Source organism: Mycolicibacterium arenosum (assembly GCF_024320865.1).
GTDB lineage: Bacteria > Actinomycetota > Actinomycetes > Mycobacteriales > Mycobacteriaceae > Mycobacterium > Mycobacterium arenosum.
In genome coordinates this window covers 1-115,343 of record NZ_JANDBD010000017.1, presented here as the reverse complement: position 1 = coordinate 115,343, position 115,343 = coordinate 1, and the positions used below count along the sequence as shown (strand labels likewise).

Sequence of the window (115,343 nt, the reverse complement as noted above, 5' to 3'; positions counted from 1 at the left end):
ACGTAACTCGTTGACCAGCTCGTCCCAGAGGTAGTTCAACGCGGCATCGAACAGCCCGACCGAGCAGGCGGCGATCATCTTGCTGATGTAGTACGACCGCCCTAACACCTCGGGTTCCAGGGTGCTTAGCAGCCTGGGCATGTTCATCAGCATTGAATCTCGTTCGCGGACCGCAACAAACACCTCGTCGGCGGGAAGCCCCACGGCGGCCAACTCGTCGCGAATCAGGATCTCGAACCGGGGAAGATCGCCGCGCACGCCGACGACCTCGGCACGGGCTTCGACCGGTGTCGCCACCACCACTTCCTTCATGTGTTCAGGTTAACCAGTGAACTACCGGGCGGTCGCGAACGCCTCCAGCGTCCGAAACAGACTCCAGTGCCATCCGGACCGGACCCCAGTGCCAATTGCTACGAATCCAGTGCCGCGGGTTCGCGGCGCCGAGGGATCATTACGGCGACGCCAAAGAGTTCGCGCGGGTTGGCTCGCATACAGATAGAACATCCGCAGCGCGTCTGGTAACTCCGCACCGGCGACTGCTCTCGCCGCTTCGTCGAGCGCAGCCGCTTAAAACACCCCCACCATGACCGGCATAGAGTATGCGTGCCGCGTAATCGGAGGTACGAGTTCTTAGCTTGCCGCCGCGCCAATCGATGGAACGGTCAGGGCGCAGTGCATGATCGTGCGGTGGATCTGCTGCCGCCCATCGATACCGATGAACTGGAGCCGCTGACAGCGGACTCCATCAACCGTTGGTCTGAAACCTCGCCGGCCGACAACGACGAAGTGTGGATCGACCTTTCGCGGGTGGCTTGGATCGATCCGATGGGGTTGGTTGTTGTCGCGGCTACCGCCGAAGATGCGGCGGCCACAGGGAGAACAGTTAGGTTCACCCCACCTCTTGACCGGAATGTGAGGAGTTACATGTCGCGGATGCACCTGGATGAGTGCCTGAGGCGTTTTTGCCCAAGGGTCGACCTCCCCAGAGTGCGCGAACGTAACACCGCCCATCGCCTGTCGGAGCTGCGACGCTTCGATGGGGACGCCGGTGATGCCCTAGCTGACCAAGTGTTCGAAGCCCTTTGCGCGGTCGGCAAAAGCCGGGACGATGCCAAGTCCTTTTACAAGGGCGTGTCAGAGGTAGTGAGTAACGTTATAGACCATAGTGGAGTTAGCGGAGGGTGGGCAGCGATGCAGGTCCAAAGGCCTGATCTGATCACCTTCGCAATTGCTGATGCTGGAGACGGCTTACAGGAGACCCTGTCGCGTCACAACGAGGTCGAAGGTCCGGTCGACGCCATGGAGAAGGCCTTCTTGCGTGAGTGCTCCGGCACTGGCGCACTCGGACGCGGCACCGGGTTGGACGACCTCGTACAGCGCGTTCGGCGCCACCGAGGCCAGCTCCGAGCATGGAGCGGAAAGGCCACCGGTTACAGTGCCGGCGGCCGCGTTGCGTGTCGAGGCGTAGGTGCCGCCTTTCCAGGCACCGTCATCTACGCTGAGTTCAAGCCGGAGCGCAGGGGAGGGATGTCGACGTGATCTCACTCGAAGCACCGGTACTAGCCGGATCCCGCCCCAGGGCCCAGCAGATTCTCAAGGACCTTCCAAGCGATCTGTCTCAGGCCGTAGTAGAACTGCACTGCGAGTCTCTTATTGCGGCCGCGGCGTCGTTTGCTGATGAGATCGTCCGATCGATACTTGTCGATCGCCGCGCGCGACGCCTGGTTGTCACGGGCGTATCAGATGAAGAGTTCGTAGGCTACCTGCGTGATCGCGCCGATGTGCACAACGTTGCCGATCGGCTTCAGGTCTTCTCGTAGTTCCGGAGTTTTCCTGCAAGGTAGAAGTGCTCGTCGTTGAGCTGTTGCAGGGTCGGCGCAGCTCGTTCAGCGTCGAGTTCATCCCGCGGTTGACCGTATCTCAGGTAGTAGTGGGTGAGCATTTCCTGGTAACGCACTGCCGCGTTGCGAAGAGACTCGATGTGGAGCAGCTCGACAGCCTGCGTGTAGCCGCGCAACGCACCTTCGAGTGGCAACGCCACCTTCGGCGAATCGCGCTCATCGACCGCAGCCGTCGCGTACTCCGCGAATGCTTTCTCGAGATTGGTGATGGCGCTCAGAACACGGTCAACGCAACGCTTCCGCCGATCGGATTCCCGAGTGCCGCGCGCCGCGCGCTGCGCACTCAAAAGACCAATGAACGAACCGACCAAGGCCGCACTGGCCGAGATCAGCGCCGTACCCAAGTCAGCGGCCACTACGGCAGCGTAGATCGGGCCTTAGTGTGCAGCCGTGCACCGCGCCGGTTGGGTTGCCGGCTAGCGCCCGAGCCTGAAGCGCAATACCCGCACTACCCGGCAGCCACGTCGGCGCGGTCTCTAAACGATCAGCCGAGCGACCGCAGCTCTGCTCACGCCATGTTCAGCACGGTCGCGGCGACTCCGCTGCGGCTGACGCAGCGCGGATCCGTGCGACCGCCGCGCAGCGACGCGGTGGCGCATTGGGCGCCGGTGGTCAAAGCCGATCGGGCAACCAACGAGGCGAGGTCGTGTCACCGTGGCGGTCATGCGAGGAGATGCTCGCACGCCGTCTTCGTCGGTCGGCGTCACGAATTGCAGGTGCTGGCCGATCTGGCCGTGACCGCGAACCGGGCGAACGTTACTGGGATGGACCGCTCCCCCGCACCCGGCCGCTTGCGCCAGACACATGGATAGTTGTCATTATCCATGAATTAAAGATTGGTCAGCATTGCCAGCCCGCTGGCGTTTCGCCGGACAACTTCATCGGGTGGAAGCGTCCGTCACCCATCAAGGGGATGATCGCCGTGAAGTCGTCTCGCTATACCGCTGGCGGATGTCGAGGTTGCACAACGGCCGTCGTCGCACTGACGTTGACGGCGGGTGTGGCATCTGGTCTACACGCCGTGCAGCAGCATCGTGGCGCCGTCGAGGTCGACCACCTCCGCGTCCGGGCCGCCGCGCCACGGACGTGGGCATCGCTACCGACGGCGGTGATGCGCCCATCGGCGACGGCCACCGCGTCGGCAGATGGACAGATCCTGCAAACGCAGGCGATTACGGGGGCGTTGGTGAAGACGGTGTTGGTCATGACCGGCTCGCCGCGGTCTGCACACTGTCGCCGTCAGCACTCGTTTTGAGTTGACAGGCGCCGGTGGCGCGGAACGGCTCAGCCAACTGCGCCAGATACCCGACGGGATAACTCGGCTTGGCGGCCATGCCGAGGTCGTCGCTGCTGAACCGGCGCTGCGGGTCGAAGGAGAACGTGCGCAGCAAGTGGTCCCACACGAGGGTGAAGAGCCCGAAGTTGACGTCGCCGATGCCCGCCCACTTCAGATGGTGAAACCGATGTCCCTCGTTGAGCGCGAGCATCTTTCGCAGCGGGCCGGTGCGGTAGTCGGCGTTGGAGTGCTGCAGAAGCAACTGCACCGCAATGCACACGGTCAACACCTCGGCCACTGCCTTAGGCATGCCGAGCAGGAGCAGCAGCATCGTGCCGGCCGCGAGTTCCAGAGCACCATGAAGGGGGTGCTTCATCAGCCCGTTGAAGCCGTAGAACCGTTTGACGCTGTGATGCACGGCGTGAAAACGCCACAGCCACGCCACCTTATGGCTGACGAGGTGCGCAAGCGTCACACCGAGATCAGTCACCACGATCGCGATCAGCAGTTGCACGACGAACGGCAGCGACGCCGGCCACCGCTCTCCGAAGGGCGACAGGGCGGCCATCAGGGGGATCACCAGGACGGTGAGGAGCAGCGACGTCTCGTTGATGAAGGCGTGTGCCACGTCGCGGCGCCCGTCACCGATCGAAGTGTTCCAGTCCTCGGTGTACGGCAGCACACGCTCGGCCATGAACGACAGTCCGATTGCCGCGATGATGAGCGCCGCCATCAATAGCTCAGCCCAGGGGGCGTGGGCGAGGCCGATCGCCGCGCCGTTGATACCGATCAACATCAACGGCACATATCCGTACCGAACAAGTGTCTTCGTCATGCCCTCAGTCTCGGAAGGGACCGCGCTCGGCGCATGTACAGATCGGGCGACATCGCGGCCAAGCCCGCGTAAGTCGTATCGCGGGCATTCATCCCGGCGTTGGCATACTCAGGACGTGACGTGGTCGGGCAAAGCGGTGATCGAGCCAGGTCGGCTCATCTACGGTGGCCGCCTCGGTGCCGCGCACGGTCATTCACATGCGGCGGTTCAGATCGCCGTCGCGTCCGATGGACAGGTTCTCTTCACCGACGCAACCGGGAGTAGCGTGCACTCCCGCTCAGCCATCATCCCCTCCGGGGTGCTGCACGCCGTGGATGCCGGCTCCGCGACCGGACTCATGATCTACCTGGACGCCACGAGCACACATGGTCGCCGTGCGGAGGCTCTCGTTGACCCGTCCGTGAGAACGGACGTGTCTGCTTGGCGGGCGGCCACCTTGGACCTCCCCGAGAATCTGGCTCTCCCAGTCGATCTCTCGACCGCTGCAGATGCCGTCATCGCCCAGCTCCTCGGACGCGAAGCGATTGCTATCGTGGATGTTCACACCCATCCCGCTGTGGCCGCCGCAATCTCGTTGATACCGGACCTGCTCAGCGGCCCGGTGCGGCTCACCGACGTCGCTTCCGCGGTGCATCTCTCCGCTGACCGGCTCGGGCGGATGTTCGCCCGCGACGTCGGCCTGTCGTTCCCGGCTTACGTACGGTGGGCACGGCTCATTCACGCGATGCAAGTGGCACGCAACGGAGGAACGATCACCGACGCCGCGCACGCCGCCGGCTTCAGCGACAGCTCCCACGCCAACCGCGCCTTCCACGAAATGTTCGGTGTGGCACCAGTCGACATCCACCGAAGTGTGCGGCTCGTCTGAGTGTCGGTCGACCTTTCTGCGCGGACTTCGAGCGTCAAACACGAAGACCCGGAGCCGAGTCGGGAAACGGTGGCTAGCGCGCCCAACACGCTGCCGTTATCCGAACCGGGCTCGACGGCGGGGTCCGGCGCCCTCGCCGTTACCGCAGGTCTGAGCAGTTACATGGAGCCGCGGCAGTGTGGCTCGGTGGCGATGGACACGACCAGGGGTATCGCCAACCCCAGAGCGTGGGGGCAGGCGATGACCAGGACGGTGATCGCGCGGACGACGGAGGCGTCGGGGTCTCCGATGATCGACCACGCGACGGCCGTGATGGCGGCGGTCACCAGGGCGAACCAGAACAGCCACCCGGCGGCGCGGTCGGCGAGTCGCTGGGCACGCGAGGACGAGTTCTGCGCTTCGGTCACCAGACGTTGGATTCCGGCCAGGGCGGTGTCGTCGCCGGTGGCGGTGATCTCGACCCGCAACCCGGAAGCGGTGGCGACGGTGCCAGCGGTGACGGCGTCACCGACGCCGCGGGCCACCGGCCGGGACTCGCCGGTGACCATCGACTCGTCCATGTCGGCTCGTCCGTCGACGATTCTGCCGTCGGCTGGCACGCTGCCGCCGGGTCGGACGATCACGACGTCGCCGACGTGCAGGTCGGCCGGTGAGACGGTGACGGTGCGGTCGCCGTCGACCTTCTCGGCCTCGTCGGGAAGCAGCGCCGCCAGGGAGTCCAGCGCGGAGGTCGTCTGAGCCAGGGAGCGCATCTCCACCCAGTGCCCGAGCAGCATGATGACGATGAGCAGCGCCAGTTCCCACCAGAATTCGAGTTCGTGGTCGACCACGCCCAAGCTGGCACCCCAGGACGCGACGAAGGCGACGGTGATCGCCAGTCCGATCAACAGCATCATTCCCGGTTTGCGGAAACGGATTTCGCTGACGGCGCCGGTGAGGAAGGGACGTCCGCCGACGACGTACATGAGCGTGCCCAGCAGCGGCGCGATCCAGCGAGCGCCGGGGATGTCGGGGAGCTGGTAGCCGAGCAGCATCCCGAACATGGTCGAGAACCCCACGACCGGGACGGCGATGATCAGGTTGATCCAGAACAGTTTTCGGAATTGAGCGACGTGATCGCCCCATGCCCGGCGTGACCCTCGTGGCCGCCGGCGCTGCGTGCAGAATGCGGCTGAACGCCGTGGTCACGTTCGGCGCTGTGATCGCCGTGCGCGCCCTTGTGAGGTATCTGCACCGACTTTTCGTTGTCGTCCATCATGTTCTGTCCTTCTAGCACGTGAGATTGTGAAGCGAAACGCCATATACCCCTAGGGGGTATGCGATCAAGGTGGAGGTGTCGCACGGAGGACCGCGAGTTCGGAAACTCGCGCGGGATGGATAGCACCGGGCGCACCGAGCCATTCCGCGGAGACAACAGATCGGGCTAGGTACGACCACTTCTGTTGTCCGGCAACGTTATAACCGTGCCGTCTCGTAGGCCGATCGGCCGCGACACGTCTAGATGCCGTTCTGCCCCAAGGTCGCGGGACCCTTGGGATTACCGCCCCTAAGAGTTTGGAGTCATTGTGGTCCGGCTGGCGGAACCAGCTCGGATCCAGGTTTGACCAGCGCGTAGTAGGCGTACCGGCTGTCGAGTCGGTTGTGCGGGACGAGGGTGATCAGCTTCGGCTCGAGTCCGCATTCGTCGGCGAGTCGCCAAAACTCCTCGATGGTGAACGTCGTGGTCAGCGCCATGTTGCGGGTGTAGGCCAGCCCGGCCTACCGCGCGTGCGACTGTCCCCGGTGTGGTACTTCGTCTGCACGAGCGCCATCCCGCCCGGCCGGAGAACGCGTTCTGCAATGCCGAGGATGGTGCGCACGGCGTCGACTCCGGCGGCCAATTCAAGGACGTAAAGACAGAGAAACGTATTGCAAGCCGACCGCAGTCCCTCCGTAGCAGAATCGGGGTCGGCGAGATCGATGTGCCTGCTGTCCACCGCCGTGCTGCACACCGCCTCCACCTGCCGAACACATTCGGCGAGGTTGTCTGGCGAGATGTCCGCGGCGATGAACCGCTGCGCAGTCGGCGCGAAGGCCACGGCATTGGCTCCGCCACCCGCCCCCCATTCGATAACGGTGCCCGGAGTCTGGATCCGCAGGGCACGGGCGAAGCGCTGATAGATCTCCCAGTGATCTCGCCCGACCTCCTCGAAGGCATCGTCGCCGATTCCCTGCCGCCAATGCGAATTCGACTCCCACGACGCGTCGCCGTCCGCTGCCGACCAGTATCGGGCGGCCTGTTTCCCGATTCGGGCGTCGTGTCGGTGAGGACTCAACTGTCTGACGACTGCCGCGATGAAACGTTCTCCGCGTACGGCCACGCTCAGCCCCGCCCCAGGGCGAACTGCAGGCCGGGTCCGTCTGACTTCAACGGGATGGCCCCCACGCCGCCGCACGGGGTCGCGTCGATCCCGTCGTGCGCGAGGCCTAACCGGTAGCCGACACCACGTACGTTGAGTACCAGCCTCGGCTCCTCGAGATCGTCGCCGAGTCGGCGGCGCAACGCACCGATGTGTACGCCGACCCGCTCGGCGTTGCCATTCGAGTGCGACCCCCAGACCGCCTCGATCAGTTCCTGGCGCGTCACCACCGCACCGTGCCTCCTGGCCAGTTCGACCAGGATGTCGAATTGCGTACGGGTCACTCCGATCCGTTCACCCGCCACCCGGACCTCACGGCGAACGACGTCGACGGACATCGAGCCGTACGAATATCGTTGTGGTGCAGCGGCGCCGACACTCTGCGTGCGGGCCTCGAAGGCATTCCATCTCCGCAGCGCGGCACGCACCCGTGCAGCCAACTCACGACTGCTGCGCGGGCCGGTGAGGACGTCGTCGGCGCCCGCGCGGAAGCCCGCGACGACGATGCTGTCATTCCCCGCATTCGCCCACATTGTGACGTGGGCATCGCAAACATCGCGTATTCCACGGCACGCCTGCACGGCCGAGTCACCCAGGGAATCGACATCGAGCGCCACGAACCCAGGCTGTCGGCGTTGGGCGACGTCCACCGCCTCACCGCCGCCGGCGGCCACCACCACGGACACCTCATCGGTACGGAAGTGGTCGGCGATCGCTTCGATCCATTGGACGTGATCACCGACGAACAACACCATCGCCTGGGTCGTCATCGCCGCTGTCGAAATACTAGGCATGACCAAATACTGCCCTACTACGTATATACGCACACGTCCATTGCCCGGCGAGTCGACACTTGGGCGGATGTCACGCTGACACGTGAACCACGTCCCTGGTAACGAGACGATAAGCAGCAGTGGCGATTACATTCTTGCCCGCAATCGTTCGCCAACCGATGCCAACCAGTTTTGTTACGGAAGTGAGATAAGAGGCGTAAGCCGCCACACGTGATTCGATGTTACGTTCGCTTGCACGTGTTAAGTACGTACGTCGCTTCTACGTAGGCAGCCTGCACGGGGTCGTTGGAGGTGGCAGGCGGTCGTCCGCGGGATCGAGTTGACGCAGCGACGGCCCAACGACCAAGAAGGCGAGGGCGGTGTCCGCGATGCACCAGCGACGCCTGACGACGCTGATATGGGTGGCTGTCGCAGTAATCGCCCTAGGCTTTCCTGCACCCGCGGTCGCAGAACCCGGTGACGGTACCTGGGATCCCAGCCTTCCGAAGGTCATCAGCGCTGGCGCACCGGGCGACCCACTCGCGATTGCCAACGCCTCTCTGCGGGCCACTGCCCTCGCGACCCAGACCACGATGGATCTCGGCCGCAACTTCCTACGCAGTGTGGGATTGGGCGGCGCCGATCCCGGCGCCCTGCCAATCGGCTCGGGCCGCGTGGCCGGGAGCCAGGCCATTGAGTACGTCATCCGTCGCGCGGGCACTCAAATCGGGGTGCCGTACTCCTGGGGTGGAGGCAGCCTGACGGGCCCCAGTCGAGGAATCGACCAGGGTGCCAACACGGTCGGGTTCGACTGTTCCGGACTGACGCGGTACGCCTTCGCCGGTGTGGGCATTCTTCTGCCGCGCTGGTCCGGTGACCAGTACAACGCCGGCCGCAAGGTGCCGCCGTCTCAGGCCCGGCGGGGTGATCTACTGTTCTGGGGCCCGGGAGGCAGCCAGCACGAGGCGATCTACCTCGGCAACGGCCAGATGCTCGAAGCCCAACAAACCGGCGTGCCCGTTAAGATCTCACCGGTACGCACGGGCGGAATGACGCCCTACGTCACACGCATCATCGAATAGTGCTACTCGCGCGGTTCGCTCACGACGGCGTGCCGCCACGCGCCTCGTAACGCATGCGCTCTCCACCCGGCACCATGAACGTCATGAGTGATACGTCAGAGCACGCCGACCACCGCTCGCCGGAGTTCCGGGCGTTGGTCGTCGACGACGAAGTCGCCTTGGCCGGGATCGTGGCCAGTTACCTCAATCGAGAACGTTTCGATACCCGGATCGCGCACGACGGTCCCGCCGCCGTCGCGCTAGCGCGAGACCACGACCCCGACGTCGTGATCCTCGACCTGAGCCTGCCCGGCATTGACGGGCTGGAGGTATGCCGTCAGCTCCGTACCTTCTCCGACGCGTACGTCGTGATGCTCACCGCACGCGACACGGAGTTGGACACCATCGTCGGGCTCAGCGTGGGAGCCGACGATTACGTGACCAAACCCTTCAGCTCCGGCGAGCTGGTCGCCAGGATCCGGGCGATGCTGCGCCGCCCGCGCTCGGTGCCAGGCGCGGCCGCTGCCGCCACAGGAACTCCTGTCCCGCTGACGTTCGGACCGTTACGCATCGATCTGGCCGGCCGCGACGTGTCTTTGGACGGTGAGTCAATCCCCCTGACGCGCACCGAGTTCGACCTGCTAGCCGCCCTGTCCGCACGCCCCGGTGTCGTGATGAGTCGCCGCCGATTGCTCGAGACCGTGCGCGACGGACCTTGGGTGGGCAACGACCACCTCGTCGACGTCCACGTCGGGCACGTGCGCCGCAAACTCGGTGAGGACCCCGCGGCTCCCCGGTTCATCGTCACGGTGCGCGGAGTCGGGTACCGGATGGGCGGCCCTCGATGACCGTTGACCCGGCGCGTCGCCGGCCAGGCATCGGCGTGCGCATGCTCATCGCCCAGAGCCTGGTTCTGCTCGCCGGAGCGATCACCACGTGGGTGGTCGCCGCCCTTATCGGTCCACCCCTTTTTCGCGAGCACCTCCGTCAAGCGGGCGTATCAGCGGGTTCGGCCGAACTGATGCACGCTGAAGAGGCCTACCTGTACGCGACCGTGTTCTCCGTCGGCGGCGCGGTGGCGGTGTCGGCGTTCACCGCATTCGTGGTGTCGCTATACGTCAGCCGCCGGTTGCAGCGTTCGGTGAGCGAGGTCGCGGCCGCTGCGAGCGCCGTTTCCGAGGGCAGATACGACGTTCGGGTCGCGCCGCAGAACCTCGGCGAGGATTTCGACGCGTTATCTCGGGCATTCAATCGGATGGCCGTTCAACTCCAGGCCATCGACACCACGCGGCGTCAGCTCTTCGGTGACCTCGCCCATGAAATCCGCACACCGGTGGCCGTACTCGAGGCATGCCTCGAAGCCATTGAGGACGGCGTCCGTTCGCTGACTCCCGACACCACCGCGTTGATGCGCAACCAATCACGCCGCCTCGTCCGGTTCGCCGGTGACGTCGGTGATCTCGCGCAGGCGGAGGAGAGTCCAGTCTCGCTGTCGTTCACCAATCTCGACGTCGCCGACGTGATCACGAAGACAACCGCCGCCGTGGCGGACCGCTACCAACTCAAAGGCGTATCGCTGTCAACGCACCTCGCGGCCGCGCATCACCATCTGCGGGGCGACCCGCAAAGGTTGAGTCAAGTACTGACCAACATCCTCGACAACGCTTTGCGACACACCCCCGCACACGGTCATGTGAACGTGCGCACCGACACTGAGGCCGACCAACTCGTCATCCGCGTAGTCGACGACGGCGACGGCATCGCCGCGGTCCATCTACCGTATGTCTTCGAACGCCTCTACCGCGCCGATGCGGCGCGCGCTCGCGACAACGGCGGTTCGGGTCTGGGACTGGCCATCGCCAAGGCCCTCGTCGAAGCACACGGCGGGAACATCTGCGCCGCGAGCAGGGGCGTCGGCTCGGGCACGACCATAACGATCGGGCTGCCGCGCACCAGCACCCGGCCGGTCAGTTCCTAGATCGCACGAAACCACCGCGCCCATTAAGGCCGCATCACTTGGCGGCCACCATCGCCTGCATGGTGTCGATCTCCTGCTGTTGAGACCTGACGATGGAGCGCGCCATCTCCGTTGCAGCTGGGAACTGGCCGTCGGCGACCTCAGTCTGGGCCATCGCGATGGCTCCCTTGTGGTGCTCGATCATCTGTTCCAGAAAAAGCTTGCTCGCGGCGCCGCCCTCAGCGTTCTGCAGTGCCGCCATGTCCTCCTCGGACATCATGCCGCCACCGCTACCGCTCATGTCGTGACCTGGCATCTCGGACATCGCCGGCCCTTCGGCATTGGTCGGTGATACCTTCCAATCGATAAGCCAGCCCTGCATTTTCGCAATCTCCGGACCCTGAGCCGCCTTGATCTGGTTCGCCAGGGCGACCACCTCGGGGTCGATGCCCTGCTTGCCCAGCAGCACGTCGCTCATCTCGACGGCCTGCTGATGGTGCGGAATCATGCCCTGCGTGAACGCGACGTCCGCGTCGTTGTGGGCCTGCGCTGGCTGGACGGCCGACGTCGAGGAGCCCGCCGCAGGTGATGTAGGCGAGCTGCTCATCGACGACATGTCATGGCTAGCCGTGGTATCACTACAAGCGCCCACCGCCAACGTGCCTGCCACGGCGATGACAGCCAGCAACCCGACCTTCTTAACGCCCGTCATACGCGTCCTTCGTAATCCCGTATCGCTCAAGTGGATGCGCGCATCGGCGCTCAAGCCGCCAGATCGACTGGCGATCACCACACCAGTTTGACCCCGCCGCTTATGGGTCTGCGAGACGTCGGATGAAGAATCGGTAAAGACGGATCGTCAGCGGCTAACGGCGCACAAGGGCACGCTGACGACAATGCCGGTAGGGTTCCAGCGCTATGCGGTGCGCGCCGCCCGCCCAAACTGTGCGCACCCTTTGCCTGAGACGCTTTGTGCCGCACATGATCTCACGAGAAGGAATGGAGCAGGATCATCTGCTTTACAGCAGGGGGTCAAACGATTACGTCGACGCCGGCACAGGTTTCGAGGGCCTGGTGACGCCACCCGCTAATCGGGCGACAGCAGTATCTGAGCGAGACGTGTGGTGGTCTCCACGCCATCGTCGTAACCGCCCTCCTCGTTGAGCGAGTTCATGATCGCCAGGGTGAAGCGCTGTTGAGGACCGGCGAAACCGACGCTGTTGACCACCCACCCGCCTTGTTCCTGTGACCATCCGTTCTTGTTGCCGGGTGTCATGGCCGCGCCCGCTCCCCACACTCCCCATTGCTGGTTGGGGTCGAGGTGCTGCATCTCCGACACGATGGCCGCGGTCTGGGCCGGCGGCAGCTTCGTCAGGGTGTAGTTCATCAAGCGATCGAGGTCATCGCTCGTGGCTTTCTGAAATCCCCAGTAGGGGTACGTGGGGCTGAACCCTTGCTGCGCCTTCAGACTGGTCAAACCGTAGATAGGGAAGTTGCGGTTGAATGCCATGTTGTCGGGTCCGCCGTAGCGTTCCCATAACGTATCTGCGGCCTCGTTGTCCGAGGAGTGCATCATGTCGGCCATCAGTTGATTGTCGGCCTGAATCAGACTGATCTGACCAGCGCGCCCACGTGTCAGCAGGTCGACCACGATTGCGAGTTTGATGGTCGACGCGGTCCACATCATGGTTCCCGCCGCCTCGTTGCGGTGAGCCAGTCCGGTGGTCCGGTCACGAATCACGTAGCCGGTCGTTCCGGGACGGGACGCGAGATAAGCGTCCGCCTGCGCGATGCGCTGCGCCATGTCGGCGTTGGCGACGGGCAGCGGGATGAATATCAGCACCGTCAACGCGAGGAGTCCGGTGGCTAGCGCCTTCACGTGGCCCAGCCTGTCAGCCCCGCCGGCACCATGATCGAAGGCACGCCGGTCGAAAATCAGTTTCCTACTGCTCGTTTACGTAGATCCATGTACCAAGCTTGACTACGACATATCAACGTACGTTAGTATCTACGGATGGCCGAACCGCCGATCGATCATTGCGAACTGTTGTGTCTGGACTTGCCGCACGCCGAGCGGATTCGCGCCGTGCTGCCGTCCCTGCCGGAGGCCGAACCGTTAGCGGCCGCAGCCAGGGCCCTAAGTGATCCCAACCGGCTGACCATCGCCTCGGCACTCCTCGAAGGCGACGAACTCTGTGTGTGCGACATGGCCTGGGTGGTCGGTCAATCCCAGAACCTGGTGTCGCATCACCTGCGCCAACTCAAGATCGCCGGCCTGGTGACGTCCCGCCGCCAAGCCCGAATGGTGATGTATCAACTCACCGATCGCGGCAAAGCCCTAACCGAGGCCGTGTTCGGTCACGATGGCCGCCGAGCCTCCGAGGTTCGCCATGTCTGACGCGTGCTGCGGCCCTGGGGGCGATGACTCCGATGCGGAGGTCGAGTCTGGCCCAGACACGTTGTGGCGTGTTCGGGAGCTTCAATTGGCTGCCGTGGCGGCGGTCTTACTCCTCGCCGGTTGGACACTCGACCGCAGTGGCCTTCAAACACTCAGCCTGACAGCCGAATTGGCAGCAGTTGCCGCCGGTGCCACAACGTTCGCTCCGGGCGCGGTTCGCAATCTTCGGCACGGCCGCCTCGGAGTGGGCACGTTGATGACGATCGCCGCGATCGGCGCCGTCGCTCTCGGACAAGTCGCCGAAGCCGCGCTGCTCGCAATCCTGTTCTCGATCGCCGAAGGACTCGAGCACTACGCGGTGACGCGCACACGTCGGAGTCTGCGCGCTCTGCTGTCGCTGGTGCCACCTACGGTGACCGTCATCCGAGGCGGCCGTGAAACGGGCGTGACGGCCGATGAATTGGTGATCGGCGACGTCATGGTTCTGCGGCCTGGAGACCGTTCCGCTACCGACGGGGTCATCACCTCAGGTCGCACGAGCCTCGACCTGTCGGCGATCACCGGAGAATCGGTTCCCATCGAAGCCGAACCGGGCACCGTCGTGCACGCCGGAGCGATCAACGGCGGCGGGGCCATCGAGGCCACCGTCACCGCGGCCGCTGCCGACAGCTCGTTGGCGCGCATCGTCCACATCGTGGAGCAGGCCCAGGAACGCAGGGGCGAGGGCCAGCGCCTGGCCGATCGGATTGCCCGCCCCCTCGTTCCGACGATCTTGGTTCTCGCCGCAGCAGTCGCCGGAATCGGCGCCCTCCTCGGCGATCCGGTGTTGTGGCTCGAACGCGCGCTGGTGGTGCTCGTCGCGGCCTCACCATGCGCGCTGGCGATCGCGGTGCCCCTGACCGTCGTGGCCGCAATCGGTGCCGCCAGCCGCCACGGCGCTCTTGTCAAGGGCGGCGCGGCGATCGAAGAACTCGGACGCATCAGCGTCATCGCCCTCGACAAGACCGGCACACTCACTCGGAACCGCCCGCAGGTCGTCGAGACGGTGACCGCTGTCGGCGTCACCGAAGCCGAAGCCCTGCAAATCGCATCCGCGGTTGAATCCCGCAGCGAGCACCCTCTCGCGCAAGCCGTCATCAGCGCCGCGGGCTCCGACGTCGTGGCGGCCGACGAGGTGACCGCTCAGGCCGGCCACGGCATCACCGGCCGCGTCAAAGGGTCCACGATTCGTCTGGGCAAGCCGGGCTGGATCACCGCCGGGGAGTTCGCCAACGACGTCACCCGCCTCCAATCCGCTGGGGCAACAGTGGTTCTCCTCGAACGCGACGCAACGGTCATTGCTGCGATCGCGGTCCGTGACGAACTACGGCCCGAAGCCCCCGAGGTGATCCGGCAGCTTCGGAACTTGGGCATCGAGCCCGTAATGCTGACCGGCGACAACGCCCGCACGGCCAATGCAATGGCCGAAGCCGCCGGCATCACCGCCGTGCACGCCGACCTGCTGCCGGAGGATAAGGCGCGACTACTCCCCGAATTGTCCGGCGGTCGAAAGATCGCGATGGTCGGCGACGGGGTCAACGACGCACCCGCCCTAGCGACCGCCGACATCGGCATCGCGATGGGCGCCATGGGTACCGACGTCGCCATCGAAACCGCAGACGTCGCGCTGATGGGCGAGGACCTGCGTCACCTCCCCCAGGTCCTCACCCACGCCCGTCGGGCTCGTAGGATCATGGTGCAGAACATAGGGTTATCGCTGGCGATCATCGCGATCCTGATTCCGCTTGCCGCCTTCGGTGTTCTCGGATTGGCCACGGTGGTGCTCATCCACGAGGTGGCCGAAGTGTTCGTGATCCTCAATGCCATCCGCGCCGCACGCACGCAGCCCCTGCCCGGCGGGGCACCCCTGCACAACGTTGCACCCGCGGTACACCACGTCACACTCCCGCCCTCCCCGCAACTGAGCGACACCTGCTGCGCGCCAACGGAGTCGCTCACAACGGCGGTGTCAGCTCAGCGAGATACCAGCGGCGAGGACTGCACATGCTGCCGACCCGTCCAACCCGAGGAGTCACGCGATGAATCGACGCATCTACCGAACTAGTTGCGACCGCGCGATAGTCACGTCGGGCGAATCGTCGTCGGCTGTAGAAACGTCTGCAGCCCAGCACTATTGGATCGGTCTCCGAACTCCTCGGCCGGTGGCGTCGTGACCCGGCTCGGTGCAGCGGCCCGCGACATCTACCGGCGCGAAATGGCCGCGGCGCAGAGTGCACCGTCCGCCGAGCAGCGATGGCGGCATCTGGAGCGGGCGCACATCGTGTCCCAGCCCGACCCGTGGCTGCACACCTGCAACCACGCGGCGATGCTGTCTCTCGCGCTGCGTCAACGGGATCGTCGCGAAGCTCTGGGTCAGGTCGTTCGCTTGATCGTCGCCGCGCCGGGCTCGATATCCGGACGCTATCCGGCGGGCAACACCGGTCGAGTCGGCGCCGGTCTCATGACCCCGATGGCGATTCCCGACGATCTCGCCCCGCTCATGGGCGGCTGACGGACATCGCGGTGGCTGCCACTGAGTCGAAACACCGCGCCCGGCCGGCGCCGATCGCCGTCGCGGTGGCCTTTTCGGCCGCGACACTGGGCGTGGGCTACTGGGCGCTCGGGTTGGCGACCATGCTGATCTTCACCGCCGGGTTCATCGGCGGCTTGCTGCTGTGGCTGGTGTGGCCGAGCGGCGGTGGCTGGGCTGACGTCCGAGTGCCGTACTGGATCGCGTTGTCGTTGTTCGTGATTCACCGCGTCGAGGAAAAGCAGATGGAGTTCTTCGCCTTCCTGGCGACGGTGACCGGCGTCCCGACTCCCGCAGTGACCTCCGTGCCGGTGGTCCTGCTCGTCGTCATCTCGGCGGGGGCCTGGTTGCTCGGACCCGTCCTGATGCGGTGCGGCCATCCGTTTGGCCGCTACCTGGCGTGGACGTTCTTCGCCTCGATGGGCCTCACCGAGTTGGCGCACTTCCTGATCTTCCCATGGGTCAATCCAGCGGGCGTTGGCTACGTACCGGGCATGTGGAGCGTCGTCGCACTGGCTCCGGTCGCCTGGTGGGGAATGTGGCGTCTCGCTCGCCAACCCTCCTACGCGTCAGCAGTCCGACGCGGCGCCGGTCGCACCTAACCTACGGTTTTTCTACGTATATAGTCGGTTGTGCGATGCAACCACAGACCGTCGTGGGGCACCGCTGCAGTAAGTGGCTGCTCCGGCGCCAAACAGACGTTCGCTGATTTCACGAAGGAATTTTCAGATGGCACCTATCTCCAGGATTCTGCTGACCGCATTCGCGGTGATCGCCCTGATCATCGGTGGTGGTGTGTATCTGTCGGTGCAGAACAAGGACTCCCCTGCCATTGCGCAGGCCGAGGGTGGCGAAGTGGGTCAGCTGGTCCGGGACAACAGCCGACGCCTTACGACGGTGCCGGACAGCGATGTCACGGTGGTTGAGTTCCTCGACTTCGAATGTGAGGCGTGCCGGGCGGCATTCCCGATGGTCGAGCAGTTGCGAGCCGAGTACGGAGATCGGGTCAACTTCGTCATCCGCTACTTCCCCATTCAGTCTCATTTCAACGCGGAGCGTGCGGCGCGTGCAGTCGAGTCGGCTGCCCAGCAGGACAAGTTCGAACCCATGTACAAGAAGATGTACGAGACCCAGAGCCAGTGGGGCGAACAGCGGACGCCGGCTGACTCGATGTTCCGCGGGTTCGCGACCGAACTCGGGCTCGACGTGGCCGCCTTCGATGCCGCGTACAACGACCCGGCGACGCTCGACCGTGTCAACCTGGACGTCGCCGATGGCAAGGCACTCGGCGTTCGAGGCACGCCGACCTTCTTCCTCGATGGGAACGAAGTGGATTTCAGGACTTTTGAGGAGTTTTCGGCGGCGGTTCAGCAATCCTTGAATGAGCAGTCTTAACCGGCTGTCCACCCCAGCCCAGGGGCGGCCTCCGCCAGCGCTAACACGACGGGGAGGTGTTGACGGTGATGTCGGGTGTCAACATCGTTCGCATCACGTCGATCTCGCGTTGCTGAGATGACATGATCCCCTGCGCGAAGTCCATTGCGTAACTGCTCTGTCCAGAGTCGGCCTCGGTCCGCGCCATCGCGATCGCCCCTTCGTGGTGAGTGATCATCAACTCGAGATACAACCGGTCGGCCGCGTTGCCCTCGGCGTCGTTCAAGGCCGCGAGTTCAGCGGACGAGACCATGCCGCAGCCCGGCGCGTGACTCTGCGGCATGGCCGCGAGGTCGATACCCCAGGTCGTCAACCAACCACGCATCATGTCGATCTCCGATGCTTGCGCGATTCTGATGGACACGGCTTGAGCGACGACCTGTGGGTCTGCTGCCGGCTTGGTCAGGAGAAGATCGGACAACTCAACGGCTTGGGCATGGTGCGGGATCATCTGCTGAAGAAACGCGACATCCGCGTCGTTGTGGATGCCGGCGCCACGCGTCGACGGCACAAGGCGATCCTGCGGCGCCGTGCTACTGCAGGCGTTCAACCCCATAGCCAGTGCCACGCAGGCCGCGATGGCGACAGCTAACCGCCTTATCACGAGTCGAGTCCCGGCGCCGGTATCGTCCCTGCCTTGCGGGACGGCCGGTAGCGCTGCACGAGCAGGATTGCGATGACAGTCAAAACAGCCAGAACACCACCGGCTGCATTGATCTGGCCTCCCAGTCTCTGGTCGCTGAGCAGATCCATACGCCAGTCGAGTTTCAGAGAGCGGTAGAAGGCGTCACCGAGAACGTTCTGCATGTTCATCACCACAATCCCGACGAGAGCGTAGAGCGCCGACGCGACAAGCGGCATCTGGACCCGACGGGGTGTGGGCACCGGTTCGCCACCACCGCTTCCTCCAGCGAATAGCAGTATTCCGCTGCACAGGAAGTAGCCGATCATGGCCATGTGTGCGGCGTGGTCGCTGATTGCGATCTCGAAGACGGCCGGGAGTGATAGTCCGATGACGCCGACCGCGAATACGCCTAGGGCCGTCCAGGGTTGGGTGATGGTGCGGATCACCGGGGAGTGCAACGCGCTCTCCAGCCATTCTCGCGGACCGGATGCAGCGTCGTACCCGGCGGCACGCAGTGTCTGTAGCGCGAGCGTGACGGGCGCGCCGTGGACGAGTAACGCCGGAGCCACGATCGTGAGAAGGAGTTGAACAACGGCGTGCATGCTGAACATCGCCGTCATGTACATGCCGAGCCCGGACGAGGTGGCGAAGAGTACTATCAGGCAACCGAATACCCAGCATGCCGTGCGTCGCGCCGACCACGGGCGACCTCGACGTTTCAGCCGAAGTACCGCAGCCAGGTAGATCCACGTCATGGCTACGGCCGCCGCGCCGAAGATCACGTCGACACGCCATTCGAAGAACACCGACGTGATCGTCGGCGGCTCGGCAAGGTCGAAACCGAGGGCAAGTTCGGCCGGGGAGGGCTCTCCAGTCGGCTGGGGTGGTGGAGTGCGACCGAGACCCACCGCGACGCCGACTGCAAGGCCGAAGAGGGTGGCTTCGGTGAACCCGAGCCACACGAGCGGCCGACGCGACGCCGGATCGCGCTGTAGCGCGATGATCGACGACCGTCGCTGGCGCCAGCCGATGACGCCGAGGCCCGTGAGTGCCGCCGCCTTTCCCACGATCAGGAGTCCGTAGGTGCTGCTCCAGACGTCCGTCGGTTGGATCCGGACCGCCGCGTTGATGATTCCACTGGCAGCCATCGCGGCGAAGCACCACAGCGCCAGGCGTGAGAAGCGCCGGGCTGCGACGTCGGTGTGGCGGCCGCCGCGAATCGCATGGCCGAGTAGCGCTAACAGCCCACCCGCCCACAAGGACCCGGCAATCAGGTGAATGAACAGGCTGTTGGTCGCGATGTCGTGGGCACCCCCCGACGAGGAGTGTCCAGTGACGGCGAGCGGCACCAGTGTGACGAGTCCGCCGATCAACAGACCAGGCGTCCACGACCACCGCAGTACGGCCAGACCCGTCCCGGCGACGACCGCAGCCAAGATCGACGTGGTGCGCCACGCCGCTGTGGTTTCGACGAGTCCGGCGGCCGACCACACGTCGAGGGGTGTCAGTTGGGTCAACGGCACACCGGACACATCGGAGACCGTCAACCCCACCAGTAGCGCAGCGCACACCGCCCACATCGCGCACGCGACAGCACCGATCCGAAGCGCTCGGTATCCGTCGGCGTCGAGCACGCCACCTGCTTGCGGGGGAACGAGAAAGGCGGCGAACAGGAAGTGTCCGATCGCCACCATCGCGGCGATCTCGCCGGCGGCGCGGAAGAAGGACAGCCCGTAGGTGGTGATCGGACCCGGATCACTTAACCCGGTTACCGCAAGCGCGTCGGCCAGACCAACGGCGGCGATGCACGCCGCGGTGACGCCTGCCACCGATGCGACGGCGAGCAGCACAGCGAAAACCAGCCGACGCGTCGTAGCAGCCGTAGAGGCCATCACCTCCACCACCCCGTTCCCGCGGTCGAGCGCCGATGATCGCGTCGGTATCGGTGAGCGTCTGCTGGACAGCCGAATACGAGTTCGCTCGTCATATCGGAAGCGTGGTGTTGCTGACGAACACGTCGCGCACCCATGAAACCATCTCGTTCCACAGCCCGGTCACCAGGGCAACGCCTACTACGACGAGAAGCACACCGCCGAAGATCTGGATCCGCCGGGTGTTTCTTCGCAACCATCCCAGAGCTCCGACTGCGCGCCCCGAGGCCACCGCCAACAGAACGAACGGAACGCCAAGGCCCAGGCAGTAGGCGATGACCAGCACAACGCCGCGCGGGACGTTCGGACCCTCGGTGGCGGACGCTACGGCGATGACACCGGTCAGGGTCGGTCCCAAACACGGAGTCCAGCCCAAACCGAAGATGGCACCGAGCAGAGGGGCACCCCCCAGGGTGGACACCGACATGGGCGTCAAACGCGTGTCGCGCTGCAGGGCGGGGAAGAACCCCATGAACACCAAGCCCATCACGATGGTGACGACACCGCCGATGCGTTGCAACAGCAGACCGTTGGCGATGACGGTCGTCGTCAAACCCAGAATCGCAACGGTGCCGACGAGGAAAACGGCCGTGAAGCCGGCGACGAACAACCCCGCGGCTCCCGCCACTCGCAGCCGGATCCCGCGACGGGTTCGGGCGCGTGCCTCGTCATCGACACCGACCAGCGCCGCGAGGTAGGACAGGTATCCGGGCACGAGCGGGACGACGCACGGAGAGGCAAAGGAGACCAGCCCAGCCAAGGCCGAGACGAGCACGGCCAGCAGCAGGTGCCCGGACGTGGCGATTGCCGAGAAACCACTCATGAGTCCTCCTTTCTCATCGCGTCCATCCGCGGACCTTCCCCTTCGGGCGAAGCCAGTCGCTGGAACGGTCGGCCGACCTCCACATCATCTACTATGTAACTACGTAGAGAGATGGGTGCCGTTGGCCACCCCGTGCAGCGGTGGTGACCACGAAGAAGGGATAAGGCTGGTTATGCGGTTTCCGCCGGGGAGCTCTCGAGCGATGTGGGCAGCCGTCTTCGCGGCGGTATGGCTGCTGACCGCGACGTCGGCGTCAGCCGAGCCGCCGATACCCGCACCGACGCCCGGTGACCCGCTCGCCATCCCGGCACCACCATCGCCGAATCCGTTCCCACCGTTGCCCGGCTTCACGCCGACCGTTACGAGCGACACACCCTCCGGCCAGAACCCGAAGCCGTATCTCGGTCCGCCGGTATTCGCGCCTCCCACGTTCAATCCGCTGAACGGCTCGATGGTCGGCATCGCCAGACCGATCGTCGTCAACTTTCAGCGGCCGATTGCCGACCGTGTTTTGGCCGAGCAGGCAGTCCACATCTCGTCAAATCCCCCGGTGCCGGGCAAGTTCTACTGGATGAGCGATACGCAACTACGATGGCGCCCAATCGACTTCTGGCCCGCGAACACCAGCATCAACATCGACGCGGGCGGAACGAAGTCGAGCTTCCGCACTGGTGACGCGTTGGTGGCCACCATCGACAACGCCACCCTGCAGATGGATGTGACGCGAAACGGCGTGCTCGAAAAGACGATTCCGGTGTCGTTGGGCAAGCCGGGCTACGAAACCCCCAACGGCACCTACTACGTGCTGGAGAAGTTCGCCGACATGGTGATGGACTCCTCTACCTACGGCGTTCCCGTCGACTCAGCCGAGGGGTACAAGCTCAAGGTCCAAGATGCGGTCCGAATCAACAACGCCGGCATCTTCGTTCACGGCGCACCGTGGTCCGTGGCGGACCAGGGCAAGCGAAACGTGAGCCACGGGTGTCCCAATCTCAGTCCCGCCAACGCGCAGTGGTTCTTCGACAACTTCGGCAGTGGGGACCCGGTAGTGGTGAAGAACTCCGTCGGGATCTACACGGAGAACGACGGAGCCCAAGACTGGCAGATCTGATCGAAACGGCGTTGGCAGGCTGCCGAGCAGAACCGGTACGACGCGCCTTGGTGCACGGTCGCCAGCTGGCTGCCGTTTGTCGCAACGTGCATCCGACAAATCGGATCGACGTGGACCCGGTGACGGGTTCCGACGTCGAGCGCGAACGCTTCGACCGGTGAGCCGAGGTTTCGGAGCGCAAGCGGACCCAGCCGTCTCGACGCGATCAGATCCGCTTCGCGAAGCGCGGACGCTGCAACGCCATCGACGACGACCTGTCCTGCCTCGGCAACGTCGACGAGTCTGGCCGCGGTGTTGACCGTTGATCCGTATACGTCTCCGAGCCGCTTCACTACCGAGCCCGCGCTAATGCCGGCGCGCAACAAGGGGAAGCCGTCGATGCCGCGGGTCTCGTCGTGGAGTCGTCGAAGGAAGGCCAGCGCGGCTGTGGTGTTCTCACTCGTAGTCAAGACTGCGTCGCCGATGGCCTTGATCAGTTCGTCACCGGGTCCCAGGGCGCGCGTTGCCAGGGTGGCGAACGTCTCTGCCAGTTGGGCGGCACGATGATCACCGTGGGCTTCGGTGAACGCGGTGAACCCCGCCATGTCGACGAAGATCACGGTTGCGTCGACGACGTCGTGCTCGAAATCGCCTGCAGCGGTGAACATGGCCGTTATCACGTGTTCTCCGCGTTCGTACCAAAGCGTGGTGACTCGGGAGTCACCGTCGGTATGGGAAGGCCGAGTAGTCGAAGCGCATTGGCGACGACGATGAGCGTCGATCCCTCGTGGATGAGTACCGCGGGTCCGATGCCCAATCCGAGGATCGTTGCCGGGATGAGGATTGCGACGATGCCGAGACTCGCCCAAAGGTTCTGTTTGATGATCCGCGATGACCGGCGGCTCAAGTTGACCGCGAACGGTAATGCTTTGAGGTCGTCAGCCATCAGCGCAACGTCGGCGGTCTCCAGCGCTACGTCGGAACCTGCGGCACCCATCGCGATCCCGACGCTCGCTCCTGCCATGGCGGGTGCGTCGTTGACTCCGTCGCCGACCATGCCCACGCGGCCGTAACGCTCTCGCAGCAGGGCGATTTCGGCGACCTTGTCCTCCGGCATCAGATCGCCACGTGCGTACGCGACGCCGACTTCAGCGGCGACGGCATCTGCTACACGCTGATTGTCACCGGAAAGCATGACGGTGTTGCCGATTCCGAGTCCAGTGAGTTGTCGGATAACGGTCGACGCCTCCGGTCGTGGTACATCCATCAGGCCGATAACTCCCAGCCAGCGGTTGCCCGCGCGTACGAGCATCGTCGTACGGCCCGCCTGTTCAAGTCTTTCGACTTCGGCGGCCAGTTCAGTCGGCGGATGTTGATCTGACTCTGTGAACAGGTCGCTCTTGCCGATGCGGACCTCGACCCCGTCGACGGAGGCGGCAATACCCCGGCCGATGAGCGCTCGCACGTCGGTCGCGCGGGGCACGACTGCCTCGGCCAGACGCTCGCGGCCGTCGCGAACGATGGCGCGCGCGAGCGGGTGATCGCTCTGTTCCTCAACTGCGACAGCGATCGTAAGTAATTCGGCTTCTGTCGCGCCCTCGGTCGCGATCACGTCGGCGATTCGCGGTCGGCCTTCGGTGAGAGTGCCGGTCTTGTCGAACGCCAAGACCTCGACGCGGCCCAGCTCCTCCAGCGCAGCTCCGCCCTTCATCAGGATTCCGGCTCTCGCCGCGCGTGCCACCGCCGACAGCACTGCACTGGGCGTGGCGATCGCCAGGGCACAAGGGCTGGCCGCCACCAGGACGGCAAGCGCCCGGTACACGGTGGCCGTGAAAGGCTCGTCTACGACGAGTCCGGCGAACAGCAGCAGGACGACGCCCACGAGGACTGCCGGCACGAAGATGCGCTGAAACCGATCGGTGAAGCGCTGCGTCGATGTGGTCTTCGTCTGAGCCTCGGCGACCAGGCGGACGACCCGAGCCAGCGTGGAATCACCGGCAAGCCTGGTCACCTGGATCTCGATGGCGCCGGCACCGTTGATCGTTCCGGCGAACACCCGTGCCGATGCGTCCACGAGGTCCGGCGATGCGGTTGCTGCTGCCACGTCCGGGACGGGGCCCTTGTCGACCGGAACGCTCTCCCCCGTCACAGGGGCCTGATCGATGCTGGTCGTGCCTGCGACGACGAAGCCGTCTGCCGCGAGTCGCATGTTGGGTCGTACGACCACGATGTCTCCGACTCGGACGTCCGCGACCGGGACTTCCACGGTGTCGCCCGTGCCTCCTCGCCGTACCAGCGCCGTCTTCGGAGCGAGCTCGGCCAGCGCTTCGATCGCCCTGCGGGCGCGGCCCATCGCGTAACCCTCGAGCGCGTGACCGACGCTGAACAGGAACAGCAGCAGAGCGCCTTCGGCGACTTCACCGAGGGCCGCAGCGCCCGCAGCGGAGATCAGCATCAGGAAATCGATCTCGAAGCGGCCCTGCCGCACGCTGGCATATGCCTCTTGCACGGTGAAGAACGCACCGAAGAAGAACGCCAGGGAGTAGACGACCAACTCGACGGTCCGCGGCGTATCCGCGAAGGTCGCTAGAAGCCAACCGGCGAGGAGCAATGTCCCGGACAGTCCCGCGAAGACGAGTTCGCTTCGCTCTCCGAAGATCCCGCCGTGACCGTGGTCGTGGCCGCCGTGATCCTCGTCGTCCTCGGTCGTCACACCGGGGTGCGCGTCGCGGGCGACCTCCGAAGTCGCCGGGTTGGGCGCGATCTCATTCGCGATGACGTCGACGAGTTCTTGCGCCGTCACCGTCGCGCGTTCGAACTCCAACTCGACCGAGTTCGGTGTCGCCGCCGCGCCGACGACACCGGGCATGGTCGCCAACCGATCGACCAGCGCCGCGCGAGTTGCTTCGTCGTCCGTGTCAGTCATCAACCAACGCAGGTGACCGTATTGCGAGTTGATTGTCTGTGCTGCCTGCCATGCGCGCCGCTGCACGTCGATCGCCGTCGCCGCGTTGGCGTCGTAGTGGACGCACAGCCGCGGCTTCAGCGTGTCGCCGTCGATCACGTGGACTTCTTCGATCATCGCGTTGGCAGCCAGGTCGCGCGTCAGGCGGTCGGCGCAGCGGTCGTCGCTACCCGGAAGGAGATCGGTGAGTTCGAGCGCCAGGGTTCTGTTCGCCGGAGTTTCGTCGTCGCCGCGACGGCCTACGGTTCCCCTGCCACGTGTCATGCATGCGATAATACGCATGTATGCATATGATCCGTCAACCCTGATACGCACCAGATCCCAGCGGCGACGACATGTGCCACTCCTGCGTCAACGAGATCGGACGAGACAGAAGCCGTGTTGCGAGCGGCGGTAACGCCGAATCGCTGCAACCTTGCAAGCGCCCACCGCACGCAAGCGGACCCGAGCACTCCTACCGGCGTCGCCGGCAGCGCTCGACACCGGCAAAAGAATGGAACCGCAAGGCCTACCAACGGTGACCGGCGCCTGAGGACATCTTCAACGGCCAGTACGCGATGTACTCACCGTGAGGATCGTAGAAGTGACAGCACCCGTCCGAATCAGTCAGCGTCGTCCACCCTCGGGACACAGCCCACTCCGCGACAGCGGTGACGACCTCGCGCCTATCGTGTGCCCGTATCGATCGCTCCTTGCCGCGCGACTCAGTCTCATATGCCATGCCAGGCCCTGAACCTGCCAACGGCAGGCCCGCTTACCTCTCGTCTAGCGCGGCGGCAGCAGAAAGAGACGTGAAGGTAACTCATTCGCGCCGTCGCATCAATCTACGTACTTACATAGTACGTAGTACTTTCCCACGACGTCGCGGTAGTTGGCGAGCGGGTGTGACCGTACGCGTGAACCCGCTCCGGTTAATCGACCGCAAGAGAGGACGAATCGCCAAACTTCGAAAGGTGCCCACGGCGCGCTCATCTCATCTCGATGGTCGACGCGATCGTCGGGCGCGTGTGCCTCGTTGGATGGTTGCCCGCAGACAATGATGCGGTTGCCCTGAAGCGGCAGGGGCGCCGAAGCACGCGTAACGTCCCCTCAGGGCCACCACCCCGTCACAGCACCGATTCTGCGCCCGAGTTCCGGCGTCATGGACCGTACGTACGTGGCGGACAAGTGGTGAGAATCCCTGTAAATAAGGACGTTACCTTCGACGGCTCGGCAGTATTCGTCTCGACAAAGCGCATCGCTCATGTCGAGCAAACCCATCAGAGGGAAGCGTTTCGGCAGATCCGATGCTGGATTGACGTCGCCCAGTACGACAGATCTGTCGATGCCACAGGTCGTCGCTCCACCACCGTCGGCTAGACAGTCTCTCGGAAAGAAGGGTTCGCCGTCGCGAACCAGCCACGGCGTATCCCGCATGCCGAGTACCTTTAAACCGTTGTCTGCGAACGTCTGCCAAATCGGCATGTACTCCTCTGGCATCACGTCTCCAGGCTGCGTATCCTTCGGCCTTGTCACGGTAGTGAACACGTAATCCGGCCGGTCGGCGACGATCTCGCGCATGGCGGCTCGAGCCCAGTCGAAGCACTGCGGATACGGCTCCCCCGAACCCGGAATACGCGGCAATCTCTCCGCCAACAGCGGGCAGCCCATCTTGAGGTAAGTCACGACTCTGAACCCCTTCAGCTGACCGAGCAGGTCCAGCGCCGTAATCCAGTGTTCCGCGTGCGATCCGCCCGCCAGCGCGATGGTGCGGGTCGCGGCCACAGAGCCGTAGCTGCACTTGCGCAGACTCGGATCCGCGAAGTTGCTGATGCACTTGTCGATGGTGCTCTGCGGTAAGTCGTCGGCGGCCTCGAGCACCGTCGGGCGCATCGGCAGTTTCGGCACCCTCGCCTGGTTCACCAGAGCGCGGGCACCCGGGTAGTCGCGTGACGAGAGTCCGGACAGCTCTTTGCCGTTCGCCCGCTGGACGGTCATGTGTTCGCGCCACGTGAACGACGTCGCGGTCAGCGCGACTCCCAGCAGGGTGACGATCGAACCGAGCACGATCGTCGGTCGGCGCAGTCGCACCCGCAGTGGCACGGTGACGGCCGGTTTGCCCGCGGGCGCCCGATAGCGCAGCGGGTCCTCGACGGACTTGGTGGTGAGCCACGCCAGCACGCCCGACACCAGCAGGATCACGGCACCGGTGAGGAGATCGGCCCTGGTTTCGCCGGTGTAGGCGAGCCAGAAGATCAGCAGCGGCCAGTGCCAGAGGTACAGCGAGTACGCCATGGCGCCGAGGAAGACGAACGGCTTGGTGGCCAGCACGCGGTTGGGTAGCGGCATCCTGCCCGACGTGACGTGCGGGTCGGCCATCCTGTTGGCGGCGCTGAGGATGAACAGCATCGTGGCGCCCACCGGGACGAGCGCCCAGGGGCCGGGGAACTCCTCGACGCCGTTGATGAACGCGCCGCAGGACAGGATCGCCGCCAGGGCGATGAACGCCACCACGGTGCGCAGCCACATCGGCCACTTGACGTGCGGGACGTGCGCGCCGACGAGGGCGCCGAGTAGAAGCTCCCAGCCGCGGGCGAAGCTGTTGTAGTAGGCGGTGGCCTGGTCGGCGTTGTGGGCGATGATCGCGTAGACGAACGACGCGATGGTCAGCGCGGTCAGCAGCACGATGAGCGACGTCCGGAGGTGCCGCCCGAGCAGCTTGCGGAAGAGGAACGCCCACCCGAGGATCAGGATCAGGAACGCGATGTAGAACTGGCCCTGCACCGACATCGACCAGATGTGCTGCAGCGGGCTGACGGCCTCGCCGGCGCGCAGGTAGTTCGATGCGGTGTTCGCCAGCTCCCAGTTCTGGTAGTAGCCCAGGCTCGCCAGGCTCTCGTCGGCGAATGTCTCCCGGCGGGTTTCGGGCTGCACCAGGATGGTGAGCACCGCCGACGCTGCCAGGACGACGACGAGGGCCGGCAGCAGACGGCGCACCAACCGGATGATCTCCGTGCCGGGCGCGAGCGAGGCTCCCGGCAGCAGTGCGTTGCGCAGCAGTCGGCCGCCGAAGAAGAAGCCCGACAGCGCCAGGAAGACGTCGACACCGCCGGACACCCGCCCGAACCAGATGTGGAACACGGCGACGAGGGCGATGGCAACACCGCGCAGGCCGTCGAGATCGTGCCGGTAGAACCCGGACTCCCTGGTGCCCATCGCGAATGGGGCGGAGGTCCCCGAATCAGTACACGGCGCCGTTCGGGGTGGAGCTAAGGTCAGCATGGTCGTCGAGATGACACCGTCGGACTTTCGAGTTCAGCCGCAGTCGTGACGTCGGCGAAACGAACTCGCTGTGTCGGGTGCTTGCATACGCCCTGGCTCGTCGTCAGCCCACCCCGGCATAGGAGTGCAAACCGGCAATCACCAGATTGATGAAGAACAGGTTGAAGACCATCGTCACGAACCCGACGACGTTGATCCACGCAGCCTTCCTGTCACGCCAGCCGGCCGTGGACCTGGCGTGCAAGTAGGCGGCGTAGGCAACCCAGGCGATGAACGAGATCGTTTCCTTTGGATCCCAACCCCAGAAGCGTCCCCACGCCTCCTCGGCCCAGATCGCACCGAAGATGACGCCGAACCCGAAGACTGGAAACGCGAAGATCGTGGCGCGGTAGGCGACCCGGTCAAGGCTTTGGGCGTCGGGCAACCTGGAGACGATTCCTGCTAAGTACCGGTTCTCAACCTCGGTCCGAGTGTCGCCCAACGTTGACGATTTCAGTAGGAACAGAATGCTCGCCACTCCCGCCACCAGGAACACGCCGGAGCTGAGGCTTACCACCGACACGTGTATGGGCAACCAGTACGACTGCAGCGCAGGCATCACGGGCGCGGCTTCGGTATAGAGCCATTTGCCCGACACCGCGAGCAGTATGAGCACTGGTATGAGGACGAACACCCACAAAGCGCGGAACTGCTGGCGGCGGAGAACGACTCCTGCGGCAACAAGCCCGCAGAAGCAGGTCAGATTGATGAACTCGTACATGTTGCCCCACGGCGCACGAGAGGTGGCCAGGCCGCGTAGCACAATGCACACGAGTAGCAAGAAGGCGCCGACGAAGACGACGGCGATTCCAGCACGCTCGACGCGTTCTGCAAGCGATCGCCGTGGAACTTCAGCGACGATCCCGGGCCTGGGGCTACCAGGTGTAACACCTACAGACGCTGTGGAACGCGCGAGTGTCCGACTCCGACCGATCGCGAAAGTCGCCGCAAGCAACAACAGCGCGAGACTCAACGCGAATACAGCTGATGAGTACGCCAAGTCCGAATAGGTAGCCAGGCCTACCTGTGTTCCAATTGCGTTCACGCCGAAGCTCCTCGGTCGAACACTGGTGGCTCAACACAGTCAGACCACGGCCGCCCGAGCCGGCCTCCGCGTCTCGCACCGCTCCGGGAATCTGCCGGCCTGCGCAGTCCCGGTCCGGGCCATTCGATCCGGCATGCCGTCGGCTGCCGCGATCCCCAGACCGTCACTCTGCGCCCACCTCATCGCCTGGAGGAGGATCCGGGTGGTCAAGGAGATCTCCGAATCCGTTGATTCGCATATCGGTTCTCAGTGCAGGGCTCGGTCGGTTCACCTGCAGCCACCTCCTCAGCGCGTCCGCTTGGCGTTCACGGGAGGCATTCACGACATCAGCGTCGTCAAACACGAAGTAGCACAGGGTGGCATCGCCATAACCACCCGTGATGGCTGGCACCGCGTTACTCACATGTAAGTCCGCCGCCATGACGCGGAGTTCGAGTTGTCCTGGGCTCCAGGCATTATACGAGTCCTCTTCGGGAAGAACACGCAGCCATTCGGAGAACTCGTCGTACAAGTCGGATGGGAGCGGATACCCGCTCTGCGACAGGGCCGTAACGAGAACGAGTATCGCCAGGTAGGGTTCGCCAACGTGCAGAGCCGTGAGCGCCGCGTGTCGCTGCGCGTCGGACATGCACGGCTCCGCAGCCTCCCACATCACTTCGGCGAGTTCGAAGTCACCACCTATGCGGTGTGAACTCGTCTGTTCACCGGGGCGCCGCTCATTCATGTGCACTGTGCCGACTCAGGTACGAACGTTGACGTCGGCCTCGGTGACGTCACCACCCGACGGGTGCGGGCCGCCCCCGATGTGTGCTTCGGCGCGCATCCGTTCCACCATGTGCGGGTAGTGCAGCTCGAATGCCGGTCGCTCCGAACGGATCCGGGGCAGCTCGGTGAAGTTGTGCCGCGGCGGCGGGCAGGAGGTGGCCCACTCCAGCGAGTTGCCGTAACCCCACGGATCGTCGACCGTGACGGGTTCGCCGTACCGCCAGCTCTTGAACACGTTCCACACGAACGGCAGCGTCGAGACGCCGAGGATGAACGCACCGACGGTTGAGATGATGTTCAGCGTGGTGAAGCCGTCCGACGGCAGGTAGTCCGCGTACCGACGCGGCATGCCCTCGTCACCCAGCCAGTGCTGCACCAGGAACGTCGTGTGGAAGCCGATGAACGTCAACCAGAAGTGCAGCTTGCCCAACCGCTCGTCGAGCAGGCGTCCGGTCATCTTCGGGAACCAGAAGTAGATGCCCGCATACGTGGCGAACACGATGGTGCCGAACAGTACGTAGTGGAAGTGCGCGACCACGAAGTACGAGTCGGTGACCTGGAAGTCCAATGGCGGGCTGGCCAGCAGCACGCCCGACAGGCCACCGAGCAGGAACGTGACCAGGAAGCCGACCGAGAACAGCATCGGAGTCTCGAACGTCAACTGGCCCTTCCACATCGTGCCGATCCAGTTGAAGAACTTGATGCCCGTCGGTACGGCGATGAGGAACGTCATGAAGGAGAAGAACGGCAGAAGCACCGCACCCGTCGCGTACATGTGGTGCGCCCACACCGCCACCGACAACGCCGCGATCGCCAGCGTCGCGTAGATCAGCGTGGTGTACCCGAAGATCGGCTTTCGGCTGAACACCGGGAAGATCTCACTGACTATCCCGAAAAACGGCAGCGCGATGATGTACACCTCGGGATGCCCGAAGAACCAGAACAGGTGCTGCCACAGAAGCACACCACCGTTGGCCGGGTCGTAGATGTGCCCGCCGAGATGGCGGTCCACCGCGAGGCCGAAGAGCGCCGCGGTCAGCAGCGGGAACGCCAGCAGCACCAGGATCGACGTCACCAGAATGTTCCAGGTGAAGATCGGCATCCGGAACATGGTCATGCCGGGGGCGCGCATGCACACGACCGTGGTGACCATGTTGACCGCGCCGAGAATCGTTCCCAGACCACCGACGATGAGCCCGAGAATCCAGAGGTCAGCTCCCGCTCCCGGCGTGTGAATGGCGTTCGACAGCGGCGTGTAGGCGGTCCAGCCGAAGTCGGCGGCACCGCCGGGGGTGATGAAGCCGGCCATGGCGATGAGCGCGCCGAAGAGGAAGAGCCAGAAGGAGAACGCGTTCAGCCGCGGGAACGCCACATCGGGCGCGCCGATCTGCAGCGGAAGCACCAGGTTGGCGAAGCCGAACACGATGGGCGTGGCGTAGAACAGCAGCATCACCGTGCCGTGCATGGTGAACAGCTGGTTGTACTGCTCGTTGCTCAGGAACTGCAGCCCCGGCATCGCCAGCTCGGTTCTGATGAACAACGCCATCAGACCGCCGGCGAAGAAGAAGAAGAAGCAGGTGACGACGTACATCAAGCCGATCAACTTGTGATCGGTCGTGGTGACCAGCTTGTAGATCAGGTTGCCTTTAGGGCCCATGCGCGCAGGGAAAGGGCGGCGTGCTTCGAGTTCCCCGACCGGTGGCGCTTCGGCGACCATGGAAACCTCTCATTCTCGGGCTCGGACCACGCAGTGCGGGATCTACTCACTAGATACGTAGATTATCCTACGTAGTAACTTAGTACTTACCCTCGCAGTCGGACGTGTCGGAAACCTTCGAGTCACATCACCCGGTAACGGGTTTCCCGCCGGGGCGGGTGCCGAGTATCCGCACCCGCCCCGGCTCCGGCCGGGACTCTGCGTTCGCAACCCAGGATGCGGAAGTAGGCCTTCCTTCGCGCGACATTCGTAGCCGAGTAGTGGTCTACTACGTATGTACAGAGAAGATTTTCGCCTACGGTTTTCAGAGAATGCACTGCTGAGGGCGTCTTCTGGCCCGGTCTCTGCTGAAGCGACCGTTTGGAAAACAGCTCTTCCGGATGATCGACAGCTTGCTCATTCATGCACGTTCGGTTAGCGTCTCGCCAACCAGATAACGAACCGGTAACGGCAAGGATCGTCTCGAACAGTGGTGCATCATCGGATCTCGCGATCAGAAGCACCGGCCGCGTTCTCGCATGACACCGACGTCACCGAGATCATTCCGTGGCGCGAATTCGCAGCGTTGGTCGATCCGCCCGATCACGGGGATCTCTTCGCCCTCGACTTCGAGGTGTTGGCCGCGCCCGAACTCGACGACCTCAACGACTTGGCGGATGAGTCGCCCTGGCAGCTGCTCGCGCCGAAGGCACGGTCCGAGACCGAGGGGTTGCCCGTACCCGCTCCGGACAGCAGCGCTCGTTCATACGAACGACCACAGCGTTCTGACCGGTCGATTCCTTCCCACCGCGCAGCACCAAGAGCACATCGCCGAACCTCCGGCGCCACCGGCGCCGTGCACAGCAGGGTGGTCATCGCGGCGATCGCCGCCGGTGCGGTCGCGGCCGGAGCGAACGCTGCGGCCGACGCCACGGACTCGCGAGCCGACCCGGTACTGGTCACCGATTCGGTACCGTCCCCCGGTAGCCTCCCCAACACATCGGGCATGCAGATCATCTCCGTTGCCAACGGTTTCGATTCCGCAATTCATTCACAGGAGCTCGCCAACGGCGCGGCGTTCGCCCAGGAGCGTGCTCAACGGGAGGCGCGACTTCGGCGCCCACAGTTCGTTTTTCCCGCGCGCGGGATCCTGACGTCAGGATTCGGGATGCGGTGGGGCACCCTGCACGGCGGACTCGACATCGCCAACTCCATCGGCACTCCGATCCACGCCGCATCAGACGGCGAGGTGATCGCGTCCGGACCGACCCCTGGATACGGCATGTGGGTAAAGATCAGGGCAGCGGATGGGACGGTCACCCTCTACGGGCACATCGACACGGCCACCGTGCAGACTGGTGATCGCGTGCTCGCCGGCGATCAAATCGCCACCGTGGGTAATCGAGGCAACTCGACCGGGCCGCACCTGCACTTCGAGGTACACCTCAACGGATCGGACAAGACCGATCCGATGGCCTGGTTGCGGGAACGCGGAGTGTCCGATGGCTAGCCGAGGTCACTCCTGAGTGCCGCTACTCGACGAAGACCACGCGGCGTTCCAGACCAGTGGAACCGTCCGGGACTGTAGGCCGTTGTTCGACGATTTGCCGTTGCCCTAACCGATCCGTGCAGCGCACGGCGAGCGTGTGGGTGCCCGGGGTGCTGTCCCACTCCCAATACCACTGCCGCCAGGTGTCGATCGAGTACTCGGCAGCGAGTGTCGCGAATTGCCACGGCCCGTCGTCGACGCTAACTTCCACCGATCCGATGCCGCGTTGCTGCGCCCAGGCCACACCGGCGACGACAACGCTTCCGGCCTTCAACCGAGCGAATCCGGCCGGCACCTCGATGCTGGACGAGATCTTGATCGGCGCTACGGCGGCCCAGCCGCGCTCGGTCCAGTAGGCCGACGCCTTATCGAAGCGGGTGATCTCCAGCTCGCTCACCCACTTGGTGGCGGAGACGTACCCGTAAAGGCCGGGTACGACGAGCCGAGCGGGATAGCCGTGTTCCAGCGGTAGGGGTTGGCCGTTCATCGCCACCGCCAGCAGGGCGTCGCGGCCGTCGAGTATCGCGGCGAGTGGGGTGCTCGCGGTGAACCCGTCGACGCTTCGGGATAGCAGCATGTCGGCGCCGGGTTCGAGGCCGGCTTCTGCGAGCAGATCGGTCAGTAGGTAGCCGGTCCACCGCGCGTTGCCGACGAGGTTGCCGCCCACCTGATTGGATACGCAGGTCAGCGTGATGACCCGGTCGACTGCCGACCTGCGGTACAGGTCGTCGAAAGTCAGTGAGATCTCGCGGTCCACCATGCCGTGGATGCGCAACCGCCATTGATCTGTTGTCACAGCGGGGATCTGTAGGACTGTGTCGATGCGGTAGAACGCGTCATTGGGGGTGATGAAACTCGTCATGTCGGGCACGCCCACCTCGTAGGCCGCCGTGACCGGTGGAGCGGGGGTCTCGACGGTGGGGACCAAGAAGTTGGCCATGTCGCCGGTGAGACTGCGCAACCGGTCACCGAGATAGCGCCCGGTTGCCACTCCCGCTACCGCGATTACCCCGGCGACACCCGCCATACGGACGAACGCGCGTCGCGACTGGATCACGCCAGTGCCGTGGTCCTCCGCGGTTGGGCTGGCCCGCGAAGTGAGCAGCCGCAACGTCAGGATGCCAGCGGCGACTCCCAAAACAGTTGGAACGGCAGACCACACCGTCGCGGTGGGCCGTGTCAACGCGGCGATAGCACCGACCACCCCGAAGCCGGCGAACAGCATCGACCCATATGGTCGCCGTCGTGTCTCGGTCAAGCCCGCGACGGCCGCCAGCAGGGCGATGATGAGTCCCATCCCGACGAACAGCGCTAGTTTGTCGTTGGTCCCGAAGGTGTCGATGGCCCACTCACGCACGGCGAACGGCGAGTGGTCGACGACCGCGCCGCCGACCGCCATCCAGGGCGACGCCGCTGACGCCACCACGGCCGCGACGAGAACACCGACCCCTAAGGTCACTCCAGCGGCAAGCAGTCCTGACGCTGCCCGAGCGAGACTCCACCGCCTTCGATCACTGTGTTCGACACCGGTCACATCCTGGCTCCCTGCTGCGAATGTCACCTCGTCGACGGTGACCACTGTTTATTCGTAGCCACGTGTTCTTCGGACGGGTGTCCCCGAGATTCACCGGATTCGAATCTCAAGCGAGAGTGGGCATTCAGCAGCAGAGTCGTTGATCGCGCGATCAGTTAGAAGTCGTTGTCGCTGTTGCATTTCGGATAACCGAAGGCCACTCGCGGTGATGCAACGCGTTGCGCGGTGGAGAGGCCGGGCAATCACGGGGGGATGTGATGCCCGGCCTCCAACGCCGAGGGATATCGCGAATACCAGTCGGCAGCCACAGACTATCAGACAACGTACGTACTTGATCAGTAGATAACCCCAAGACGTGGCGCATGCTTCATGCCAAGCGCCTCCGCCTTCCTTATTGCGCTCGACACCGTAAGCTACGTACGGACTATCTCAGGAGGATCGATCATGGCTCGGGTGCGTGGCTTCGGAGAGCTGGAGGCGGCGATCATGGATCGCCTGTGGAATCGCGATCCTGACACAGAGACCACGGTCAGGGAGATCTTCGACGAGCTGAGCGCCGAACGGCACATCGCCTACACCACGGTGATGTCGACGATGGACAACCTGTATGGCAAGGGTTGGCTGTCACGGGAACGTGACGGCAAGGCCTACCGCTATCGACCAACCCTGACTCGGGAGGAACACAGCGCCCGACTGATGCTCGAGGCTCTGAGCGGTGGCGGCCGCTCAGAGGCGGTGCTCAGTCATTTCGTCGCGCAGATCGATGCAGAGGAATCCGCGGACCTGCGCGCCGCGCTTCGACGCCTCGCCCGAAAGTCGAGTCGGAAATGACCGTCGCGGCGTCGTTACTGCTGTACGTCGTGGCTGTCCTAGCGGCAGGCCCGAAGCTGTTGCTCAGAATCACTGCCGATGGCGGAGCTCCGCGGTTGGCAATCACTGCATGGCTGACGGCCGTCGTGACAGTGCTCGGGTGCTCGGTTGCCGCGGTTGCACTGCTGCTGTGTGAAGCCGCCGGACATTGGGACAGTCCCGACGCCCTCATCGCGTCGTGTCTCGAACGCCTTCAGGCGATACTCCTGGGTCACGCGGGGTGGCCTGCCCGAATCGTCGCGACAGTTGCGGTGGTCATCGCCGTCGGAAGCCTAGTCGCGATCTGCGTTCGTGTCGGCCTCGCGCTGAGGCGCATGCGCACGCACACCTTCGATCATGCCGACGCCGTGCGCCTTGTGGGCAGGTCGGACGGAAGCGACGTCATCGTCATCGAGGCCACCGAGCCTGCCGCGTATTGCGTGGCCGGCCGGCCGCCGGCGATCGTTGTGACCACTGCCGCACTGGCCGCACTTGACAGAACGCAACTAGCGGCGGTCGTCGCCCACGAACGGGCTCACCTCGACGGGCGTCACGCATACGTGGTCGCCGCAGTACGCGGCCTGGCCTCAGCGTTGCCTAGGATCAAGCTGTTCACCAGTGCCGCAACGCAAATCGGCTCCCTGCTGGAAATGTGCGCCGATGACGCCGCCGCGCGGCGGCATGGTAATCAACCTCTACTCGCAGGACTCCTCATGCTGTCGGGGGCCATCACGCCGGCGCGTGCTCTCGCCGCCGCAAGTGTCGCGGTGCTCGTCCGCGCTGAGCGTCTCGCCGATCCGCAAAAGGGCTTCGCACGTGTTCAAACTCGGGTCACGCTGGGCGGGGCGGTCGCTGCAATGGCCGCGACACCAATGACCATCTTCGTCCTCGCGCTGTCGGGTGTCTTGATCTGTTTCGCGTAACCATCTCCGAGGTGCCTTGAATCGTCTCTGAGATCGGAGATCGCATACTGCGCTCGGCCCACCTCAAATGCGCACGCTCTCAACCATTCCCGTCGTGTGACCCGTCGCCGGGTCGGCCGCTACCAAGGCTGCCGCCGCCAACGCCAGTGCCACCAGGAGTGCTGCCGCGATCCATCGGAAACCCTTGCGCGCCTTCCGCGGCGCGTGCCCCGGTCGGTCCCACCTCGACCGCGGTCCGTGGCAGAACACTGCTGATGCACTTTCCACGAACTCAATCTACTGTTTCACTCCGTATATGGCCACACGGTCCAGACATGAAGTGGCTCGGGCGATGGCGGAGCGCATGGGTCATCGTGGGCACAGGCGCTCGGCCCCGCTCGGATTAGGCGGCGAGCTCACCGAGGACGTAGATGCATAAGAAGCCCCCGAAGAGCATCGCGCTGAGTAAGGTCGTCTCGGCCTGATCGTGTGCTTCGACGAGCAGCTCTTCGACTGCCAGGTAGAGAAGCGCAGCAGCGCCGAACGCGAGCACGAAAGCCAGCACGGCGGCGCCTACTCCGGCCAGCAGGGCCGCAGCGCCTACCGCCCCGACGGCGGTGACGAGACCGAGTGCCGTGCACACCGCGGTAGCGCGCATCGCGCCGAGTCCGCGACCGGTGAGTTCAGCGACCAGCGACAACGAGAGGAAGAGGATCTCCAACGTGAGCGCGATGGTGATGATCAGCGCCTGCGTCGATCCCAGCCGCGCGCCCCGAGACCAACCAGGAGTCCGTCGATCAACAGATCGATTGCCACCGCCACGAGCAACCCGAGTGGCAGCGTGCGCGTAGTCGATCCTGAATCACGTTGGCGGCGATCGACGAGACGTCCGTACGCCGCCAAACCCAGCACCAGCGTCACCCCGCAAACGAACCCCGTCACCGCCCACCCGAGATTGCCCTCGCCGCGTAAGTCGGGCAGTACCTCGCCCGCGAGGGCCGCAATCACCACGCCTGCCGCGAAATGTTGGATCGCACTGACCACGCGCGGTCCGGGTGGGCGAACGGCTGCGATGCCGGCCCCGATAGCGGATGCAGCGACGGGGAAGCTGACTAGAAACGCCGCTTGGCCGACTAGGCTCACCGGGCACACTCACTGTGCGCGAACTGCGGAGGCGCGTAGAGAGGCACTGCAGGCGCCGGGACGTCGCAGACTTCGGACCCTGTCGTCGACCATCCCGCCACAGCGCCGTCTCCCCCTGTCCAACTCCGCGGTGCAGGTGCACCGCACACGACACTAACTTCACGACCTGCATGCCTGAGCCGCGAACGCGAATTTCGTCCGGCGTCCTAATCGGCCGTTGAGCTGGGCGCGCCGTACGCTGCCTACTGACTAACTCAGGAGGTCTGGATATGGTGCGCTCCTCGGCGGGCCGTGGCCGGCGTCTCGTCGGAGCACTCGACACCAGTGCCATCAAGATCATCGCCATGCCGACGCGCCGCATTCGCGGCAGGACGCCGTCGGTTACCGGTTCGCGCGCGCGGTCATGGTGGGCAATGGTGTCGACACTAGGGCTGCTCAGCACCACGGGATGCGTTGACACGGCAGGTGTCTCGTCGCCCACCCCTCCGAGCGCTTCGGCCGCTGTCGCCGACGAGCCGCACACCAGGTTCGATGTGCTGTTCGCGCGCGACATCATTGAGCACGGCGCTCAAGCGGTCGCCCTAGGCGAGCTGCTCGTCGTCAAGAACGACGTGGAACCTGACGCGGCCGACATCGCGCGTCGGATCGCCGCGAACAACACCGGCCGCACACGCGAGCTGCAGTCGTTCCTCCTGGAGTGGGGCTTCACCCCGATGACCGTTAGTCCCGATCCGCCACAATCGGAGTCAGGAGTGAAGGTTCAGCGCGGCCAGCACCCCCTCGCCACCGACGCCGACTACCGTGTCCTCCGCGACTCGATCGAGCCGGGCGCGACAGGCGTGTTCGTCGACCTGATGATCCGGCAGAACCAGTTCACGATCTCCGCGGCACGATCTCAGCTGCAGTCCGGATCGCATCCCGGAGCGATGGCGGTGGCACGGTCGCTCATCCAAGAGCAACAAGCCGAGATCTCCGCCCTGGAGGCCCTGAGTCGCTGAGCGTCGTTCCTCGCTCGGGCTTCGCAGGTGCTCGAGACGTGTTCGTCAGCCGCGCTCGTCGGACGTCCCTCGCCCAGGGGTCGATCTCGGTGGTTGCTCATGGAGACCGCGCAAGAATGCGTTGTAGGCCGCGAGTTCCGCGGCGTCGCGTTCGACGTCGGCTTCCCTCTTTGCCGACTCGGATTCCTCGTCACGACGCCACCGGATGGCGAAGATCAGCGTCGTCAGTACGGCCACGGGCTCGCCGTAGGACCACGCCAGGGCACCGGCGACCCCCTGATCGGCGACCGGGTCGACGTTCCAGCTGACGGGAGGATTCGCGAAGGTTTCGGTGAGCGCTCGGGGCGCCATCATCAGAATCACACCGATGAACACGTGCAGCGGCATCTCCACGAAGATGTCGAAGAAGCGGCCCAGATTGCTCTGCCGGACCGGCATCGGTCCGGTCGACAAGATCGGCAAGATGAACAAGAGGCCGCTCACGAGGAAGAAGACCTGCAGCGCGACATGACCCGCGACGCTGGCTGCCGCCGCGTCGAACAGATTCGAAAGATAGAGGCCGTAGTAGCTCAGTAGGAACACCGGGATGGTGAAGCCAGGATTGAGCACGATCCTGCTCACACGGCAGCGGAGTCCGCTCAACGCGGCGATCAGGACCCAGCGTCCAACGCCGTGATGAGGCGTGGACCTGAGCAACAAGCGCCCAGGACCCCCTAACACCAGAAGCGGCGGGACGAGGATCGACAGCGTGAGGTGCTGAAACATGAAGGCGCTGAACAGTCGATAGCCGTAGCTGTCGATGGCGAGGCCCGTTACCGCCGCCAGTGCGAGACATCCTGCCAGGAAACTCGTCGTTCGCGTCCACGGCCATGTGCGGCCTTTCGCTCTGACGACGCGCACGGCGAGCAGGTACCAGACCGCCAATCCGATTGCCGCGACTGGAAGCAACGGAACCGGCGGCGGAAGCCACGCGAGCATTGTCGACAACGACGGCGGAGTGGTAGGAAGTACGAGCTCACCGATCATGGGACGGGGTCGATCGTTTCGCGCGCGAGCCGCCTCACTAGCGGCTCGAGATCCTCGGCCAACAGCGCCCGCAGAAACACGGCCGCCACACGGTGCTGACGATCGAGGACGATCGTTGACGGGATCACCGTGGTGGGGTAACTCGCTCCGAGGGCGATCATCGTGCGCATGGGCGGGTCGTAGATCGAGGGGAAGGTGATCTCGCGGTCGACGACGAAGTCCACTGCTGCCTGGCGGTTGTTGTCGCGCACGTCGATGCCCAGGAACGCCACTCCCTCGCCACGTGTCGCGTCGTACACCTGTTGCAGCTCCGGCATCTCCGTGCGACACGGGCCACACCATTGGCCCCAGACGTTGATTACGACGACCTGCCCGGTGAAGTCATCCGGGGACACCGTGCGGTTGGGGTCCATGAGATCAGGTCCCCGTATCAGCCCCGGACGACCGCGGGTCTCCGGGGGGTCGTAGTAGATGTCGACTTTTCCACCAGGTGAAACGAATTCAAAGGAGCCTCCCTGCGCAACCGCGTCGTCACCGCTGGAACACCCGCCGGCTGCGGCGACGAGCAGTACCGCGGCGCCGACGGTGGCGAGGCGTCGCCGCCCGGTGTAGCGAGCTCCGCCATGACGGTGCAACGGTCCACTATCGCTCCTGGTCATCGCCGGCACGTCCCTCCTCGCTGACGGTTCTGGCGCCACGTCGTTTCATCGCCACCGCAGCGACCGCCCCGACGGTGACGGCCAACAGGAGGGCCTGCACCGATGGCGCCCACCGGGTGGCCGGGGAGGCCGTTGCTGTGGGCGTGACCGCGTCGACCAGGTATCCGGCCTCAAAGAACTCGGTCTCATCGGTCACCGTTCCGTCGGGCTCGATGATTGCGCTGATCCCCGTGGTGGCGGCGACGACGACGGGTCGGTCGTGTTCTATTGCGCGAATCTTCGCGAATGCCAACTGTTGTCGGCTCATCGATTCGTTGAACGTCGCGTTGTTGGATGGTACGACCAGCACCTGCGCGCCATTGCGCACGGCATCTCGAGGCGCCCGGTCGAAAACCAGTTCCCAGCACGTAGCCACGCCCACCGTCACACCGGCGGCTTGAACCACTCCCGCGCCGCCACCGGGCACGAAGTTGCCCGCCCGGTCAGCGTAGGCGGAGAAGAACCGGAAGAAATCGCGCATGGGGAGGTACTCGCCGAAGGGCTGCAGGATCTTCTTGTCGTGGCGTTGTCCGGGGCCGCTGTCCGGTGACCACACGATGACGCTGTTCGTGGTGGTCTGCCTGCGTCCTGCCTCTACCGGACCCGCCAACACGGCTCCCACCACGACCGGCGCCGCCACGGCCTGCGCCGCTGACGAGATCTGCGTTGCAGCGGTGGCGTCGACGAGGGGGTCCACGTCCGAGGAGTTCTCCGGCCAGATGACCAGCTGCGGTCGGTCGGTGGCGCCGGCGGCGACGTCGCGGGCGAGACGCTTGGTCATCTCGACGTGGTTCGCCAGGACCGCACGGCGTTGGGCGTTGAAATCCAGGCCGAGCCTCGGAACGTTCCCCTGGATCGCGGCGACGGTCAAGCCCGGCGAAGTCTCACCGGTGTTCTGCTGTCTCACGAGTACCCCCGACGCGATGGCTCCGGTGCCAAGCAACAGGAGGCCCGCCGCAGCCCGCCAGGCCACACCGTCGGCGTGCGAGTCGCGACGCGCCGTGATCCGAATGACGACAGCGAACCCGAGGAACCCGGCGAGGACCACGACGAATGACACCAGCGTCACACCGCCGATGCGTGCGTAAGGAGCCAGCGGTCCGTCGGCCTGGCCGAAACCGACCACCCCCCAGGGAAATCCACCGAACGGAACAGCGCTCTTGAGCCATTCGGCGGTTACCCAACACGACGCCCACCAGACCGGCCAGCCCGGCAGAGGGCGTAACACGACTGCCACGAACCCGAACAATGCCGGGAACAGTGCACACATCATGCTGAGCGCGACCCACGGCATCGACCCCACGAAGATGCCGGTCCACGGCAGTAGCGGCAGGTAGAAGAATAAGCCGAACACGAAGCCGAGACCCATTCCGCCGACCACCGTCGTCGGGTCGTTAAGTGCCCACGCCAGCAGTGCGAAGCCAACGATCGCTGCTGGCCATGCTCCGATCGGAGGGAAACTGGCGCATACCGCCAAGCCTCCGCACGATGCCGCTGCGACTCGCGAACCCGTGAAACCCCATGGTCGACGACGCCCTGACCCGAAACCGGTGATTCGACTTCGCAACGTGCTCGTCATTGACAAGGATTACCTCCATGGCCGCTGCCCGCCGAGCGCTCACCTCCGAGCGCACGTTCGGCCCGAGGCGCCGTCTACGTAGATAGTACGTAAGATGTGGGCGTAACAGTTTCGCGAATACCAAGGGGTCGGCATTCATGACACGGATTCAATCCGCGGCGGTACGTCAACGTCGCGGCATCTGGTGGACGTTGCTGGTGCTCATGACCGTTGCCGGGCTCGCCGTGGGGCTCATCTCGTGCGACAACAACCCGTCGTCTTCGTCAGCACCGCAGGAGGTGCCCGATGCTGCGATCGTGGATAAGGGCACCCCCTACGGCGACCTACTCGTTCCCAGCTTGCGTGCGTCGGTCACCGAGGGCGATGTCGGGGTTTCGGTGGACTCGCCGGTGACGGTCAGTGCTGCGGCCGGCGTGCTGGGCGCAGTGACTCTCGTCAACGAAGAAGGGCGGGTGGTCGCGGGTGAGTTGAGCTCGGACGGTGTGACCTGGCGTTCGGCGGAGCCGCTGGGCTACAACCGGACGTACACGTTGAACGCGGAGGCACTGGGGCTTGGCGGTGTGGCGCGCAACAGTGCCACTTTCCAGACGCATTCCCCGCAGAACCTCACGATGCCGTACGTGTTGCCGAACAACGGCGAGGCGGTGGGCGTGGGGCAGCCCGTCGCGGTGCGGTTCGACGAACCGATCCCCGACCGACTCGCCGCGCAGCGGGCGATAACCGTCACCGCCAACCCCCCCGTTGAGGGTGCTTTCTACTGGTTGAGCGATCGCGAGGTGCGTTGGCGCCCTGCGCAATACTGGAAGGCCGGTACGTCGGTTGAAGTTCAAGTGAACACGTACGGAGTCGATCTGGGCGACGGGTTGTTCGGCCAGGACAACGTGACGAATCGCTTCACAATCGGCGACGAGGTGATCGCGACCGCCGACGACTCCACCAAGACCATGACCGTGCGGGTCAACGGCAATGTCGTGAAGACCATGCCGATCTCGATGGGCAAGGACAAGACGCCGACCGACAAGGGCACGTACATCATCGGCGATCGGTACTCGTTCCTGGTCATGGACTCGTCGACTTACGGCGTTCCAGTGAACTCACCCGACGGTTATCGCACCGAGGTCAACTGGGCCACGCAGATGTCCTATAGCGGGATATACGTGCATGCCGCCCCGTGGTCCGTCGGAAGCCAGGGCCGCGCGAACGTCAGCCACGGCTGCCTCAACGCCAGCACCGAGAACGGAAAGTGGTTCTACGACAACACGAAACGCGGCGACATCGTAGAGGTCGTCAACACGGTGGGTCCCACGCTGTCCGGTACCGATGGGCTCGGCGACTGGAACATCCCGTGGGATCAGTGGAAGGCGGGCAACGCCAGCGTGGCCGGCTAGTACCGCCGCACGTTGTAGATCGGAGCCGATGAGATCGGCGCCACCTTGACCGGGGTGCCGTATGTCGAGGCGTGCACCATGTTTCCGTCGCCGATGTAGATGCCGGCGTGCGACGCGTCCGAGTAGAACGTGACGATGTCGCCGGGCTGGACCTCCGCCGTTTCAACGGGTTGCCCGCCTGCCGCAAGCGCCTGGCTCGACCGGGGCAACGACTTCCCACTCTGCAGGAAAGCCCACTTAATGAGTCCCGAGCAGTCGAACGCGTCAGGCCCGGTCGCGCCCCACGAGTACGGGGCGCCTACACGGGTTAGCGCCGCTTGCACGACGGTCGCACCCTCGAGAGAGCCGGACGGACCCGGCTCTACCGGCGACGGCACGGCCTCAGGCATCGCCACGACGGCGGGGTCAGTCACCGGCGGGATCGGGGGTGGGGGTGGGGTCGGCGGCCCCGGGTCGGCAAGCGCTGCACGCTGATCGGGAGTCAACGCCCGGTACAACGCCTCCACGTCGGCGATCTGGGCGCGTAGTCGACTCTGCTTGGATTGAAGATCTGCGCGCACGGTGGACGCCTGCTCCGCCGCCGTCCGCGCAGACAGCACCGACGACTCCGCCGTTCGAGTCGCACTCTCGGCGCGAGACGACACTGCACGGAAGGCCGCGACGCGGGTCGACATCTGGGTGGCCATGAGGCGGTTCAACGACAGTTCGTCGAGCAGGACTTGCGGAGAGTCAGCGGTCAGCGCGGCACTGATGCCGCTGCTCGGGCCGCCCATGTAGGCCGCAACCGCCACCTGATTCACGACGTCCTGATACTGGCTCAGGTCGGCTCGCGCCGTACTCAACGCCTCGGACTCGGTGCGTTGAACGTCCTCGGCTAGGCGCTGGGCGGCGAGCTTCGCTTCGAGGTCCATCTCGGCCGAGTAGATGGCTTCCGTGGTTCGCTCAGCTTCGCGAGACAGTTCCGTCATGCGGGCCAGGGCGTCGGCAGCCGGGTCGGCCCAGCCGGTGCCCGCCGAGCCACCGACGGACACCACCAACGCGATCGCCACGATGAGAGCACCTGCCGATCGATGCTTCGCAGCAGGGCGGTCCATCCTCAAAGCACATATCCTCACACCGCAGGGACATCTATGGGCCAACTACGTAGATCACAAAAAGATAACAAGGACGACCTTCGATGTCCACGTAGCAGCCGCGAGCAGCTGGCGGCACGCCATCCGGTCGTAGCTGCTCCGTATCGCCGTGAACATCAAAAGCGCACCGGCATGCCGTGATTCGAATTGAGGTGGGTTTCCCCCGAGGTCCTCGTAGTGACGTTCTACTATATGTGATAGTAGGTAGTGACTCAGTAGATCTCCGGTGAACGTGGCTCGACGAGGGACGACATGACAAGTGGCACCGCCATCACGGCGCGCGTGCATTCACTGAATCGACCGAACATGGTCGCCGTCGGGACGATCGTGTGGCTGTCCAGCGAGCTGATGTTCTTCGCCGGCTTGTTCGCGATGTACTTCACCGCGCGCGCCCAAGCGGACGAGTGGCCGCCACCTCCCACAGAGCTGAACCTGGCGCTCGCGGTGCCGGTGACGTTGGTCCTCATCGCGTCATCTTTCACCTGTCAGATGGGTGTATTCGCCGCAGAACGCGGCGATGTGTACGGCCTGCGCCGCTGGTACGTCGTCACATTCGTCATGGGGCTGTTCTTCGTTCTCGGACAGGGTTACGAGTACATCAGCCTGGTGCGTGAGGGCACCACCATCTCCAGCAGTGCCTACGGCTCGGTGTTCTACCTCGCCACCGGCTTTCACGGTCTGCACGTCATCGGCGGACTCGTCGCATTCATCCTGTTGCTCATGCGTACGCGCATGAGCAAGTTCACCCCGGCCCAAGCGACGGCCGCCATAGTGGTGTCCTACTACTGGCATTTCGTCGATATCGTGTGGATCGCACTGTTCGCCGTCATCTACTTCGTGCGATGACCCGGGTTACGCCGCCTTCCCGCCGACCACTCCGGCAGGACCGCAGGCGTCTGACCGTTGGGGCAGTCGTGTTCGCGTTCGTCGCCGTGCTCGTCGGAATCGCCTCGATATCGGCAGCGTCTGTCTACGCCGAGCCGTCGTCGGCGGAGGCCAGCTCGACACCAACCTCGCCGAGCCCCGGCGCCCCCACACCGACCAAGCACTCCTACGACGACACGCACAGCGGGCAGCAACCCGAGGGCACCAGCCCGGCGCTGTGGATCCTGGCCGGCGCCGTCATCGCTCTGGTCTCAATCGCAGTCATCCTGCTGCGAGCGCGCGGGCCTGCCCGCCACGGCCTTGAACGGAGTCCTTGACCTTGAGCTGCGCGAATCGTCGTCAGCCGCCGAACAACAGGTACAACCCGGTGAAGGTGTAGCCGACCATGGTCAGCATCATCGCCAGCTGTCCACTGATCTGATTACGCCGCGGCAACAGCCGAAGTGCTCGATCGTGCGCGGCGATGACTGCGACGATGTGGCCGATCACCACGCATGACACCTTGATCGTCCACAGCACGGATGGGTTCTGCGACAGCACGTACACCACGTCGGTGGAATCCAACCCGAATAGGTGCCACCCACGTCCGAGCGGGTCGCCCAACCGCACCATCGTCTCCTGCCCGCGCTCCACCAGATAGGACAGATAGTGAGCGAAGATGTAACCGACGACGATCGGGATCAACGAGTGCGCCAGTTCGCCGGGCAGTCGCCGACGTACATCCGCGTTCACCCCGCCGGTAGCCCTCGCAGCGGCCCAGAAGGTCACCCCGACAACGGATACGAAGACGACCAACCCGACAGTTCGAAGCAGCGACGCCGCCCAGGCCTCACTGAGCACCGGCAACGACGCGGAATGCCGATCGACGAAGTCACGGAACACGGGCGATTGCGAAAAACTGTCGAAGGCCGTGGACCCGAGCAGAACCGCGAGAACCGCCACAACCCCGGGACGCACGGGCATGGTCGGCAGATGATCCATGGGGTTGATCGCCGTGATGCGGCCGGTCTCCGGGTTGCGCCTAAACGGCGCGAGCCGCGATACGGCGAGACTGTACACCTCGAACGGATCGGCGCGGGCGAACCACTGTGAACCGAACACGAACGCGCCCAACAACATCAGGACGGTATAGACGAACAACCACGAATTGATCGCCGCCAGCGAGCCGGCGTCCGGGCTGGCCAGTTCGAGCCAGACGAAGGCCAGCAGACCGAACGCCGCCGGCCAGTACCCCCATGTCATCGGATACCTGCGCAATGTCGATCGGTCGGCAGTCTCCCAACGTGTCATCCCAAGCAATCGCCACAGCGTGCGTACAGGGGAGATGACGCGCCACACCGGGCCCACGAGCACCGACACCGCCACCAAGCCGACCCAGAGCAGCACGTAGAACACCCCCGGCAGCGCGTTGTCGCTGCCGGATGGTCCGAAGACTGCCGCGACCGCCACCCACACCGCGAAGAGGTACGCGGCCAGCGACAGCGTCCAGCGCAGTACCGGGGAGTCCACCGCACGGGTGACCCAGATCGGAAGGTCGCGGCCAGGTTTGTCCGGATCGAAACGCGGTGTCTTCCAGGCCAATGCGACCACGGCGAATGTCACCGTCAACGCCCACGCCGCCCCGATCAGCGCGAACGACAAGGGAACGGGAAGGTCGGTCGAACCGCCGACGCCGTGCGCGAGGACCTGCGCGCTCACCCCGGAGGTCACGGCCGAACTCGGATCGTCACGACCGTGCGATTGAGATCGTGCAACTCGACGTCGACCTGGCCGGGCACATCGACCGTGAACTCGAACTCCTGCTCCGGACGAGGCTCGACCCGAAAAGTGTGCTCCGGCACCGAATGGACGTGCAGCGAATCGGGAACGTCGCTGCCGACCCTCAGGACGATCGGCTTGCCGACCTTGCCCTGCGCCTGCCCGTTCATGGGCGTGACCACCCCCCGACGATGGTGACATCGACAACCGTGGCGTCGGCGGCCGCAGGGGATGGCGACGTGACCGGCGGTGACTGAGATGGAACGGACGGCGCGGAGGTTGCGCGCGATGCCCGCGGGGCCGAGGACTCGGTCGGGTCAGCAGGCGGACCGCATCCGACCAGGACGACGATGAAAACGGCCACCGCCAGAGCGCCGACGCGCCGCCAATCTGTACTCATTCAACTTCGTTCTTTCCCGCGGGCAACTCTTCTACAGAGTCGGGATCATCGGGGTTGGCGCGCCGATCCCGGCGGATCACGTAGAGCACCACGCCAACCACCAAAAACGCGGGCCCGAAACTAGGCAACGACATCCACAACCCCACATCTGTGGCTACAACGGTCACATCGCCCGAATAAAGCGCTCTCATCCACGTTCACCCTCGCCAGAGGGACGTCCAATCGAGCTTCGACGCACCGGTCGAGCTACCGACATCGCACGACCCCCTGTCTGTCACCGACGGTTCACCGCGATCGCACATACCATTCAGCTACGTACGTACCAGCCCCGCACCTCGCAGACCGAAACATACACTCGACTGCAAACCCCGCGGTGCGCCACACACCACGGATGCGAACGAAAGAGGACCATGAAGCCATCAGCGCGCATCATCTCGGCGGCCTTGATCGCGCTGGCATTCTCGCTATCGGGGGCGGGGATCGCCGCGGCTCACACTGCGCTTGCCAGTTCCGATCCCTCTCAAGGCGCAAGGGTGACGGCGCCACTGAACGACGTCGTGCTGACTTTCACCGAAGACATCAACCCGGCGTTCGCCAACATCGTCGTCAACGGCGCTGACGGCCGCAACCGGGTGTCCGCGTCTCCTCAAGTCGAAGGCCCGCGCCTCACAGCCCCCGTGGACCGTCCCGGTGATGGCGTGTACACCGTCGGATACCGCGTCATCTCAGCGGATGGCCACCCGGTATCGGGCTCCTACACCTTCACCATCGTGGGCAGTCCTCGAGATACGTCCCAGCCGTCCACGCCCGGTGCAGTCCCGTCTAGCACCGCTGCGGCGCAACCCCAGCCGACCTTTTCCGAGGGATCGGACACCAAAACGTCGATCCTCACCGCGGCTGCCGCGGGCTTGACCCTCGCCGGTGTCATCGTTTTCTGGCAATCGAGGAAGCACCGACGAAGGACTCCTGGCAATGAGCCCCCTCCCGCGGATGTGCCAGCATCCGGCGATGAAACGGATGCGCGCTGAGCCCTGCTCTAAGGAGGCGCGGTGGCGAGACCAGGCTCCGGGTGGCCAGGCTCTCCTCGCTTCGCGAGTCGGCCGATGCTGCCGTGGTTTGCAGGTAGATCGCTTACATCGAGCGCCGGCCGCACTCGCAGCGCGATCAGCGTCTAGCCCAGACTCACCGCCAGGTTCGCGACACGTTCCGGTAATCGACGACGCCGGTGCCACCTGCACCCACGGTTCGGTGCCGACGACGAATCCGACACCATCTCCTGAAACGACTAGTAGATAAACTACGTACTAACTCAGTAGAATGCGTCCACGCCCTGGGCGGGTGACTTCATCCCCTCACCCACCCATGGCTACCCGAGCCGGAGCAGGTGAATGGTTCCCACCTGCTCCGGCTCACCTGGGCGAGCATCGAGGTTCGCGGGCACCAGACATGTTGAATGTCGGAAGTGGAGTGACGACAACCATCGATGAGCGGACTCCGTCCTGTCCAGGGTATTTCTGCGATGGTCGATAATAGCCTGCTGCGCACGAATCCTGTTGACTCTCTGCGCAACTCGTCCGTACAGGTAGTTGCGGTCCGCACTGTGCGTTGAAGTGACGCGATGCGTTGAAACCGAGAGATGACGAACGTTTTTCAGCACAAGCGGCCCGAGCAACCGCCACAGCCACCTGCAACTGTCAAATACGACCAACGCACCACCGGTGAAGCAGCGCGTCATCGAACGATGCAGTGTCGGGAAATGGTCGAGCGGTCGGGCAAGCACACATCTACGTACTAAATACGTATTAAGCTCACCTCATGATATCGCCGCCGACTGGCAACCGGTGCTATGCCACCGGGCTCGTTGATTGGGCGCGCGGTCTCTCACAGTCCAATCGGTGCGGGGTGGAGATACCTCCGGACCGCACGTCGACGGGCTCCACGTGGGCTCCGTCGAACGCAGAATTGCCGTCGCGTGCGAAGCCGCGGGATAACAGGACCTGCACTTTCATGTTCTCCTACACCTTCAGTCCGATGACGAACCGATGAGCGGGCTGCTCCGAAGTTCCGCGCCCGCGGAATCAACAACAGCAGAGCACGCGGGTACACGATCCTTCACCTCCGGGGTAATCCGACGGCTCGCGATCCCGGTGATCCTCGGTTGGATCGTGGCAATCGCCGTTCTGAACGTCGCCGTTCCGCAGCTCGAAGAGGTCGGGAAACTCCAGTCGGTGTCGATGAGCCCCGATGATGCGCCGGCGGTCATCGCGATGAAACGCGTCGGAGACACGTTCCAGGAGTTCAAGTCCGACAGTTCGGTGATGATCGTGTTGGAGGGCCAGAACACGCTCGGCGACCAGGCGCACCAGTTCTACAACACAATGGTCGCCGAACTTCAAGCCGACCCGAAACACGTTGAGCACGTGCAGGACTACTGGAGCGATCCGTTGACCGCGGCAGGCTCGCAGAGCAACGACGGCAAGGCCGCGTACGTCCAGGTGTATCTCGCGGGCAACCAGGGCGAAGCACTGGCCAACGAGTCCGTCGAAGCAGTGCAGAGGATCGTCGAAGGTCTCACTCCGCCGAGCGGTGTGAAGGCATACGTCACCGGGCCGGCAGCCATGGCTGCCGATCAGCGCATCGCTGGCGACGACAGCATGCAGCTCATCGAGATAGTCACCTTCACCGTGATCGTCGTGCTGCTGTTGCTGGTTTACCGGTCGATCGTCACGGTCCTCGTCGTGCTCCTGATGGTCGTGCTCGAACTGGGCGCAGCCCGCGGCGTGGTGGCCTTCCTCGGCTATCAGGAGATCATCGGACTCTCGACCTTCGCGACCAACTTGCTGGTGACTCTAGCGATCGCCGCGGCAACGGACTACGCCATCTTCCTGATCGGTCGGTATCAAGAAGCCCGCGAAGGTGGCGAGGACCGAGAAACGGCCTACTACACCATGTTCGGCGGCACTGCCCACGTCGTGCTAGGCTCAGGTCTGACCATCGCGGGCGCCACCTTCTGCCTGAGCTTCACCCGATTGCCCTACTTCCAGACCCTCGGCGTCCCGCTCGCGATCGGCATGGTCGTTGTGGTCCTCGCGGCGCTGACGCTTGGCCCGGCCGTGGTGACGATTGGCAGCCGGTTCGGGCTACTCGAGCCCAAGCGGGCCCTGCGCACCCGAGGGTGGCGCAAGGTCGGCGCCGCAGTCGTGCGATGGCCGGGCCCGATCCTGATCGCCACGATCGCACTGGCACTCGTCGGCCTGCTGGCGCTTCCTGGATACAGAACCAATTACAACGATCGCAATTATCTCCCGACGAACGTGCCGGCTCAGGAGGGCTACGCCGCCGCAGACCGACACTTCTCGCAGGCCCGGATGAATCCCGAACTGCTGCTCATCGAAAGCGACCGCGACCTCCGCAACTCCGCCGACTTCCTGGTGATCGACAAGATCGCCAAGGCCGTGTTCCGCGTGCCGGGCATCGCCCGCGTGCAGACGATCACGCGTCCGGAGGGCAAGCCGATCGAGCACACCTCGATCCCCTTCCAGATCAGCATGCAGGGGACGACGCAGAAGATGAACCAGAAGTACATGCAGGATCGCATGGCCGACATGCTCGTCCAGGCCGACGAGATACAGAAGACCATCGCGACGATGGAGAAGATGTCGAGCCTCACCGCCGAGATGGCGGCTGTCACCCGCAACATGGTCGTCAAGTTCGAAGACACGGCGAATAACACCGCCGAATTGCGTGATGCCATCGCGAATTTCGACGACTTCTTCCGGCCGATCCGGAACTACTTCTACTTGGAACCGAAGTGCTACAACATCCCGGTGTGCTGGGCGCTGCGCTCGGTGTTCGACACGCTCGACGGCGTCAACACGCTGACCGACGACATCCAGGACCTGCTGCCCCAGATGAAGAAGCTCGACGCGTTGATGCCGCAACTCACGGCGCTCATGCCCGAGATGATCAAGACGATGCAGACCATGCGCACGATGATGCTGACGATGTACGCCACTCAGAAGGGCATGCAGGATCAGATGGCCAAGGGCCAGGAGAATTCGGAGGCGATGGGCGAGGCGTTCGACGCCTCGATGAACGACGACTCGTTCTACCTGCCTCCGGAGATCTTCGACAACGAGGACTTCAAGCGCGGGATGAAGAACTTCATCTCGCCGGACGGCAAGTCCGTGCGATTCATCATCAGCCACGACGGCGACCCTATGTCACCCGAGGGCATTGAACGCATCGACGCGATCAAGGACGCTGCGAAGGAGGCGATCAAAGGCACACCGCTGGAGGGGTCCAAGATCTACCTCGCCGGTACCGCGGCGACGTTTAAGGACATGGCCGACGCCAATACCTACGACCTGCTGATCGCCGGGATCGCGTCGCTGGCGCTGATCTTCATCATCATGCTGCTCATCACCCGTGCGGTGGTCGCGTCCGCCGTGATCGTGGGCACGGTGGTGGTGTCCCTTGGTGCGTCGTTCGGCCTGGCAGTACTGATCTGGCAGTACATCCTGGGCACCGAGCTGCATTGGATGGTGCTGGCGATGTCGGTGATCATCCTGTTGGCGGTCGGTGCGGACTACAACCTGTTGTTGGTCTCCCGATTCAAGGAGGAGATCCACGCCGGATTGAATACGGGCATCATCAGATCCATGGGTGGCACAGGATCCGTTGTGACGTCGGCGGGCCTGGTCTTCGCGTTCACCATGATGTCGATGGCCGTGAGCAGCTTAACGGTCATCGGGCAGGTGGGCACGACCATCGGACTTGGCCTGCTGTTCGACACCTTGATCGTGCGCGCGTTCATGACTCCGGCGATCGCGGCTTTGCTTAGCAAGTGGTTCTGGTGGCCAACGCGTGCGCGGCCGCGACCTAAGTCACAACCGTGGCCAAGACCGACGACACACCCCGAGCCCACCCCCAGGGCATGAGCCGCCCGTGCCCCCAGCTGCTGGTGCACGGTTCACGGTTCACGGTTCACGGTTCACGGTCGACCTCAGGCCGGTCCCCGAGGCGAAGTCAACTGCTGATGAACATTGATGAGTTCAACGTGGATAACGACTGTTATCCACGATCCATCTGACATGCTGAGTCGGTGCCTGGATCAGTTCCGCCGAAGCTGCCCGCAGTCGCCCTCCCTGGGTGGTTCGCCGACTTCCTGGCTGATCGTGCCATCCGCAAGCCCTCGCCCCACACCTCCAAAGCCTATCGCCAGGATTTCGAGGCGATCGCCGTGTTGATGGCGGGGTCCACCGACGCCGTCGCGGGCCTCTGCATCCACGAATTGACAAAGGACAGAATGCGTTCGGCGTTCGCTGCCTACGCCGAGACCCATTCGGCGGCGTCGATCCGACGCTGCTGGTCGACGTGGAACACCCTGTGCACATTCCTCTTCACCGCCGAGTTGCTCGACGCCAACCCCATGCCGCTCATCGGCCGCCCCAAGGTGCCAAAGTCCCTACCCAAAAGCTACCCAGCCAGCGCCGTCACTGATTTGGTCGCAGCGATCGACGCCGATCACGGTTCCACCCGTGCCAGTGACTGGTCCGAGCGTGACCGCGCCATCGTCTTCACCTCACTGCTGGCCGGACTCAGAGCCGACGAGCTACTGAACGCCAACGTCGGCGACATTCGCCGAACCAATGACGGCGCCATACTGCACGTCCGAGGCAAGGGCAACAAGGACCGCCGACTCCCCATTGGCCCAGAGCTGCTCGACGTTCTCGACGACTACCTTCGGACCCGGTCCAACCGATTCCCCCAGACCCGCCGACGAACATCCAACACCAAGGCGCCCAGCAGCTTCTCCCCGACCGCTCCCCTCTTCGTCGGTGCCGACGGGGACCGCATCACCCGCGGAACGCTGCAATACCGAATACTGCGGGCCTTCAAGAGGGCCGGCATCAACGGTGAACGAGCCTCCGGCGCACTGGTTCACGGCTTGCGCCACACCTTCGCCACCGAACTCGCCAACGCCAACGTCAGCGTCTACACCCTAATGAAGCTCATGGGCCACGAATCCATGGTCACGTCACAACGCTACGTCGATGGCGCTGGCACCGAGACCCGCTCCGCCGCTGAACTCAACCCCCTTTACGGGCTCCTCAGCGACGAGAAGCCACCCCTGTGACATGCCTTTCGACCGCCCACGCAGAACCGAATGCCACATAACGGATATTATGTCAGACGATGCTTTACGTGATCGTTGTGACGTTGTGCTCCAAAGGATTCGAGTTTGCAATAGCAGCCGATAACTCAGTAACGCCCCAACCAAAGTACGTCATGTGTGTTTGGCAGCTTCCTGAGCCAGCTGCACCCGAGAACTCAATCCCAGCTTCGTGTACACATGGGTGAGGTGCGTTTGAACAGTGCGATGGGACACGAACATACGCGTGGCAATGTCTCTGTTGCCTAGTCCTTCTCCGACTAGCCGGACCACGTCGAGTTCGGTCGGCGTCAGCGATTTCCACCCGCTCGACGGCCGCTTGCGCTCACCACGGCCCCGCTGCGCGTACGCGATGGCCTGCTCTGTCGTTAACGCGGCGCCCTCGACCCATGCGCCTTCGAAGTCATTCTGGCCCATCGTATTTCGAAGTTCTACTACCGTGTTCTCGACGTCGGAATCGTATACCGTGAACCGAACCTCCCCCGTACGCCCGCGCATCGCTTCAGCCGCGCCCAGCAGCCGCGCCGCCTCCGAATAGCTTTCCTCGACCGCGGCGAGCCGCCCGAGGCACTCCAGTCGGCGACGTTCAGGTAAGCGTTCAGATTTGCGGCATGCGCGAGCGCGGCGTGCGCGTCACGTTCAGCCGATTCGAGCTCCCCCAGCGCGAGCGCTATCCGGGCGCGCGTCCGCAGCGCTGTCGCCAGATGCCAACCCTTGGTTGCCGATACGGCCTCATCGGCGATGCGGCGCGCCGCCGTCAAGTCCCCTCGGGCCAGCGCGACCTGTGCGAGCGGGTACACGACGTCTCCCCTGGCGCTGGGCTGCACGCTCAGAATCTCCAAAGCGGTTCCGCACTCCCGTGCACACGCGTCGAGATCTCCGCCCGCCAGGTGCGCGATTCCCAACATGCTGTGCCGGAAGCCGGGGTAGAACCCGCCGAGTTGCTCGGCGGGTTCCAGAGCGCCCGCTGCCGCATCCCGTGCCCGCCGCACGTCTCCCTGGTGGGCGCGGAGGAAGATTTGACCGTGCAGGCTGGTGAACCGCCAGGCCAGATCGCTGACCGCCTCGACCTCGGCGAGTACATCATCGAACCGGGTGGCGGCGTGTGCGAGGTCACCGCTGTACATGTCCGCCCAGCCGAGCCAGGCCCGACAAGCGCGTGAAGCGAAGTGGTTCCCGATCGCGTCTGCGATGCGACGTCCTTCCTCGGCGACACTGTAGATGGAAACCGGGTCGCCGGCAATCGTGGCGGCGTATGCGCGCCATCCGAGGAGTTGGGTGAGCCGCCACTTGTCGTCGGCCTCCCGGGCGAACTCGACCGCCTCGGTGAAGTATTCCTGCGCGAGTCCGGCGTCGTAGCCCACCACCAAGCCGCGCGCATACAACGCTCGTGCCAACAGGCCGGAATCGTTGAGGTCCCTTGCGATGGCAAGCGCTTTCTCGGCTTGCTCGAGACTGGGCGGCTGGCCGCGCCACGCGTCGAGGCTGACCGCGTCGGCAAGCGCGCGGGCATAGACGGCGGGCGAAATCTCGTGCGGCTGCGCTATTCGGGGTTCGAGCGCTGCTGCTAGCCAAGCGGAGCCCTCCCTGTTGCGGCCTCGAGCGAGCCAGAGGGGGTACAGCGAGGAAGCGAGCTGTAGCGCGCATTCGGTATCGTCGCGTTCGAGACTCCATGCGAACGCCGCCCGAAGGTTGTCGATCTCGGTATCGGCCTGCTCCAGCCGCTCGTTGTGACCGGCGTGGCCTGGCGCATCGACTGCGCTGGCCAGCCGTAAGTAGTGATCGCGATGCAGCGTGTGAGCGGCGTCGGCCTGGCCCGATTCAGCGAGCTTCTCCTGCGCGTACTGCCGAACGGTCTCCAGTAGGCGGTATCGCGTGCGCCCCCAGTTGTCGTCCGCCACCACCAGGGACTTGTCCACGAGCAGGGTCAGCAGGTCCAGCACCTGATAGCGCGCGACATCACCGTCACCGGTAACTGCCTGTGCCGCTTCGAGATCGAACCCACCAACGAAGACCGCTAGCCGTCGAAACAGGCTGCGCTCCGGTTCGGTCAGCAGCGCATAGGACCAGTCGACCGACGCGCGCAGCGTCTGCTGCCTGCGCACCGAGGTACGCGAACCGCCGGTCAGTAGCCGGAAGCAGTCGTGCAGACTGTCCACGATTTCTCTTAAGGACAAGGCCCGCACTCGTGCAGCGGCAAGCTCGATGGCCAGCGGCATGCCGTCCAGCCGCCGGCAGATCTCGATCACCTGCGCCGCGTTGTCGTCGGTGAGTGTGAAATCCGCGCGGACCAGCCGGGCACGTTCGGTGAACAACTCGATGGCCTCGTCGGCGATCGTCAATGACGGCACCCGTAGTGTGACCTCACCGGAAACCCCGACCGGCTCTCGGCTCGTGGTGAGCAACGTGAGGGCCGGGCAGGATTTCAGCAGGTCGACCGTGACTTCAGCGGTCACTTCCAGCAGGTGTTCACAGTTGTCTAAGACGATGAGCATCTGACGATCGCCGATGAATCGGACAATCGCGTCTGTATCCGAGCCACCGGGCTGATCGGGCAGACCAATTGCGCGTGCCAAAGCCGCGGCGACCACGTCGGGGCTGGTGATCGGCGCAAGATCCACGTACCACGCGCCGCCATGGAAATCGTTCGCGATTACGCCCGCGATCTGGATGGCAAGGCGGGTCTTTCCGGCACCGCCCGCGCCGGTCAGGGTCATGAGCCGGTTGTCGACAAGGATTCCTCGCACCTCGTCGATCTGCGCGGCGCGTCCGACGAAACTGGTGAGTTGGGACGGAAGGTTGTTGCCGCCGATTACTTTCGCCGCACGCAGCGGCGGAAAGTCGCTGGCGATATCGGGATGACACAGTTGCACGACTCGTTCCGGGCGCGGTAGATCGCGGAGCGCGTGCGTGCCCAATTCGGTCAGCCAGGCATGGTCGGGCAGATGGTCCACGACCATCGCCTCGGTGGCGCCGGACAACACGGTCTGCCCGCCATGTCCCAGGTCGCGCAGCCGTGCGGTGCGGTTGATCGTCGGACCGATGTAGTTGCCCTCGTCGCGCAGCTGGATCTCGCCGGTGTTGATCCCGATGCGCAGCCGGATCGGCGCGAGGGGCGCCCGCTGCAGTGCCAGGGCACATGCGACCGCATCACTGGCCCGCGCGAACGCCAGCACGAAGCTGTCGCCCTCGCCCTGCTCCACCGGTCGCACACCGCCATGAACTGCGATGAGGTCGGACAGGGTCTCGTCGAGCAGCGCAATTGCCGCCGTCATCGCCTGCGGCTGCGTCTCCCACAGCCGGGTGGATCTCTCGACGTCGGCAAGCAGGAGCGTCACCGTCCCCGTCGGCAGTTCGCTCACGCCACGATCGTCCCACTCAGTCGCATTCATGGTGATCAGGGTGCTGCAAGCCCGAACGACGAACATCAGCGTATGCGCGTATTTCTACGACCCCCAGCTTGAGAAGTACGACCTTCGACCGATGGTCTCTCCGTTCAGAACCCGCATCGTCGACACCATGAATATTGCAACCACGACCCCGAGCGTCTTCGATGCCGGGCTGCCCGTCATCGAGTACCACGACGGTCACAACCCCGACGAGGCGCATCAACTCATCGGAGAGCTACGGCAGCGCGCACCGATCGTCATCGGCCCGCACGGACCCGAGGTGCTGACCTACGACTTGGCGCGAACGGTACTGCGCGATCCCCGGTTCCGAGTGCCACCGGGCCTGGGCCTCGCGGCGCAGGGCATCACGTCCGGCCCGCTGTGGGACAGGGTGAGCACCGGGCTGCTCAGCCTGGACGGCGCCGACCACCACCGACTGCGCCGGCTCGTGTCGAAGGCGTTCACACCACCGGCGACGACGCGGCTGCGCTCGACGATCATCGACGTCATCACTGAACTCGTCGATCCGTTGGTGTCGATCGGGCGGTGCGACGTGGTACGCGACATCGCCAGGCCGTATCCGATCCCGATCATCTGCGCCCTGCTGGGCGCGCCCCGCGAGGACTGGCAGCTGTTCTCCGCCTGGACCGACGACATCTTCAAGATCTTCAGCTGGAACCTCGCCAACGACGGGCCCGATATCCTGCGCGCCTGGGACGAACTCGACGCCTACCTCGATGCGATGGTCGCGCAGCGACGGCACCGCCTCTCCGAGGATCTGATTTCAGAGCTCATCCGCGCCGAGGACGACGGCGACCGGCTCACCCAAGAAGAACTGCTCATGCTCGCCGCGGTCCTGCTCACCGCCGGAACCGACACCACCCGCAATCAACTGGCGGCCTCGGTACAAGCACTCTGCGAGCACCCCGACCAATGGACGCTGCTCGGCGAGCATCCCGAACTTGCGATGAAAGCGGTGGAGGAAACCATGCGTCATTCGCCTGTCGTATTCGGCGCGATGCGCGTCGCGACCGAGGACGTGAAACTCGATGGTCTCGTCATCCCGGCAGGCACGTTGATCGGCGCCAATACCGGTGCCGCCAATCGCGACCCGGACGTCTACGACCAACCGGACCGCCTCGACATCACCCGAGACGGCGCCCCGGCCATGCTGACCTTCGGCGGCGGCGTGCACTACTGCCTCGGATCGCACCTGGCCCGGCTCGAGCTCGCCGAAGCGTTGAGCGTCATCACCCGCCGGATGCCCAATCCTCGGCGTACCGGACCCGCACCCTGGAAGCCGCTCACCGGAATGAGCGGCCCAACAAGCCTTTCGATCGAGTTCGACATCAGACGGTGAATGACGCGGAAACACCCGGGGCCCACCTTTGACGCCGCCAGCCACGCTAGGACCCGCAGGGCGGCCTCGCGTCGTCACCGCCGTTTGACGTTTCCGATGTGCGGCGTGTCCCCACCTGTGGTCAACAGAACTGCGTGTCTCAGCCAACAGTCGAGCGGCAGGCGTCGAGTTCCCCGCTCCCCCCAAACAGCACCTCTGTCGCGGCGCAGCCCAACGGCGCAATCTGCGTGACCTCGGCGCTCGGACCGACAACGAATACGGCGAGATCGAATATGGCGGGTTACCGGTAGGCCACCGCATTACTTGTTTATGCCGTTGTCCTACAACACATTGCGTGATACAGCGGCGCGCCGATGATCTTGCGGGCCGCAGGATGCACTGTCCCTGCGGTTTTCATCCGCCGCTTGAAGTGTCGAACCTGCCGGTGGTGAAGCGTCAGACGAATCGGCTCGGTGCGGCCAGGAGGGATGCGGCTAAGCGTGTCGGAGCGGGCGCTTGTCAACAGCGCCGCTCCCCCGCCGGGGGACTGATGCAGGGCGTGAAAGTTGCCGTGCGTGGGCGGCAGTAGGGACGAGGTCATGCTTCTGACCCAGTGGGCTTGTTATCGCTGCGCGCGTCGATCACGATGACGTCCTCGAGAGCTCCAGAATTTCCTGCTGTTGCTCTTGCAGCTGCCACGGAGTCGGCGACACGCCAACCGCGGCGAGTGAGCGTCGCCCGCTACGCGCTGTTGACGAGGATCGCGTACTGCGCGGCGCCGCGCTGACGGACGTCGTCCTCCTGGGCCGAACCCACGAAGGCGACGTACCGGTCGAATGTCACGGCGCACGCGAAGCGGGCGTTCGGGCGATCCTTCCAGACGGACTGCTTCAGTTCGTAGCAGTGCGCGTCGTCGACACCGTCGGGAGGTGCGATGTCGCGATCGATCCGTGTGGGCCGGTTGGCGTCGATTATCCGGGGCAGCAGGTCTTTCGCCGCGGCGTCGTCACGCGCCCGCAGGAGGTTGCCGTCGGGGGTGATGGCACATCGATCGACGCCGGCCTTGTCGAAGAGCCCGGCCTTCAGGACCGCCGGACTCCGGCAGGTGATGACCGCTCGGGGACCGAGGGTGCCGTGGGTGCCGGAGATGGGCGGCTGCTCGCCGGCGACGAACGCCCTGCGGAGCATGTCGTCGGGATCCGGCGGGAGTTGGGTGAACACGATGTCGAGGATCGGGGTGAGATCCGACAGCATCGGCGCCTGGAGGTCGAGGACCTTTCCGATCTGCACTGCCAGGTCGTCGAAGTAGTCGTCTCTCTTGGTCACGCCCCCCTGGCCCCAGTTGATCGTCACGGCATAGGACCCGCTGGCCAGGGTCGCCACCATCGACGAGTCGGCCGGGTCGTAGTGCGCGTGAGCCTGCGGATGGCCGGGAATCGCCATGCGCTGGTTGTTCGGGTTCACCGCGAAGTCGACGTCGTCGATCGCCGTCGCCGCCCGTGAGGCGGCGTCGGCGTTGCGGTAGGCCGTCACCAGCAGGGTCAGCGTCTGCCTGAACCCCACGCCCGGAGAGTGGTCCGACTGGCCGATCCGGGTGTAGGAGGTCTGCATGCCGTACTGCCGGAGCACGGGTTCGATGACCGGGCTCCCGGTGGCGGAGACGAACGTGGCGGCGAGCTTGGGATCCGGTGTGACGGCTCCGACGATGTCGTCGAGCATCGGGTCCACGTCGTAGGGGTTCACGACACTCTCGGCCAGTCGATACCCGGCGAGGTACCGGCCCTCCTCTTCGGTCGCCGTGGCGGGCAGCGGCTTGGGCTGGGTGTCGTACCTGCCCACGTCGAGGCTGCCGAGATCGACGGCGGCCGCCGCCGGCTGCTTGGCCGTGCCGCCGGTCTGCGTCCAGATCACGACGCCGACCGCCAGCACCACGACGAGGCTTGCGGCCGCTGCGACCAGCGGCCAACGCCTGCGCGTCACGCGTCCCGGTGGGTGGGGTGACACACCGTACGACGGTGCTCGGGTACCCGATGGCGGCATCCCCGGTGGCGGGCCACCCGGACCCCACGTCGCCGGCGGTCGCGTCGGGGGTGCCGGGCTCCCCGACTGCCAGGGCTGGGTCGTCGCTCCGATCGGCGACGACGGATTCGAGACGACCCCACCACCGAGGGCCGCCTGCGCCGCTCGGGCCAGAGCGCCCGCCGTGGCGTAACGGTGGGGGGGCTGCTTGGCCATGCCCCGGGCGATCACCTCGTCCAATCCGACGGGAATTCCGCCGACCACGCTCGGGCGAGGCGGAGGTGCAAGCAGGTGCGCGCCACTGACGCTCACCCGGTCGCCCGTGAACGGTCGCGATCCCGTGAGCGCCTCGAACAGCACGCAGGCCAGTGCGTAGACGTCGGCGCTGGCGGTCACCGCGGCGCCGTCCCCACCGAACCGTTCCGGGGCCATGTAGGCCCAGGTGCCCAGCACGTCGCCGTGCTGGGTCAGCTTGGTCTCGGCGGCCGCGTTGGCTATCCCGAAGTCCACCAGGTACGCGAAGTCGTTGGCAGTCAACAGGATGTTGGCCGGCTTCACGTCACGATGCAGTACGCCCGCGGCGTGCGCGGCGTCGAGGGCCGAGGCGATCTGGCTGACGATCGCGACCGCCCGCGGCGGCGACAGCCGCCCTTCACGCTCCAACGTCGTGTCCAGGTCGACGCCGTCGATCAGCCGCATGTCGACGTAGAGCTGGCCGTCGATCTCACCGGCCCCGTGGATGGGCACCACGTGCGGATCGCGCAGCCGGCCCGCGATCCGAGCCTCCCGCTCCAACCGCTGCCGGTACGCGGGATCCTGGGCGTAGCTCGCCGAGATCAGCTTCAACGCGACGGATCTCCCCAGCACGGTGTCCTCGGCCTCGAAGACACTGCCCATCCCGCCGCTGCCCACCAGCCTCGTCAGACGATAGGGCCCGAACTGCGCGCCGACCCCCAGCTCACCGTTCACGACCGCGTGTCCGGCTCGGCCATCGAGGACCTCCTTGGTCGATCGCGACGTCGTGACGTTGCCGCAGGGCGCCGGTCCACCCTACTGATCGGATCCGTCTCACGATTCCCCCGCCCCCGCCGAGGCCAACCCGTCGGTCTTCCGCATTCGAGCCGGCCCACGCAGAGGCGAGAGGACATCGGCAGGATCGTCGAACTCACCACGGCTACGTGGATTCGGTGGTCCACGCCGCCGTCACCTCAGGTCGAGTGTCGGTGGTTTGGTGGAGACTCAGCGCTTCCGCTGACGTACGCAGTCACGTCACCCGTCGAGGTACCGCCGTCGGTCGTCCCGTAGATCAGGGGAACTTCACCTCACCCGACAGCGAGACGCTGAGGTCGTAGGCCGAGAACATGCCGACGTCGACACCCGACATATCGGGTCGGCCCCAGGACGCGGTGCCGTCGACGCCGTCGCTCGGCGGCCTGACCTTCGTGGGGCACCGCGGCGGTGCGAACACCTTGGCGCCTTCGCACGGGGCGAACGCATCGGCGATCGCCTTGTCCACGGCTGCGGTCCCCTTGTCGTTGAGTTCGTAGGTGGCGTCGATTCGTCCGGTGCCCATCGTCGACAGCGCGTCGAGCAGCAGCGGTTGCGCGGTGACATCGAGGTACGAGTTGGAGCTGCCGATGTCGGCGTAGCCGGGGAAGATGTAGAGCGGGCCGGAATCGAACCCCTTGCCGAATACGGTGAGCGTGTTGCTCGCGTCGTTGTTCGAGGTGGCATAGGGCTTGTCGATCTTGATGGCCGCCGTCTCGAGCTTCCAGTTCTCGTCGTCGTCGCGCTTCACCCGGAGCTGAACGTCTTGAACCGTGTCGCCGAAGTTGACGGCGACGTGGACCGTGCCCATGCCGATCGCCTCCATGCTGGAGTCGTTGTCGAGAATCCGGATGTTGGAGATCGGCATCTCGGCCAGTTGCTTCCGCAGGATCGAGTCGGTGAGCAGGTCGGTGTTGGCGGGTTGGGCGCTTCCGTAGGACAGTGCCTTCTCCGCGTCGCCGTCGGACAGTGCCTGCAGGTAGGCCTTCACCGTGTCGCCGGCAGACAAGCTGGACGAGCCTGCGCCGCCCAGCTTCCGGATGGCGAAGTACCCGCCGAGGCCGACCGCGGCGACCAGAACCACCACGACGCCCAAGATCAGCAAGCGCGACTTGCGAGGCCCGGCAGGTGGACCCGCCTGCGAATCACCCCACGGGGGCGATTGCCGACCCACCGGCGTCCCCCACTGCTGCGGATGGGAGCTCGGCGGCGGTGTTCCCCACGGTTGTACGGCTGGAGGCTGCTGTCCCCACCCCGGCGGAGTGGACGACTGTTCGGGCCGGTTACCCCAGGGCTGCCGATAGGGCACGGGTCCATCACCGGTCGGTCGAGCCGCTGGGCGCTGAGACGCGCCCTCCGGATTCCTCGTGTCATTCCACCCGCCGCCCGCCGGGCCGCCTGGCCAGTTGCCCATCTTCGTCTCCTCGCTCTCCACCGTGGGTCGCGTCGTACCTCGCGGCGGGTATCCGAAATTCCTTGTCTGCGTGCGTGTTAGGGCTGTGTTCTCGATCCAGCCGTCCCGGACGACCAGCAGGGCGGACGCCGCGGTTCGGCTGGCCACCCGCCTTCAGGTCACTGACCGGCGGCGATCTTTCCGATCTCGCGATGGACCTGCACCGCGATGTACACGTGCAGGATGGCCAGCAGGATCGCCGCGACCGTGACGATGAGCAGCCCCACGCTCGTCGACCCGCCGTAGGGCAGATTCGCAAGCAACGTGAACGCCGATATCGCGTAATAGGCGGCGCCGAGGTATCCCAGCGCTCCCACCGCGCCGACCCCGTACACGATGAACTGGAAGGCCCGCTTGGTGCCGATCGCGATGAGCACGAATGCGGTCGCCGCCCACGCCACCTCCATCAGCACCAAACCGATGACGCCGGGCATCATCGCGAAGACGGCTACCAGGACCAAGCCCGCGATGAACGCCACCACGGCCAGAGGGTCGGGTTGATGGGCCCGGTAGCTCTGAAACGCCGGCAGGGAGAACAGTTCACCGTTCACGCCGCGACGAAGGAGTCGACCGAGAAACGAGTTGCCCTTGTCGATCGCGGCGCGCATGTCAGCACGGTAATCACGCGGCGGCGCAGGCATTCCCGGCGGCGGTCCGGGAACACCGAACTGAGGCGGCGGTGCAGCTGTGCCGAACGTCGGCTGTGGTGGTGCCGGCGGCCTCCAGCCCGGCGGTGGACCGGAGAGCGGTGCTCGCCCCGCCGGCCCGACACCGGGGTACGGCGGCGGCCCGGATGAGATCGGTCCCGGCCGCCCGAGGGGTGGGGCACCCTGCTCTCGTCCCGCGCGGGGCGCCGGGGCCGGCGCGGGCACCGGCTGTCCTCCGGGTGTCATCAGACGGGTGCGATCCTCATCGGCGGCGGGCTGCGGTGTCGCCATCCTGCGGGCCTCGACCTCGCCGAAACTCCCCACCGGGACCGTGAGGTCGTCGGTGCCGGATGTCGGCGATGAGCTCGCAACGCGGTAGAGAAGGCGCGCTGCCACCGTCTGATCGTGATCGCCGGAAGTCGGCTGCACGAGCCCCTCTTCGCGTGTGATCGGGCTCGGTGCGGCCTCGCCCGGCTTCTCGGTCATGGCAATCCCCTCTGTGTCGAGATTCGGTGTCGCGGCGTGCTCGCGCAACGGTTATCGGTCGTCCAAACCTTCGTTGCCGCAGGCCCTTCTTCACTCTTTCGGGTGGCTGCGAAGTGCCGGCTTCAATCCTCACACGCCGCGTGGCGTGCTCCCTGCACCAGTTTCGGGCCTCGCGTAACAGGACCGGCCGTCGTCGATTCACGCGAACTCGCGTCGGTCAGCGCCGCGACGCCGGGCGGGACACCACCTCGGCATTCCGCTTTCCGAGCGGAGGTGGAACGCCGCCTGCGGTGTTCCGCACGCCCGACGCGGCAGACGCGTCGGCTCAGCAGTCCGACCCGACTCCTGCAACACCGCGCATCAATCAGCCATCAAGCTGCCCGCCTGGATTGGCAGATCTCAATCACATCATCGCGAATGAGTACTTCGCCGTTGTCAATGACTGGTAGAGGGCCCTTCTCGCAGTTCGGCAATCCGGCGAACTACTTGAACTGCAGGATCAAGCTCATGTCGGATTCGGTACCGGCTGCAGATGGCGCTGATGACGCATTCAACGGGAAGCGTTGTCGGGTAGGCGATCTCGTCGAGTAGGATCGTAGTTCTCGACCACGGCGTAGCGGCTTGTCGGCGGTCGATGTCGCTGTTCGGGTAGCAGGCTCATAGTGGTCACCTGCAGCGGCGAGGTCATCGAGCGGGCCGTGTCGGCATTGCGGGACGCCTTGTCCAATCGCTCGAGCGTCTGTTCCCGTCGGTCGGCGTTGCCGGCGGATCGGGAGGCCAGGAGCCGCAGCACCGCCTCTGGGATCTCGTCATTACCGCCGTGTGCCTCGCCGACACCGGCCTGACTGGACGCCGGAACCGCTGGTTCGACGCTGGCCGGCATGATGGGATTCCAGGTCGTCCGGGCCGTCCTGTTCGGCGCATGAGGTCGGAATTCCCTGCTGCACTTAATTTCTCGCACTTCGAATGTCACGCGACAGCCGCCGAGTTCGCCTGTAGGCGCGGTGTCACCGTGACGGAGCGTCCACCGGATCGGTCCCGCAGTTAGAGTCGGAAGTACCTCAACTCCCTCGCCCACAGCGCCGTTTCGTCACGGTGACACTACTCGATGCCCCGTTTCCCGGAGAAGAAGGCCGCGCTTTCAAGAGGGGGCGTTCCGACCGCCACGTCAAAACGGCGCTACGGCTCGAGTTAGGACGCGGCGGTGAGGTTGCTCATCGCGAGGTCGCGCAGGAGTCGCGGAACGCTGACTCGGCGACGCTCCGCCTCCTGTTGGATGGTCTCGAGGTCGTCGGGTAGGAAGCGCACCGCGACCAGCTCGCTGAGTCGACGCGTCTCGGACACGGTCGCTCGTTTCAGGAAGCGGCGCTGAGGGTGGTCAGCGTGATCTCGCGGAGGAGTTGCGGAACGCTGATCTCGCGCCGCGTCGCCTCCTCCTGCAGAGTCTCCAGATCATCGGGCGAGAACCGCACCGCGACGAGCTTGGTGAGTTGACGCGTCTCGGACTTCCGTTTCCGCACGGCCCCTCCTCTGTTCTCGAGCGGTGATCACGCTGCGTTGACAATGCCGTTAGTCTACGACACCTATGCTGCTAAATAGGAGCATCTGCGAGTCTGCATGGTCGGCATGTCGCTATGATGCTCCTAACGAAGAGCATGAATGCAGCTAGGGAGGCACACCACGACCCCGACACGGTCGTAGCGTCGCGATGACCGCTCCGAAGCAACCGCCGCCCGGCGTGGAGACCACACCGGGCGGTCCCGTCGTGTTCTTGAAGGACGCGGCCGCCCGGCTCGGCAAGGATCCGCGAACGGTCATCCGCGCCATCACCGCGGGCCAGATCCGCGGCGGTGCGCTCCCCCGGCCTGAACGTCTGCGCTGGTACGTCTACGAGGATCAACTGCCGACGTCGCCCGGCGTCGCCGCACCCGTCGACACGCGCATCGACGAGTTGCAGGCTCGGCTGGTGTCGATGACCGAGGCGAACCGGCTGCTGATCGCCGCGCAGCAGGATCTCCTGGATGCCGATCGCGCCACGAGTGAGGCGGCGGATCGGTATCAGGCGGTGGCGCGGAACTACCTCGACGCGCTCGCGCAGTTCATGACCCCGGGCAATATCGGGGAGCTCACCGAGCAGACCTAGTGCAGGACGACACCGCGCCGTGTGCCGGCGTGCGCTCCGTCCGACATCTCCTCCGACGGCGGACGCTCGTCGGCGGGTGCGCGATCGCCGATCGGTGCCCCGTGTGGACCGAAGGCGATCGCCGACTTCGGCGCGTTTCGACCGGTGCCGGACGGCTATTACACTCGCGTACAGCATGTCTCGACGATGAGCGCGGCCGAGCTGACCTCTCGGCACAACTGCTGCCGATCGACGACTCACACGGACTTGACGATGGTGAAACGTTCGAACCCCGCCTTCGACCTCCGCCTGCGATCGGCAGTCGAACAGCTCGGTCGGATGTGCGCCGTCATCGAGGTCTCCGTGATTCGCGCCGAGCGCACGGCCCACACCAGCGGCGCGGCCGTCGCCCGCGTCGCCGCGCACGACCACCACCGAGTGGAGACCATGCGCAGCCGCGTCAAACGGGATGCGATGCGGCTCGCACGGCGCGCGTCCCGGACCGGTGATCTGCGCGTCGTCCTCACCCTCGTTCGGCAGGCCGACGCGCTGTCACGACTCAGCTCGTGGGTGCCCGAACTCGTCGCAGTGGGTCGCGACGCGGCCACAGTCGACGATCGCGATTTCGGTCGACGGACTTCGGAGATGAACCACGCCGTCGCGCTTGGTGGCATCCCTTCACCACCTGATCCTGCGCGGTGATCGGGTGGCCGCCGACAGGTTCGCCGGTGCCGCCGATCGCTATCGTCGAGCACTCGACCCGATCATGGCCCAGTCGGATGGCGGCGCCGACCTTGTCGACCGCGCGCAGCGCGTCTACGCCGAGATCCTCCTCACGGCGGTCGTGATCGCTCTCGCAGCGCGCACTGGCGTTTCCTCATCGCCCGTTCGGAGTCGCGACGCGGATCGGGATGGTGATTCCGTCCGGTAGTCTCCGATCGGTCGGCGCATCCCGCGTCGACGCCGGACGGTAAGACCACAGGCTGTATGCACACCCAGTGCACGAGGCCGTCATCACGTCGTCACCCTGATCCCCGCGCGTCGTTCGCCGGGCCGTTCATCCGTCAGTGAAATACTGACGGGGTGGCTTCCCGCCCTAAAGTGCATCACTTCGAGGTCTCCAGGGCCATCGAGATGATCGCCCGGCGGCGCAAGAAGGTCGACGACCTCCACCGCGACCGATTGCCCGACTCGCCCCTCGCCGATCCCCGCGAAGTACTCGACTACCTGCGGAAACACAGTGGTCCGAGCATACCGCGGTGGGTGCTTCAGGCCGATGTCTGCGACGCGCTGACCTTGAACAACCACCTGTGGTGGGAGGACCGGCGCCGCGAGTTGCACTTCCTCAAGGCCGGCCGCGACCGCGGTCTGTTCCTCGCGCAGATCGGCTCCCAGGTCGGTGTCGGCAAGCAGGGCGTGATCGATCGGATCGACCGGTTGGAGGCGCTCCTGCGGTACGACCGCCCGGACGAGAAGATCAGCAGGACCGAGCGTCAGGCTCAGCGAGCGGCCCGCGATCGGCGACCCACCGAGCAGGCCTGGCTCGCCGAGCACCACGAGGAGCTGCTCGCCCTGGTCTCCGACATGCTGCACCAGGCGTCCCGGTACGAATTGCCCGACGACGACCGTGAGTGGCTCGACGAACTGCGCATCGACGCCGGCGCCGAGGACTTGACGCCCGCCACGATGGTGATCCTCGGTCTGGCGTCAGCCGAGCTGCGTACGTCGCGCGCCGTACTCGCGCTCGAGAGCACTCGACCGCACGCGGTGCATCACGTGCTGAGTCGTGCGGACGCGCTGCGCAGTGCTTTCGCCGACCTCGGAAGTCGGGAGCCGAAGGGTCCCTCGTGACGCGGCCGACCGCCTGAGGTGCCGTCGGCTGCGACGCGGGCGCGAACTCAGCCGGCTGTACCCCGATTCGCGCGTTACGCCGTCCAGAGCGCGACTAACCGGGCGACCCCGTCATCGCCGAGGTGCGTCTTCAAGGCGTCGGCGAGGGCCTCGGGTTTGGCGTCGAAGTCCGCGATCGCCCTGGTGATCACGCGGGCAGGACTCTCGGGGCGGGGGGTATCCGAGCCGCTCCCCCGTCCACCCTTGTCCTTCTTGTCGAGCGAGGCCCGCCACCGGGCCACCTGCTGCTCCATGGGGACCTGCGCCAGGTTGCGAGCTTCGCGGATGGCGAGTTCGCCGCGGCGCAGGGCGGTCTGCAACTCGGGAGCCAGCTTGAGCAGCGCTCGCCGCTGCGATACCCACGCCGTCGTCCGGTGCAGTCGGGCGGCCGCCTCGTCGCCGCGGCCGCATTCCCGTACCAGCGCCTCGACCGCCTTGGCCTCTTCGATCACGTCGAAGTCCTGCCGGTCGACGTTCTCGGCGATCGACGCCGAAATGAGGGTGACGCGGTCGCGCGCGATCTCGTCGTTGACGACGACGGAGAGATCGGTGCGGCCGTACTCGTGGGCTGCGGCGAGGCGGCGGCAGCCGTTGACGACGACGTAGCGAGCGGTGATCGCGTCGTCGGGATACAACGCGAGGTAGGCCCTCTTCGTCACCGCGACGACGGGCTGAAGCTGGATGTCGGCGATCGACGCCAGGTTCGCGAGATCACCGAGGTCGTCACGCGGGTTGCGCGGATTGGCGACGAGGTCCTTGAGCGGCATCTGTCCCGCCGCATTGGACGGGGCGGCGACGAGCCGTTCGACCGGGGAGTTGTCACCGACCGCACCGGCCAGATCGGCGAGGCTGGTTCGTGATCCGCGGGCCATCATCGACCTCCGATGTTCAGTTCGAGAGCCAACTTGTAGAAGTCCTCGCGAGCCTGCAAAGCCACTCGGTTCGCGGGGTACTCGGTCACGACCAGGCCATCGGCGCTGGCTCGGGTGTGCAGCTTGTAATGACGGATCACGCTGTTGGCCAGTGGCCACCCGTTCGCCTTCACGAAGCCCTTCGTCTCGTTGAGGTCGTGCACGCCGTCCCGCGGATCCCAGTTGTTGACGACCACGAGGTAGGGAACGCCACGCGGCTTCAGCACCGTGTTGATCGTCCGGGCCGTCGGATCGAAACTGAGCGGCTCGGGCTCGATCGGGACGATCGCGAGATCCGCCATGTCCAGGACGGTGCGCAGCACGTCGGCGGCCGCTCCCTCACCGAGCGGATCACCCGAGTCGCCGTCGGCGCTGAGGTCGATCCACCCCGGGGTGTCGACGTAGACGTGTTTGATGCCGGGCAGGTTCTTCAGCTTCTTGAGACCGGCCAGATCGTCGTGCCCCTGGGCGATGTGGAACGGCAGGTCGTTCACCCGGGACGCCCACCAGACCGCGGATCCCTGCGGGTCCACCGACAGGGCGAGTACGGGCGAACTGGCTTCGGGATCTCCGGTGTTGAGGACGTCGGCGGTGACGGCGGCCAGATTGACCGCGATGGTGCTCTTGCCGACTCCGCCCTTCTGATTGAGGACGACGTGTACAGCCATTAACAGGCCTTCCGTGTGCTTCCCCCGCTCAAACGCGGAGTACTTCGGATGGAACGGCTTGAGAATACCGATCTACCAGCGCAAACGGCGGACCGACACGCGCCGTCACCACTGGCCGGGTGGACCGCACGGTTCATGGGCAAACTTCCCAGAAGTGCGGGAGGCGCTTCGAGAACCCCTTATCGGCACCGTTTCACCAGGTCAGTGCGTAGTCGGATGATTAACCGCGGTTAATCGGCTAACACGGAGGCGGGTAGGCGGTCCGCGCCGGGACGCCGGATGGGACGGACCTGTGCGGGTCCGTGAACGCACCGCGGCCAGGCGCAACGCCTGCCGCGGCGCCGCGCATCCTCGGCGCTCCATGGGACCGGGCCGGCGCCCCGCACCATTCGTCCCAAGCTCGCGCACCGCAGTCCGCGAGCGCGTCCTCGGGGTCCCGACGTCGGACGCGCCGTGTCCGCCTTCCGCGACACCTGGAACGCCGTCTCCGATGCTCGTCCCGCGATCCAGCCGCGTGCAGCAGCCTGCCGTCACAGCCCGCGGAACACGCGCGTCCCGTCGGGCCGAGGGCGTTGAGCGGTGCACGTCGGGGCCCACCGCCGGGTACGGCGAGGATGGGTACTTCGAAGAGCAGAGGCCTTCGCGTCACGTAGTCCGCGGTCGCAGACGTTGTCAGCGCCTCGACCGAGCAACCGAACAGCTGCCCGAGCGTCGCTGGGCACGCCGGTCCCGCTGCCACTCGGCCGGAGTCGCGCCGATCGAAGCGGCGGCGTGGTCATGGACGTAGGGCCGGACGGAGAAGTCCTCGCCGGGATCCGAGTTCGGCGGTGACTGTCATGCCACGCCGGCCGCCGTTCAGTCGACGGTTGGCAGCGTTCTCGAGCGCCTACAACGCGCGGCTGCGACAGGCCACGAGTCCCCGGTATCGCTCATCTGCCCGGTGCGCGAGGGTCCGTGGCATCTGCTCCCGATCGGGCCGCACCGTCGAAGCCGCCCGTGGCGAGCTCCCCTACTCCCCTACTCCCCTACTCCGAGAGCCCAGGCGGAGTCTGGTGTCGCCGGATGCGCGAAACGATTTCGCATGAGGTCGACGGCTACAGTTCCGGCCGATCGCGGCGTGGTGGCCTATCGAACCCTGCGCGGGACCCGACACCGAGCAACCACACGCCGATTATCGAAGAAGCCGATCGCGATCTAAGCCGAACGGCCGATGATGTCGGTCCAGCGCCGAACCGTCGCGCGTCGTCGCACACCGCATTCCTCGTTCCGGCGCCGCCACGCAGCACTCACGGTTGGGCTTCAACGCGGCGTGTTCCCGCGCGCGTCGCCGCGGCGCGACCCCTGCGCCGTCGCCTAGGTGCGCACCTCCGACTGAGTTGCGGGTTGGCGCGGTGCTGCACGGATTTACAACACACTCCCCGGCCGACGGCACCCACTCGACCGACCGATGACGGCGCGGACATCCCCGTCGACTACTCGTGTCTGCGGCGGCACGGCCTCCGCGAGGCGCGAACGGAGTAGCCGGAGTCGAGTCACACGGTGCACCTCGACCCCGTGCGTCACAGTGACGGAACGCGACGGTGCCGCTGGACATCGCTCGAGTGCGGGCCCCAGCGGCTCTGAAACCCCGAATCACTATATGATCCGATCACCGGGTGACAGTGTCCCGCGGACCGGCCGCTCCGGGTCGGCGGCCATCCGGACATCCGGTGATCCGGTGATCCGGTGATCCGGTGATCTGATCACCCGATCACACCGTCACCGGTGATGCCCGCTCACCGCGTCATCGTGTCACGCGGTCACTCGATGACCGCGTCACCTCGTGATCGCATCACGCCGTCGCACCGCGACCGGGTGACGGGGCGACCCGATCACCGCATCACGCGGTCACACGATGTCGGAGTGATCGAATCGCAGCGCCATCGGATCACCCGGACACGGAATCGCGGCACGGCATCACGTGGTCACCCGATCTCCCGGCGATCCCGTGGCGCGATCACTCGGCGATGTGGTGTTCGGATCACGTGGCGATTCAGTCACCGGGTCGCGACGTCACCCGGCCACATGGTGACGACGTCACCGAGTGGCCGGATCGCAGCGTCGCCGGATCACCCCGTGGCCCGGTGAGCGCATCACCGAATCGCCGGGTCACGCGATCATCACAACATCGCATCACCGTGTTGCGGCGTCGCGTCGCGACCAGGTGATGCGCTCACGCGGTGATTGACTCGCTGTAACCGAAGTGAAAGGAGTGACTGTTGTGAAAGCGGAAGTGATCGCGATCGCCAACCACAAGGGTGGCGTCGGCAAGTCGTTCACGTCGGTCAATCTCGCCGCGGGGCTCGCGAGGGCCGGCTGGAGAACACTGCTCGTCGACTGCGACCCGCAGGCCAACTCGACGTCGATGTTCGATCCGGACGACGACGTCGAATGCGACGTCTACGACCTGATCAAGGAGGTGGCGCCGATCGAGAAGGTGCTGCGGCCCACCCGCATTCCGAATCTCGATCTGATTCCCTCGACGCTGGCGGTGGCCAAGCTGGATCAGGAGCTCGTGACGATGCACCGCCGCGAGAGTCAGCTCGCCCTGGCGCTGCAACCGGTCAGCCACGACTACGACGCCATCATCCTGGATCTCTCGCCGAACCTGGGTCAGCTGGTGATCACCGCGCTCAGCGCGGCGGACTGGTTGATCGTCCCCACCGATGCCAGCAAGTGGGGCAGGCGAGGGGTGAACATGTTCCTCGAGTGGTCCGACATCCTGCGTCGACACCAGGTGCTGTCGGCGACGTTGCTCGGCGTGCTGCTCACCAAGTACGAGGACCGCACGCTCATCAGTCGCGACACCTTGAAGAGACTCACGGCCGACGGACTGCCGTTGTTCACCACGACGATCCCGAAACGCACCGCCGCCGAACGGATGGTCAACGAACTGCTGGTTGTCGGCGACGAGAACGCCGACGCCGATCTCGCTCAGGCGTACGCGCATTTCACCGTGGAAGTGATGAGCCTCGTGGACGAGGGTCGACGGAACAGAGGGAAGCATCATGCCTAAGAAGGACACGAACGCCGCCGTGCTCGGAATGTTGTCGACCGTGGGGGAGCGCACACGGCCCCTCGCGGCCGAACCCGAACAGGCGCCCGCCCCGCCGGCGGCCGTCGTGGAACCGTCGGCGACGATCGCGGAGTCACCGGCACCCGTCGCGCCGGCACCGGTCGCGGCCGCACCCGAGCCGCAGCAGTCCGCGACGGTGAGCACGCTTCCCGGCCCCGCGACCGCGGCGGCCGAGCAGAAGGCACCGCGCACCCTGCGACTGCAACCCGGCACGGCCCACGCGTTGCGTGACGCCTGGCTGGAGGCTAAGCGCGATGACGTGCTGCTCACGGCGCAGGACTTCGCGTCGGCTCTGATCGAGGAGGCGCTCGCACGCCGGCGCCACCAGCGGGCGGCCGCCGCGCGCTGACGATTCATCGTCACGCCGGTGGTGCCGATCAACCGCGGTTAATCGGCACCGTTCTCCGGTCACGCCGATTCCGCGTCCGCAACGGCGGTGTCGACCTCGGTCAGCTCGCCGGCGCGCCCCAGCAGGACCCAGCGGGCGGCTCTCCAGTGGACCGGGGTTCGTGCCGCGGCACCGGTGGACACCACGACGAAGCCGTGATGCCGCATGAGATCGGTTTCTGCACAGACCATCTCGGCGCACGGACTGCACGCACTGAACACCTCGGCGGCCGACGTCGCCTCAGCCGGGTCCCTGCCGGGGACTCGGCTGAGGTGCCGGTCCCCGCTCAGGCGGCATCCCGGCGCCATCACCTCGCAGTGACCCGATGCGCGCGCATCCACTGCGGCGGTGACCGAGCAGCGGGGGAGTGGTCTACGGCGGGGGAGTGGAAGGGCCGCACGCCGGGCGGGTGCCCGGTTCGGGCTCGGCGGCGCCGCGCGGCGCGGGGGCGGCCAGTCCGCCGCGATCGCCTGCAACCACCTGACCGCCGGTTCGTGGTCGCCGTCGATCCAGACACCCGCCCACATGCCCTCCCTGGTACCGGCGCGCAGCGCCTCCCCGGCGCACTGGCGACGCGTCGGACACCGCAGGCAGGTCACCAGGGTCTCGACGCGGCGGCGACGGTCGAACCACCGGTCCGGATCCACCGCGCACGGCGGGATGCCGGTCACGACGTCGCCCCCGCCGGGCCGGATCCGCGAACCCGCATCCGCTCGGCGACGTCGGCCAGAGCCCGGCGTACGGCCTCGCGTCCCGGCCCGGACAGCGCGGCCCGGCCGGCCGCCCGCGCTCGATGCGCCTCCTCGCGTTCGACGAGCTGACGGGCCACCCGCCGCCGCGACTCGGCGAGTTCCTCCTGCTCACGGGCGACGTCGAGGGCGGCGGGTCGCTCCTCGAGGTTCCCGTGTGCTGCGAGGATGTGCCCCAGCAGACCGATCGGCTTGTGCGGGGCGTCGGGCATCCAGTGGCCGGTCCCGATCCAATCGGTGATCAGCTGGTTGACGTCCCGCGGAGTCCAGCCGTGCTGTGCCGGCCCGGCGAGGACGTGCACCCACGGCGTCCCGGTGTGGAAGCGCCTCGCCCAGGGTGGGCTTTGCTCGTCGCGGACCCATTTGTTTGCCAGGGCGACTGCCCGGCTGTCCGGGCTGGTCCGGCGCCCTGCGCCGGCACCACCGGCTTGCCGGGGTCGGGTGGTGAGTTCTCTCTTAGGTGAGATTGTGTAAGCAGCTTTAGACCCTCCGGGATGGGGTGACAGCACCCGAAACCGGTTGTCGTGCAACGCCCACACCGATGCCCAGCCGCGGCCACGGTCACCGACGCGCCAGCTGGCGTAGCGCTCGACGCGGGTGCGCTGGCGCCCCCTCATCACCTCGGTGGCCACGCCCAGCAGGCGCAGCGCCGTCGACGCCCGCTGCACGGTGCGCACCGAGAGGCCGGTGACGGTCGCCAGCCTGTCGTTGGTGGGCCGGCAGTTGCGTCCGGTGCGGTGGTCGGCGAAGGAGGCTCTGGCCTCGGCCACCTTCACCAGCGACTTCAGGCTGATCGGGTTGTTCGGCATGACGGGGCGCACGTGGGTGTCGTAGCGCTCCCGATAGGCCGCCGGTACCGTCTCCTCGGCCCAGCGACGCGCCCGTCCACTCCAGCACGGCACTGCGGCCCAGGGGTTCTCGAGTTCGAGGACGATGCGCGGCATCCGCTCGAAGCAGTGCGCGCTGGCGCGCTGGATCCAGATCGGCGCGGTACGGGCGGTGCCGCGCCGCGGCGACTGCCGAGAACACCCGCGGTACGGGCCGTCGGCGGTGAGGGAGTGGTCACGGCGTGCGGTAACTAGACCGTGCGCAGGGCGTGCGCTACCGTGGAATGCGTCTCTCATGACGATTCCTTCTGGTGAGGGTTTTGCGCGAAGACACCCACGGCTCGAGCGGGAACTCGAGTCGGCCGACCCTCGGCCCTACGGGCCGGGGGTTTCGCCGTGTTAGCGGCGCTTCGTTCAGTTGTGGTGGTGAATAGGGTTGCGCCGCTGCGGAAGCCGGCGCGGACCGTCCTCTCGTCGGTGGCCGTGACGTGTTGTCGTACGACGCCGGCCGGTGGGTTGATCGGGCGTCCCGACGGATATCCGTCCTCCGTCGGGTGACGGATATCCGTCGTTCAGAGTGAAGAATGCCGTACCGGCGGGGGAATTCCACGGTGACACGCCGTAACACCAGTCACACGAGTCACGGTGCTGTCGACGCCGTCGACACATCCCGAGCGTCCGACGCGACGACGCCGCGCCGCCCGATGCCGGTACCGAGAACAGCGCTGCGGCATGCGGTGGTCCGGCGGATCCCGGTGCCGGCGTGACGGTCCCGACCTCACCGCGTGAGAACGTGCGACACCGCCGCGGTCACGATACCGTCGAAGACGTCCCGATCGTCCGCGTGGCTCTCCAGGAGATTGGTGCCGCTTCGGCTGGCGTGATACCCCAGTGCCCGCATACCGAGACGGACACACCGGCGGACCCGGCGTCCGCCGGTGCCGGTGGCGTTCACCCGGCGCATGGCTGTTCCAGTTAGTGCCACCCCCGAGGTTGGCTCGCGTGACGAAGTGCCGGACCGGGTGACCCACCGGACTCGGGCGGGTCGGCGGGTCGGAGGCAGCGTGCACGTGATCGGCGTCGACGCGCACAAGCGCAGTCACACCCTGGTGGCGGTGGACGACATCGGACGCAAGGTGGCCGAGAAGACCGTCCAGTCGACGCGGGAGGGTCACGCCCAGGCGATCCGGTGGGCGGCCGATCGTCTCGGCGGTCTCCTCGAGTGGGCGATCGAGGACAACAGGGCCGTCACCGACCTCCTCGAACGGGATCTGCTCGCCGCGGGCCCGTGGAGGGTCGTGCGCGTCCCGCCGCACCTGATGGCGAGGGCCCGCGCGTCGGTGCGCAACCACGGGAAGTCCGACCCGATCGACGCGCTGGCCGTGGCGCGTGCGGCCCAGCAGAATCCCGACCTCCCCGTGGCCGTCCACGACGCGGTGTCCTGGGATCTGCGCCAACTCGTCGACCGCCGCGAGGACCTCGTCCTGCAGCGGGTGGCGATGATTCATCGCGTGTACCTCCGCGTGCACCTGATCGAGCCGTCGCTGGCGACACCCACCCGACTGGAGAACCGCGGTCGACGCGAATCGCTCAGCGCGTTCCTGCGGACCCGCACCGGGTTGCTGGCCGAGCTGGCGCGCGACGAGGTCGACGACATCGAATACCTCAGTCGTAGAATCGATTCGCTGACGCTGAGAATCGTCAATCGCGTCGACGAACTCGGGTCGTCGCTGCTGTCGATCTCGGGATGCGCCCATCTGACCGCGGCCAAGCTGATCGGCGAGGCCGCCAACGTCGACCGCTTCCGCGACGAGAGCGCGTTCGCCAGCTACTGCGGTGCGGCACCCGTGCCTCGCTGGTCGGGTGCGACGGCGGGCCGGATGCGCGCGTCACCGTGGGGCAACCGCCAGGTCAACACGGCGCTTCACCGCATCGCCGTCGTCCAGATCACGAAGCGGGGACCCGGTCGCGCGTACTACGACCGTCGACGCAGCGAGGGGGATTCCGGAGCGGAGGCCATTCGCAAGCTGAAGCGCAAGCTGTGCCGGCTGGTGTTCAACCGGCTGCGCGCGGATTACCTTCAGCGGCAGGCCAACCCGCACAGTCGGTCGCCGATACCGGCGATCGAGGAACGGCTTCCGGCGTGGCTGGACGTGGTGAGGCTCGGCGCCGCGCTGACCGCCGAGCGCGAGGGGTCGCGGATGGCACCTCCGCGGGTCGACGCGGTGCGACCCGGCTCGGCGGACGACGCGATGCCGACGGGCGAGTCGAACGCGGTGCCGTGAGCCGGCGGCGAAGCGCCCCGTGGGCGGCCACCGGCGTTCCCGACGCCCGTCGGCAGTGGTGCCGCGCACTGGATCTCACCGTCGAACGCCACGCGCGGGCACTGGAGCCCCGTCCCGGAGCGGGCCCCGGTGAGCGAATCCGCGCACGACGGCTGCGCGACGAGCTGGCGGCGGCCATCGAGGTCATGCGGACCGAATCCGAAGCGCTGCAGGCGGCCGACCTCTACTGGGCGTCGCGGGACATGGTCGACGTCGCGGTCGACGCGGCACCCGGTCTTCCGGAGTGGACGCCCGGCCTGGCGGCTCCCTGCGCCAACGGACTGCTGTGCTGGGCCAAGCCGGCGGGGTCCGTCCCCTACAGCGGGCCGGGCGGGGGTGACACCGACGTCCCGTGGGACGGGGTGTGGTGGTGGACTCGCGCCGACGGCCGACTCCAGCTCATACCCGCGTCGCGTTTCACCGGCCACACCGAGCTGTTGGACCCGTACGAGGTGTCGACTCCGCTGTGGGCCGCCGGCTACACCCTGCTCGTCGATCCGGACCGTCCGCGGACCGAGGAGGCCGACGGCGTCGGGGACGTGCACCCCCTGATCAGCGTCGTGGGGGCGGCGTGGCTGTTGATGGGACAGCCCAACGTCACCGAGACGCGGGTGATCGCCGACCAGCGCCCGATCGGGGGACCACCGAGCGCGCCGGCGGCCCCGGACCCGCGGACCACCCCGCGGGTGACCCTCGTCGACCTGCGCCGTCCGGCGCGCACCGCTCGCGACGAATCGGTCGAACACGCGGCACGGCGATTCGGCCGTCGGTGGTGGGTCGGTGGACACTGGCGGCAACAGGCCTGTGGCGCCGGCCTGGCGCAGCGTCGGCCGACCTGGATCGCGCCGTACGTCAAGGGACCGGTCGGCGCTCCGCTGGTGTCCGACAGGGTGTTCGTCTGGCGGCGGTGACGGGGACGCGACCACCTCGGCCGGCCACCGCCGGTTGCTCGATGTTGTGAACAGTTCCAGGTCACGACGTGCCGCTCGTGTCCTATGAGTTCACCGACCACGCATGTAGCATCTCGGGCAACCATGGCGACAAGGCAGCGCAGGGACGCGGACATCGGCACCGGCGATCCGCACGGCGTGGGCTCTCCAGCCGAGGGGTCTCCCGCGTCCACCGGCGAGATCGACCCGACGGAGGCACGCCCCGACGTCGCGCGACTGGCCAGGTACATGAACGGACGGCTGCGGGAGCTCGGTATGAGCCAGCTCGAAGCCAGCAAGCTGGGGTTCGTGTCCCGGTCCACGCTCAACCTGATCGGCAAGGACGACCGCGTCCCCGGTCGCAACACGCTCGAGAAGCTCGACGACCTGCTCGGCTGGGAGCGGGGTTCCTCGTACTCCGTCATATACGGATCCGCGCCCGTTGCGCGCGAGGCCAACACCGGCGCGCAGCATCCTCCCGTCGTCGACGTCGGCGCCGAGGACGACTACGAGAACCTCGGTCGCTGGATCGAACGGCGTCTGCGTCAACTCAACATGAGCAAAGCGCGTTTCGCCGAGGTCGGCGGTCCGAGCCGAACGACGATCGCGACCCTCGGTCAACCCGGCCACCGGCCGACGTCGGAGACGCTCGACCGCATCGACACCCACCTGATGTGGGAGCCGGGTTCGGCGCTCGCCGCACTCAAGGGCGGCGTCCCGATCAACCGCGGACCCGCCGTCGCACCGCATCCCGCGCTCGTGCCGCTCAGCGCGATTCGCGACCGACTCAAGGTCATGAGGGCGCGGGCTCAACGCCAGAGGGCGGCCCTGGACCAGTTCGAGGCCGACATCGACGACGCGATGAGGTACGTCGACCTCGTCGTCGGGGACCTGAGCGACCTGCGACGAAGGATGACGTCGTCGACGGAGAGCTTCGGACCGGATCCCGACGACGGGGCAGAGCCCGCGGACGGAGACGACGCTTCGTCGTGACGGCTGGCCGAGAGGCCACCCGCGATGCGGAACTCACTGCGCCCAAGGGCTTTTCGGCGCCGGCCAACCGTAGTGACAGAGTCGGGGCAGATCCGCCGCAGCGGCCGGCCGCCTAGATACTCAAACGACCGGCTGGCGGGTAGATGAATCACACCCGAAAGCCCTGCCGCCGCGCTCAACGAGTCGACACCCGGGCGGACACGTGGACCGATTCCGTTGCCGCGGTCCGGCGTTCGACCGGTCACCGGTGCCGACGGCTCCCATCCCGCCGATCGAGCGTCTCAACGGTGAAACGACTGTCCCCGCAACTCGTTTGCTGTGAACCGGTGATCAGTACGACGAGAACACGTTAAAATCCAAGACCATCCTCTAAGCTCCGAAGATGAACGAGCGTTCTTCGCTCCAATTAGTCGAGGTTCTACGCAATCTGGCGATCGAGATGCGAGCCGAGCCCGATCCCGATGCGACGCTGCGCAGAATCGTCGCGGCCGCGGTCGACCTGATACCAGGCGTTTACTGGGCGGGTGTCTCGTCGGTTCGGCAAGGGCGCGTCGAAGCGGAGGTCCCGAGCGACGATGTCGCGCGAGCGCTGGACCGGCGCCAGAGTGAGCTCGGCGAGGGACCCGCCATCGACCTTCTGGTGGATCAAGGACGCGTGATCATCCCCGACCTGCGCATGGAAACACGCTGGCCACGATTCGCGCAGTCCGCCGTTGAGCGGAACGTCCAGTGCCTGGCGATGTTTCGGCTGTTCCTCGACCGCGACTCACTCGGAGTTCTGACCCTGTACGGCTCGGAACCCGACGTCTTCGACGAGGACGCCGTTCTGCACGCGGAGATCCTGGCTCAACACGTGTCCTGCGCTATCGCCGGGGCCCGCGCCGTGGACCAGATGCACCGCGCGATTGCGAGCCGCCAGGTGATCGACCAGGCCAAGGGCGTGCTGATGGAGCGTCTCCACGTCGACGCCGTGATGGCGTTCGGATTGCTGGCGAGGATCTCCCAGGACACGGGCACGACGTTGACCGAAGTCGCCGAGAACGTGATCGAGACGGCCCAGCACGAATCCAGTTGAGTGGTGCGACGGCGAGTCGACCACCGCGCCGACCTCATTGCAACCGAGACGGTTGCGGAACCCGGTGCCGACTCATCGAGCCGTACCTCGCCGTACCGGCTTTCCGTCGTGACACCGGGTACGGCCGAGGCGAAGCGAAGGCGGGACCTTGCACCCATCCGCGGAATGATCCACACTGATAAGGCAGCGAATGCAATTTGTGAACGTGGATAAGGCAATGGGAGGTGGACTGTGACGGAGCCCGAGATCACGCTCGACAGCGATGCGGCGGCCGCAACGGCGGCGACTTGGCGGGACTACGCCGTCGAGGTACGCGCACACGGCGCCCGCGAGGCGATGCCCGCCGACACGCTGCGCGCGGCGCTCGGAGACGTGTACTCCGAGTACGCCGACGCCAAGACGAACGAGTACGCAGCACGCCGTGCCGCCTACGAGCGGGTCGCCCGGCACGCCGAGGGTCACGCCGACCGACTCGACGGCACCCGCACGATCATCACCGAGACCGACGACGAGCACGCCGCCCGAATTCGCGGCATCGCCGACCTCTAGCCGCCCTTAGTCTGAATTCATGTCCACCAGGGTCGACACCGACGGTCTGCGCACCGCCGGCCACGGCCTGACGCAGACGGCGACCGACTCGCCCGGCGCGCCGCCCCACTGCCCGCCGGCGACGTCCGACCACGTGTCCGTCTCAGCCGCGGAGACGTTGAACCGGTGGTCATCCGGGCTGTGGACCCTGCTGCAACACGCCGACGGCCTGCGGCGAACCGGCGGCGCGTCCGTGGTGGCCGCGAGCGACCTGATTTGCCACGTCGACACCGCCAACGCGCGGATGATCGCCCGAGTCGCCGACGGTGGCGCGGCGTCCGCCCCGACCGTACCCACGCTTCCGGGGGAGACGCTCGGCGCTCCTGCACCGCTCACCCCGACCGATCCCGGAGCAGCCGCGCTGCCTCCGTCGATGTCGGCAGAGGAGATCGCCGCGCACGTGCACGCCGGACCCGGCACCGGACACCTGCGAGCCTTCGCCGCGCACTGGCGCGACACCGTGGCGCCGCTCATCCAGCAGGCGGCCGATGAGACGCGCGCACACGGCAGCGCCATCAACACCCACTGGGAGGACGGGTGGCAACGAGCCGCCGTGAACGTCGCCGAGCACGCCGACTGGCTCGAGTCCGTGCTGCATCCGGCGGCATTGCGGCTGGCCGATGCCGCGGAGAGGGTCGCCGAGCACACGGACGCGGTCATCCGCGACACGCCACGACCCGAGGAACTCGACGATCTGACACGGCGGTACAACGCCGCGCTGGCCGATTACCGGGCCAGCGGCGGACTCGACGCCGCTCCCGCGGTCGCGCTCGGCGCCGAGTGGACGCGGACCCGCGAAGCGACCGTCGCCGGTTACCAGACGTTCGCCGCGGCGGCGGCGGTGAATCCGAAACAGGGTCCGCCGCCGCTGCGACCCGGACCGGCGATCGTGCGTCCCGGCGGTCCGTCGCGCACCCCGGCGCATTCACCCGATGCACCCTCACCACGAACGCCCGTCGCCGCCGACGACGATGGGGGCGCTCACGGCGGCGAGGACCACGGCGGCGATGGATCGGATCCGGAGGAACTGCAGGCCTCCCACTCCGCCCAGCCGGCCGGGCCGGGCGGACCGCCGCCCAGCGGGCCCACCCCGCCGCTCGCCGCCACGACGGCGACCGGAACGACGACGGCGCCGGGAACGGTCGCCAACATCGCCGGCGCCGTGACGGGAGCCGGTATCGGCGCGATCGGTCAGCTGGCCAACGGACTCCACGGGCTCACGGGCGGTGCGTCGCCGATGTCGGCGCTGTCGGGTCTGTCCCCGCTTCCGGGTCTCGGTGGCGGTCAACCGCCGGTGGACGCACCGCTTTCAACGGGTGACGGCGGTGGCAGCGGAGGACCGGAGTCGCCTGACGTCGGCGACTTCGGGTCGGGCGGCACCGCCGCGGCGTCCGGAGGTGGGGGAGCGGCCCCGGTGTCGAGCTCCAGTCCCGTCGTGAGTGGGGCGAGCGCCGCGAGTCCGTCCGTCGGCACGCCGTCGATCGCCGCGCAGACGTCCACCGGGCCAACGGGATTCGCCGGTGGTGGGATGTACGCGCCGCCGATGGCGGGTGGCCTCGGTCGCGGCGAGGATCCGTCGAAATCCGAGGACACTCGGCGAGTGGTGCACCGACCGGTGCCGAACACGGAACCGGTCTTCGGTGAGGTCGAGCGCAGGCGCACGTCGCGGCGAGCGGACAAGCGGGAGGAGCCGACATAGATGGGCGATAGGGCGCAATTCGCCTCCGACGCACTCGGTCGGATGCTGGACCTCGTCTACGAGTGGGAGGCGAAGGCCGATGCGTTCGTGGCCACCGGCGATGACGATGCGGATGTCGTTGTCACACACGACAGCCGGGGGCGACTGCTCGAGCTGACGATCCGGCCCGGCTTACAGCAGGAGTTGACCGTCGACGAGCTCGAGGAGGCCGTCAACGACGAGATCGGCGAGAACGCCCTTCGGGCCCGCGAGGGGTTGGAGGCCTTGAGCGAGGAGTTCCTCGCGAACTTCGCGCACCTCCCGGAGGAATTGGCGCAGCATCCGGTCGCCGTGGAGTTCGCGGAGGCCCTGCGCGCGGCGGGTTCTACGTGACCGGGGTCGAACGGTTTCAGTGAGTTAGGGATCGGATCGCGCCTTTAGGATTGAGTGTCGAGCAGGAAAGGGAGGTTCGATCGCCGATGGCCGAGAACCCGATCAAGATCGAAGCGCCGGCGTTCGGTCGGACCGCCGCGCAGTGGTTCGCCGAAGCGCCGACGTCCCCAGGCGCCCCGCCCGTTTCGGCGGTGGCGGTGCCGAACCCCCTCGACGAGTCCGTGTTGGCGGTCCTGGCCGAGTGGCCGGCCGTGCACGAGTCCCTGGTGGCGGATCGGCTGGCGAAGGCGACGGCGTTCACGACCGCCAACGGCGGTACGACGGCGATCCTGACCGCGGAGGACGCCGCCAACGCCGCAGACATCAGCGCGATCGAGGTGTGATCCGTGACGAACCCCTATCCGCCGATGCCCACCCCTGGCGGCTCTCCGCCTGCCAACACGCCGATCGCGTCCGAACCCGGTCATGCTCCCGAATACGGCCAACGACAGGATGTTTCGTCTCCGTGGTCACCCGGGCCGCCTCCGTCGGCGCCACAGGGTCACTACACGGGCGGACCGTGGCAGCCAGCGCCTCAGCAGCAGCCGGCTCCTCCGGGCGGGAAGCCTCGCCGTGCACTATTAGTCACCGCCGCCATCGTCGCCCTGGCCGCCGTGTTCGCAGCGGGTATCGGCGGGGTGTTCGTCGGAAGTCGGTTGAACACCGAGCCGGCCGATCAGCAACAGACGCAGGCGTCACCGCCAGCCCCGACCGATGCTGAGGTGAACGCCGCGACCGTGGACTTATGCACCCGATTCGCGGCCGGTTACCGAGCGATGCCGGCTCCCCAGAACACCGGCTTCGACATCGTGCCGACGTTGGACTACATCGCGGATGCTCTGCACGACAACCCCTTTGCCGATTCACGTATTCGGGAGGCTGTGCAGGACAGCCTTCGGCTCGGCCGCGACCAGGCCTCGAATTTCAGCAAAGAGGCTGCGAGAGGAGCGATTCAACCAGCCACAACTTGGTCGGTCGAGGCGGCGAACAAGGCAGATCAGCGAGTCTGGGACCTCTGCCGCGCCTACGAGGCGTAGGCGATGGCGAGTTCGACGAACACCGCATCGACTACCGCGGTCGCGAGCACGGCCGGCGGAGCGGCCAAGACGGCATCCGATATCGCTAGTGCCGTGGAGGGGGTCGGGCAACGGCTCTACGCCGACGCCGTCCGCGTCGCGAAGTCCGCCGGCAGCGGCACTGCCCGGACCGCGGCGTCGGAGGCCGGCGACGGTCCGTTCGCCCGTGCGATCAAAGCAGGCCGGCGCTACAGCGACGGGCTCTACCAGCACCTGAGGGACTGGCAGGACTTCCACGACGGTGTGCACCGCGAGCTCGGCACCGCGCTCGATCGGTCCAGCGGCTACGAGAACCAGTTCAACGACACACTCACCGGTGAGGCCGGCGACGCCGTTCAATCCGACCTCCGGGCCAACAGCCGACTCTGGGGAGCGCACCAGGACAAGCACGAATCCGCCAGCCAGGCCGCGCACACCGCCGCCTGGAAGGTCTCCAACGCACAAGGGGAGATCGACGACCTCGCCGAGGCGGGAGAACGCGAATTCAACGACGCAGTGTGCCGCAAGGATCCGGTCGCCGCCCTGGACGTCTACACCAGATACAGCACCGAGGCCGACAACGTCGTCGCCAAGTACCACCCGGAAGTCGTCGGCCTCGTGCAGAACGCGGGCTTCGACATCCCCCTCTCGCCTGCGTTGGGAGAGCCTGGCGGGACAGGTGAAGGCGAGAACGGCCAGACACGGAACAGTCAACGAAACCCCAAAGGTCCTGCGACTGAAGGCGATGCCACCAATGCTGGCGCCGACAGGAACACACGGCCGAGTGGAACACCGGACGGAACGGCACCGGGAGCGAATCCCGGCGCTGGGACGCCACTAGGGCAAGACTCGACCCGAAATCCCTGGTCGGAGAACAACCTTCCTCCTACCGCTGCCGCTGCCACTGCCACTGCGGATGCCGCGCGAAATCCGGCGCCGTCTGCTCTGCCCTCACGGATTCCTCAGATGCCGTCGGGCGGATCGGGTGGAAGCGGCTCCTCCGGCGGCGGCAGCGGTATGGGTTCGAGCATGAGCTCCGGTCTGGGGTCGGCGACGAAACCACCCAGCTCGTTGGGGTCGCTGTCGGGCGCGAACGCCGGCACGTCGCCGGCGTCGGCCTTGTCGAGCGGATCGCCGGCGCAGGCTGCTCCGTCGCCGATGGCGAACGCCGGCTCGAATTTCCAGTCCGGCCTCGCGTCCGGCATGGGCGCCTCCGGCGGTATGTCGCCGGTGACGCCGCAGCACGTCGAGCCGTTGCAGCCGATGGCCACCCAGCAGCCGATGGTGACATCAAGTGCACCGGTCAGCCCGGCCGGCATTGCTCCGAGCGGCTGGACTCCGACCCCGGACGCCGCAGCCGCGGGTCACGGGGGTGGTAGCGCTTCAGCTGGAGCCACGGGCGGCACGATGATGCCGCCCACGGCGATGGGTGCGGCTCAACCGTTGGCGCCCTACACCCCTGCGGGATCGGGTGCCGGGGGCGCAGGCGGCGGCGCCTCGACGTCGGCGGCTGCCGGTGGATCCTCGGGAGCGCAACCGGGCGCTCCGGCGCAGAGTGCGGCATCCGCCGGGGCGGCACCGCCGATGCTGGCCGGTAATCCCGGTTCGTCAGCGGCGATGTCGGCGTTGGCGGGGACCTCACGCGACGTCAACCCGGATGTTGTTCTCGCGCAGCGTGTCCTGGCCGAGTTGGTGGCGGGGAGTGACGCGTCGACGACGCTGGCCACATGGGCGGTGTCGGTCCTGCGGTCGTCCTTCGGACCGCAGATCTTCGTGGCCGGCAACATGGGTGGCGGGTGGTACCTACCGGAGTCGGTGTACCTGCCGGCGGCAGCGAAGCTCGCCGTGTGCGATCCGGCGCTACCGGTCGGATGGGCCGCGACGTGGATGGGCAGCCAGAAGCCGTCGAGGATACTGATCGACCACTTCGACCGACTACGGGAATCCGTGAACGGCGTTTCGGGACCGGTGTTCTCGGCGTTGGTGACGACCGATCGGGCGGGCACACCGAGCGACTTCTCCGGCGACTACGTCGCCATGGAGCACGTGGAGGCGCGGGCGCTGTGCCCCGAGCCGCCAGCACTCGACGCGGCACACCAACACCGCCTGACGACCATCCACCAGGCGCTCGCGGAGCGGGTGGACGGCCTCGCCGGCCACGCGAATGCGGCGCTGACCGCCGCCACCATCCTGACCAACGTGGTGTACACGGGGATGAAGGCCCATTCCGGCGATCTCGGGTTCGGGCAGCCGCTGGTGGCCGAGGAGGACGAGCGCATCCTGGGCCTGCAGAACCGCGGACTCGCCACCGACGAGGCGTGGGCCGAGTACGACGCCGCGGTGCAGATCCGGGGCGGTGGTGCCGCACTGTGGCCCGAACAGTTCCAGGGCGTTCAGGACAACGACGATTCCGAGACGGCGAAGCACGCCATGCGGCTGTACGAGCACTACTACCGCACGTCGCGGTTCATCGAGTTGGTCAACTGCTGGCGCCGCAGGCCACCGCCCCTCGCCGAGATCGCCTACTGCGCGATCACCGCGGGTTTCGGTGCGGCCGTGGTGCAGACGCTCAACGACATCGAGGTACGGGCAGGCGGACCGCGGGCGTGACGCCACGCGCGGCGGCGAATGCGAAACGATCGCGCGGGTCACTCGGTACGGATCTCCGCCACGCGGCCGTCGTTGCCTTTTATTTGTTCACAATTGCTTGATTGTGTGTAGTATGACCATCACGGCCACAGGCCGTCGCCGAGAGGAGCGAGTCGAGTGGGTGTGACCGGAGACGACGTCGAAGCGTCCGACGTCCGCGTGGCGGCCTCGGCGATCTCGGCCCGGCGGACCGTGGCCGCGGAGGTGAGCGAGAGCGGCTTCGTGACGGCCGTGCGCTTTCTGAAGGACGACGTCCGCCGTTGGGACGCTTACACACTCGGGCGGCGGGTGGTGGACGTCGCCGACGTGGCGCACGACCGCTATCTGGCCAATCAACCGAACCCCGATGGCGGGCAACGGTATCCGTCCCAGGAGGCGGTCGCGGACGCCGAACGCGGACTCGACTTCTAGAGAGGCGCATCGAGATGGCGGAGTGGAACATGCTCGGCGCCCTGATCGGGACGCTGGTCGCCGGCCCGATCGGAGGACCGATGGGCGCACTGGCGGGTTACTTCCTCAACGGGGACGACCCTCCGACGCACCTGCCGAACAAGGCGCCGCCGTATCCAGGGACCACGCCGGGCAACCCGGCGTTCCCCGGCGGTCCCGGTTCACCCGAACCGTCGCCCGCGCCCCCCGTGCCGGCACCGGCTCCGGAGCACACGCCGCCGCCCGCACCTCCGCGGGGAGGCGACGAGGACAGTGGCGCAGCGGCCGACGCCGCCGACGCCGAATCGGCGGCGATCAACGAGATCCTGGATCACCTCGAGGAACTCGACAAGAGCGCCGCGGCGACCGACGAGGCCGTGCAGCGGGCCGCTGCTCAGGCGAAGCTGTTGATCGCCGATCTGCAGCACGACGTCGAGGCGAAGCTCGCCGAGCTCGGCCCCCGGATCAACACCCCGGACGGACAGGCGGAGCTGCGCGAGTTCCTCAAGGAGCGACTCACGACGGCCAAGGACGCGCTCGACAAGGCCATCGCCGACGCCGAAACCGCGGCCCGTGAGACCCGTGAACGGACGCAGCGATATCTGGACGCGGCGAGGGGCGACCACGGCGGCGGCACGGGCGACGACCCGAACACCGATGCGGGAGGAACCGGCAGCGGCGCAACGACTCCCGGCGGCGGCGGTGGCAGCGCCGGCAGCTACACCGATCCGGGCACGTTCCCCGCCTCCGCCGCCACCCCGCCGGCCGACGCGGCACCCGCGGCCGCCCCGTACGGGCAGAGCCTGATGCCGGGAGCGGGGATGATGCCCGGCGGGATGGGAATGCCGTCGATGCCGACGTTCGGCGGGGGAGGTGTACCGGGATTCGGCGGCGACCCGCTGGGCGGGCTCAACGGACTGACCGGGGCGACCCCGCACGGCGACGACGCCGGCTTCCGAGACGACTCGGACCGACTCGGCGACGACCGCGGAAACACCGACGGCCCCGTCCTACACGGCGGAGAAGAACCGACCGCGACACCGGCAGACGATCCCGCGGACACCGGGAAGGACACCGGCACCGAGGCGGCCGCAGCACACTCCGATGACTCGGCGACCCGGTCGGACGATCACGACGGCGAGGGCGACGTGCAGCCGGTCACCGAGCAGACCACGACCGTGGCGCTGCCCGACGGCACCGACGTCGACGCGCGAACCACGCTGGGCGCCAAGGCCGTTGCGGCCGCGTTGCACGGCGCTCCGGTGGCCGACGCCTGGCAGCAGGCGGGGGTGACGGTGCCGCCTCCGGGGACACCGGTCACCGCTCCGATCCCGCCGACGCAGCTGATGGCCGGCGACGTGGGGGTCTGGAAGGACCATCTCGTCATGGCCCTCGGCGACGGCAAGGTGCTGGTCTCCGGGCAGGTCCAACCGCTCACCAGCGTCGACTCCGGCCCCGACTTCCTCGGGTGGATGGACCCCAGCGCCGGCAGGCCGGGCGGTGACCAGGCGCCACCGGCGGATCCGCCCGCGGCGTCCCCGTCCTCGCCGTAACGGGGAGGTTCCGGTGACGATGCCGTGGACGGAAACGCCGTTTCGGAGACCCCGGCCGTGAGCCTGGAGGGGTTCGTGAGATCGGCGGGTGCGGCGATGGGTGTGGCGCGGGAGTCGTTCGGCGTTGGTGCTCTGCCGGCGCCCCCGGCCGGAGTCGGCCTCGCCCCCAACGCATTCGGTGACGGCGCAGGCCGCGCCGCCGACGCGTTCGCCACCGAATCCGCCGTCCTCGACGACCACGTCCGCCTGCTGACCGACCAGGACACCCGCGGCGACGACCAGCTGCACGCCGCGCTCGACGCGGCCGGCAACGGTCGAGGCCGGATGGACGCCGTCATCGACGCCGCCGTCGGCGACGTCACCGCCATGGGCGCCTCCACCGACACCCCGGAGGGCAGGGCCGCGCTGATCGCGGCGATCAAGCGACACCTCGAGGACACCCGTGGCACCCTGGACACCGCCGCCGGTGACGCCGCCACCCGCGCCGCCTCCGCCGGGGTCACCGCAGCCGGCTACGACGCCGTCGGGAACCCCATCGGCACAACCACGTCCGCGGCGACACCCGTGATGGCACCGCCGTCGGGGATGCCCTCGACGACCCCGATGCCCTCGATGCCGGCCCTGCCGATGAGCGGCGGCACCCCGATGAGCGGCCCGGCCGGATTCCCCCTCGGCAACCTGCCCGGACTGTTCACCGGCACCACCCGAGCCGAGCCGGGTGTCGTCCCCTCCCGTGCGGTCGGCGGCGGCTCACCGGCGGCGGCCATCGGCCTGGACGACGTGCGCTTCGAACGGCACGACCTGCCCGGCGGCCGCGCCGCGTACCGCGGGTACATCGGGGCGGCCCTCGACGTCATGGGCATCGAGGACCCCGCGGCACGGGCCCGCTGGACCCGCGGGCTGGAGACCGCCCTTGCGCGTGAATCGGCTTTCAACCCGCATGCGGTCAACCTCTCCGATCCCAACGCGATCGGGGCGCGGTTGGTCGACGGCGCGCCGTCGGGGTCCTCGCGCGGCGGCCTGCAGATGATCCCGGCGACGTTCGCCTCCAACCACCAGCCGGGCACCAGCACGAACATCTACGACCCCGTCGCCAACCTCAGCGCGGCGATGAACTACCTGATGCGCAGGTACCACGTACGACCGGACGGGACGAATTTGGTGTCGGTGGCACAGTTCGACCCCCATCAGAATGGACAGGGGTACTGAGCGTGAGTCTGGAGGGTTTCGTGAGATCGGCGGGTGCGGTAATGGGTACGGCGCGGGAGTCGTTCGGCGCCGGCGCTTCTCCGGCGGCGACCACGTCCGACGTGGCGGTTCCGCCCACCGCATTCGGTGACGGCGCGGGCCGCGCCGCCGACGCGTTCGCCACCGAGTCCGCCGTCCTCGACGACCACGTCCGGGCCCTGTCCGAGCACGACGCCGGCGGCGACGATCAGCTGAACGCCGCGCTCGACGCGGCCGGCAACGGTCGAGGCCGGATGGACGCCGTCATCGACGCCGCCGTCGCCGACGTCACCGCCATGGGCGCCTCCACGAACACCCCGGAGGGCAGGGCCGCGCTGATCGCGGCGATCAAACGACACCTCGAGGACACCCGCGGCACCCTGGACACCGCCGCCGGGGACGCCGCCACCCGCGCCGCCTCCGCCGGGGTCACCGCGGCCGGTTACGACGCCGTCGGAAACCCCACCGGCACAACCGCACCCGCGACGGCGACACCGTCGGTGATGCCCGCCATGACGCCGATGCCCTCAATGCCGGCGATGCCCACGATGCCCTCGACGCCCGCCCTGCCGATGAGCGGTGGATCGCTGCTCAGCGGACTCGGCGGATTCCCCCTCAGCACCCTGCCGGCCGTGCCGAGCCAAAGCACCGCCGCCAGCCGGCCCGGCGGAGCGGGCGCGCCGTCCGCCGACGGCAGCCGCGGAGCGCAGGTCGTCAAGCGGGCGCTCTCGCAGTTGGGGGTTCCGTACTCCTGGGGCGGCGGCGGTGACGGCGGACCGACCCGCGGCTCCGACGGCGTGGGCTTCGACTGCTCGGGCCTGGTGAAGTACGCCTTCGCGGGGGCCGGAGTGGAGGTCCCCCGAACCACGTACGACCTCCAGCACGCCGGGGTTGCGGTGCCGCCCGGTCAGGCGCGGCCCGGCGACATCATGCTGTGCAACTACTCGTCGCCGGGGGTGCCCGAGCACGTGCAGATCGTGCTGTCGGGCACCCAGACGGTGGAGGCGCCCACCAGGGGGTCGACGGTGCGCATCGGGCACTGGCCGTCCGGTCACTTCGAGATCCGACGACTGGTCTAGGAGCGTGGACAGGTAGATGGCCCGGAACAACGGATCCCGCAGCGGCGGTTTGAATTACGCGTCGCTGGAGCAGGTCAGCGCGTGGCGGTTCCTGCGGCACCGCGTCGCCGTGGCGATCGGGCGGCGCAACGTGCGCCTGGTGCACGACCCGTCGAAGAACAGCTCGGCCGCGCTCGCGGTCAGCACCGTCGTCGCGGTGCTGATCCTCGGGATCTGCGCCGTCGTGGCCTGGATCAAGCCGGTCGGTCAGATCGGCACCTCGAAGATCGTCGTCGACCGCGAGTCGGCCCAGATCTACGTCAACGTGGGCGGGGTGCTGCACCCGGCGTTGAACATGGCCTCGGCGCGGCTGATCGTCGGCATGCCCGACAAGCCGTCGACGGTCCCGACCGCCGAGATCCTGAAATCGCCGGTCGGGCCGATGGTGGGCATCCTCGGCGCCCCCAGCGACCTAACCCCGCGCACGCCCGGTGACACCGGATGGGCGCTGTGCGACCGGCTGGGGTCGGTGGGCTCGCAGGTGGTGCCGAAGACCGCGGTGATCGACGGCGTCCCGACCCTCGGCGACTGGGCCCGCCCCGTGCAGGCCCCGGAAGTCGCGCTGATGACCTACGGCGGCGCCGCGTTCCTGGTGACCGGGGGACACCGCTCGGAGATCGACCTGGCCGACAAGCCGGTGACGCTGGCGCTCGGGCTCCCGGTGGGGGACCTGCGGCCGGCCGCGATGTCGCGCGCGATGTACGAGGCGCTGGTGCCGACCGCGCCGCTGCGGGTCCCGGACGTCCCGACCCCCGGCGCGCCCGTCGGGTACGCCACCCCGACGCTTCCGCTGGTGTCCGGCAACGTGCTGCGGGTCTCGGACGTGACGGGCGAGGCGCAGTTCTTCGTGGCGCTGCCCGCCGGTGTCCAGCGGGTCCCGAAGACCGTCGCGACGATGATCGTCAACGCCGGCGTGGTGGCCGGCGCCCAGGTCGTCCCGGCGACGTCGGCGGCGGTGGCGACGATGCCGCAGGCCACCGGTTTCGAGACCTCGCCGTATCCGCCGGAGGCGGTGCAGCTGCTCGACAAGTCGGTGGAACCGGTGACGTGCGTGATGTGGCGCAAGGTCAACGGCGAACCGCAGGCGCAGGTGTCGACGATCTCGGGGAGCCGGCTGCCGATCCCGGTCGGCGACGAGCGCCGCGTCGTGCCGCTGGTCACCGGCGGCGAGGACGTCGCCAACGAGGTGTATGTGACGCCGGAGTCCGCGAACTTCGTCCAGGTCACCGGTGTCGAGCCGGATTCGACCCGCGGGGAGAGCCTGTGGTTCGTCGGCGACAACGGGGTGCGGTTCGGGGTGCCGACCACCGGCGGGGACTCCGACACCCTGACCGCCCTCGGGCTCAAGGACGTCTCGCCGACGCCGGCTCCGTGGGCGGTGCTCAAGTGGCTGCCCGCCGGGCCGGCGCTGTCGAAGGCGGCGGCGATGTCCCAGCACGACTCGCTGGCCCCGGACCCCGACGTGGCCGCCCTGCCCACCCCCAAGAAGAACCAGCCGGGAGCGTAGATGAGCAGGATCGGTTTCATCCGGGAGGCCGTGTTCTCCCCGACCGTGCCCGAGCAGGCGATCGTCGTCGACGACCCTCAGGAGATCAGTCGGCCCGCGCCGTCGCGGCCGCCGATGTGGGTGTGGGTGCTCATCTTCATCGCGGGCGCGATCGGGCTGATGGTGATGCTCTACGTCAGCGGCGCCCGGCAGTTGAGCACCGGCTCGTTCTTCATCTTCCCGATGATGATGGTCTCGATGGTGATGATGATGCGCACCCGCGGCGCCGGCGCGCAGAAGATCAGCGCGGCGGCCAAGAACCAGAACCGGGCGGACTACCTGCGCAAGCTCGACGAGCTGCGCGCCGACACCCACGACGCGGCGCGCGCGCAGGCCCGCGAGATCAACTACCATCACCCCGACCCGTGCGACGGCAGCCTGGCGACTCTGGTCGGTTCGGCGCGGATGTGGGAGCGCGCGCCCGGTATCCGCGGCAACTGGGGGCACGTGCGGCTGGGGTTGGGTGTGACCCGGCTCAAGACCAAGCTGACCCCGCCGACGAAGGTGCCGCCGGAGGACCTGCGCGAGACGGTGACGACGGTGGCCGCGCGCGATTTCCTGAGGGCGCAGAACGTGATCCACGACGTGCCGCGGCCGCTGCACCTGTTCGACCAGATGGGCTGGAGCTGGTTCTACGAACCGGGTCAGCGCGCCACCGTGCAGGGGATGCTGCGGGCGATGGTGTGCCAGTTGTGCGTGTTCCACGGTCCCGACGACGTCCAGTTGGCGGTGATCACCGACGACCTGCCGGCCTGGGAGTGGGCGAAGTGGCTGCCGCACACCGCCGACGACGAGTACGTCGACGCGTGCGGACCGCTGCGGCTGATCTTCGGCGACGTCCGCGCCTTCATGGACCGTTTCGCCCACGACGTGCAGTCCCGCTCGCCGTTCGCCCCGCTGATGGACGGCGTCGCGCCGCCGGCGCGGTGGCTGGTGGTGGTCGTCGACCTGCCCGGCGCGGACTGCGCGCCGATCCTCGGCGACGCCGGCCGGATGGGGCTCTCGGTGCTGGAGGCCACGAACGACGAGCGCAGCGTGGTGGCCAACGCCGAGTGCGCGTTCGTCGTCGACAACATCGGCAACCTGCTGCGTGCCGCCGACTCCAGGGAGGTCCGCTGATGGTGCGCGTGTCGTCCGTCGCACGTGAGGGGCTGCGTTTCGCGGCCACCCCCGACGTCATGGAGGTCGCCGAGGCCGAGGCGCTGGCCCGCGCCCTGGCCCGGTGGATGCCCACCGACGAGGCCGAGCGGCTGCTGAACCAGCGGGCCGCCGAAGCCCGTGCGGGACAGGACTTCCTGGACGCCCTCGGCATCTTCGACGCCCGCACCTGGGACCCGCGGATCGGGTGGAGTCAGGTCACCCCGGCCGAGCGGCTGCGGGTGCCGATGGGCAAGTCGCCCGGCGGGCAGGTGGCCTACCTCGACATCAAGGAGGGCGCGGAGAACGGCGTCGGCCCGCACGGGTCGATGACCGGGCAGACCGGCTCGGGCAAGTCCGAGCACCTGCGCACCCTGGTGCTGGCGTGGGCGGCGCGGTTCCCCCCGGAGACGGTGCAGATGCTGCTGGGCGACTTCAAGGGCGAGTCCGCTTTCGCCGGGCTGGAGAACCTGCCGCACGTGCAGGGCATCGTGTCGAACCTGGAGAAGTCCTCGCACAAGCTGGACCGCTTCGAGCTGGTGCTGCGCGGCGAGCTGAACCGCCGCCAGGAGATCCTCAACCGCACCGGCTTCACCGGGGTCCGCGAGTACGAGGCGGCCCGCGCCGCCGGCCGCGACGACCTCGATCCCCTCGGTGCGCTGATCCTGGTCCTCGACGAGTTCAGCCAGCTGCTGGAACTGCGGCCCGGGATGGCCAAGGTGATGGACGAGGTGGCCCGGCTGGGTCGCTCGCTGTGGATCCACATCCTCAACGCTTCGCAGCGTCAGGACGTCGGGAAGATGTCGGGCATGATCGCCCAGCAGACCTACGCGATCGGCCTGAAGGTGAAGAACGCCGGCGAGTCCCGTGCGGCGATCGGGTCGGCGCGGGCGTGGGAGGAGTTCAAGAACGCTCCGCAGGGGTCGGCGTTCCTGGTCGTCGACGGCGAGCACAGCCGGTACCGGTCGTTCTACGTCTCCGGGCCGTACACGCCGCCGAAGATGAACGCCTCGCAACGGGATCGGGCCGAGGGCCAGTACCTTCCGGTGTCGCGGTTCACCGTCGACGTCGCCCCGCTGCCCGACGCGATCGAGGACGAGCGGCTCGAGGAGGACGAGTTCGAGACCGCGGTTCCGGCCGACGCCCCGTCGCTGCTGACGATCATGGTGGACCGGTGCCGCGCCGCCGGGGCGACCCGGCCGCGGCACAAGCTGTGGCTGCCCGCCCTCGACGAGACCACCGCGATGCCGATCGACGAGGTCGTCGAGGAGTTCCACGGCCGCCCGTGGCACGAGTTCAGCGCCGACGCCGGCCTGGTGGTGCCCTACGGGCGCGAGGACGATCCGCTGCACCACTCGCAGAACGTGGTCGGCACCCGACTGGTCGACGCGCACCTGGGCATCGGGGGCGCCCCGCAGGCCGGCAAGTCCACTGCGGTGCGCACCGTGCTGATGGCGATGGTCATGGCGCACAGCCCGCAGCGGGTGCAGTTCTACGGGATCGACTGCGGCGGCGGGAAACTGCAGAGCCTGGCCGCGCTGCCGCACTGCAGCGGCATCGCCGGGCACGGCGACGAGGAGCGGATCCGGCGCATCGTCTCGGAGGTGGAGCGGATCCTGCGGTTCCGCAAGCGCAACTGGGCGACGTGGGGCGAGACGGGCATCGACCTGACCAAGTTCCGGGCGCTGAAGTTCGGGCCGAACCCGGCTCCGGTGCCCGACGACGGGCACGGCGACGTCTTCCTGGTCATCGACAACATCCGCGTCATCCAGAACGAGATGACGGATCTGCACGACCGGATCAACCAGCTCGCCGAGGGCGCGCTGAACTTCGGCATCCACCTGATCATCGCCAACGACCAGTGGATCACCGTGCGGGCCGAGTCCAAGCTCAGCTCCAAGATCGAGCTGCGGATGGCCGACTCGTCGGACTCGAAGATGGGCAATCGCGAAGCGGCCAAACAGATCCCGGAGGAGCAGAAGGGCCGCGGCCTGGTGCGCGGCGGCAACCACATGCTGGTGGCGGTGCCGTATCTGAGCCGCTACGCCGACCAGCCCACCGAGGTCGCCGCCACCGAGGCCACCGCGCAGGCCGTCGCCGCCCGGTGGGCCGAGCTGGGCTACGGGCGCGCCCCCAAGCTGCAGCAGCTGCCCGCCGAGATCGGCTACCTCGACCTGCCGGCGGCGCCGCGCGGCCAGCTCAAGATCGGCATCGGCGAACGCGAGATGACCACCGTCGGACTGGATCTGCGCTCCACCGCGCACACCCTGTGCGTGGGCACCCGCGGTTCGGGGCGCACCACCTTCCTGCAGACGGTCTGCGCGGCGATCGCCGACGGATACGCCCCGTACCGCGACGCCGACCCCGGTGACACCCGGCCGGTGGCGCAGGTGGTGCTGTTCGACTCGCCCGGCGGCGACGGCGCCCTGATCGACGCCATCGACGCCCGCTACCGCGGGGTGTACGCCTCGACGCTCAAGGACATCTCCGAGGCGTCGCAGGGGCTGGCCCAGCTGGTCGAGCAGCGCCGCCCGCCGGCGGACCTGCCGCCCGAGCAGCTGCGCAACTGGACGCCACCGCCGCGGCCGACCTGGTTCATCGTCGTCGACGACCTCAACCTGCTGTCGCAGTCGGGCGGGTTGACGCCCAACGCGATGATCGCGTTGACCGGGGCCATCGAGACCCCGCGCAACCTGGACATGCACGTCATCGCGGGCACCATCGGCGACAACTGGTACTCGAAGGGCAAGGGCAACAAAGTCATTCAGGCGATGGAGCTGGGCGGGGTGAGCGTGGTGATCCTGGACGGCAACAAGTCGGAGGTGATCATCGACAACGTCCGGCCCGCCGCGCGCATCCCCGGCCGCGCCGAGCTGTACAACCGGCGCGCGGGCGGTCAGATGATGCAGATCGCGCTGCCGCCGGGCTGGACACGGCCGGCCGAGGACCACGATCGCTGACCGGATGCGGGCCGTGAAATCGATCGGCTGACGCCTGCCGACGTTTGAATCCTGCACCTGCCACGCAGGTCAGCCCAACTTACCAGTGCGGCTGACTGTGTTCTGCGGTCTAATCGTCCGCAGCGCGTTCGCAGTACTTTTCGCCGCGACGTCGAAGGCATCCGCAACCGCATCCAGATCGTCCGGGAAAAGATGCGCGAGCTGCGCCCTCAATCGGGTCCTGAACTTGGACTCACACGGACCTGTCGACGTGCACCGGCTCGGCCCCACCCGGCGTGGCGTGGGTTAATCCGCTGGGATCCTGCAGTCCAGTAGCTCACGGCGAGCAGTCATCGGATCGCTCCACTATTTGGTGCTTACGACGATGTCTACATCCGCTTTCAGCGTCTGCACAGCACGGCGCAGACAGCGTGGGGAGACAGCCAGATTGGCTGGGAAAGGAACGAGATGATGAAGCGTAGACAACGACTGGTAGCGGCCGTAGCCGCGGTTCTAGCGGCAGGAGCGATCGGCGGAGGTGTGGTCGTGGCCAATGCCGAGCCGCCGCCTCCGCCCGCACCGACGGTGGTAGACACCCCCGAACCGGGCGACACCCCGGACCTACCGGGCGCACCGGACACCCCCGAGCCGGGCGACACCCCGGACCAACCGGGCGCACCGGACACCCCCGAGCCGGGCGACACCCCGGACCTACCGGGCGCACCGGACACCCCCGAGCCGGGTGACACTCCGGATACGACGACGCCGGCCCCGCCGCCTCGATGAGTGTCTAGCGTTGCGGGGCGTGCGGTTTCGACCGCGCGCCCCGCGTGCTTTCCCAGTCCGGAGCTTTCAGCGTCCATTCAGAAACCCGATGGCACATTGTGGGCATGACAGATACCCCTGAACCCGATCCCGCCCCCGAGTCGGAGCCGCCTCCGGCCGACAGTACTGTGCCACATCAATCTCGTTGGAGCAGACTGAATCGCACCAATCGGGTCGCCAGTCTGACATTGGGTGCAGTCGCAGCAGTCTTCGTCGCCGTGCTGATCTTCGGCGCCGGACTGCTCGCGGGTTCCGAGTTCGGAGACGGCGAGGGTCACCACGGAGACTCCGGCTCCTCGGAGCATCGCGTCGGTGGTGGCGAGAACGAGGGTGACGGCGAGCACCGGGACGACGGTGATCAACGCGACGGTCGCGACCAGAGCGACGGTAGTGCTGAGGGCGACCTTGGCGACGACAGTGACCGCGGCACTTCCGGTCAGGAGCCGCGGACCGAGGCGCCGCAGAGTTCGTCGCCGGCACCTCCGCGACCGTAGAGATCCGGCCCGGACGGTCCGGGTCATTCTGTACAACAACCACATTCGACAGCACGCTTCGAGATCCCCGGTGACTGGTGTCCCCGGGGATCTCGGTCGTCGCGACTGCCGACGGCCCGACGATGAACAGTTATCACGTTCAGCATCTCTTCAGAACCGTTCGGTAACCCTTGGCGGGGTAACCGGCTCGCTGCAACGTGGCGCGGAGTCGACCACTTGCTGAGCCTTTAGGGAGAGAGATGCCAACGCCTGCAACACGTTCAGACACTCGCGTGCGCATGGTCATGCGGAAACTACCTCACGTCACAGTGCTTTTCTGGGTGCTGAAGATCGTCGCCACCACGCTGGGCGAGACCGGCGGCGATCTACTCGCCCAGACACTGAACGTCGGATACCTGGTGAGCACGGTCATCTTCTTCGTTCTGCTCGTGGTCGCGGTCGTGGTGCAGTTGAAGGCGCGACGTCTTCATCCGGCCATCTTCTGGACTGTGATCGCCCTCACCAGCACGGCGGGAACGACGTTGTCCGACCTGATGAATCGCACGGGCGGCATCGGATACACGGGTGGTGCGGCAATCCTCTGCGCCGGCCTCGCGATCGTCTTCATCGCGTGGTGGCGCAGCGGCCAGACCCTTGACGTGGAGAACATCGCGACGTTCCGCGGTGAGATGTTGTACTGGATCGCAATCCTGTTCTCCAACAGTCTAGGCACCTCAAGCGGTGACTTCCTCTCGGACAGCCTGGGATTCGGGTTCAGCATCAGTGCGTTGATGTTGTCGGCGATAATGCTGCTGCTACTGGGCCTGCACTACTTCACTCGAGTGAACGGGATGCTGTTGTTCTGGATCGCTTTCGTGCTCACCCGCCCGCTCGGTGCGACAGTAGGCGACTATCTCAGTAAGCCACTCGACCACGGCGGGCTGGCGTGGGGCACGATGTGGACCTCGGCCGCCCTGCTCGCCGCGCTGATCGGTCTCATAGCTTATCAAACCGTCCAGGTGCGGCGCCACCCCCTGCAGCCACTTCCCGCGCCGACCCATCGGCGCACGGGTGCACCGCAGCGGCCGAACGGCGAAGTGGTGCTGGCGTAATCGAGCGGCCAGTTGGTGGCTGGTGCAGCGTCTGGCGGAGACGCGCCTCAGCCGCCTGTCCGGAAGTCAACCGCAATCTCTGCGATTGTCTTGATGGATACATCGGTGATGGTGTCCAGAATTCGCGCATACATCGGTGATTTCGGATCGACGATCGATACGTGGTTCTCGCCGGCCGCGATGACGATCTCGCCGATGCCTCGTTGGCGTACCACCTCGTCGATGTAGCGCTGCGAGAGCACCACCGGCACGGTGCGGTCCGCATCCCCGTGCACAGCGAGGATCGGGATCGCCGGGTCGATGTTCTGGATGGGGTCGACCGACTGGTAGCGCTCCGGTACCTCCTGTGGCGTACCTCCGAGCACGGCGACGACGTGACGGTCGCCGTGGTCGGCGGCGTACACCATGTCGAGGGGCCCCGCCAAGGCGATGATTCGGGTGGGTTGGAAAAGTGGCCGGCTACCAACCTCGTTTGGGTTCAGTCGGTTTCGTGTTCCCACCCACGCGGCAAGTTGACCGCCTGCGCTGTGTCCGACCACCAACTCGTCATTCGTGGTGATCTGGGGGAACTGTCTCTTCAGTTCCACCACGTAGTCGAGGGCATCTGCGACGTCCTCGAACGTCGTGGGCCAGCCTCCTCCCGACCCGACGCGCCGGTACTCGATGTTGTACACCGCCATACCCTTCGCGGCGAGGTCCCGCGCGTAGGGCGACATGGTGGTTGCACCCAATCGAGACTTCCACGACCCGCCGTGGATCAGGACCACCAGCGGTATCGAGTCCACGGCCTGCGGGCCGGCGGGAAGATAGAAGTCCCCCCAGTTCTGCGCAGGATCCCCGAGACCTCTGGTCGTGTAGTCGATGCGATGGACTGTCACGCTGTCGTTGGCCGTCGGCAACGGTGCGGGCGCCGGCGCGTTACCCGGCGAGCAACCCGAAACTAGAATGGCGATTGACAAGCCGACTCCAGCGAGCGCCTGACCTGCGGTCATGCGTCACAGTATTGCAGGATTGTCCGACGATGGAGCCACTACGGTGGTGACGGTCCAACGGGCGTCAGGGGAATGCGGGTGCCCGTGTGCTCGAGCGAAGGTAAATGGATCCTTCACTCGGCGACGGGGTGTTGATGACGCGAGGCCTCCTAATCTCGGAGAGGTACCAGGAAAGTGATACGTCAAACCGGGGGAGTTAGACGCACGCCCATCAAGAGCCGTTTGTTGGCAGCATTTCTCGCCACCGCACCGGCTGGTCGAGTTCCGCCCTTGAAGTGCAGAGGCGCCTTCAGCTTGGCTCAGCATTGCTTCAGCCATGCGCGCCCAGGATGAACCGCATGACATCAAACACATTGTTTACCAGTCGGATAACTCGACGCTCGCTTGCCGTGGCGGGGATTGGCGCGCTCGCGGCAATGGGTGTTCTAAGCTCGATGAACGGCGGACTCAACACCGGGCCGGGACCACGGATTGAGGCGGGTTCGAGAAGCGCGCCGACGAACACGGTCTACCACCAACCGGTCCTCGGCCAGATGTCGGTGGGCGAGACAGCGACCTGGACGCCACCGCCCGCTCCGCCGAGTGTCCCCATCACGGCAAGCGCGCACTGACATGCCCAGTCAAAAGTCGCGTATCGCGCCGTCCTCCGCCCGTATTGCCGCAGCTGTGTTCCCGTTAGCCTGTTCTGCAGTGATGTCGTTGGGGATCGCGCCGGCGGCGCACGCCGGCGCGATCCCGCCCGATATTGCGGGCAAGCTGTACTCCGACGCGTCCGCGGCGCTGAACAGGGCGGGGTTCGAACCTGTGGTGTCGACGTCCGTAGGCGACCGTCAGTCGCGAAGTGACTGCATAGTCACCTCTTCGCACCAACACAGCGTGCCCCCGCCGCCCAACTCGAGAGGCGCGGTCCGACAACAGGTTCTGGTCTCGTTGAACTGTGAGGCCTCGGTGGCATCGGTCACCGAACCCGGTCCCTCCGCGGCGAGTCCTGAAGGGCGCGCGGCGAAGGCGGCTGCGAAGGCGGCTGCCAAGAGAGGCTGACGTAGGTCGGTGGCGTCAATTGCAGAAGGTAGTTGTCGCCTGGGGTTGCCGGCCGGGACTCGTTCTGTGATGCCCTCAGCCCCAATGCTTTCGGACTTGTCGGGCTGGTGCTGGCGGGGTGATGAACCTCCGGCTGACCCGCCCCCGAGCTCGGGCCTACCTCGACGGCCTACGAGCGCGAGGACCTGACTCGGACACAACGACGACGAGGCGTCAGCCGCGGCTACCCCACGGCTGACGCCTCTCTGCCGGCCCTGTCCTACTTCAGCGCGGCCGCCAGGTCGTTCAGCGTCTGCGTCTCGGTCGCTTGATTGGGACTCGCGTCCCGAATCGCGGTGAGCACAGCGTCGATCCGACCGTCGATCGCGGTCCAGGTTTCGCTGTCCTGTGCCTGGAGCCTGGTGGCAGCGTCATCCCACGCGGTTTCGAGGTTCTTGGCGCTAGCCGTTGCGCCCGCCTGATCGCCGGCCTGCACCTTGGTCAGCGCGTCCGCGGTGATCGCGCGGAAGTTCGCGACGTCGGCCGCCGGGAACTTCGCGGTCGCCTGTCCGGGTGCGATGGCGGTGATCACAGTCGGCGCCTCGGCTCCGGGAGGCGCTCCGTGTGGCTGCGCATGTGCCCAGGTCAGTAGAGCACCCGCGGCGATCGCCACAGCGGCGAAGTAGCCCAGCACGACCTTCTCGCGGCCGGGATTGGCGGGCCGCACGTCCGCGGGCTTCTCGATCACGTCGGCTTTCGTGACCGTGAGGTAGATCACGGTGGCCAGGATCGCGGCGAGGAAGATGACGCTGGTGATCGCCACGCCCAGGCCCAGTCCCTGCTGATCCGGCGGAAAGCCCAGCCAGTCACCGAGATTCGCGCCGAGCGGGCGAGTCAGGATGTAGGCCAGCCAGAACGACAGGACCACGTTGGCGCCCATCTTCCAGCCCGCGACGATCGCGATGATCAGACCGGCGGGCAGCAACACGGAGATTCCGGGGCCCCAGCCCGTGAGCTCGAGGGTCCAGTCGCCGACCGCGGTGCCGAGTGCGAACGTCACCAGAATCGCGAGCCAGTAGAACAGTTCGCGCGGCAACGTGACGATGCTGTGGATGGACAGCGTCCGCTCCTTGACGAACCAGGCTCCGAAGACCACGGCCAGGATCAGCGCGAAGACGCTGGTGCTCATGGCCAGTGGCACGCCGAGGGTGTCGGTGAGGATGTCGGTGTACAGCGTACCGGTCACGCTGAGGACCACCACCGTCAACCAGTAGGGGAACGGCTTGTACCGTTTCAGCGACAGCTGCCAGCCCAGGACCGCGGCCAGCACGGCGGTGAAGATCAGGGCCGTCGGGATCAGCCCGACTCCAAGAGTCATGTTGATCCAGTCGGCGAAACTCTCGCCCACGGTGGTGCACAGAATCTTGATGACCCAGAACCACACCGTGATTTCGGGTACTTTGCTCAGCATCGTGCGCGGAGTTCGCAGCGCAGCGGAATTCGTTGTGTCGGTCATGACGCAGGAACCTAAATCGGTGAAGCTGAAGGTCCGCTGAGCAAACGCCTTCAGCGACCCTTCAGGGTGCTCGCGGGATCATTGCCGCCATGATGCGCAGGTACACCACGGCGAGCGGGGCCCGACGGAATCCGACTTTCGACAGGTTCCCACTGCAGGCGCTGAGTTCGACGGCGGCAATCGCCCTCACGGCGATCGGAATCGTCGCCTGCAGTCCACAGCCCGCCCCGCCGATCGCCGCCTCGGGGACGACGCAGCAGCAGGTCGCCGACGTCAGTCCGGCCGGCGACATCCCCGACAACCAGGCGTTCGTCCCGTTCACCGCCGCCGACGGGTCGTTCACGATCAAGGTTCCGGAGGGCTGGGCCAGGACCGACGTCGATGGTGTGTCGTTCACCGACAAGCTGAACACGATCGCCATCGCCAGCCGGCCGGCGACCGTGGCGCCCACGGTCGACTCCGTGAACCAGCAGGAGATGCCCGGTATCGAATCCTCCACTCCGGGCTTCCAGCCGGGAACGATCAGTCAGGTCACGCGCACCGCGGGTGAAACCGTGCTCGTCACCTACGGCGCCGATTCACTGCCCAACCCGGTGACCGGCAAATCAATCCGCGACGACGTGGAGCGGTACTCGTACTACCGGCCGGGCCAAGTGGTCACGGTAACCCTGTCGGGCCCGGTGGGGGCGGACAACGTCGATCCCTGGCGAATCGTCACCGACTCGTTCGTCTGGCATCCGTGACACCTGCGCTTCAGGCGAGCACGCTGTACCGGTTCTTCCGGGTCGGCGACGAGGAAACCCTAGCGCTGCAGAGTGTCTCGCTGACCGTCGAGCCCGGTGAGTTCGTCACCGTCGCGGGACCCTCAGGGTCGGGCAAATCGACGTTGCTGTCCTGCTTAGCGGGCATCGACGAGCCCGACGGAGGGGCGGTCCACGTCACGGGTCGGCGGATGAGCCATCGGCCCGAGGCGGTTCGCGCACGATTACGTGCCGACGAGTTGGGGCTCCTATTTCAGAGCCGTAACCTGTTGCAGCACCTGACAGTTGCCGAGAATCTCGCGCTCATTCAGCGAGTGCGGGGGCGGTCACGCGCCGCGTCGGTCGGCGCCTTGCTCGAGTCGCTCGGCATCGAGGGTAAGGCGGACCGTTTGCCGCGCGATCTCTCGGGTGGTGAATCGGCGCGTGCGGGGCTGGCCGTCGCGTTGGTCAACGAGCCGGCCGCTCTGCTCGCCGACGAACCGACCGGGGAACTGGACGGCTCGGCGGAACGCGACGTCCTGCTGGCGCTGCGGGCACGCGCTGCGGCGGGCACCGCGATACTGGTGGCGAGCCACAGTCCCGCCGTTACCGAAGCGTCCGACCGGGTGATCCGGTTGTCCGACGGTCGGATCGTCGGATGAGCACACGGGTCGGGGACGAGCCGGCACTTGTCAGCTGCGTTGGTGTCGCCCGGTCCTACGCAGCGGGCTCCACGGCCTTCACCGCCGTGCGTGACGTGACGTGCGAGGTGCGAGCATCGAATCGCATTGCCGTGACCGGACCTTCGGGTTCGGGGAAGTCGACGCTGCTGCATCTGATGGCGGGTCTGGACACCGCTACCGCGGGAACCGTGAGTTGGCCGGCGTTCGGTGGTCCGCCGAGAGCGAGTGCGCGGCTCGTCGGTGTCGTCTTCCAGGGGCCCAGTTTGATCCCGGCGCTTGACGCGATCGAGAACGTCGCGCTCCCTATGATCCTCGACGGCACCGCAGCCGATGCCGCCACCGAACGCGCGCACGCCGCGCTCGCGCGGTTGGATCTCGGCGCGTTCGCGCGCAAGTTGCCGGACGAACTCTCTGCGGGCCAGGCCCAGCGGATCGCCGTCGCTCGTGTGCTCGCGGGTGAGCCGCGACTGATCCTGGCCGACGAACCCACTGGGCAGCTCGACCACGCGAACGCTTCCGCTGTGATGGACGTTCTGGTGCAAGCCGCCGACGAACTGACTGCGGCCCTAGTCGTGTCGACCCACGATCCCTCGGTGGCGAACCGACTCCGCACGCGATGGGTGATGCACGGGGGATCGTTGGACTTCGACTCTCGCGCCGACGCCGAAGCCGGTCAGCGATGACCTGGCTGTGGTTGACGGGCCTGCTGCGACGGCGACCGATCCGGCTCCTGGGTACCGCCGTCGGGGTAGCCGTCGCGGTGGCGATGCTGGCGAGCCTGGGCGCGTTCCTCGCCCGTTCCCAGTCGACGATGACCGAACGTGCCGTACGTGGCGTGGCGGTCGACTGGCAGGTCGAGGTGGTCCGTGGCGCGATGGACGCCGACGTCGCCGAAGTGGTCGCCGCCACTCCCGGGGTGGTCGACTCGGCGCAGGTCGATCTTGCTCGAACAACCGGCTTTTCGGCCGTGACCGGCGCGACGACTCAGATGACGGGTCCCGGCGTCGTGCTCGGTCTGCCCGATGGATACGGCACCGTGTTCCTCGGCGAGATCCGGTCGCTGGTCGGCGCCGAGTCGGGTGTTCTGCTCGCTCAGCAGACGGCGGCGAACCTGCACGCGGCACCAGGTGACACCGTGAGCATCGGCCGGCAGGGCATGGCGCCCGCCACCGTGACGGTGGCAGGCGTCATCGATCTACCGCAGGCGAATTCACTGTTTCAGAAGGTGGGCGCACCGCCGAGTGCGCAACCCATCGCGCCGCCCGACAACGTGCTGATCCTCCCGGCCGCGCAGTGGCGAGCGGTGTTCGATCCGCTCGGGGCGGTGCGACCCGACCTGGTGACGACGCAGTTTCACCTTCGGCTCGATCACACGTTGCCGCGGGATCCGGCGGGGGCGTACACCGCCGTCACCACCGCCGCCCGGAATCTCGAAGCGCGCAGCGCCGGTACCGCACTCGTCGGGGACAACCTCGGGGCCACGCTGGATGCGGCCCGTCACGACGCGGCCTACGCCGGGGTGCTGTTCCTGTTCCTCGGTCTACCGGGGGCGGTGCTCGCCGGCGTGCTGACCGCCACCATGGCGGCGTCGGGCTCCGAACGCCGGCGCTCCGAACAGGCGCTGTTGCGCAGCCGGGGTGCCTCGGCACGCCAACTGCTGACCCTCGCGGGTGCCGAGGCGGCATTCGTCGGCGTCGTCGGCGCCGGGCTGGGGATCGTATCGGCGGCGGTGCTGGCCCGAATGGTGTTCGGCACCGGGGACTTCGGCGGCTCACCGACCGCGGTGGTCGCCTGGCCGCTGGGCGCCGCCGCGGTGGGTATGCTCATCGCCGCGGTGTCGGTGGTTATGCCCGTGCGTCGCGACCTCCGCAACCACACGATCGCGCGGGACCGGCAGGTGGTCACGGCGTTCGCATACCCGCGGTGGGCCGGGTACGGTGCGGATGCCGTGTTGCTGGTCCTGGCGGCCATCGTGTACCGGGCGACCAGCAGCGCCGGGTATCAGCTCGTCCTCGCGCCCGAGGGGGTGCCGACGATATCGGTGTCCTACTGGGCGTTCGTCGGACCGGTGCTGCTGTGGACGGGCAGCGCTCTCTTCATGTGGCGGCTCGCGGATCTGATGTTCGGTGCGGGTCGCCCGCTGCTCCGGCGCCTTCTCCGGCCGCTGACCGGCGAGCTGTCCGGCACGGTGGCCGCGACGCTGTCGCGGCAGCGCAGAACGCTGGTGCGGACGATCGTGCTGCTGGGCGTCACGGTGGCGTTCGCCGTGTCGACCGCCACGTTCAACGCGACGTACCGCCAACAGGCCGAAGCCGATGCCCAGCTGACCAACGGCGCCGACGTGACCGTGCAACTGCCGCAGGGCGTTGAGTCACCGGCGGGGACGCTGTCGTCGATCGCCGCTGTGCCGGGGGTGGCGGCGGTGGAACCCATGCAGCATCGATTCGCCTACATCGGTTCCGATCTGCAGGACCTCTACGGCGTCAACCCGGCTACCATCCGGCGCGTCACCGCGTTGCAGGACAGTTACTTCCCCGGAGCCAGGGCCGGCGATCTGATGGCCACGCTGGCGACGGCGCCCGACTCGATTCTGGTGTCCGCGGAGACCGTGCACGATTTTCAACTTCAGGTCGGTGACCCGCTGGTGCTCCGGTTGGTGGACGCCGCCACACGTCAACCCAAGGCCGTGACGTTCCGCTACATCGGCGTGGTGACCGAGTTCCCCACCGCCCCCAAGGACAGCTTCCTGGTGGCGAACGCCGAATACATTGCGGCTCAGACGGGTTCGGCGTCAGCGGAGACGTACCTCGTGGACGTGGCAGGACGGGACACCGCCGTCGTGACCGAGCGGATGCGCCAACTCTTCGGCACGTCGGCGACGGTGACCGACATCGCCAACGTGCGGGACACGGTCGGATCGAGCCTCACGTCGGTCGACCTGGCCGGTCTCACGGCCGTCGAACTGTCCTTCGCGCTCGTGCTGGCGGTCGGAGCCGGCGGCCTGGTCTTCGCCCTCGGGTACGCCGAACGGCGCCGCACCCACGGTATCCTCACCGTGGTGGGGGCGCGCCCAGCGCACCTGCGCGCTCTGATCTTCAGCGAGATCACTGTTCTCGGACTGTCCGGAATGGCGGGTGGTGCGGCGATCGGAGCGACCCTGTCCGTGATGCTGGTCAAGGTGCTCAGCGGCGTGTTCGACCCGCCGCCCGATGTCATCGCGGTGCCGTGGACCTACTTCGCGGTGCTGTCGGGGGTGACCGTGGCGGCGCTCGCCGTGGTCGGCGAGGTGCAGGTCCGCCTCGCCCGGCGTCCCGCAATCCCGATGCTGCGTGAACTCTGAAGCGGCGCGCGACCTCTTAGAGACGGACAGCGGCACAGACACTCGGTCGTTCACGGCCGGCGCCGGTAGCCGTGACGGTGATCAGCTCGATGGCGGACATCGGTACCTCGATCCTGAACGTGTGGCCGTTCGCGCCCTCGCCGACGAAGGCTGATCCGGTGAGACCGTCGTACGCGGAATCGCGTGAGGTGATGGAGTAACTGACCACCTGGGTCGGCGTACTCACCACGCCGAGTTCTATGGAATGCGGGGCGACAGCGTGATAGAACGCGATGTCGGGCGGGCAGTCGCCCGCGGCGACTCCCAGCGCGTACACCGGCTCGGGTGACGGATCCGGCGCTGGATGAGGTGCGGCGCACGCGATCAGGACGGTTCCGCAGATCGCCAGAGCGGCCGCTGCGCGAGCCGCGAGGACCGTGCTCGATTCAGGCACGAGTTCGATGCTGGTGTGTGTCGACTGAAGGTTCGCTGAAAAGACCGGAAGTTGCTGCCTCTCAGCGGAACTACAGGACGATATCGCCACGATTCAGCTATGTACGACACCCGGTACGCGCCCCCGGTCCGAGTGCGGCGCCGCTTTCGCGATCGATGGATGACTCATCTGCTCGTCCTCGTGGTGGCGATCGTCACCGCCCTCGGCAGCGGGTACGCGGTGCTGTCAAGCGGTCCGGGATACGCGCCGTGGCAGGACCGAGCGTCAACGCTCCTGCGCCAGCTGGGATTCGGTGGCCCGCTGGATGCATTCGAGAACTGGCTCTACAGCAGGCACGCACCCCCCGACACGTCCCCCGACGCAAACGGTCTACTCGGTGCCTTCGATCACTCAGCGCCGAACGGTCCGCGCGCCTCCTACCGGCACCTTCCGGCGCTTCCGGGCACCGCGGACGGACTCGGTTGGCATCCCGTGGTGAGAACGCCGGGAACGTCGCCGGCGATCTACGCCGCGCTGCTGCAGCCGGACCGGTTCCACCGCAGCGTCGTCGCGGGCGCGGCACTGATCCGGACCGACACGGCCCGTGCACACCTCGTGCAGGGAACGAAAGAGCCGGCGGGTAGCCACGGTTCGGGAAAGATTCCCGCCGCGGAGCTGCCGAACGTGTTGGCCGCGTTCAACTCCGGGTTCAAGATGAGTGCTGATCCCGGCGGATTCTTCCTCAACGGCGTCACCGTCCACGACCTGCTCGACGGCAAGGCGTCGGCGGTGATCGACGACCGCGGCCGGATGACGGTGGGTCAATGGGGACGCGACGTTGCGATGTCTCCCCACGTGGTAGCCGTGCGTCAGAACCTCGCGCTGATCGTCGACAACGGGCAACCCGTGCCGGGGCTCGACCACAACGTCGACCTTCGCTGGGGTAGTGCGAGGAACCAACTCCAGTACACGTGGAGGTCCGGCCTGGGCGCGACGGCGCACGGAGACCTCATCTACGTGGCGGGCGATCAGCTCAACCTGGCCGCTCTCGGTGCAGCGCTGACGCAGGCGGGTGCGGTGACCGCCATGGAACTCGACATCCACTCCGGCTTGCAGTTCTTCAGTGCGTGGGTCGACGCGTCCGGCGGGCCGTCGCCGCAGCGTCTGCTGTCGACGATGACCGGTCCAGCAGACCGCTACGTACGCCCCGACACACGAGACTTCTTCTACTTCACGACCGCCGGCGGCGTCGGTCACTGATCTCGACAGCGCGATATTCAGCCCTTTCAGGGTTTCTTCAGCAGTCTGCTGACAGCATTGGGTCCGTGCCCACGTCAGCCCTGACGTACTCCGTGCGACGCGTGTTCGCGTCGTGCCTCGCGTTGCTTGCCGTACTCGCATCGTTCGAGCTGCTGAGCAGGGGGAGCGATCCGGATCCGTTCTCCTTCCATGAGGGATACTCGGCCATCGCCGACCGGGGTTCCGTGCGCGCGGCGATGGCGCACGCCGGCGCGACGCCCACACGACTGTGCAACAACCTCTTCGACGACGCTCTCGCCCGCGGCACCGCTGACCGGATCGTTCACCACGACTTCCTGAACGGTTGCGAGCGCGCCGTCGGCGACGCGATGGAGTAGGCATCGCGTTGCCGCATTGTTCAGGAAACCTTCAGGCCTAACCAGCCACAGTGGTGGGCTACTGCCAGAAGGAAAAGGTGCGCTCATGGTGCTCGTCTCACCGTCACGCTGGACGGTGCGCACACGCTCGACCGTCGCCGCGACCGTTGTCGTGACGGCCTGTCTTCTGCTCGCGGGTGGCGCGCTGTTGGTGGTGCTGTTCACCACCCTTGAGCGTTCCGCGCAGGCAACCGCCGCATCGAGATCGGCGCAGGTCGTCGATCAGCTGCGAACGGAGATGCCGGCAGACCTGGACAGGGCGATGATGGCCACGGATAGCCAGGTGGGCGCCGTGCAGGTGGTTGACGCTGCAGGACTCGTCGTTATTCAGTCAGCAGGCGGCCCGCGGGAACCGCTCGCCCGCCGCACGATGGCGCCGGGGTCCACGGCGTCGTTCGGTCGGGTACGGCCGGACGGCACGCAGGACTTCTGGGTCATGGCCGCCGGTGTTGACACGCCGGCGGGACCCGTCACGGTGCTGGTCGGTGCCGATCGAGAACCGGTGGAGGGCGTCGTCAACACCGTGGCTCTGCTACTCGGGATCGGAGGCCCGATCGCCATCGCCCTCGTGGCATTCGGAACATACCGCCTCGTCGGCGCGGCGCTGTTACCCGTGGAACGCCTACGTGCACTGGTGGCGTCCATCACCAGCCGCAGGCTCGGCGAACGAATCCCCGTGCCGCCCGCGGATGACGAGGTCACGCGCCTGGCGGTCACGATGAACGACATGCTCGACCGGCTCGAGGGCAGCCAGAACGCTCAACGCCGATTCGTCAGCGATGCGTCGCACGAGCTTCGCAGTCCGTTGGCGTCGATCAATGCCGCCCTGGAACTCGCGCATCGGCGCCCCGAGCTCTTCGACCAGGCGCTGATCAACGATGCGCTCATCCCGGAAGCGCAGCGCATGCAGGGGTTGGTGGAGGACCTCCTGCTGCTCGCCCGAGCCGACGAGCACAACGACGGTCGACGAACCGTCGACGTCGACCTCGATGACATCGTTCTCGCGGAAGCGGAACGGATCAAAGGGATCACGAACCTCGACGTCGAAACGTCGGTCGCCGCGGTACGTGTGCACGGTGATCCGCGTGGCCTGTCGCGCATGGTGCGCAATCTTGTGGACAACGCTGCTCGACACGCGCACAAGAGAATTCGCTTGGAGAGTCGGTCGACCGGAGGGGTGGCTCAGGTCGTCGTCGACGACGACGGGACCGGGATCCCGGAGAAGGATCGGGCTCGGGTGTTCGATCGGTTCGTTCGGCTCGACTCGCCCCGCGATCGGGAGTCCGGTGGCGCAGGGCTCGGGTTGTCGATCGTCGCTCAGCTGGTCGACGCGCACAGCGGGTCGATCTCGATCGGCGGGTCCGGTCTCGGCGGAGCGTCCTTCACAGTGAACCTGCCTTTGGCCGCGGCTGAGGCGGACGGTGCGGACGCGTCTTCAGTGAGCGTTCAGGTCCGCCCCGCGACACTGTGTCGGTGACTGAAAACGTCGGTGTGGACGCGGGTGGGCGGATGTCGGCAACCCGTGCTGCGGGGTGCGTCGTCGTGCCGCTCACGTTGATGGCGCTCATCGGGGCGTTGGTCGCCACGGCTGGTTGGGTGGCCCGCACGGACCAGTTCGTCCTCGCATGGTTCGTGAGCCATCGCTCGCCGGTTCTCGACCAGCTGGCGTTAGCCGTCACCAACGCCTTCGGGCCGGCGGAGACCGCGGTGGCCGCGGTCGTGGTCGCCGTCATCGCCGGGTGCGTCTTGCGCTCGCGCCGTAGTGGTTTCGTTGTGATCGGCACCATCGGGGGAGCTTCCGCGGCCTGCTGGCTCATCAAGCAAGTGGTTGCGCGCCCACGACCAGCCATCGCGTTGCAGGAGACACTCGAGACCGACTACTCCTTCCCTTCGGGACATGTCACCGGCGCGGCCGCTCTCTTGGGAATGTGCATCGCGGTCACGTGGCTCGTCGGCCACGTCGTCATGACTCGGTGGGTTACAGCCGTCGCCGTGACGCTGTTCTGCGCAGTCTCGTTGAGCCGCATGTACCTCGGCGTGCACTGGCTGACGGATGTCATCGCGGGGACGCTACTCGGGTGCTCCGCCGTGCTGACCGGCGCTGTGCTCCTGCAGCGGACGGCCAGGGTGACCGCCGAGCAGCCCGATACACGACATCCCGCTGAGTCGGTCGCGTGAGTTCGCGTGTGCATCAATGCGATGCGGGCGAAGCTCCCCGGTTGTTGCGTCGTGCCACCCGGTAGATGCTCGCTGGCAGCGCGATCAACACGGTGACCGTGACGATCAGCCACGAAGTGGCGCCGGTCAACTGATTCACCGCGTAGGTGGCTGCCATCGCCGCGCCGACCGAGAGCGCTACTCGCCAGTCGTCGCCGATGATGAAGTCGTACCAGAACTTCGCGAAACTCCTCAGCGTGCGCACGATTAGGAAGCCCTTGTCGGTTGGGTGGTGGCGGGGGTGGTTGCCCGTCGCTTGAAGAGCGCCGACAACGCCAGCGCGTACAGAGCGACGGCCGGTATCAGCACAAGCAGCGCGAGGTCCTCACCCGGCCAGTGCGCGCCGGCGCCCTCCGCGCCCCAGTAGATTCCGAACGCCGTCAGCATCACCCCGACGAAGAACTTCATCGCGTTCTCCGGAACCCGAGCGAGCGGTGCGCGGATGGCGAGACCCGCGATCGCGACGACGGCAACCGCAGACGCCGCTGCGAGGGCCGCCAAGGAGATGCTGCCGTGATTGGCGCCCAGCGTCAGCGCGATGAACGCGACTTCGATGCCCTCCAACAGAATGCCCTTAAACGACAGGGTGAACGCGTACCAATCCAGCCCGGCCGTCCGGCGCGAGGAAGGGCTCGTGTGAGCCGCGGCCAGCGTCGCCGCGTAGGCGACCGCCTCATCGCGGTGGGCCTTATTGCCGCTGGCGCGAAGAATCGCCTTGCGAAGCCACTGCAGCCCGAAGACGAGAAGCAGGCTGCCGACGACGAAGCGCAGGCCGTCCAGGGGGAGGGCGGTGATCGCCGGGCCGAGGGCCGCCACTACCACGACCAGGACCGCCACGGCGGCAACCGCGCCGCTGGCTGCCGAGCGCCACCCTCGAGCAGTGCCGGCTGCCAGCACGATCGTGAACCCCTCGACGGCCTCCACGGCACACGCGAGAAACACGGTCACGAACAGAGCCGAACCGTTCAACTGAAACCCCTCGTGCCTCGTACAAAACTAACAGTCGTTACGACGCGACTCTAACGGATTGCTGGTGAGGCTGTCATCGCGCGCATGGCGGCGTCGTCCGCGGGCTATGGGAATCGAAGGTAAAGCGGTCGTTTACCAAGCGATGGGGTGTCGATAACGCACGGGTTTCTAATCTCGTAGAAGTACCGGAAAAGCGGTACCTCAACCCAAGGAGAAACCCTCATGGCCATCAAGAACCGTTTGTTTGCAGCACTTCTCGCCACCGCAGCAGCCGGCGCTGTTTTGGCCACCGCGCCGATGGCGGCCGCGGCTGATTCGGGCACTCAGCAGACGTGCTCCAGCGCGAGGTCGCACACCCAGTGCCAGTCGCCGGGCAACGTCCAGATCAAGACGTCCCCGGCGCCGGTTAAGTTCCATCCCTACGGCGGGCTCGACGCCCTCATCGGGAGCAACGAGCACGGCCGCTAACAGCGCGACGAGCGATACGCTGTGAACGTGGCCCACCTGCTGGTCGTCGAGGACGACGACACGATCGGCACACAACTCACCGACGGGCTGGCCACGCATGGTCACCGCGTCACGTGGGCCCGCACGGGTGCCGGCGCGCTCCGAGAGTCGAAGAGTCACGACTTCGAACTCGTCCTCCTCGATTTGGGTCTGCCGGACCTCGACGGCGTCCACGTGTGTCGAGAACTGAGGGCGGCGCAACCCGGCGCAGTGGTGGTGATCCTCACCGCCCGTGACGCCGAAATCGACGTCGTGGTCGGGCTCGACGCCGGTGCTGACGACTACCTGACGAAGCCGTTCAGATTCGCAGAGTTGTTGGCGCGCATCCGAGCCCACCTGCGCAGAGGATCGGTGTCCGCCACCGCGGAATCGGCGATCGCCATCGGGGAGTTGGTCATCGACACCGGATCGCGCGTCGCGACGTTCAACGGCCACCGTCTGAAGTTACGCAGTCGCGAGTACGACCTCCTCGCCCGGCTCGTCGCCGACGCCGACACGGCAGTCAGTCGTACAGATCTCATGGCGGACGTGTGGGACGAGCACTGGTACGGCTCGACGAAGACGCTCGACGTCCACGTCGGGATTCTGCGTCGCAAACTGGCTGACGCCGCCGACCAGTACTCGTCGGATCCCTCGGCGACACCGACGATCACCACGCTGCGCGGGTTCGGTTACCGCCTCGATTCGCCGCCTGGTCGTGGCGATGCGTAGTCGAATCGTGGCACTTGCGGTGATCTCCGCGATCGTCGCAACCAGCTTGTTCGGAATACCGCTTGGAGTCGCAGTCGCGCTCCATTACCACGCTCAAGAGGCCACCGAACTCGAAAGAATCGCCGACATCGCTGCACTCGACGTGGCGGCCGACGTCGAGCACACGGGGCACCCCGGCCGAATACCCGCTCCCGAGGTCGGCACGGTGATCGGACTGTACGACCCGAACGGCACACTGATCGGAGGTGTCGGGCCGGCCGGTGCCGACGATGCGGTTCGGCAAGCGCTCGCCGACAACTCGATTCAGCATCGCTCCGACTCGGGGATGCTCGTGGCCGCCGTCCCGATTCCCGATCAGGCCGGCGGGCTCTACGCCGTCCGCGCGAGTATGTCGGCCAGTGAGGTCTACCCGAGGATCGGACTCACGTGGCTGGCGATGGCGACGCTCGGCGCAGCCATCGTGTTCGTGACCTGGCGACTGGCTCGGTGGCAGGCGAAGCGACTCGCCCGGCCGGTCGAGGCTCTGGCCGCGTCTGCGTCCCGGCTCGCGGACGGAGACTTCTCCGTGTCGCTGGCCAGCAGTGGCATTGCCGACATCGATACTGCTGCGGATGCTCTCAATCACGCGGCGGAGCGCATTGGGGACCTCGTCGAGCGGGAGCGGGCAGTGACCTCCCACGCCTCGCATCAGCTGCGAACGCCGTTGGCAGGACTGCGGCTGACATTGGAGAACGCACTGCACACGCCGGGTGCCGATTACCACTCAGCCGTTGTCGAAGCCTTGGCGAGTTCGGATCGGCTGCAGCGCACCATCGACGACCTACTTGCATTGGCGCGCAGCACCGACCGACGCACCGAGGCGCCCGATATCAGTGCTCTGTTTGATGAGATCGCCGGCGCGTGGCGCGGGGTACTCACCGACAGCGGGCGGAATCTGACGACCGTCGTCGACCCACGACTCGATGTACCACCCTGTTCGGCGGCCGCGGTCCGTGAGATTCTGGCGGTCCTCATCGACAACGCGGTACGGCACGGGGTTGGGGGTGTCACCGTGCACGCTCGCGAGACCGTCGGAACCGTGGCGATCGACGTGCGGGATGGGGGCTCGGCGGGAGCAACGGCGATCGACGCGTTCTCCGAGGGTTCGGGCGATGACGGCGGCCGCATCGGCTTGCGGCTGGCGCGTCGGCTCGCTGACGCCGAAGGTGGGCGCGTGTTGCTGACGCAGCGCACACCAACGACGTTCACCTTCTTCATGCCCGATCACGCTGAATCGATTGGCGAAACCTAGAGACTCCGGTGTGCGGCCACGTTGATGATGCCGTCGGATGTCGTGTGGACGGAGGCCTCGATGCGGTACACGTCGCGCAGCATGGTTTCGGTGAGCGTCTCATGGGGTGCGCCCACGGAATACACTGCGCCGTTGTGCAATACGACGATGCGATCGGCGAATCGGGCGGCCAAGCCCAGATCGTGCACAGTCACGATCACGATCGCGGGCTGAGTACGGGCGAGCCGCTGCACGAGCGCCAGAAGCTGTAGTTGGTTGCGCAGATCAAGGCTGCTGGTCGGCTAGTTGTACTGACCACGGACGTTGGTGACGGCGTGGTGAGGTGACAAGACGAAGACCTCCGGGTGAAGTGCGAGCTGTCTAGGAACGCACCAACTCACCTCGGAGGTCTTCGTGGTTCACCGTAATG

General features: G+C 66.5%; 102 protein-coding genes and 4 pseudogenes (1 of these 106 running past the window's edge). 60 read left to right on the top strand and 46 right to left on the bottom strand.

Annotated elements, in window-relative coordinates:
- On the bottom strand, window positions 1-312 hold the 5' end (the start) of the coding sequence (locus NM203_RS30725; RefSeq protein WP_255064620.1) for a hypothetical protein. Its footprint begins 969 nt before the window's first position; only the first 312 of its 1,281 coding nucleotides appear in the window; it begins with the start codon at window positions 310-312; its stop codon lies beyond the left edge, outside the window.
- A 375-nt stretch (window positions 313-687) separates the two neighbouring features.
- Here NM203_RS30725 and NM203_RS30720 point away from each other — a divergent pair, with 375 nt between their 5' ends.
- Window positions 688-1,539 carry an ATP-binding protein gene (locus tag NM203_RS30720; RefSeq protein WP_255064619.1) on the top strand — a complete coding sequence of 284 codons (852 nt, stop codon included), beginning with the start codon at window positions 688-690 and terminating at the stop codon, window positions 1,537-1,539.
- Window positions 1,536-1,820, top strand: coding sequence for a hypothetical protein (locus NM203_RS30715; RefSeq protein ID WP_255064618.1), 285 nt, complete (start codon window positions 1,536-1,538; stop codon window positions 1,818-1,820). Before NM203_RS30720 ends, NM203_RS30715 begins: the two co-directional genes overlap by 4 nt.
- Here the strand turns inward: NM203_RS30715 and NM203_RS30710 are convergent.
- A complete protein-coding gene (locus tag NM203_RS30710; RefSeq protein WP_255064617.1) occupies window positions 1,805-2,257 on the bottom strand; it encodes a hypothetical protein in 453 nt (150 codons plus the stop codon). The genes NM203_RS30715 and NM203_RS30710 overlap by 16 nt on opposite strands.
- An 846-nt stretch (window positions 2,258-3,103) precedes the next feature.
- Window positions 3,104-4,012, bottom strand: coding sequence for a sterol desaturase family protein (locus tag NM203_RS30705; RefSeq protein ID WP_255064616.1), 909 nt, complete (start codon window positions 4,010-4,012; stop codon window positions 3,104-3,106).
- Between the two features lie 115 nt (window positions 4,013-4,127).
- On the opposite strand from NM203_RS30705, the gene NM203_RS30700 reads away from it, so the two are divergent.
- Complete coding sequence (locus NM203_RS30700; protein WP_255064615.1) at window positions 4,128-4,880, top strand: helix-turn-helix transcriptional regulator; 753 nt, start codon at window positions 4,128-4,130, stop codon at window positions 4,878-4,880.
- 161 nt (window positions 4,881-5,041) lie between these two features.
- Here the strand turns inward: NM203_RS30700 and NM203_RS30695 are convergent.
- From NM203_RS30695 to NM203_RS30680, 4 genes and pseudogenes are all read right to left on the bottom strand, one after another.
- Window positions 5,042-6,138, bottom strand: a pseudogene (locus NM203_RS30695) (HAD-IC family P-type ATPase); the annotation flags it as partial.
- 302 nt (window positions 6,139-6,440) lie between these two features.
- The gene (locus NM203_RS30690; RefSeq protein ID WP_255064614.1) at window positions 6,441-6,614 is read right to left on the bottom strand and encodes a hypothetical protein; all 174 of its coding nucleotides are present in this window, start codon (window positions 6,612-6,614) and stop codon (window positions 6,441-6,443) included.
- The gene (locus NM203_RS30685; RefSeq protein ID WP_255064613.1) at window positions 6,605-7,195 is read right to left on the bottom strand and encodes a methyltransferase domain-containing protein; all 591 of its coding nucleotides are present in this window, start codon (window positions 7,193-7,195) and stop codon (window positions 6,605-6,607) included. The genes NM203_RS30690 and NM203_RS30685 overlap by 10 nt, the downstream gene beginning before the upstream one ends.
- A 47-nt stretch (window positions 7,196-7,242) precedes the next feature.
- A complete protein-coding gene (locus NM203_RS30680) occupies window positions 7,243-8,034 on the bottom strand; it encodes a winged helix-turn-helix domain-containing protein (protein WP_303625472.1) in 792 nt (263 codons plus the stop codon).
- A gap of 407 nt (window positions 8,035-8,441) precedes the next feature.
- On the opposite strand from NM203_RS30680, the gene ripB reads away from it, so the two are divergent.
- The 3 genes from ripB (at window position 8,442) to NM203_RS30665 (ending at window position 11,091) form a co-directional block, all read left to right on the top strand.
- Complete coding sequence (ripB, locus tag NM203_RS30675; protein WP_255064645.1) at window positions 8,442-9,134, top strand: NlpC/P60 family peptidoglycan endopeptidase RipB; 693 nt, start codon at window positions 8,442-8,444, stop codon at window positions 9,132-9,134.
- A 74-nt stretch (window positions 9,135-9,208) separates the two neighbouring features.
- Entirely contained in the window at window positions 9,209-9,961 is a 753-nt protein-coding gene (locus NM203_RS30670; protein WP_255064610.1) for a response regulator, read from the top strand.
- Window positions 9,958-11,091, top strand: a complete 1,134-nt coding sequence (locus NM203_RS30665) for a sensor histidine kinase (RefSeq protein ID WP_255064609.1) — start codon at window positions 9,958-9,960, stop codon at window positions 11,089-11,091. The genes NM203_RS30670 and NM203_RS30665 overlap by 4 nt, the downstream gene beginning before the upstream one ends.
- A 34-nt stretch (window positions 11,092-11,125) precedes the next feature.
- Here NM203_RS30665 and NM203_RS30660 read toward each other — a convergent pair whose 3' ends face one another.
- Window positions 11,126-11,782 (bottom strand): DUF305 domain-containing protein, encoded by a 657-nt coding sequence (locus NM203_RS30660; protein WP_255064644.1) that lies wholly within the window; start codon window positions 11,780-11,782, stop codon window positions 11,126-11,128.
- Window positions 11,783-12,157: 375 nt separating this feature from the next.
- Window positions 12,158-12,919: a serine hydrolase gene (locus NM203_RS30655; protein WP_255064642.1), complete on the bottom strand. Its 762-nt coding sequence runs from the start codon at window positions 12,917-12,919 to the stop codon at window positions 12,158-12,160.
- A gap of 165 nt (window positions 12,920-13,084) precedes the next feature.
- On the opposite strand from NM203_RS30655, the gene NM203_RS30650 reads away from it, so the two are divergent.
- The 5 genes from NM203_RS30650 to NM203_RS30630 all read left to right on the top strand — a co-directional run bounded on the left by NM203_RS30650 (window position 13,085) and on the right by NM203_RS30630 (window position 17,432).
- The gene (locus NM203_RS30650; protein WP_255064608.1) at window positions 13,085-13,468 is read left to right on the top strand and encodes an ArsR/SmtB family transcription factor; all 384 of its coding nucleotides are present in this window, start codon (window positions 13,085-13,087) and stop codon (window positions 13,466-13,468) included.
- Complete coding sequence (locus tag NM203_RS30645) at window positions 13,461-15,572, top strand: heavy metal translocating P-type ATPase (RefSeq protein ID WP_255064607.1); 2,112 nt, start codon at window positions 13,461-13,463, stop codon at window positions 15,570-15,572. The genes NM203_RS30650 and NM203_RS30645 overlap by 8 nt, the downstream gene beginning before the upstream one ends.
- Window positions 15,573-15,677: 105 nt before the next feature.
- Window positions 15,678-16,019 (top strand): DUF3703 domain-containing protein, encoded by a 342-nt coding sequence (locus NM203_RS30640; RefSeq protein ID WP_255064606.1) that lies wholly within the window; start codon window positions 15,678-15,680, stop codon window positions 16,017-16,019.
- A gap of 11 nt (window positions 16,020-16,030) precedes the next feature.
- Complete coding sequence (locus NM203_RS30635) at window positions 16,031-16,639, top strand: hypothetical protein (protein WP_255064605.1); 609 nt, start codon at window positions 16,031-16,033, stop codon at window positions 16,637-16,639.
- Window positions 16,640-16,766: 127 nt separating this feature from the next.
- Window positions 16,767-17,432 carry a DsbA family protein gene (locus NM203_RS30630; RefSeq protein WP_255064604.1) on the top strand — a complete coding sequence of 222 codons (666 nt, stop codon included), beginning with the start codon at window positions 16,767-16,769 and terminating at the stop codon, window positions 17,430-17,432.
- A 40-nt stretch (window positions 17,433-17,472) separates the two neighbouring features.
- On the opposite strand, the gene NM203_RS30625 is transcribed toward NM203_RS30630, so the two are convergent.
- The 3 genes from NM203_RS30625 to NM203_RS30615 all read right to left on the bottom strand — a co-directional run bounded on the left by NM203_RS30625 (window position 17,473) and on the right by NM203_RS30615 (window position 20,850).
- Window positions 17,473-18,039 (bottom strand): DUF305 domain-containing protein, encoded by a 567-nt coding sequence (locus NM203_RS30625; protein WP_255064603.1) that lies wholly within the window; start codon window positions 18,037-18,039, stop codon window positions 17,473-17,475.
- Between the two features lie 32 nt (window positions 18,040-18,071).
- Window positions 18,072-19,988: a bifunctional copper resistance protein CopD/cytochrome c oxidase assembly protein gene (locus NM203_RS30620; protein ID WP_255064601.1), complete on the bottom strand. Its 1,917-nt coding sequence runs from the start codon at window positions 19,986-19,988 to the stop codon at window positions 18,072-18,074.
- Between the two features lie 91 nt (window positions 19,989-20,079).
- A complete protein-coding gene (locus tag NM203_RS30615) occupies window positions 20,080-20,850 on the bottom strand; it encodes a cytochrome c biogenesis CcdA family protein (protein ID WP_255064599.1) in 771 nt (256 codons plus the stop codon).
- Between the two features lie 172 nt (window positions 20,851-21,022).
- On the opposite strand from NM203_RS30615, the gene NM203_RS30610 reads away from it, so the two are divergent.
- On the top strand, window positions 21,023-21,961 hold the full coding sequence (locus NM203_RS30610) for a L,D-transpeptidase (protein WP_408633441.1): 939 nt from the start codon (window positions 21,023-21,025) through the stop codon (window positions 21,959-21,961).
- Here the strand turns inward: NM203_RS30610 and NM203_RS30605 are convergent.
- The 6 genes from NM203_RS30605 to ctaD all read right to left on the bottom strand — a co-directional run bounded on the left by NM203_RS30605 (window position 21,922) and on the right by ctaD (window position 31,732).
- Entirely contained in the window at window positions 21,922-22,620 is a 699-nt protein-coding gene (locus tag NM203_RS30605) for an adenylate/guanylate cyclase domain-containing protein (protein WP_255064596.1), read from the bottom strand. The genes NM203_RS30610 and NM203_RS30605 overlap by 40 nt on opposite strands.
- Entirely contained in the window at window positions 22,617-25,187 is a 2,571-nt protein-coding gene (locus tag NM203_RS30600) for a heavy metal translocating P-type ATPase (protein ID WP_408633440.1), read from the bottom strand. The genes NM203_RS30605 and NM203_RS30600 overlap by 4 nt, the downstream gene beginning before the upstream one ends.
- Before the next feature lie 807 nt (window positions 25,188-25,994).
- The gene (locus NM203_RS30595; RefSeq protein WP_255064592.1) at window positions 25,995-28,166 is read right to left on the bottom strand and encodes an acetyltransferase SucT; all 2,172 of its coding nucleotides are present in this window, start codon (window positions 28,164-28,166) and stop codon (window positions 25,995-25,997) included.
- A gap of 103 nt (window positions 28,167-28,269) precedes the next feature.
- Window positions 28,270-29,250 (bottom strand): c-type cytochrome biogenesis protein CcsB, encoded by a 981-nt coding sequence (gene ccsB / locus NM203_RS30590; protein ID WP_255064590.1) that lies wholly within the window; start codon window positions 29,248-29,250, stop codon window positions 28,270-28,272.
- Between the two features lie 163 nt (window positions 29,251-29,413).
- Window positions 29,414-29,878, bottom strand: a complete 465-nt coding sequence (locus tag NM203_RS30585) for a hypothetical protein (RefSeq protein WP_255064588.1) — start codon at window positions 29,876-29,878, stop codon at window positions 29,414-29,416.
- Window positions 29,879-29,989: 111 nt separating this feature from the next.
- On the bottom strand, window positions 29,990-31,732 hold the full coding sequence (ctaD, locus tag NM203_RS30580; protein ID WP_255064586.1) for an aa3-type cytochrome oxidase subunit I: 1,743 nt from the start codon (window positions 31,730-31,732) through the stop codon (window positions 29,990-29,992).
- Between the two features lie 469 nt (window positions 31,733-32,201).
- Between ctaD and NM203_RS30575 the strand changes: the two genes are divergently transcribed.
- Window positions 32,202-33,221, top strand: coding sequence for a M23 family metallopeptidase (locus NM203_RS30575; protein WP_255064584.1), 1,020 nt, complete (start codon window positions 32,202-32,204; stop codon window positions 33,219-33,221).
- Between the two features lie 22 nt (window positions 33,222-33,243).
- Here the strand turns inward: NM203_RS30575 and NM203_RS30570 are convergent, their stop codons facing one another.
- Window positions 33,244-34,719 (bottom strand): molybdopterin-dependent oxidoreductase, encoded by a 1,476-nt coding sequence (locus NM203_RS30570; RefSeq protein WP_308212865.1) that lies wholly within the window; start codon window positions 34,717-34,719, stop codon window positions 33,244-33,246.
- A gap of 519 nt (window positions 34,720-35,238) precedes the next feature.
- Here NM203_RS30570 and NM203_RS30565 point away from each other — a divergent pair.
- Together NM203_RS30565 and NM203_RS30560 are read left to right on the top strand one after the other, a co-directional pair.
- Window positions 35,239-35,625, top strand: a complete 387-nt coding sequence (locus NM203_RS30565; protein ID WP_255064639.1) for a BlaI/MecI/CopY family transcriptional regulator — start codon at window positions 35,239-35,241, stop codon at window positions 35,623-35,625.
- The gene (locus NM203_RS30560) at window positions 35,622-36,566 is read left to right on the top strand and encodes a M56 family metallopeptidase (protein ID WP_255064583.1); all 945 of its coding nucleotides are present in this window, start codon (window positions 35,622-35,624) and stop codon (window positions 36,564-36,566) included. The genes NM203_RS30565 and NM203_RS30560 overlap by 4 nt, the downstream gene beginning before the upstream one ends.
- 382 nt (window positions 36,567-36,948) lie before the next feature.
- On the opposite strand, the gene NM203_RS30555 is transcribed toward NM203_RS30560, so the two are convergent.
- Both NM203_RS30555 and NM203_RS30550 read right to left on the bottom strand, forming a co-directional pair.
- Entirely contained in the window at window positions 36,949-37,266 is a 318-nt protein-coding gene (locus NM203_RS30555; RefSeq protein ID WP_255064581.1) for a hypothetical protein, read from the bottom strand.
- 20 nt (window positions 37,267-37,286) lie between these two features.
- Window positions 37,287-37,556: a hypothetical protein gene (locus NM203_RS30550; protein WP_255064580.1), complete on the bottom strand. Its 270-nt coding sequence runs from the start codon at window positions 37,554-37,556 to the stop codon at window positions 37,287-37,289.
- A 401-nt stretch (window positions 37,557-37,957) separates the two neighbouring features.
- On the opposite strand from NM203_RS30550, the gene NM203_RS30545 reads away from it, so the two are divergent.
- Complete coding sequence (locus NM203_RS30545) at window positions 37,958-38,686, top strand: DUF305 domain-containing protein (protein WP_255064578.1); 729 nt, start codon at window positions 37,958-37,960, stop codon at window positions 38,684-38,686.
- 45 nt (window positions 38,687-38,731) lie between these two features.
- On the opposite strand, the gene NM203_RS30540 is transcribed toward NM203_RS30545, so the two are convergent.
- Genes NM203_RS30540 through lnt form a run of 3 tightly spaced genes read right to left on the bottom strand, consistent with a single transcriptional unit; the run spans window position 38,732 to window position 41,887 of the window.
- Entirely contained in the window at window positions 38,732-39,712 is a 981-nt protein-coding gene (locus NM203_RS30540) for a cytochrome c oxidase assembly protein (RefSeq protein WP_255064577.1), read from the bottom strand.
- A complete protein-coding gene (locus tag NM203_RS30535; protein ID WP_255064638.1) occupies window positions 39,709-40,371 on the bottom strand; it encodes a TlpA disulfide reductase family protein in 663 nt (220 codons plus the stop codon). The genes NM203_RS30540 and NM203_RS30535 overlap by 4 nt, the downstream gene beginning before the upstream one ends.
- The gene (gene lnt / locus NM203_RS30530) at window positions 40,355-41,887 is read right to left on the bottom strand and encodes an apolipoprotein N-acyltransferase (RefSeq protein WP_255064575.1); all 1,533 of its coding nucleotides are present in this window, start codon (window positions 41,885-41,887) and stop codon (window positions 40,355-40,357) included. Before lnt ends, NM203_RS30535 begins: the two co-directional genes overlap by 17 nt.
- A gap of 239 nt (window positions 41,888-42,126) precedes the next feature.
- On the opposite strand from lnt, the gene NM203_RS30525 reads away from it, so the two are divergent.
- Entirely contained in the window at window positions 42,127-43,377 is a 1,251-nt protein-coding gene (locus tag NM203_RS30525; protein WP_255064573.1) for a L,D-transpeptidase, read from the top strand.
- On the opposite strand, the gene ripC is transcribed toward NM203_RS30525, so the two are convergent.
- The gene (gene ripC, locus NM203_RS30520) at window positions 43,374-44,471 is read right to left on the bottom strand and encodes a peptidoglycan hydrolase RipC (protein WP_255064572.1); all 1,098 of its coding nucleotides are present in this window, start codon (window positions 44,469-44,471) and stop codon (window positions 43,374-43,376) included. The two genes, NM203_RS30525 and ripC, sit on opposite strands and share 4 nt — an antisense overlap.
- Window positions 44,472-44,762: 291 nt before the next feature.
- On the opposite strand from ripC, the gene ctaE reads away from it, so the two are divergent.
- Window positions 44,763-45,356, top strand: coding sequence for an aa3-type cytochrome oxidase subunit III (gene ctaE, locus NM203_RS30515; RefSeq protein WP_255064571.1), 594 nt, complete (start codon window positions 44,763-44,765; stop codon window positions 45,354-45,356).
- A gap of 68 nt (window positions 45,357-45,424) precedes the next feature.
- Window positions 45,425-45,712, top strand: a complete 288-nt coding sequence (locus NM203_RS30510) for a hypothetical protein (RefSeq protein ID WP_255064570.1) — start codon at window positions 45,425-45,427, stop codon at window positions 45,710-45,712.
- 22 nt (window positions 45,713-45,734) lie between these two features.
- On the opposite strand, the gene NM203_RS30505 is transcribed toward NM203_RS30510, so the two are convergent.
- The 3 genes and pseudogenes from NM203_RS30505 to NM203_RS30495 all read right to left on the bottom strand — a co-directional run bounded on the left by NM203_RS30505 (window position 45,735) and on the right by NM203_RS30495 (window position 47,744).
- A complete protein-coding gene (locus NM203_RS30505) occupies window positions 45,735-47,105 on the bottom strand; it encodes a hypothetical protein (protein ID WP_255064569.1) in 1,371 nt (456 codons plus the stop codon).
- Window positions 47,102-47,553 (bottom strand): annotated as a pseudogene (locus NM203_RS30500) (hypothetical protein). Before NM203_RS30500 ends, NM203_RS30505 begins: the two are co-directional and overlap by 4 nt.
- Window positions 47,550-47,744 carry a hypothetical protein gene (locus tag NM203_RS30495; RefSeq protein ID WP_255064568.1) on the bottom strand — a complete coding sequence of 65 codons (195 nt, stop codon included), beginning with the start codon at window positions 47,742-47,744 and terminating at the stop codon, window positions 47,550-47,552. The pseudogene NM203_RS30500 and the gene NM203_RS30495 overlap by 4 nt, the downstream one beginning before the upstream one ends.
- A 219-nt stretch (window positions 47,745-47,963) precedes the next feature.
- Between NM203_RS30495 and NM203_RS30490 the strand changes: the two genes are divergently transcribed.
- The 3 genes from NM203_RS30490 (at window position 47,964) to NM203_RS30480 (ending at window position 53,692) form a co-directional block, all read left to right on the top strand.
- Window positions 47,964-48,581: a copper resistance CopC family protein gene (locus tag NM203_RS30490; RefSeq protein ID WP_255064567.1), complete on the top strand. Its 618-nt coding sequence runs from the start codon at window positions 47,964-47,966 to the stop codon at window positions 48,579-48,581.
- A 1,014-nt stretch (window positions 48,582-49,595) separates the two neighbouring features.
- A complete protein-coding gene (locus NM203_RS30485; protein WP_255064565.1) occupies window positions 49,596-52,493 on the top strand; it encodes an MMPL/RND family transporter in 2,898 nt (965 codons plus the stop codon).
- Window positions 52,494-52,657: 164 nt separating this feature from the next.
- Window positions 52,658-53,692, top strand: a complete 1,035-nt coding sequence (locus NM203_RS30480) for a tyrosine-type recombinase/integrase (protein ID WP_255064564.1) — start codon at window positions 52,658-52,660, stop codon at window positions 53,690-53,692.
- Window positions 53,693-53,842: 150 nt separating this feature from the next.
- On the opposite strand, the pseudogene NM203_RS30475 reads toward NM203_RS30480, so the two are convergent.
- A pseudogene (locus tag NM203_RS30475) lies at window positions 53,843-57,120 on the bottom strand (helix-turn-helix transcriptional regulator).
- Window positions 57,121-57,247: 127 nt separating this feature from the next.
- On the opposite strand from NM203_RS30475, the gene NM203_RS30470 reads away from it, so the two are divergent.
- Window positions 57,248-58,477 (top strand): cytochrome P450, encoded by a 1,230-nt coding sequence (locus NM203_RS30470; protein ID WP_255064562.1) that lies wholly within the window; start codon window positions 57,248-57,250, stop codon window positions 58,475-58,477.
- A 720-nt stretch (window positions 58,478-59,197) separates the two neighbouring features.
- On the opposite strand, the gene NM203_RS33245 is transcribed toward NM203_RS30470, so the two are convergent.
- The 6 genes from NM203_RS33245 to NM203_RS30440 form a co-directional block, all read right to left on the bottom strand.
- Window positions 59,198-61,444, bottom strand: coding sequence for a serine/threonine-protein kinase (locus tag NM203_RS33245; protein WP_308212864.1), 2,247 nt, complete (start codon window positions 61,442-61,444; stop codon window positions 59,198-59,200).
- A gap of 337 nt (window positions 61,445-61,781) precedes the next feature.
- Entirely contained in the window at window positions 61,782-62,609 is an 828-nt protein-coding gene (locus tag NM203_RS30460) for a hypothetical protein (RefSeq protein WP_255064560.1), read from the bottom strand.
- Window positions 62,610-63,094: 485 nt separating this feature from the next.
- Window positions 63,095-64,108, bottom strand: coding sequence for a hypothetical protein (locus tag NM203_RS30455; RefSeq protein ID WP_255064559.1), 1,014 nt, complete (start codon window positions 64,106-64,108; stop codon window positions 63,095-63,097).
- A gap of 550 nt (window positions 64,109-64,658) precedes the next feature.
- Window positions 64,659-64,991 carry a hypothetical protein gene (locus tag NM203_RS30450; RefSeq protein WP_255064557.1) on the bottom strand — a complete coding sequence of 111 codons (333 nt, stop codon included), beginning with the start codon at window positions 64,989-64,991 and terminating at the stop codon, window positions 64,659-64,661.
- Between the two features lie 308 nt (window positions 64,992-65,299).
- Complete coding sequence (locus NM203_RS30445; RefSeq protein WP_255064555.1) at window positions 65,300-65,452, bottom strand: hypothetical protein; 153 nt, start codon at window positions 65,450-65,452, stop codon at window positions 65,300-65,302.
- Between the two features lie 11 nt (window positions 65,453-65,463).
- Window positions 65,464-65,628, bottom strand: coding sequence for a hypothetical protein (locus NM203_RS30440; protein ID WP_255064553.1), 165 nt, complete (start codon window positions 65,626-65,628; stop codon window positions 65,464-65,466).
- Between the two features lie 188 nt (window positions 65,629-65,816).
- On the opposite strand from NM203_RS30440, the gene NM203_RS30435 reads away from it, so the two are divergent.
- From NM203_RS30435 to NM203_RS30420, 4 genes are all read left to right on the top strand, one after another.
- Window positions 65,817-66,251, top strand: coding sequence for a hypothetical protein (locus NM203_RS30435; protein WP_255064551.1), 435 nt, complete (start codon window positions 65,817-65,819; stop codon window positions 66,249-66,251).
- 252 nt (window positions 66,252-66,503) lie between these two features.
- Complete coding sequence (locus NM203_RS30430; protein ID WP_255064550.1) at window positions 66,504-66,932, top strand: hypothetical protein; 429 nt, start codon at window positions 66,504-66,506, stop codon at window positions 66,930-66,932.
- A gap of 4 nt (window positions 66,933-66,936) precedes the next feature.
- The gene (locus NM203_RS30425) at window positions 66,937-67,161 is read left to right on the top strand and encodes a hypothetical protein (protein ID WP_255064548.1); all 225 of its coding nucleotides are present in this window, start codon (window positions 66,937-66,939) and stop codon (window positions 67,159-67,161) included.
- A 152-nt stretch (window positions 67,162-67,313) separates the two neighbouring features.
- Window positions 67,314-68,081 carry a hypothetical protein gene (locus NM203_RS30420; protein WP_255064547.1) on the top strand — a complete coding sequence of 256 codons (768 nt, stop codon included), beginning with the start codon at window positions 67,314-67,316 and terminating at the stop codon, window positions 68,079-68,081.
- Between the two features lie 74 nt (window positions 68,082-68,155).
- Here NM203_RS30420 and NM203_RS30415 read toward each other — a convergent pair whose 3' ends face one another.
- The gene (locus NM203_RS30415; RefSeq protein ID WP_255064546.1) at window positions 68,156-68,992 is read right to left on the bottom strand and encodes a ParB/RepB/Spo0J family partition protein; all 837 of its coding nucleotides are present in this window, start codon (window positions 68,990-68,992) and stop codon (window positions 68,156-68,158) included.
- Entirely contained in the window at window positions 68,992-69,699 is a 708-nt protein-coding gene (locus tag NM203_RS30410) for a nucleotide-binding protein (protein WP_255064545.1), read from the bottom strand. The genes NM203_RS30415 and NM203_RS30410 overlap by 1 nt, the downstream gene beginning before the upstream one ends.
- A gap of 2,260 nt (window positions 69,700-71,959) precedes the next feature.
- Here NM203_RS30410 and NM203_RS30405 point away from each other — a divergent pair.
- Window positions 71,960-72,754, top strand: coding sequence for a ParA family protein (locus NM203_RS30405; RefSeq protein WP_255064544.1), 795 nt, complete (start codon window positions 71,960-71,962; stop codon window positions 72,752-72,754).
- A complete protein-coding gene (locus tag NM203_RS30400; RefSeq protein ID WP_255064543.1) occupies window positions 72,747-73,163 on the top strand; it encodes a hypothetical protein in 417 nt (138 codons plus the stop codon). The genes NM203_RS30405 and NM203_RS30400 overlap by 8 nt, the downstream gene beginning before the upstream one ends.
- Window positions 73,164-73,222: 59 nt before the next feature.
- On the opposite strand, the gene NM203_RS30395 is transcribed toward NM203_RS30400, so the two are convergent.
- The 3 genes from NM203_RS30395 to NM203_RS30385 form a co-directional block, all read right to left on the bottom strand.
- On the bottom strand, window positions 73,223-73,873 hold the full coding sequence (locus tag NM203_RS30395) for a WhiB family transcriptional regulator (protein WP_255064542.1): 651 nt from the start codon (window positions 73,871-73,873) through the stop codon (window positions 73,223-73,225).
- Window positions 73,870-74,895 (bottom strand): helix-turn-helix domain-containing protein, encoded by a 1,026-nt coding sequence (locus NM203_RS30390; protein ID WP_255064540.1) that lies wholly within the window; start codon window positions 74,893-74,895, stop codon window positions 73,870-73,872. The genes NM203_RS30395 and NM203_RS30390 overlap by 4 nt, the downstream gene beginning before the upstream one ends.
- 661 nt (window positions 74,896-75,556) lie before the next feature.
- Window positions 75,557-75,742: a hypothetical protein gene (locus NM203_RS30385; protein WP_255064538.1), complete on the bottom strand. Its 186-nt coding sequence runs from the start codon at window positions 75,740-75,742 to the stop codon at window positions 75,557-75,559.
- Between the two features lie 100 nt (window positions 75,743-75,842).
- Here NM203_RS30385 and NM203_RS30380 point away from each other — a divergent pair.
- The 20 genes and pseudogenes from NM203_RS30380 to NM203_RS30285 all read left to right on the top strand — a co-directional run.
- Window positions 75,843-76,865, top strand: a pseudogene (locus NM203_RS30380) (IS110 family RNA-guided transposase); the annotation flags it as partial.
- A 194-nt stretch (window positions 76,866-77,059) separates the two neighbouring features.
- The gene (locus NM203_RS30375) at window positions 77,060-78,013 is read left to right on the top strand and encodes a hypothetical protein (protein WP_255064535.1); all 954 of its coding nucleotides are present in this window, start codon (window positions 77,060-77,062) and stop codon (window positions 78,011-78,013) included.
- Window positions 78,014-78,136: 123 nt separating this feature from the next.
- Complete coding sequence (locus NM203_RS30370) at window positions 78,137-79,024, top strand: helix-turn-helix domain-containing protein (protein ID WP_255064533.1); 888 nt, start codon at window positions 78,137-78,139, stop codon at window positions 79,022-79,024.
- Between the two features lie 382 nt (window positions 79,025-79,406).
- A complete protein-coding gene (locus tag NM203_RS30365) occupies window positions 79,407-80,099 on the top strand; it encodes a GAF and ANTAR domain-containing protein (RefSeq protein WP_255064532.1) in 693 nt (230 codons plus the stop codon).
- 231 nt (window positions 80,100-80,330) lie between these two features.
- Window positions 80,331-80,648, top strand: a complete 318-nt coding sequence (locus NM203_RS30360) for a hypothetical protein (protein ID WP_255064530.1) — start codon at window positions 80,331-80,333, stop codon at window positions 80,646-80,648.
- Window positions 80,649-80,667: 19 nt separating this feature from the next.
- Window positions 80,668-82,386: a hypothetical protein gene (locus NM203_RS30355; protein WP_255064528.1), complete on the top strand. Its 1,719-nt coding sequence runs from the start codon at window positions 80,668-80,670 to the stop codon at window positions 82,384-82,386.
- Window positions 82,387-82,758, top strand: a complete 372-nt coding sequence (locus NM203_RS30350; RefSeq protein ID WP_255064527.1) for a hypothetical protein — start codon at window positions 82,387-82,389, stop codon at window positions 82,756-82,758.
- A gap of 86 nt (window positions 82,759-82,844) precedes the next feature.
- Window positions 82,845-83,141 (top strand): hypothetical protein, encoded by a 297-nt coding sequence (locus NM203_RS30345; protein ID WP_255064526.1) that lies wholly within the window; start codon window positions 82,845-82,847, stop codon window positions 83,139-83,141.
- Window positions 83,142-83,411: 270 nt separating this feature from the next.
- Window positions 83,412-83,834: a hypothetical protein gene (locus tag NM203_RS30340; protein WP_255064525.1), complete on the top strand. Its 423-nt coding sequence runs from the start codon at window positions 83,412-83,414 to the stop codon at window positions 83,832-83,834.
- Between the two features lie 3 nt (window positions 83,835-83,837).
- Window positions 83,838-86,462 (top strand): hypothetical protein, encoded by a 2,625-nt coding sequence (locus NM203_RS30335; protein ID WP_255064523.1) that lies wholly within the window; start codon window positions 83,838-83,840, stop codon window positions 86,460-86,462.
- A gap of 156 nt (window positions 86,463-86,618) precedes the next feature.
- Entirely contained in the window at window positions 86,619-86,912 is a 294-nt protein-coding gene (locus tag NM203_RS30330; protein ID WP_255064522.1) for a hypothetical protein, read from the top strand.
- A 14-nt stretch (window positions 86,913-86,926) separates the two neighbouring features.
- Window positions 86,927-88,483 carry an intermediate filament family protein gene (locus NM203_RS30325; RefSeq protein WP_255064647.1) on the top strand — a complete coding sequence of 519 codons (1,557 nt, stop codon included), beginning with the start codon at window positions 86,927-86,929 and terminating at the stop codon, window positions 88,481-88,483.
- Between the two features lie 24 nt (window positions 88,484-88,507).
- A complete protein-coding gene (locus NM203_RS33410) occupies window positions 88,508-89,692 on the top strand; it encodes a transglycosylase SLT domain-containing protein (protein ID WP_255064521.1) in 1,185 nt (394 codons plus the stop codon).
- A gap of 41 nt (window positions 89,693-89,733) precedes the next feature.
- On the top strand, window positions 89,734-90,789 hold the full coding sequence (locus NM203_RS30315) for a C40 family peptidase (protein WP_255064519.1): 1,056 nt from the start codon (window positions 89,734-89,736) through the stop codon (window positions 90,787-90,789).
- 16 nt (window positions 90,790-90,805) lie between these two features.
- Entirely contained in the window at window positions 90,806-92,335 is a 1,530-nt protein-coding gene (gene eccB, locus NM203_RS30310; RefSeq protein ID WP_255064518.1) for a type VII secretion protein EccB, read from the top strand.
- Window positions 92,336-93,493 (top strand): cell division protein FtsK, encoded by a 1,158-nt coding sequence (locus tag NM203_RS30305; RefSeq protein WP_255064516.1) that lies wholly within the window; start codon window positions 92,336-92,338, stop codon window positions 93,491-93,493. It abuts the gene before it with no gap.
- Complete coding sequence (gene eccCb, locus NM203_RS30300) at window positions 93,493-96,471, top strand: type VII secretion protein EccCb (protein WP_255064515.1); 2,979 nt, start codon at window positions 93,493-93,495, stop codon at window positions 96,469-96,471. Before NM203_RS30305 ends, eccCb begins: the two co-directional genes overlap by 1 nt.
- 525 nt (window positions 96,472-96,996) lie before the next feature.
- On the top strand, window positions 96,997-97,236 hold the full coding sequence (locus tag NM203_RS30295) for a hypothetical protein (RefSeq protein WP_255064513.1): 240 nt from the start codon (window positions 96,997-96,999) through the stop codon (window positions 97,234-97,236).
- A gap of 104 nt (window positions 97,237-97,340) precedes the next feature.
- Entirely contained in the window at window positions 97,341-97,769 is a 429-nt protein-coding gene (locus NM203_RS30290; RefSeq protein WP_255064512.1) for a hypothetical protein, read from the top strand.
- Window positions 97,770-98,047: 278 nt separating this feature from the next.
- The gene (locus NM203_RS30285) at window positions 98,048-98,860 is read left to right on the top strand and encodes a COG4705 family protein (RefSeq protein ID WP_408633439.1); all 813 of its coding nucleotides are present in this window, start codon (window positions 98,048-98,050) and stop codon (window positions 98,858-98,860) included.
- A gap of 47 nt (window positions 98,861-98,907) precedes the next feature.
- Here NM203_RS30285 and NM203_RS30280 read toward each other — a convergent pair whose 3' ends face one another.
- On the bottom strand, window positions 98,908-99,852 hold the full coding sequence (locus tag NM203_RS30280; protein WP_255064511.1) for an alpha/beta hydrolase family protein: 945 nt from the start codon (window positions 99,850-99,852) through the stop codon (window positions 98,908-98,910).
- A gap of 1,300 nt (window positions 99,853-101,152) precedes the next feature.
- On the bottom strand, window positions 101,153-102,388 hold the full coding sequence (locus NM203_RS30275; RefSeq protein ID WP_255064510.1) for a COG4705 family protein: 1,236 nt from the start codon (window positions 102,386-102,388) through the stop codon (window positions 101,153-101,155).
- 89 nt (window positions 102,389-102,477) lie between these two features.
- Between NM203_RS30275 and NM203_RS30270 the strand changes: the two genes are divergently transcribed.
- Genes NM203_RS30270 through NM203_RS30255 form a run of 4 tightly spaced genes read left to right on the top strand, consistent with a single transcriptional unit; the run spans window position 102,478 to window position 107,151 of the window.
- Window positions 102,478-103,131 (top strand): hypothetical protein, encoded by a 654-nt coding sequence (locus NM203_RS30270; protein WP_255064509.1) that lies wholly within the window; start codon window positions 102,478-102,480, stop codon window positions 103,129-103,131.
- Window positions 103,128-103,790, top strand: a complete 663-nt coding sequence (locus NM203_RS30265; RefSeq protein WP_255064508.1) for an ABC transporter ATP-binding protein — start codon at window positions 103,128-103,130, stop codon at window positions 103,788-103,790. Before NM203_RS30270 ends, NM203_RS30265 begins: the two co-directional genes overlap by 4 nt.
- Window positions 103,787-104,494, top strand: coding sequence for an ABC transporter ATP-binding protein (locus NM203_RS30260; RefSeq protein WP_255064507.1), 708 nt, complete (start codon window positions 103,787-103,789; stop codon window positions 104,492-104,494). Before NM203_RS30265 ends, NM203_RS30260 begins: the two co-directional genes overlap by 4 nt.
- On the top strand, window positions 104,491-107,151 hold the full coding sequence (locus NM203_RS30255; RefSeq protein WP_255064501.1) for an FtsX-like permease family protein: 2,661 nt from the start codon (window positions 104,491-104,493) through the stop codon (window positions 107,149-107,151). The genes NM203_RS30260 and NM203_RS30255 overlap by 4 nt, the downstream gene beginning before the upstream one ends.
- A gap of 16 nt (window positions 107,152-107,167) precedes the next feature.
- Here NM203_RS30255 and NM203_RS30250 read toward each other — a convergent pair whose 3' ends face one another.
- Window positions 107,168-107,584, bottom strand: a complete 417-nt coding sequence (locus NM203_RS30250; RefSeq protein WP_255064500.1) for a hypothetical protein — start codon at window positions 107,582-107,584, stop codon at window positions 107,168-107,170.
- Between the two features lie 159 nt (window positions 107,585-107,743).
- Here NM203_RS30250 and NM203_RS30245 point away from each other — a divergent pair, with 159 nt between their 5' ends.
- From NM203_RS30245 to NM203_RS30230, 4 genes are all read left to right on the top strand, one after another.
- On the top strand, window positions 107,744-108,823 hold the full coding sequence (locus NM203_RS30245; RefSeq protein ID WP_255064498.1) for a phosphodiester glycosidase family protein: 1,080 nt from the start codon (window positions 107,744-107,746) through the stop codon (window positions 108,821-108,823).
- A 65-nt stretch (window positions 108,824-108,888) separates the two neighbouring features.
- Window positions 108,889-109,200 carry a hypothetical protein gene (locus NM203_RS30240; protein ID WP_255064496.1) on the top strand — a complete coding sequence of 104 codons (312 nt, stop codon included), beginning with the start codon at window positions 108,889-108,891 and terminating at the stop codon, window positions 109,198-109,200.
- A gap of 85 nt (window positions 109,201-109,285) precedes the next feature.
- The gene (locus NM203_RS30235) at window positions 109,286-110,716 is read left to right on the top strand and encodes a sensor histidine kinase (protein ID WP_255064495.1); all 1,431 of its coding nucleotides are present in this window, start codon (window positions 109,286-109,288) and stop codon (window positions 110,714-110,716) included.
- A complete protein-coding gene (locus NM203_RS30230) occupies window positions 110,713-111,417 on the top strand; it encodes a phosphatase PAP2 family protein (RefSeq protein WP_255064494.1) in 705 nt (234 codons plus the stop codon). Before NM203_RS30235 ends, NM203_RS30230 begins: the two co-directional genes overlap by 4 nt.
- A 13-nt stretch (window positions 111,418-111,430) precedes the next feature.
- On the opposite strand, the gene NM203_RS30225 is transcribed toward NM203_RS30230, so the two are convergent.
- Complete coding sequence (locus NM203_RS30225; RefSeq protein WP_255064492.1) at window positions 111,431-111,661, bottom strand: hypothetical protein; 231 nt, start codon at window positions 111,659-111,661, stop codon at window positions 111,431-111,433.
- 2 nt (window positions 111,662-111,663) lie between these two features.
- Complete coding sequence (locus tag NM203_RS30220) at window positions 111,664-112,404, bottom strand: hypothetical protein (RefSeq protein WP_255064491.1); 741 nt, start codon at window positions 112,402-112,404, stop codon at window positions 111,664-111,666.
- Window positions 112,405-112,647: 243 nt separating this feature from the next.
- Here NM203_RS30220 and NM203_RS30215 point away from each other — a divergent pair, with 243 nt between their 5' ends.
- The 3 genes from NM203_RS30215 to NM203_RS30205 are packed head-to-tail and all read left to right on the top strand — an operon-like array spanning window position 112,648 to window position 114,934.
- Complete coding sequence (locus tag NM203_RS30215; RefSeq protein WP_255064490.1) at window positions 112,648-112,893, top strand: hypothetical protein; 246 nt, start codon at window positions 112,648-112,650, stop codon at window positions 112,891-112,893.
- A gap of 27 nt (window positions 112,894-112,920) precedes the next feature.
- The gene (locus tag NM203_RS30210; protein ID WP_255064488.1) at window positions 112,921-113,643 is read left to right on the top strand and encodes a response regulator transcription factor; all 723 of its coding nucleotides are present in this window, start codon (window positions 112,921-112,923) and stop codon (window positions 113,641-113,643) included.
- 7 nt (window positions 113,644-113,650) lie between these two features.
- The gene (locus NM203_RS30205; protein ID WP_255064487.1) at window positions 113,651-114,934 is read left to right on the top strand and encodes a sensor histidine kinase; all 1,284 of its coding nucleotides are present in this window, start codon (window positions 113,651-113,653) and stop codon (window positions 114,932-114,934) included.
- Here NM203_RS30205 and NM203_RS30200 read toward each other — a convergent pair.
- Window positions 114,931-115,167: an ATP-binding cassette domain-containing protein gene (locus NM203_RS30200; RefSeq protein ID WP_255064486.1), complete on the bottom strand. Its 237-nt coding sequence runs from the start codon at window positions 115,165-115,167 to the stop codon at window positions 114,931-114,933. The two genes, NM203_RS30205 and NM203_RS30200, sit on opposite strands and share 4 nt — an antisense overlap.
- Window positions 115,168-115,343: the final 176 nt, after the last annotated feature.

Bases quoted from the DNA above. Each gene is read 5' to 3' on its own strand.
- NM203_RS30705 (WP_255064616.1), bottom strand. From the start codon at position 4,012: ATGACGAAGACACTTGTTCGGTACGGATATGTGCCGTTGATGTTGATC.
- NM203_RS30690 (WP_255064614.1), bottom strand. From the start codon at position 6,614: ATGGCGCTGACCACGACGTTCACCATCGAGGAGTTTTGGCGACTCGCC.
- NM203_RS30680 (WP_303625472.1), bottom strand. From the start codon at position 8,034: ATGGTGTTGTTCGTCGGTGATCACGTCCAATGGATCGAAGCGATCGCC.
- ripB (WP_255064645.1), top strand. From the start codon at position 8,442: ATGCACCAGCGACGCCTGACGACGCTGATATGGGTGGCTGTCGCAGTA.
- NM203_RS30670 (WP_255064610.1), top strand. From the start codon at position 9,209: ATGAACGTCATGAGTGATACGTCAGAGCACGCCGACCACCGCTCGCCG.
- NM203_RS30665 (WP_255064609.1), top strand. From the start codon at position 9,958: ATGACCGTTGACCCGGCGCGTCGCCGGCCAGGCATCGGCGTGCGCATG.
- NM203_RS30660 (WP_255064644.1), bottom strand. From the start codon at position 11,782: ATGACGGGCGTTAAGAAGGTCGGGTTGCTGGCTGTCATCGCCGTGGCA.
- NM203_RS30650 (WP_255064608.1), top strand. From the start codon at position 13,085: ATGGCCGAACCGCCGATCGATCATTGCGAACTGTTGTGTCTGGACTTG.
- NM203_RS30645 (WP_255064607.1), top strand. From the start codon at position 13,461: ATGTCTGACGCGTGCTGCGGCCCTGGGGGCGATGACTCCGATGCGGAG.
- NM203_RS30630 (WP_255064604.1), top strand. From the start codon at position 16,767: ATGGCACCTATCTCCAGGATTCTGCTGACCGCATTCGCGGTGATCGCC.
- NM203_RS30620 (WP_255064601.1), bottom strand. From the start codon at position 19,988: ATGGCCTCTACGGCTGCTACGACGCGTCGGCTGGTTTTCGCTGTGCTG.
- NM203_RS30615 (WP_255064599.1), bottom strand. From the start codon at position 20,850: ATGAGTGGTTTCTCGGCAATCGCCACGTCCGGGCACCTGCTGCTGGCC.
- NM203_RS30610 (WP_408633441.1), top strand. From the start codon at position 21,023: ATGCGGTTTCCGCCGGGGAGCTCTCGAGCGATGTGGGCAGCCGTCTTC.
- NM203_RS30600 (WP_408633440.1), bottom strand. From the start codon at position 25,187: ATGCGTATTATCGCATGCATGACACGTGGCAGGGGAACCGTAGGCCGT.
- NM203_RS30595 (WP_255064592.1), bottom strand. From the start codon at position 28,166: ATGCTGACCTTAGCTCCACCCCGAACGGCGCCGTGTACTGATTCGGGG.
- NM203_RS30585 (WP_255064588.1), bottom strand. From the start codon at position 29,878: ATGTCCGACGCGCAGCGACACGCGGCGCTCACGGCTCTGCACGTTGGC.
- ctaD (WP_255064586.1), bottom strand. From the start codon at position 31,732: ATGGTCGCCGAAGCGCCACCGGTCGGGGAACTCGAAGCACGCCGCCCT.
- NM203_RS30565 (WP_255064639.1), top strand. From the start codon at position 35,239: ATGGCTCGGGTGCGTGGCTTCGGAGAGCTGGAGGCGGCGATCATGGAT.
- NM203_RS30560 (WP_255064583.1), top strand. From the start codon at position 35,622: ATGACCGTCGCGGCGTCGTTACTGCTGTACGTCGTGGCTGTCCTAGCG.
- NM203_RS30545 (WP_255064578.1), top strand. From the start codon at position 37,958: ATGGTGCGCTCCTCGGCGGGCCGTGGCCGGCGTCTCGTCGGAGCACTC.
- NM203_RS30540 (WP_255064577.1), bottom strand. From the start codon at position 39,712: ATGATCGGTGAGCTCGTACTTCCTACCACTCCGCCGTCGTTGTCGACA.
- NM203_RS30535 (WP_255064638.1), bottom strand. From the start codon at position 40,371: ATGACCAGGAGCGATAGTGGACCGTTGCACCGTCATGGCGGAGCTCGC.
- NM203_RS30525 (WP_255064573.1), top strand. From the start codon at position 42,127: ATGACACGGATTCAATCCGCGGCGGTACGTCAACGTCGCGGCATCTGG.
- ripC (WP_255064572.1), bottom strand. From the start codon at position 44,471: ATGGACCGCCCTGCTGCGAAGCATCGATCGGCAGGTGCTCTCATCGTG.
- ctaE (WP_255064571.1), top strand. From the start codon at position 44,763: ATGACAAGTGGCACCGCCATCACGGCGCGCGTGCATTCACTGAATCGA.
- NM203_RS30495 (WP_255064568.1), bottom strand. From the start codon at position 47,744: ATGAGAGCGCTTTATTCGGGCGATGTGACCGTTGTAGCCACAGATGTG.
- NM203_RS30490 (WP_255064567.1), top strand. From the start codon at position 47,964: ATGAAGCCATCAGCGCGCATCATCTCGGCGGCCTTGATCGCGCTGGCA.
- NM203_RS30485 (WP_255064565.1), top strand. From the start codon at position 49,596: ATGAGCGGGCTGCTCCGAAGTTCCGCGCCCGCGGAATCAACAACAGCA.
- NM203_RS30470 (WP_255064562.1), top strand. From the start codon at position 57,248: ATGAATATTGCAACCACGACCCCGAGCGTCTTCGATGCCGGGCTGCCC.
- NM203_RS30455 (WP_255064559.1), bottom strand. From the start codon at position 64,108: ATGACCGAGAAGCCGGGCGAGGCCGCACCGAGCCCGATCACACGCGAA.
- NM203_RS30450 (WP_255064557.1), bottom strand. From the start codon at position 64,991: ATGCCGGCCAGCGTCGAACCAGCGGTTCCGGCGTCCAGTCAGGCCGGT.
- NM203_RS30435 (WP_255064551.1), top strand. From the start codon at position 65,817: ATGACCGCTCCGAAGCAACCGCCGCCCGGCGTGGAGACCACACCGGGC.
- NM203_RS30430 (WP_255064550.1), top strand. From the start codon at position 66,504: ATGGTGAAACGTTCGAACCCCGCCTTCGACCTCCGCCTGCGATCGGCA.
- NM203_RS30415 (WP_255064546.1), bottom strand. From the start codon at position 68,992: ATGGCCCGCGGATCACGAACCAGCCTCGCCGATCTGGCCGGTGCGGTC.
- NM203_RS30410 (WP_255064545.1), bottom strand. From the start codon at position 69,699: ATGGCTGTACACGTCGTCCTCAATCAGAAGGGCGGAGTCGGCAAGAGC.
- NM203_RS30400 (WP_255064543.1), top strand. From the start codon at position 72,747: ATGCCTAAGAAGGACACGAACGCCGCCGTGCTCGGAATGTTGTCGACC.
- NM203_RS30390 (WP_255064540.1), bottom strand. From the start codon at position 74,895: ATGCCGCGCATCGTCCTCGAACTCGAGAACCCCTGGGCCGCAGTGCCG.
- NM203_RS30385 (WP_255064538.1), bottom strand. From the start codon at position 75,742: ATGCGCCGGGTGAACGCCACCGGCACCGGCGGACGCCGGGTCCGCCGG.
- NM203_RS30370 (WP_255064533.1), top strand. From the start codon at position 78,137: ATGGCGACAAGGCAGCGCAGGGACGCGGACATCGGCACCGGCGATCCG.
- NM203_RS30365 (WP_255064532.1), top strand. From the start codon at position 79,407: ATGAACGAGCGTTCTTCGCTCCAATTAGTCGAGGTTCTACGCAATCTG.
- NM203_RS30355 (WP_255064528.1), top strand. From the start codon at position 80,668: ATGTCCACCAGGGTCGACACCGACGGTCTGCGCACCGCCGGCCACGGC.
- NM203_RS30350 (WP_255064527.1), top strand. From the start codon at position 82,387: ATGGGCGATAGGGCGCAATTCGCCTCCGACGCACTCGGTCGGATGCTG.
- NM203_RS30345 (WP_255064526.1), top strand. From the start codon at position 82,845: ATGGCCGAGAACCCGATCAAGATCGAAGCGCCGGCGTTCGGTCGGACC.
- NM203_RS30335 (WP_255064523.1), top strand. From the start codon at position 83,838: ATGGCGAGTTCGACGAACACCGCATCGACTACCGCGGTCGCGAGCACG.
- NM203_RS30325 (WP_255064647.1), top strand. From the start codon at position 86,927: ATGGCGGAGTGGAACATGCTCGGCGCCCTGATCGGGACGCTGGTCGCC.
- NM203_RS30315 (WP_255064519.1), top strand. From the start codon at position 89,734: ATGGGTACGGCGCGGGAGTCGTTCGGCGCCGGCGCTTCTCCGGCGGCG.
- eccB (WP_255064518.1), top strand. From the start codon at position 90,806: ATGGCCCGGAACAACGGATCCCGCAGCGGCGGTTTGAATTACGCGTCG.
- NM203_RS30305 (WP_255064516.1), top strand. From the start codon at position 92,336: ATGAGCAGGATCGGTTTCATCCGGGAGGCCGTGTTCTCCCCGACCGTG.
- eccCb (WP_255064515.1), top strand. From the start codon at position 93,493: ATGGTGCGCGTGTCGTCCGTCGCACGTGAGGGGCTGCGTTTCGCGGCC.
- NM203_RS30290 (WP_255064512.1), top strand. From the start codon at position 97,341: ATGACAGATACCCCTGAACCCGATCCCGCCCCCGAGTCGGAGCCGCCT.
- NM203_RS30285 (WP_408633439.1), top strand. From the start codon at position 98,048: ATGGTCATGCGGAAACTACCTCACGTCACAGTGCTTTTCTGGGTGCTG.
- NM203_RS30280 (WP_255064511.1), bottom strand. From the start codon at position 99,852: ATGACCGCAGGTCAGGCGCTCGCTGGAGTCGGCTTGTCAATCGCCATT.
- NM203_RS30275 (WP_255064510.1), bottom strand. From the start codon at position 102,388: ATGACCGACACAACGAATTCCGCTGCGCTGCGAACTCCGCGCACGATG.
- NM203_RS30270 (WP_255064509.1), top strand. From the start codon at position 102,478: ATGATGCGCAGGTACACCACGGCGAGCGGGGCCCGACGGAATCCGACT.
- NM203_RS30260 (WP_255064507.1), top strand. From the start codon at position 103,787: ATGAGCACACGGGTCGGGGACGAGCCGGCACTTGTCAGCTGCGTTGGT.
- NM203_RS30255 (WP_255064501.1), top strand. From the start codon at position 104,491: ATGACCTGGCTGTGGTTGACGGGCCTGCTGCGACGGCGACCGATCCGG.
- NM203_RS30245 (WP_255064498.1), top strand. From the start codon at position 107,744: ATGACTCATCTGCTCGTCCTCGTGGTGGCGATCGTCACCGCCCTCGGC.
- NM203_RS30235 (WP_255064495.1), top strand. From the start codon at position 109,286: ATGGTGCTCGTCTCACCGTCACGCTGGACGGTGCGCACACGCTCGACC.
- NM203_RS30215 (WP_255064490.1), top strand. From the start codon at position 112,648: ATGGCCATCAAGAACCGTTTGTTTGCAGCACTTCTCGCCACCGCAGCA.